A 115,343-nucleotide genomic window follows, 5' to 3' on the forward strand; every position below is an offset into this window, starting at 1 on the left:
ATCAGCCTTTCTGGCACCCCGAGGAGCGTGGGCTGCCAAAATTCCCCTAGATAGCAACCTAGATAAAACTAGATGCTCACCAGCGGCACCAGTGAGCGAAGTCTCTGTCTTGTGTGGCAAGTAAACCTCCTAATTCTGTATTACTTGAATCTATCGTGACGGACCGACTGCAACTAAGGAAGTCGCCAAGGCTTAGTCACCAGTCATATCCCAGCGGGGGCTGACATATATCAGGACGCCCTCATAGGAACTGATTAAGGCAATCACACTAGAAGCAACGAAAGGCCCTGTACGAGGCATATATGGCCTCTGGAGATATCTAGAGTCGCCCCCCACGCCTAAACTTGGATACTGAACGATAGTTATGGGGGAGGTGACCAGTGGCTAACGAAAACCTGGGTAATGCTAAAAGAGCGAAGAACGACGAGTTCTATACCCAATATCACGACATCGAAAAAGAGATAAACGCCTACCTGGAATACGACCCAGATGTGTTCAAAGGCAAAACAGTCTTGCTCCCTTGCGATGACCCAGAATGGTCTAATTTCACCAAGTTTTTTGCTCAAAAGTTTCAAGACTTAGGTCTCAAAAAGCTTATTAGCACAAGCTACGCTCCAAACAGCAAGCCTCCCGAGGTACCGTATCAGCCGACCCTGTTTGAGATGGAAAACGAGAAGTTCGACGCTGCCAAGACACAGGCCAACGGGAAGATTTTCACGCTAACCAAGGACAAGACAGGCGACGGGGTTATAAACGTCGAGGATTTGGAGTGGACCTATCTTCAGGGTGACGGCGACTTTAGGAGTGACGAAATAATGAGGCTTCGGAACGAAGCAGATGTCATTATCACAAACCCACCTTTTTCCCTTTTCAGGGAGTTTCTAACTTGGGTAGTGGAGGCTGACAAAGACTTTGTAATTATCGGCAACATGAATGCAATAACTTACAAGGAAGTTTTTCCATTAATCAAAGACAACAAGATGTGGTTAGGCAATGGTTTTAGCAATGGAAACGCATTCTTTTCCTCTCCAACTTCGAGAGACTATGCCTCAGGTGTATTTGACGAGAGCACGGGGCTTCTAAAGTTCCGAAATGTCGTTTGGTTTTCAACTTTTGACCATGGACGGCGACACGAACCGTTAGCTCTAATGACAGAGGCATAGAACATCAAGTTCAGTAGACACCAAGGCATAAGAGATTCTGGATACCTAAAGTACGAAAACTATGAAGCAATTGAGGTTCCTAGAACCGAAGCAATACCTAGCGATTACTCAGGGGTTATGGGGGTACCGATTAGCTTTCTCAGCAAATACAACCCAGACCAGTTTGAAATTATTGGGAATGGACAAACGATGGCCAATGAGCTCGGAATCAGACCAATAGGTCAAAAGTTTGTAGATGACTATTATGCACAGGGGAATAAAGGTCAAATCAATTCCAAATGGAACAATCTGGTTTACCGAGTCGGGGAGAAAGTTGTTGTTCCGTATCAGCGAATACTAATCCGCCACAAGAAAGCAAACAAATGAAAACATCCCTAAAGAACTACTCGGTCCAGGCAATCTCTGAAGGGTTTGTGTATAACGAGCTCGAAGGCAAGGGCCTCTATGGGTTAGCAGGAAAGCTCACTATCCAACCTGAGTACCAGAGAAACTACATCTATGCGGATGGTAAGAGGGATGTGGCAGTCATCACCTCACTCCTCAAAGGTTACCCCTTGGGCCTCATTTACTTCAACAAGCCAACAGCCGACACATTAGAGGTTCTGGATGGACAGCAGAGAATTACAAGCTTTGGCCGCTTCATCACTGGCAAGTTCGCCATCAAGGACGAAAACGGTATGGAGCAATACTTCACAGGTCTAGCAAAAGACAAGCAAGAGAAGATTCTGAACTCCGAGATTCTTGTTTATGAATGCGAAGGAACCGAGACCGAAATCAAAGAGTGGTTCAAGACCATCAACACCGTTGGTGTTCCTCTAAACGAGCAAGAGCTGCTAAACGCTGTTTACTCTGGTCCATTCACGACCGCTGGTAAAGCCGAGTTCAGCAATAGCCAGAATGCCAACATTGCTAAGTGGGGCTCTTACGTTTCAGGTAGCGCTATTCGCCAAGACTTCTGGGAACGAGCCCTGGAATGGGTTAGCAAGGGCCAAGACAACATCGGCGGATACATGTCCGCTCATAGAAACGACACCAACATCAATGAGGTAAAGACTTGCTTCAATACGGTGATTGATTGGGTTTCAACAATCTTCAAAGATGTCGAGTCTGAAATGAAGGGCATCGAGTGGGGAAGGCTTTACGAGCAGTATCACACCACTCCTTATAGCCCCGATGAGCTTTCCAAGAAAGTCCAGGCCCTCTACGGAGACGGCTACGTGAAGAATCGCAAAGGTATTTGGGAGTTTGTCCTGGGGGATTCCAAAGACTTCAAGCTCCTGGATATTCGCATCTTCGACGAGCCAACCAAGAAGTCCACCTACGCTAAGCAGACTAAAGCCGCCGAAGCCAAAGGTGAATCTAACTGCCCTCTATGCGCCGAAGGTCATGAAGCCAACAAGGCTAAGCTTTGGAAGTTTGAAGAGATGGATGCTGACCATGTATCTCCCTGGAGCAAGGGTGGGGCAACGAGCCCAGAGAACTGCCAGATGCTATGCAAGACACACAACCGCTCGAAGGGAAACAAATAAATGGCGGCCCCACCAAAGCTTGGTTCGCTGAAGACCGTAGACATTAAAGATGTGTGGAAGAACGAGGCCCGAGACTTTACGCCTTGGCTACTTAATAACGCTGGGGAGTTGTCCGCTGCTCTCGGCCTGGACCTTGAGTTGATTCAAGCCGAATATCCAGTTGGAAAGTTCTCTCTTGATTTGATAGGTGCCATCTCAGGAACTCAAGACAGAGTAATTATTGAAAACCAACTAGGAACCAGTGACCACACTCATTTCGGTCAACTTCTAACGTATGCTGGTGGCACGGACGCCAAGTATGTTGTTTGGATTGCCAGCACCTTTCGAGACGAATACATATCAGCGATTCAGTGGCTGAACGCTGGAACTACCGAAGACATTAATTTCTATGCCGTGGAGGTTAGTGCTGTCCAGATTGGCGACTCAGTCCCTGCCCCACTCTTCAAGGTAGTTGCACAGCCCAATGAGTTCACAAAAGAGACTAGGGCAAGCGCATCTGCTGCAATTTCTGGTGAGCGTGGGCAACTTCAGATTGAATTCTTCACGCGTTTCTTGACGCGAGTTTCCGAAATCAGGCCCACCTGGACCTCTTCACGGAGGGGTCGCGCGCAGAATTGGCTTCCCATGTCAGCAAGGCTTCAGGAAGCTTCATTCGTTATTGCATTTACTGGAAAGGAGATGAAGTCCGAGCTCTCTCTCGTGTCTAGCGATGTTGACCTTAATTCTCAAAGATTTAGCTACCTTCAAGAACACGCTGATGAAATTGAGAAGTCATTCGGTGGTCAGTTAATCTGGCACTTCCCAGAGGGTAACAAACACTGCAGTGTTCGTGTTTCCGCTCCAGGTGATTTCATGAATCAGAACTCCTGGGACCAAGCAATCGATTGGTTCATTGACACGCAGACGAGGCTCAGGTCTGCTCTAGAGGTTCACTTACAGGCATTGAAGCGAACAACTTAGTTTCTTTGAGTACCAACCAAGAAGAGTGGACTAGGTACCCCAGTCACTTTTATTGCTGTGCCACATTTTTGTGCCATAACCAGCTCATGATTCCATAACTTCCGAGGTCAGATTTGGTAATCATCCATATCTAACCCCCGTTTCTCCTTGTGAGTACAGGCAGTAGAATTTTGCTTACAGCGGGCTATAGCGCAGCTTGGTAGCGCACTTGACTGGGGGTCAAGGGGTCGTGGGTTCAAATCCCGCTAGCCCGACCGCCAAATGTTAGTTCTTAGCCAATTGAGCTAATCCAATACAATCAAGCTATGCCGACAGCCAGGAAATCCAGCTTCCTCAAGGGTGAGGTTCTGAACATTCCGAACCTGCTTAGCTTTCTGCGGATAGCTCTTGTGCCGGTGTTTTTGTGGTTGCTACTTGATGAGATGTACTTGTGGGCCATTTTTGTGCTGATGGTTGCAGGTATTACCGATTTCTTAGATGGATACCTAGCTCGCAAGCTCAATCAAATGACCAAGCTGGGTAAAGTTCTAGACCCGGTGGCTGACCGACTATACATATTTGCTACCTTGCTTGCCCTTTCGGTAACAGGAAACATCCCTTGGTGGCTAGCTGCTCTGGTAATAGGCAGAGATGTTTTGATGCTGATTTCACTGCCAGCTTTGGCGTCTTTGGGATATGCAACCTTGCCAGTTCACTACCTCGGTAAAGCCAGCACCTTTGCGCTTTTGTACTCATTTCCGCTCTTGTTGATGGGCAAGATCTTCGTTGAGACCCAGTTCATACTGCTTCCCTTGGCCTGGGCTTTTGCTCTATGGGGGGTAGCACTCTATTGGTGGTCGGGGTTTGTTTACCTCTGGCACCTGATTTTGCTCTGGCGAGAGGACCGTGGTATTTCCACTAATCTAATTAAGAACAAAAGGGGAGCTTGAGATGGACAGCGAAAGACGCGATGAAGTCGAGAAAACCCTACGCTTCAATTCCGAATGGCTCAATGAGGATAATCCTGATCTAAACCCTGAGCACGCAGCTGCTGTGGGGGCCCTTCCTAGAGGCAATGCGCTATTGGTTGTCCGCCAGGGCCCAAATTCTGGATCAAGATTCTTGCTCGATGCCGACGTCACTACCGTGGGCCGGCACCCCGATTCGGCAATCTTTTTGGACGACGTGACGGTCTCGAGACGTCATGCTGAGTTCCGCCGTCACGGCAATTCTTTCCAAGTTCAGGATTTGGCATCGCTAAACGGCATCTACTACGATGGGGTGCGAATAGAAAGTGCCCTTCTAGAAGAGGGTGCTGAAATTCAAATTGGAAAATTTAGATTTACTTTTTACCAATCGAAGGCAGTAGGAACTAGCTAATGGCTCAAGCCCAATCCAATGTGAGAGCAATCTCTTCCTCTGGAAGATTGCTTACCATCGGCCAGGTGCTTGCAATTTTAAATCGCGAATTTCCAGACCTATCTCCTTCCAAGTTGAGATTTTTGGAAGAGCAGGGTCTTATCGAACCCCAGCGCACACCTGCCGGCTACAGAAAATTTTCCGAACAAGATGTTCAGCGCACCAGAGTAATTCTTGAACTTCAGAGAGATCAGTATCTTCCGCTACGAGTAATTCGCGATTACCTAGAGCAGCTTGACTCAGGCAAGACCCCAAACCTTCCTCAGGTTCAGGCATCGGTTGCGAAGCTTCAGCCAAAAAACCCAATCAAGCTCACCAAGGTTGCGCTCATGAGCGAAACTGGAATCAGCGCAGGCTTGTTGCAAGAGGCTCAGACGCTTATGTTGATCAACAAAGAACCCTTTGAAAGTGCTGACATGGAGATTGCTCGTGCGATTGTCCACCTGCAGCGCTTTGGTATTTCACCCCGTCACTTAAGAGGATTAAAGGCCTCTGCCGATCGCGAGATTGGAATTATTGAGGGTGTCGTAGCTCCCGTACTTTCCAAGAACGAGGCGGCTAGCAAGTCCAGGGCGACCCACTATGCCCAGGAAATAGAGAACCAGTTCGCGACCATTAGATCTGAGCTAATCAAGTCCGTCATCTCTAAGATCGACAAGTAAAAACCCCTTAATTTGGCGCTCGACACGCCGCCCTTACCGATTAACTGGCCTTGCTGACACTAAAGCGGGAGAATTGAAACATTCAACCAGCACAGAAAGGTTAGGCGATGTCTGAAAACGACGGTTTCAATAACGATATGTTGTTTACCGACGGCATGATCTCGCAGGACCCAAAAGTGGGTTACCGCGGAACCGCCGCAGCTTCCGCTAGCGGCATTAGCTACCGCCAGTTGGATTACTGGGACAGAACTGCATTAGTTCAGCCTTCTGTTCGCTCTGCAACCGGCTCCGGTTCACAAAGACTTTATGCTTTCCGTGACATTTTGGTTCTAAAGCTTGTTAAGAGATTGCTTGACACCGGTGTATCGCTGCAGCAAATTCGAATTGCAGTCGAGCAATTGCGCGCACAAGGCATGAATGACCTAGCTCGTATCACATTGATGAGCGATGGAGCCAGAGTTTATCTATGCACCTCACAAGATGAGGTTATTGACTTACTTGGCCGTGGTCAGGGTGTGTTTGGAATTGCGGTTGGAATAGTGCTTCGCGAGGTTGAGGCATCGCTTGTGAACATACAGACCTTGCACCTCGATGACATGGATGAATTAGCGGCCAGAAGAGCCAGCAGGAAAGCTGTTTAGGGCTCGTCTACTAAATCAAGTACGGTCTGAATAGCTCCGCGACGAATCTTGGCACCCTTGAGAACCCTGGTATTGCGCTTTGAGGAACGCTTGCTCGAATCTAGGTTTTGTGACTGGAATAACTTATCTAGCACCAACTCGAAAGACTTGCCGGTCTTGACTGCTACATCACCCGGCCAGCTATGAATTGGCCTGGCAGCACCTTGGGCTTGTTGGATAGCGGAGTGCTCCTCGATGGAAACAGAAAGTAAGTCTGAACCAAAAAGCTGCTCGAGTTCTGCTAGCCGGAACTGGTGTTCTTTGGATGCTGGAACGTAGCGATTGATAAGCACACCGAGCGTTTGCAAGCGACCCGCGGTTTGCTTGCTGATCTCCGTGATGGCACGGATGGCACGATCTGCTGCTAAAACAGAAAAAATTGAAGGCTCCGCCACAATCAAAACCCGATCGCTTGCCGTCCAGGCGAGCTGGGTTAGTCCATTCAAAGACGGCGGGGTGTCTACGATGACTAGATCGTATTCAGATTCCACTCGGCTAAGTGCTTCTTCCAGTCTCCACAGATCTCGTTTTGTCGGTGTTGGGCTGTCGAACTCGACCACCTTAGGACTTCCTGGAAGAAGATCCACCACACCAACAGAAGGTGACTCCCAGTCGCTTGCCACGATAGCTTTGATAACGGTGGCGTGCTTAGGAAGCTTTAGTACCTCGGCACAAGATAATTTCATTTCCCTGGTAGCCCCGAGGGCTGTGGTGGCATCAGACTGAGGGTCTAGATCAACCACCAGGGCTCGCAATCCTCTTGAGAGTGCTGCGGAGGCAAGACCTAGGGCAACGGTTGTTTTTCCGACACCGCCCTTTAGGGAACTCACGCTAAGTACATGCACCCAAATAGGCTACCTTTTTATTGAGTTAATGTATTTAAGCAAAACGGGCTTTTTCTGGCCCACAGAGGAAGACCATGTTTACCAAGATTCTGGTAGCAAATCGAGGCGAAATCGCTGTTCGCGCCTTTCGAGCTGCCTATGAACTTGGCGCCAAGACGGTGGCGGTTTTTCCATATGAAGACCGCAATTCAACCCATCGCCAAAAAGCGGACGAGGCATATCAAATTGGCGAAAAGGGACATCCGGTAGGTGCTTACCTAAACGTTGCTGAAATTATTCGGGTTGCCAAAGAGTGTGGCGCAGATGCTATTTACCCGGGCTATGGATTTTTATCTGAGAATCCAGAACTAGCCCAAGCTGCTCGTGAAAATGGAATTACTTTCATCGGCCCAAGCTCCGAGGTGCTGGAGTTAGCTGGCAACAAGGTAAACGCAATTGCCGCAGCAACCAGAGCTGGTGTACCAGTTTTGCAATCCTCTGGATCCTCAGAGAATCCAAAAGAGCTGATCAAAGCTTCCGAGAAAATCGGCTTTCCACTTTTTGTAAAGGCGGTAGCTGGCGGTGGCGGGCGCGGAATGCGCCGCGTCGAAGATCCTAAGGATCTGGCTGAGGCGATTGATCAAGCTTCGAGGGAGGCGCAAAGCGCCTTTGGTGATCCGAGGGTTTTTCTTGAGCAAGCAGTACTTCGACCTCGTCACATCGAGGTTCAAATCTTGGCTGACAGCCAAGGTAACGTCGTGCACCTATTCGAGCGCGACTGCTCTATTCAGCGCCGTAATCAGAAGGTAGTCGAGATAGCTCCTGCCCCAAACATCGACCAGGCGCTTCGTAAGCAGCTTTACAAGGACGCGGTCAACTTCGCCAAGGAGCTTGGCTACCAGAACGCTGGAACGGTTGAGTTCCTGGTTGAAACCAAGGGGCCAAACACGGGAAAGCACGTCTTTATTGAGATGAACCCCAGGATTCAGGTGGAGCACACCGTCACCGAAGAAATTACAGATATCGACCTAGTGCAGTCTCAGATGAGAATTGCATCGGGCCAGAGCCTCAAGGACATGGGACTATCCCAAGAAACCATTTCGATGCGAGGCTTTGCGATTCAGTGCCGCATTACAACCGAAGATCCTTCAGCAAACTTTAGACCTGACACCGGAAAGATAACCACCTACCGATCCCCAGGAGGAGCCGGTATTCGACTAGATGGTGGAACTGTTTCGGCCGGCTCTGAAGTTTCGCCACACTTTGACTCATTATTGGTAAAACTCGTTGCCAGGGGCTTAACTTTTGAGGCAGCTGTTGCAAGGGCTAGCAGAGGCCTTGCCGAGTTTAGAATCCGCGGCGTCAACACGAACATTTCATTCCTGCAAGGTGTTTTAGAGGATGAAACATTTGCAACTGGAAACCTGAGTACCGCATTCATTGATGAGCGACCTGAGCTAATGCTCACCAGGCCTTCTAAAGACCGTGGAACAAAGCTGCTGCAGTGGTTAGCAGAAACTACTGTCAACCAACCAAATGGCCCAAGACTTGGCTACAGCAATCCAGCCAGCAAGCTTCCAGCTGTTGACCTAACTACCCAAGCCCCGGATGGATCAAGGCAAAAGCTTTTGGCTCTTGGACCGGTAGCTTTTGCAAAAGAGCTTCGAAATCAAAAACACGTTGCAATTACTGACACTACTTTTAGAGATGCTCACCAATCACTTCTTGCTACGCGCGTTCGAACCAGAGATTTAGTTCAGGTTGCACCTCACCTCGCGAGACTCACCCCCCAACTTCTTTCTGTTGAAGCTTGGGGAGGAGCGACCTACGATGTTGCTCTTAGATTTCTAGCCGAAGACCCCTGGGAAAGATTGGATGCTTTACGCAAGGCGATTCCGAACATTTGCATTCAGATGCTACTTCGTGGTCGCAACACCGTTGGCTACACCCCATACCCCGAGACAGTTACTGATGCTTTTGTGAAAGAAGCGGCTGATTCTGGTGTGGATATATTCCGCATCTTTGATGCGCTAAACGATGTTGAGCAAATGCGCCCTGCTATCGAAGCGGTGCTGGCAACCAAGACCGCGATTGCAGAGGTGGGCATTTGCTACACCGGGAACTTACTGGACCCCAAAGAAGATCTCTATACGCTGGATTACTATCTGAAGCTGGCCGAGAAGATTGTGAGCGCTGGCGCTCACATTATTGCCATCAAAGACATGGCGGGACTGCTTCGCCCAGAAGCTGCCAGATTGCTCGTTACAGCACTTCGGGAGAAGTTTGAGTTACCGGTTCACCTACACACCCACGACACCGCGGGAGGTCAACTAGCAACTCTTCTGGCAGCCATCGACGCCGGTGTGGATGCGGTTGATGTTGCAAGCGCTCCAATGAGTGGCACCACCTCGCAGCCTTCCGCATCTTCTTTGGTTGCAGCTCTTGCCAACACAGACCGCGATGCTCAGATTCCACTATCTTCTTTTACCGAGCTTGAGCCATACTTCGAGGCAGTTAGAAGAGTGTATGCACCCTTTGAGTCAGGCTTACCTGCACCTACCGGTCGCATTTACCATCACGAGATTCCAGGAGGACAGCTTTCTAACCTTCGTCAGCAAGCTATTGCACTTGGACTCGGAGATAAATTCGAGCAGATCGAAGACATGTATGCGGCCGCCAACAAGATTTTGGGAAGGCCACCGAAGGTCACTCCTTCTTCGAAGGTTGTTGGCGATTTGGCTCTGCATTTGGTTGCAGTCGGTGCCGACCCGGAGGATTTTGCCAATAATCCGCAAAACTATGACATCCCAGATTCGGTTGTTGGGTTCATGGCTGGAGCCTTGGGCGATCTTCCTGGCGGTTGGCCAGAGCCTTTCCGGAGCAAGGTTCTAAAAGGAAAAAATGTCGATCTATCGCTAACAAAAGTATCGGCGGAGGACCTGGCGCTGCTTGAAGGAACAAGTGCCGATCGACGTGCGACCTTAAACAGATTGCTCTTTCCTGATCCCTACCGTGAGTTCAAGAAGATGCGGGAAAACTACGGCACATTGGATCAAGTGGACACCATTGATTTCTTCTATGGACTCGAACAGGGCAAAGAGCATGTAATTGAGCTCTCCAAGGGGCTGACATTATTTATTGGACTTGAAGCAATTGGAACTCCTGATGCTAAGGGCTTTAGAACCGTGATGGCAACGCTCAATGGGCAGCTACGTCCAATTAACGTCCGTGACCGAAAGATTGTTAGCGATGTGGTTAGTTCCGAAAAGGCAGACGCCTCTAAACTCGGTCACGTCGCTGCACCATTTCAGGGTGTTGTCACCCTAAAAACAGTTGCGGGGGCCAAAGTTGAATTGGGTCAGCCGGTTGCAAGCATCGAGGCCATGAAAATGGAGGCCACAATAACTGCCAGCATGGTCGGAACCGTGAAGCGCCTCGCTATTTCTTCTACTCAGTCTGTTGACGCTGGCGACCTAATCCTTGAAATTGAAGGCTAATTAGCGCACCTTTGGCATCTGCCTTAGAATTACAGAGTTGATTTTGAAACAGTGATTTAGGAGATATTTCTTGGCAAAAAAGAGTGACACAGGTTTCGGAGAAGACGGAGCCGGCCTTGGAGAAGACTCACCAAATGTTGACCCAGCAGACTTTGGTTCAATTGAAAACTCCGAACGCTCGATTGTTCCAAGCGAAATCGATATTTCTCCTGCAACATCGACCATTGAAATAGTCGCTGACACTAGCGCGAAAGACATAGAACCAGTTGCTTCTTCTGTCGAAGCGCCTGAAGAAGCCAAAGCTCGCTATTCCAGACGCGATAGCCTGCGTGGAGAGGTTTTTGACGAGCCAGAGCCAGCAGCCATGCTTACAGCAGACAGATTGCTTGATGCCTCAGCTAAGTTCCGCGCCGCTCCAGAATCTGGTTGGCGCCGTTTTGTTTTCTTTGCAAGCCTGAAGCTAATTAACTTAGGAGACTCACCAAAAGTTAAGGCCCGCAAGGCCATGGATGCTCGTATCGGAGCGCTATTAGAAGGTGGAACAAAGTTCATTCCAGTTCTAACCCGCAAGGGTGGAGTGGGAAAAACTACCGTCAGCACACTTTTGGGCATGGCTCTAGCTCAGGTTAGAGAAGACCGAGTTATTGCAATTGACGCCAACCCAGACCGTGGAACCCTAGCAGAGCGAGTTAGCAAGTCAACCAGGTTCACCGTGCGAGACGTAGTTAACAGGGCAGCTTCAATTGATGGTTTCGCAGATTTTTCCAACATGGTTTCAAGAGATGAAACCAGGCTGGACGTTTTGGCATCAGATGCCGACCCGATGCTTTCGGAAGCTTTCAACGAGGGTGATTACAACGTGGTTGCTGACATGGCAGCTCGTTACTACTCGGTAGTTATTACTGACTGTGGAACAGGTATTGTTCACTCGGTTATGAGACCGACACTTCAGCGTGCCAACACATTGGTTATTGTCTCCGGAGGTTCTGTTGACGAAGCTCGCTTGGCTTCAGAAACTCTTACCTGGTTAGAAGCTAACGGCTTCGGGGAGCTAGTTAGAAACTCTGTTGTTGCACTAAACACCGCAACCCAAGCAACTCTTTTGGTCAAGCTAGATGAGATCGAACAGCACTTTAGAACTAGGGTTCGCTCGGTAATTCGTATTCCTTATGATCCAGCGCTAGCTGCTGGATCGGTTATCAAGTTCAACGAGCTCAACAAGCTAACTCGTGAAGCAGCTAGAGAGTTAGCCTCTGAAGTTGTTGGTTCAATCACAAACCCGCTCTAATTCATGGCGGATAGGCAGATTCGACTGTTTGGGGACCCTGTCCTTAGAACAGTCTCTGATCCAATTTCCGAAATCACTGAGTCAGTTAGAAAGCTAGTTGTTGATTTAGAGCAGGCAACCGATTTACCAGGCCGGGCAGGAGTTGCCGCCCCTCAAATCGGCGTGAACCTTAGGGCCTTTAGTTATAAAGTCGACGGGGTAGTGGGGCATCTGATCAACCCCGCAATCGTTGAAACTTATGGTGAACCTGAGTTAGTTGACGAAGGTTGCCTGTCACTTCCAGAGATTTGGTCAAAGACCCCAAGGTATCCAAAGGTAAAAGTCTCTGGAACAACAATCCATGGTGAGGAACTGAACATCGAAGCCGAAGGGTTATTGGCTCAAGTTTTTCAACACGAGATTGACCATCTAGAGGGCAAGGTTTACCTAGATCGATTAGATTCCGAGGCTAGAAAAATCAGCATGGCAGCGCTTCGCGAAACCAGCTGGTTTTTGGCTAACTAGCTCGGAAGATTTATCGCATCCGAAGTAGTTGGGGCTCCGCCGTAGATCTTGTCAATTAGCGGGGAGAAATCTCTCGAGACCGCTTCGCGCTTGATCTTCATTGAAGGAGTCAGGTGACCCGATTTTTCTGAAAGCTCACTGTCGATGACCTCAAACTTCTTGATGGCTTCCGCATTAGAGACAGTTGCGTTTACCTCATCAACTGCTTTTTGAAGCTCCTGGAGTACCCTTGGGTTTTTGGCGGCTTGAGAAAGTGTCAGATCAGAAGGCTGACCGTTGTTTGCAAGCCACACCGGCATCATCTCTGGATCCAAAGACAATAAGGCCGCAACAAAAGGCCTTTGGTCGCCAATAACTACTGCCTGTCCAATTATTGGGCTAGCGCGTAGCGGATCTTCCAAGGCGGTCGGGGCAACGTTCTTGCCTCCTGCTGTAACAATTAGTTCTTTCTTGCGACCAGTAATGGAGATAAAGCCCTCGTCGTCAAGCTCTCCAATGTCTCCGGTTCTGAACCAACCATCTTGGATTGCGGCCTTAGTGGCTTCTGGATTCTTCCAGTAACCGCGCAAAACGTTCGAACCTTTCAAAAGAATCTCGCCATCATCGGCAATTTTTACCGCGCAACCAGGTAGAACCCTTCCAACCTTGCCAATCTTGGCATCAGATGGTCTTCCGATCATTGCGGGGGCGCTAGTTTCGGTAAGTCCGTAGCCTTCTAGAACAACTAGTCCGATAGATCGGAAGAAGTGACCCAATCTATCTCCAAGTGGTGCGCCACCAGATACCGCGTACTTAACTTGGCCACCCATTGCAGCTCTTAGTTTTTTGTAGACAAGGGCGTCAAACACTTTGTGCTCGAGCTTCAAAAGTAGCGATGGACCACCCTTGGTGTCTTGTGCTTTTGAGTAGTCAATTGCCACTTGCACTGACTTGCGGAAAATCTTGCCCTTACCGCCAGCTTCTGCTTTTTGCTCAGCTGAGTTATAGACCTTCTCAAATACTCTTGGCACTGCCAATAAGAAGTCTGGGTGGAAGGACTGCATCGACGCGGCAACCGTGGTGGTATCTGGCTGGTGCCCAACCTTGATACCTGCGTGCACGCAGAGAAGGGACACAAATCTTGCGTATACGTGAGCCAGCGGTAGGAACAAAACGGTAGCTTTACCTTCCTGGACAACTTCTGGAAGCTCCAGCATGGCGTTTTTGCAAAGATCCACAAAGCCTCGGTGCAGTAACTCACAACCTTTTGGCTTACCGGTTGTTCCGGAGGTGTAAATAATCGTCGCTAGCGAGTCAAGATTCTGTGAGCTACGAGCTTGCTCCAGCTGCTGATTGGATACCTCTCTACCCATGGCAACTAGCTTGACCAGCGGGTCATCGTCAAATTTCCAAACTTGTTTCACGGACGGCACGGATCCCTTGATAGTTTCGAATCGGCTTAGGTGATCCGAGGTTTCAACAAATAGCGCAACTGAACCAGAGTCCGAGAGCACCCATTCAATTTGCGCTGGGGCACTGGTTTCATAGATCGGTACGGATACTGCTCCAGCAAACCAGAGGGCGTAATCAACTAGAGCCCACTCGTAGCGGGTGCGGCTCATAATGGCAACGGCGTCGCCTGGGCGTATGCCGGTTGCTATGAAGCCCTTTGCTAGATCTTCTACCTGTTCCAGAAAGTCTTTTGCGCTGACATCGGTCCAAACACCAGGGGTTTTTTCGATTGCGAACAGCGGGATATTTGGAGTCTTGCGGACCCGATTTAGCAGTAGATCCGTAATGTTCTCATTTGACGCAGTCTCAACCAGGGAAGGCAGTTCGTAGGATCTCATTCGGGGCTCCTGTCAACGCAATTTTTGATAACTATAGACCCATAAGAGCTTGTTTGGGGACAAACTGACCCTGCCGAATTGTCGTTTGGGCAGCTAAACTCCTTGTTTGGTCAAAATTGCACTTCCTAGACAGGCTCTTTCAATGCACGCAATAGGCATAGACATCGGTGGCACGAAGATGGCCGGTGCCCTAGTTGATGACGCCGGCAACATCCTGAACGAGCTAAAGATTCCCAGCCCAATCGATGATTCGGACCAGATGATCGAAGCCATTGGCTCGCTGATTTCAAGGCTCGGTGACGGTCAGCAAGTAGTTGCTGTTGGGGTGGCCGCGGCAGGATTTATGAGCGCCGATCGCGAAATGATGTATCACTCGCCAAACATTGCCGCTTGGCGAAACGAACCCCTCAAAAAGCGCATCGAGACTAAGACCAAGCTTCCTGTTTTGTTGGAAAATGATGCCAATGCAGCCGGTTGGGCAGAATTTCGTTTTGGTGCAGGCTTAGGTTCAAAAAGCATGATCATGCTCACAATCGGTACCGGTGTTGGTGGGGCGATTATCTCGAACGGTGTTTTACTAAAAGGCGGTTTTGGCATCGGGGCTGAGCTTGGCCACGCGGTGTTAATTCCTGGAGGTAAAGATTGTGGCTGTGGCCAAAAAGGGTGCGTCGAGTCTTATTGTTCTGGTACAGCTCTTCTTAAAGCCGCACGTGAGCTCGCGGTATCGGGTGAGCCCAAGGCAGCAAGGCTGAAAGAATTGATGCTCGAAAAAGGTGAGCTTTCCGGTGAGCAGCTATATTTGGCAATTTCTGAAAACGATGCTGCTGCAAATGAGCTAATCTCCGAGCTTGGTAAAAACCTCGGCACCGCAATTGGCTCAATATATGTTCCCGTGCTGGATCCTGAGCTAGTTGTTATCGGCGGGGGAGTTAGCGCCGTAGGTGAGAAATTGCTGGCTCCAATACGCTCGGCTTATGAAAGTTCAATTCCAGCCAAGGGCTTTAGGCCCGAGCTGAAGATAGTCAAGGCAAAGTTTTTGAACCAGGCGGGCCTTATCGGAGCTGCTGACTTAGCCCGCCATAGCTTTAGCTAAGTTCCAACACTAAACTTGAGATTTAGCCCATGAGAGGGAGGCAGAATTGACGTATTTCATACTGAAGACATTCGTTCTAGGTCCTCTGCTGCGCTTTATCTTTAGGCCCTGGACCCGTGGAGTCGAGAATGTGCCGACCTCGGGGGCTGCGATTTTGGCAAGTAACCACCTTTCCTTCTCGGACTCAATTTTCTTGCCGCTACAGTGCCCGAGACCGGTGGTTTTTCTTGCCAAGAGTGAGTACTTCACCGGCAAAGGTATCAAGGGATTTTTTGTGAAACTATTTTTCAAATCCACAGGGCAGCTGCCAATTGATAGATCGGGCGGCAAGGCTTCGGAGGCGGCTTTGAACACCGGACTTGGTGTTTTGGAGCAGGGCCAACTTCTTGGTATTTACCCGGAGGGAACCAGATCGCCAGATGGCAGGCTGTACCGCGGAAGAACCGGTATTGCCCGTATGGCACTGGAGGCTAAAGTGCCTGTGATTCCAGTAGCCATGATTGATACCGAGAAGGTCCAACCCATTGGAACCAGGCTTCCTAGGGTTCGCCGGGTTGGAATCGTTTATGGAAAGCCGCTTGATTTTTCTAGGTTTGATGGGATGGAAGGTGACCGAATTGTATTGCGAGCGGTCGCCGATGAGATCATGTACGAGCTGATGAGAATCAGTGGTCAAGAATATGTAGATCAGTACGCTTCGACAGTTAAGGAAAAGCGAGCAGCGCTCGCCAATTAGAATAAATTATGGAGCCAAACATACAAGCTGACCCGAAGGTTCTAAGCGGGCTCGACAATTACAAGAATCTCGTTGCCGCTCAGCAACCGGTTTGGACTGATCAGGCTCAACTTGAACTTGCTCGCCAGGAGCTTTCCATACTTCCGCCGCTAGTTTTCGCTGGAGAAGTAGACACTCTTAGAAATCGGTTAGCTGCGGCCGCCGAAGGTAAAGCATTCTTACTTCAAGGCGGAGACTGCGCAGAGACCTTCGCAGACGCAACAGCAGATCGCATTCGTAACCGAGTGAAGACGATTTTGCAGATGGCAGTTGTGCTGATGTATGGAGCGTCGCTACCGGTTGTAAAAATGGGAAGAATGTCGGGGCAGTTTGCTAAGCCTCGTTCTTCTGATACCGAAACCCGTGGGGATGTAACGCTACCTGCCTACCGCGGTGATGCGGTAAATGGCTACGATTTCACACCGGAGTCAAGAGCAACCGATCCTTCTCGACTAGTGCGCGCGTATCACACGTCAGCTTCGACACTGAATCTAATTCGTGCCTTTACTACCGGTGGTTTTGCAGACCTTCGCTCGGTGCACGAGTGGAACAAGGGCTTTACCGACAACCCAGCAAACTCACGCTATGAGCAGCTTGCTGGTGAAATTGACCGAGCGATTAGATTCATGGCTGCCTGCGGTGCTGACTTTGATGCCCTAAAGAGCACCGAGTTCTACGTTTCCCACGAGGCTCTATTGTTTGACTACGAGCGTCCGCTGACCAGGATTGATTCTCGTACTGGAAATCCTTACGGCACCAGCGGACACTTTTTATGGGTAGGGGAGCGAACCAGACAACTTGATGGCGCTCACATCGATTTCATGGCAAGACTTAGAAACCCAATTGGTGTGAAGCTAGGCCCTGCCACCAAAGCAAAGGACGTTTTGGATCTAATTGAAAAACTTGATCCAGAGCGTGAGCCTGGAAGGCTTACCTTTATAACTCGCATGGGTGCATCGCAAATCAGAGACAAGCTACCTGAGCTTATTCAGGCAGTTACCTCAACTGACGCTAAGCCGTTGTGGGTTACCGACCCAATGCACGGTAATGGCATTACTACCAAAAATGGTTACAAGTCGCGTCACTTTGACGATGTGATGGATGAGGTTTCTGGCTTCTTCGATGTCCACAAGTTGCTTGGAACATTCCCGGGTGGCTTGCACATCGAGCTAACCGGAGACGATGTTGCTGAGTGCCTCGGAGGATCCGAAAAAATTGATGAGGCTACCTTAGAGCAGCACTACGAATCACTTTGTGACCCGAGACTAAATCACATGCAGTCGCTTGAGCTAGCTTTCTTGGTTTCGGAGAAACTAGCTAAGCGCTAACGCGTAAAAATAGTAACCTGGGCTCCCACTCGAACTCTCGAGGAAGCAGCTGGATTTTGCCTGGTGACTTTGACAACCCCGAACCTACTTCTTAGTTGATCAGTGTCGACCGTTACCGAGAAACCCATAGCCTTGAGGGCATTTTCTGCTGCTGCTACCGTCTCGCCAACAACGTTTGGCATAGTCACAAACTCGGGTCCCTTGGAAACGTTCATTGTCAGTGTGGAAGCCTCGGGAAGCGGGTCCGGCAAAGCATCCAAAGAAACTACCTGTCCTGCCGAAACATCATCGCTAAAGACCTGCACTGTGGTCACCGTTAGCCCTAAGGCCTCGAGTTGCTCGGTAGCCTGAACGGAGTCGGTGCCGGCAACTTCAGGCAGCGGGCCAAGTGAAACTTGCAAGTCCACAACGCTGCCTTCATCTAGCAATGTTCCAGTTGATTGCGAGAAGGCAAACACCTGGCCTGCCTCGGTAGCAGTAAAGAACGAACTCACAGCTCCAGGGGTAAGGCCGGTTGATATCAACAGCTGCTTTGCCTCTTCGAGGCCAAGTCCTAGCGGTTCTGGAACCAGGACTTGATTTGGACCAAGAGACACGAAGACAGTAATCTCCGATTGCTTAGCCACCCTGGTTCCGGCAACCGGCTCGGTTCTGGTAACTAAACCAACTGGCACCTGTGCGCTGTGCTCTTGCTGTTGGATCACCTTTAACCCAATTGGTTCGAGTGCGGAGATGGCTACCTCTACCGATCTGCCCTCAAGTTCTGGGATGATTGCCGCGCCACCCGGGCCTGTCGAGAACCACCAGCCTGACCCCGTGGAGGCAACAATCGCTAGCAGGGTGAGAATTACTGCCCAGCGCCCACTTCTTCGGTTAGCTTTAGCGAGCTTTACAAAACCATCTGATCGCTCGTAGGGCTTCTCGAGTTGTAATTCACCAATCACTTCGGTTGCACCGGCCGGGGCAATGAATTCTTCAGTGGTAGTTCTAGTTATGCCAAAATTCTCAAACGTGGTTGTCAGACCGCGCTTGATATCAGATTTTGCTCGGGTGATTACCGGTAGAAGCTCTTTGGCACTTGCGGGCCGATCATTTGGATTTCGAGCGGTAGCCCAAAGCACTATTTCATCCAGCAGCTCAGGAACTTCTGGGTTCACACTTGACGGCGCCGGTATGTTGCTATTGGCATGCTGGTAGGCAATCTGAACCGCTTGGTCACCGCCATAGGGCTGCTTGCCGGTGAGCATTTCAAAGGCCATTACTCCAAGTGAATATATGTCGCTTCTAGCATCAGCTTGACCTCGCAGCACGAGCTCGGGGGATAGGTAGGCAGCGGTTCCAACTACTGATCCCGTTTGAGTCTGCGAGGAGATTTCTCTAGCTAGACCAAAGTCTCCAAGCTTTACTGTTCCGTTGTCGGAGAGGAAAACGTTTTCTGGCTTGAGATCACGATGCAATATTCCAGCTGAGTGAGCTGCGGCTAGACCTGAAGTAAGCGGCTCTAGGATTTCCAGAGCTCGGTCAGGTGTTAGCGCAGCAAAGTCATTTAGGGCATCACGCAAGTTGATGCCAGGAACAAACTCCATCACCAAAAAAGTGATCTGATTATCGGTTCCCTGATCAAATACGTTTACCAGATTCGGGTGCGAAAGCGAAGCCGCCATCTTGGCTTCCCGACGAAACTTTTCGACGAAGGACCTGTCGGTTGCCAGGTGCGGGTGAATTATCTTTAGCGCGACCTCCCGCTCCAACACCTGGTCCCGGGCTTTGTAAACGCTGGCCATACCCCCAGATGCGATAAAGGCTTTAACCAAATAGCGGCCAGCAATCAGCTGACCGGATAGGTCAGCCATTTGGCCTGTCCGCCCTAATAGAGATGTATCTGCAGATCAGCGGTAGCGCAAATAATGCCAACTTGGTTGGCTTGGCTGCGCTTGTTTCTGGCTTCATAAGCCTTTCTATGTTCACACAGCCCGATTGGTTATTCCGTGAAGGGCTCGGGTGTGGCAATCTATTACTGTGAACAACAATCTAGATCCAGTTCAGAACTGGATGAGCGTGGATCAAGCGGCCGAAGCACTCAACGTTCCTAAGGGCCGAGTCAATCGTCTCCTTGAGGAATACAGCCTGGTCGCACTCAAAAGAGATGGCCAGCTAATGATCCCAGCAGATCTAATCGTCGCCGGAGAGCCGCTTGCCCCACTTCGCGGAACAATCATCATGTTGCTCGACTCTGGATACAGCATCGAGGAGTCAATAACTTGGCTTTTCACTCACTCCGACGTTTTAGGTCAGACCCCCCTGCAATCGCTGCTTGAGGGCAAGAAGGCGCCGGTTAGACGTCTTGCTCAAATGCTTGATATCTAAGCTTGGCGGTTTATTACCTTTTGAGCCATTGACTTCAGATGTGCTTTAGCCTGACCATCCATTTCAATTCTCTCTAAGGCCTCCATAGCCTGATCGGCTAGCTCGCTAATGGTTCGCTCCACTTTCTCGAGTGCTTTCGAACCGATGATTGTTTGTTGCAAAAACGCTACCTGCTCATCGGTGAGCTCTCTCGAGGAAAGCATTTCATCAAATAGTTTGCCAACCGATGCAGTTAGAGAAGCTCTGGTGTAACCAATAAGCACTGTGCGCTTACCTTCTCGTAGGTCATCACCGGCAGGTTTTCCGGTAATTGCCGAGTCTCCAAATACCCCAAGCACATCGTCGCGCAGCTGGAAAGCCATGCCCAGTGGAACACCAAACCCAGAGATTTGTCTTAGTTGATCAGGCGTGGCCCCTGCAAAGGCAGCACCAATAAGAAGTGGAGCTTCTATGGAGTACTTGGCGCTCTTATACAAAATCACGTTATTGGCTCTGCCAACAGCGTCTTCAACGGGCCTCGTGATGGCGGCGTTTTCTTCCACCACGTCGAGGTACTGACCCGCCATGACCTCAACTCGCATTCGGCTGAACTCATCTCGGCAAGCTGCAGAAACTTCGTTACTTGGAGCATTCAGTAGCGCACTACCAAAAATTTCGCTGCTCCAACCAAGCATCAGGTCACCCACCAGAACTGAGCCAGCAACACCAAATCTTTCGGGGGAGCCTGCCCACTGGGAGTTTTTGTGGAGCGTTTCAAATTTTTTGTGAACCGCGGGCTGCCCTCTGCGCAAATCGGACTGGTCCAGTAAGTCATCGTGAACTAGCGCTGCTCCCTGAAACATCTCGAGCGAAGCTGCAATTCCGACGATGGCCTCGGCTGATCTAGCACGCTGGTCACTTGATTGGATGGGTGCGGTTCCTAAGTGACCAACCCAAGACCAGTAGCAAAAAAGGGCCCGAAAACGCTTGCCGCCTTGTAATAGGGATTGGGCATAGGCAACAAGGGGGGTCAGGTCCTCGGAGATGGCACCAAAATCTCGAAGCTGACTGGCACAAAACTCGTCCAGGTGCTCCTGAACTAGTTTGAGTAGGCTTTCGGATTCATTCACAGCAATAGCCTAACTAGCTTGCTTGCGTTAGACTTTGCTCGAGAGCTATCGGATTGGGAGTTCCTTATGGGCTTGTCAGAGCGCGAACAGCAGCTACTAGATGAACTAGAGCGCGGCCTAATGGATAGCGACAAGGGCATTGCCGCCAAGGCCAAGCGGGTTGGGAACCCTGGAGCCAAGCTAATCGCCGGGGCCCTGGTGGCTGTTATTGGACTTGGGGTGCTCCTAACCGGGGTTCTGATTCAGTTCTCACTAATTGGCGTGGCCGGATTCCTAATCATGCTTGCCGGCTTGGTCGTTGCAACCTCAAATATCCAGCTTCCGAACATGAGTGCCGGTTTTGGCTCGTCCACCCCCAACTCCCCAAAGCCAGGTCGTAACTTCTTCGAAGATCGCTGGGATAAGAGGCAAGGGGACTAAAGCCCAGTAAAAAGCCCGATTTGACCCTCATTTTGAGGGTCTTTTTGCATTTAAGGTCAAACACGCCCAAAATGGATTTTTCTGCCATTTTTGACCACAAAGTGGGTCAAAGTGGTGTAGAGTGGAGGAAATCGCAAAAGCGGCTTATTTCAGGGGAAGGGGAGCTCGATGCTTTTAGGCACTCACGCCCCCAAGCTGGATGAGAAGGGCCGGGTCATTCTTCCCGCCAAGTTCCGCGATGACTTATCTTCTGGGTTGGTACTAACTCGTGGCCAGGACCGCTGTCTGTACGTTTTCTCCTCGAAAGAATTTGAGGCAATCAACGAAACCATTCGCCAAGCGCCGATCACCAGCAAGCAAGCTCGCGACTACCTAAGAATCTTTCTTTCCGGCGCATCCGATGAGATCCCAGACAAGCAGGGAAGAGTGACCATCCCGCCAGCACTTCGCACTTATGCGGCTCTTGGTAAAGAACTAGTGGTAATCGGTGTTGGCTCTCGTGCAGAGATCTGGGACGCTACCGCCTGGGCTGATTATCTAGCCAATAAAGAAAATGACTTCTCGGAAATCTCCGAGGAGGTGATTCCAGGCCTGTTTTGACCTTGACTGCCTGATTCGGGTTTGATTTTCTTCCCCGATATCAAAACCAATCAGGCGGCTAAGGGGCCTATCACCTCATGACACAAAAGAATCTCGAATCACTTCACGAGCCAGTGATGCTCGCTCGCACCTTGGAACTACTAGCGCCTGCGCTCGCTAGCGATTCTGCAGTTTTAGTTGATTGCACTCTTGGCCTCGGAGGACACTCTGAGGCTTTTTTGAATATGTTCCAAAAGCTCACCGTGATTGGCATCGACCGAGACCTTGTGGCGCTAGATCTTGCCCAAAAGCGTCTTGAGGTATTTGGATCACGCGTGAAGTATTTCCATGGAACCTACGAGCAAATCCCGCAAGCACTGGCTGAGTATGGATTTTCTGAAGCTTCGGCAATCCTTATGGATCTCGGGGTGAGCTCCATGCAAATTGACAGCCCAGATCGCGGCTTTGCTTACAGTTTTGATGCACCACTTGATATGAGGATGGATTCGTCTTCTGGCCAGACAGCGAGCGATCTGATTGCTACCGCTAGCGAACAAGAGCTGGCCCGGATTTTCAAAGAGTACGGTGAAGAGCGGTTTGCCAAGAAGATTGCAGCGCAGATTGTTCTCACCAGGCAAAAGACCTCGATTGTTGCAAGCAAGCAGCTGGCTGCCATCGTCAGTGACGTTGTTCCCTTTATCCCGGGTAAGTCATCTGGCCACCCGGCCAAGCGAATCTTCCAAGCGCTTCGAATTGCTGTGAATCAAGAGTTGGAGATTCTGGAAAGCGCGATTCCTGCAGCCATCAACTCGCTTGAAATCGGCGGCAGATTGCTCGTTCTGTCTTATCACTCGCTTGAAGATCGCATAGTGAAGCAGGCTATTGCTCGCGCCGCCACCTCTTCGGCTCCCGTTGACCTGCCTTTCGAGCTGCCCGAGCACGCTCCAGTTTTGAAATTAGTTATCAAGGGTGCCGAACAGGCCACTCTCCAAGAAATAGCCGCAAACCCACGCTCTGCTTCGGTGCGTTTGCGGGTAGCCGAAAAAATCAGGAAAGTAGCATGAACACTCTAAGAAGATCTCGCGTCAGTGCACCCGTTGTCATGATCCTGGTGACTGGTTTCGTCGCTGTTTCGATACTCCATCTGCTACTTACTATCCTCACTTCGCAGTCAGTGTATGAGCTAGCCGATCTAAAGAGAGAAAAGCGCGAGCTAGACACCACCTCTCAGATTCTTTCCGAAGAAGTTTCCTCGCTAGCTTCAAACCAGAACCTACTAAACACAGCTAGCCGTCTTGGTATGGTTCCTAACACCAACCCAGTTTTTCTTCGTTTGGCCGACCAAGCTGTCTTGGGGCAGCCACTGCCAGCACCAATCGCGAGTGCTCAATCCACGAATTTAGTGGCTAACTCGGCAATGATTATTGAGTCAACTCAAATGAACCAACTGACCGTCCCGGCTAGCACTGCAGAACCGGTTGCAATTCCGGTGGAGCCAGTTGTGTCAACAGGTCTGATACCAGCTTCACCAACAAGATAAGTTTTGAAAGGTTTCTCCACTAATGAATCGAGCGGGGCAAACCAGCATCACAAGAAGAATGAGACTGTTTCTTACAGTCTCAACAATTCTTGTTGTTGTTTTTGCTATTCGACTAATTGATTTTCAAATTGTCCGCGCAGAGGCCATCAGTGAGTACTCCTACGAAAACCGCGCCGTAACTAGAACAATCCCTGCAGTTAGGGGAGACATCATCGATGCCGACGGAACTGTGCTGGCAACAACCGTGTATCGCTATGACATCAATGCCGCCCCTTCGATGGTCGGACCGGTTGAGCGAGTAATTGATGGCGTTCCACAAGTTGTAAGCGTCGAGGCTGTGGCCGCCGATCTGGCAAGCATTCTGCAAGAAGACATTGCCATTTTGCTTCCAAAATTAACTGGCACTTCGAACTATGTGAATTTGAAAAAGCGCGTGGACGCCGAAACTCACCGCAAGATTGTTGAGCTTGGCGTTCCCTGGCTTTTCTCAGACGCTTACCAAAATCGTCTTTACCCAAACGGAGCAGTGGCTGGAAACCTACTTGGCTTTGTTGATACCGACGGCAAGGCACTGGCTGGTCTAGAGAGGCAGTTCAATGCCTGCCTAGCCGGCACGGACGGTCAAGAAAGTTTTGAAACCGGCGTCGACGGTATCCGAATTCCTGCGAGTGCGGTGGTAACCCAGGAGGTAATACCTGGAAGAGATCTTGTTTTGACAATTGACTCAGGGCTGCAATATCAAGCCCAACAAATTCTCGCCAGTGAAGTTCAGCGCCTAGAAGCCGACTGGGCCGCAGCTGTTGTAATTGAGGTCAAGACGGGAAGAATCGTACTAGCAGCGGAAGCGCCAAGTGTTGATCCAAACGACCCAGGAAAGTCTCCGCCGCAAGAGCGTGGAGCAAGAGTCTTTCAGTTTGCCTATGAGCCTGGCTCGACGATGAAGTCCCTCACTGCCGCAACCGCGATTGACCTTGGATTTGCAAACATGGGAACCCAGGTAAGCGCTCCAGACTCCATCGCCGTCTTCGACAGAATTATTAGTGACAGTTTTTCACACGAGACTTTGAACTTGACTCTGGCCGGGGTGCTTCGATATTCATCCAATGTCGGAACAATCATGATTGCGCGCGATGTCCCGGCAAGTAGCAGGCACGAATACATGTTGCGATTTGGTTTTGGTACGCCTACCGAGGTGGGGTTTGAGGGTGAAACCAGTGGAGTGCTAAATGACTATCAAGATTGGGACGGTGTAACTAACTTCACCACAACTTTTGGTCAGGGCCTTTCGGTGTCACCAGTTCAGATGACTTCCGCCTACCAGGCACTTGCCAACGGCGGTGTCAGATTGAATCCGATCCTTGTTGCAGGCTGCCAGGACGAAAACGGTGAGTTGACTTCTATACCTAAATCCACCGCTACCCAGGTGGTGTCTGCCCAAACTGCTCAAGATGTTGTTTTAATGCTTGAGAAGGTTGTAGAAGATGGTGCAATCGGCAGGGTGACATCAGTGCCTGGATATCGATCTGCTGGCAAGACTGGCACCGCGGAGATTCCTGAAGGCGCCGGCTATGGCGACTATTTTGCTACCTCGTTTTTTGGAATGGCTCCGGTTGAAGATCCGCAGTACGCCATGGGTGTGATCGTCTACAAACCAAGGGCTGTTTACACAAATTCCATGGCCGCAGCAGTCGGTTACCAGCAGATTCTGTCGCAAATTTTGCTTACTAATCGAGTGTCACCTTCCACAACCGTGTCTCCCGAAATACCGAGTAACTGGTAGGTATCGATGATTGAAATTAAACTCCAGAAACTAGCCTCCGTAATTGAAGGCAGATTGATAGGCGATGGGGAAGCATCTGTTGCGTCAACTGTGGAAACTGACTCCAGGTTGATTAGTTCCGGAAGCCTGTTTTTTGCCAAGCCTGGTGAAACAGCTGATGGTCACGATTTTGTCGCTGATGCAATAAAAAATGGTGCCATCGCAGCGGTTGTGGAGAGGCAGTTACCTGACCAGATAAATCAGATTGTTGTGAAAGACAGCGTAAAGGCGCTTGGTTTACTGGCAGCTTGGTTGGTTTCTGAGTTGAGATCACGCGGCAAGATTCAGGTTGTGGGAATAACTGGTTCCAATGGAAAGACAACTACCAAGAACATGCTTCGCGAAATTCTCAGCAAATTAGGTCCAACCATCGCTCCTATCGAGTCATTTAACAACCACGTCGGAGCACCGATATCAATTCTTAGGGCGGACGCTCAAACTAAGTTTCTGATTGTGGAGATGGGTGCCAAAGGCTTAGGCAGTATTGATTACCTAGCTAGAATCGCCAAACCCGACGTGGGTGTAATTCTTAAAGTTGGTTTAGCTCACGTTGGTGAATTCGGCGGGATTGAAAAAACCGCAACCATAAAAGGCGAGCTGGCAGGAGCCATGCAGCCATCAGGCAAGCTCGTTCTAAACTCCGATGATTCTCTGGTTCGCAAAATGAAAGAGATTTCAAAAGCACCAGTTTTTTGGTTTGGAACTGACGATGAAGCTAACTATCGAGCAGGGGATATAACTCTGACCGAGCTTGGGACGAGTTTTACAATGTGTTGGCCTGACGGTGACAAAGAGACCATCAAGCTTCAGATTATTGGTGACTTTCATGTAATGAACGCCCTGGCCGCCGCCGCTGCTTCAGAAATTCTTGGAGCAAGCAAGGAACAGATTCGGAATGGCCTGGAATCAATGGAATTGGCTGAGCGCTGGAGAATGCAAAGAGTTGTGCGCTCTGATGGCGTCACGATTATTAATGATGCCTATAACGCCAGCCCGGACTCGATAAAGGCGGCGTTACAGACGCTAGCTCAACTTGGTCGACTCGGATCAAGAACTGTTGCTGTCTTGGGTCACATGGCTGAGCTTGGTGAACTCTCTGTGTCGGAGCATGATGCGATAGGCCGACTTGTTGTTCGACTAAACATTAGTCAGCTTGTGGTGGTGGGCGATCAGGCGAAGCTGATCCACATGGCTGCCAGTCAAGAAGGGTCTTGGGACGGAGAATCCCAGTTTTTCAGCACAATTGACGAGGCTTTGGAGTACCTGCGTGGGATACTCTCTCAAGGCGACACTGTCTTGGTTAAATCCTCCAAGTCAGCGAACTTGAGGTTTTTGGGCGACAGATTAATGGAGGCAGCTGAGTGAGAGCGCTACTGACCGCTGGGGCTGTTTCGATGGCCTTCACTTTGTTTTTGACACCTGCTTTCATCTGGCTATTCCGTAAATGGAATTGGGGTCAGTTCATCCGAAACGATGGACCTAAGAGCCATCACACCAAGCGAGGAACCCCGACCATGGGTGGGATAGTTATCATCCTTGCCTCACTCATTGGGTATTTCTTTGGAAAGTTCATAAACGGGGAGACGCCTTCAGTTTCAGCACTTTTGGTGATCCTGGTAATGGTTGGCCTTGGCATTGTTGGGTTCATTGACGATTTCATAAAAACTCACAAGCAGCGCTCACTTGGTCTGGGTGGTTGGGCCAAGATTTTCGGCCAGGCGCTAGTTGCTTTAGTGTTTGCGTATTTTGCTTTCGGGAGCCCCAACGAGGAAGGAATAACCCCAGCATCAACCCAAATCTCTGCGATTAGAGACTCTGGTTTTGATTTGATGATGTTCGGCACAATAGTGGGCTCAATCTTGGTGGTGCTCTGGGTTTTCTTACTTATTTCAGCAACTTCAAATGGAGTGAACATCGCCGATGGTCTCGATGGGCTTGCCATTGGGGCAAGCATTATGGCAATCGGTGCATATGCAGTTATCGGTTTCTGGCAGTTCAACCAGTCTTGTGGGCGGGTTATTGAGAACATTGCGTCTTGTTACGAAGTTAGAGACCCGCTTGATCTTGCAGTTATTGCCGCAGCAATAGCTGGAGCAGGTATTGGTTTCTTGTGGTGGAACACCACCCCAGCTCAGATCATCATGGGAGACACTGGCTCAATGAGCCTTGGAGGAGCACTCGCCGCACTTGCAATTCTTTCTAGAACTGAATTACTGCTCGTACTGATCGGTGGTTTGTTTGTAGTTGTTACTGGATCGGTTATTTTGCAAAGGGCTTACTTCAAAATCACAAAAGGTAAACGTATCTTTTTGATGAGTCCGTTGCATCATCATTTTGAACTAAAGGGCTGGGCAGAAATTACCGTAGTTGTTAGGTTCTGGATTATCGCCGGTCTATCTGTTCTAACCGGTATCGGCGTTTTCTACCTCGAGTGGATCTATGGCTAACAGAGCGGACTCACTGGGGCATCTTTCCAGCTGGCACTCCGATTGGTCTAAAACTTCAGTCGCAGTTGTCGGCCTTGCCAAGACGGGGTTCTCGGTAGCGGACACGCTTAATGAACTCGGCGCCAGATTACTAGTCATTGCGGAATCTTGCTCCGCAGAAATTCTGGACATCGTTGATGTCTTAGGAATCAACCACGTGATTGGCACTGTGGCCGAGCAGCAAAAGGCACTTGATGAATTTGCACCTGATCTCATTGTTGTCTCACCGGGAGTTGCGCCTACTAACAGTCTTGTTTCATCGGCGTTCGCTAAGGATATTCCCGTTTGGGGTGACGTCGATTTGGCTTGGCGGCTTCGAGACCGCTTTGGTAGCGAGCAAGAGTGGATTTGCGTGACCGGAACCAATGGTAAAACCACCGTGGTGGAAATGACTGAAGCAATGCTGTTAGCTGCTGGCGTGAAAGCTGTAGCCTGCGGCAACATTGGCAAACCAATTCTTGACTGCATTAGAGATCCTGCAGAGTTTGAGGTGTTGGTTGTCGAAATGTCTTCTTTCCAGCTGCACTACCTGAACTACATCGAACCCTATAGCGCGGCTTGCCTAAACATTGCCGAGGATCACTTGGATTGGCATGGCAGCTTCGAGGCTTATCGCCTCAGCAAAGAGCGTATTTATGAGGGAACTAAAGTTGCTTGCATTTATAACCTCGAAGATCAGGCAACCGAGCAAATGGTGCAAGCCGCGACAGTCAGTGAGGGTGCCAGAGCGATCGGTTTTGGACTTGGAACACCAAAACCAAGCAACGTTGGCTACGTGGATGAATTCTTGGTTGACCGTGCTTTTCTGGATCAGAGAGCCGATAGTGCGCTAGAAATAGCTAGTTTTGAAGATTTTCATGGGCTTGGGGTATTGACGCCGCATTTACTTAGCAACATTGCGGCAGCGACGGCACTGGCGAGATCTTTTGGTGTTCCGCCAGCTGCGTGCCGCGAAGCCCTTAGAAATTTTCGAGTTTCTTCCCATCGGATCGAGTTGGTGCTGGAACATGCAGGTGTTCGCTACATCAATGACTCGAAAGCAACAAATGCACACGCTGCATCAGCATCGCTTTCGTCATTTGAGAGCGTGGTTTGGATTCTTGGCGGTCAACTCAAGGGAGTCGACATATCAGAACTAGTTGCGAAATTTACTAAGCGCCTACGGGCTGCAGTGGTAATTGGCATCAAGCGCAACCAGATACTTGAAAGCTTCCAGGCTTTGGCCCCAGAAGTACCAGTATTTGAAGTCTCAGACGGCGACGATGTTATGGATCGGGCGGTCGAGTTTGCTTTCCAATCGGCTCAGTCCGGTGACGTTGTGCTGCTTGCACCCGCGGCTGCTTCTATGGACCAGTTCGCAAGTTACCAGGACAGAGGCACGAGATTCGCTGAGGCAGTTTCTAGGGTGGTCGGTGGTCGAAGTGGCTAATGCAGGTATCAAAAGAAAAACTAAGACAGTGACTAGAAACACAAGAAAGGTGTCAAGAGTAAAAGGTGAAAGACGCCGAAAAATAGGCGAATGGCTGAAAGATAACTTGCAGGCCGAGTCGATCCACTTCTACCGGTTAGCAGGACTTACCGGATTCTTGGTTGTCTACGGCCTGGTTATGGTTCTGTCGTCATCTTCTATTGATTCGCTAGTAGCCAACCGAGATGCTTTTTACGTTTTTTCTAGGCAGTCCCTGTACGCAGTAGTGGGACTTGGCGCAATGCTTTTTATTGCGAGTCTGAAGCTCAAAATAATCAATAATCTCGTCAAAGCCGCTGTTCTTTTTGGTTTTGCCCTGCAGCTTTCGGTTCCATTTATTGGTATTACCGTTAACGGAAACACGAACTGGATTTCTATCGCTGGGTTTACTCTTCAACCGGCAGAGTTTTTGAAGGTTGCGCTGATCATGTATATCGCGTGGTTTGTTAGCAATAGAGAGAATGAACTTGATGATTCAAGACGAGTGCTTGTGCCGGTTTTGATTGTTGGAGCTGCGGCTTTGGCTCTTGTGATGTTAGGTAGGGACCTTGGAACTGCAATCATTATTGCGCTGATCGTGTTTGTAACCTTAGCCATTATTGGTGCTCCGCTTAGGCCACTGTCTCAGATTTTTATTGCAGTAGCGGCTGCGGGAGTACTAGCCGCGGTGTCGAGCGCATCTCGTATGGCTAGAATCACAGCGTGGCTAAATCCAGGTTCTGCTTCCTCGGAAGCTTTTAACTGGCAGTACGAGCACGGCACCTGGGCGCTAGCTGCCGGTGGGATTTTTGGGGTTGGCTTGGGTAATTCCAGAATGAAATGGTCTTGGATTCCTGAAGTTGAAAACGACTTCATCTTTGCCGTAATTGGCGAAGAGCACGGTTTTCTAGGAGCACTACTTGTTATCGGAATGTTTGCTCTCCTGATTTCTTCGCTGGTTAGCATTATGAATCGATCAGAGTCCACTTTTGGCCGGGTGCTGATTGTTGGGGTTATCGTATGGATCGTTTCTCAAGCGGCGGTTAACATCGCGGTTGTTCTTGGTGTTCTTCCTGTTTTAGGAGTTCCGTTGCCGCTTATATCGGCGGGCGGCTCGTCTTTGATTGCGACTCTTGGTGCCATCGGTTTGGTACTCGCAGTTGAAAAAGATAATCACCGAAACGGCAGAAGGCCTGTAGGAAGATGACAAATTTTCTTTTGACCGGTGGAGGTACGGCAGGGCACGTTAATCCATTGCTTACCGTGGCGACTGCTTTGGTGGCTAAGGACTCCATGAACCAGGTTTTTGTTCTTGGAACCAGCGCCGGGCTTGAGACGAGGTTAGTTCCTGAGGCAGGGTTTCCGCTGCTACTAGTTGACAAGCTACCTTTTCCAAGGAAGATCAGCTTTTATGCAATTGCATTCCCTTTTCGCTTTCTTCGATCCGTGGGCACGGTGCGCAAATATCTTAGGCAGCATCAGATCAACGCCGTTGTTGGGTTTGGCGGTTACGTCAGTGCCCCGGCTTATCTAGCGGCCAAGCAACTTAAGATTCCACTTATTCTGCATGAGGGAAATGCTCTTCCTGGATTTGCTAATCGTTTTGGTAATCGGTTCGCAGCCGCTGCGGGTAAAGCCTTTAGGTCTGCCCAGCTGAGCAATTCTGAATTTGTTGGAATGCCGATTCGCCCTGCGATAACGGCATTGGCTACAAACAAGGATGTCGCTTCGGCAAGAAAGTTTTTTGGGCTAAAACCCGATACCACTACCTTGCTAGTAACCGGGGGCTCGCTGGGTGCTAGAAGCATTAACGAAACCATTGACCGATCAAGAGCTCTAATGTCTGCCGCGGGTATTCAAGTGCTACACATAATTGGCGGCTCCAGTGATCTTGCTGAGGTATCTGAACCTGAATACAGAAGAGTTCGGTACGTTGACCGAATGGAGCTGGCTATTGCAGCTAGCGATTTTGCGGTCTCGCGCGCTGGCGCAGCGACCGTGTCAGAGTTTTGCGCGGTCGGCCTACCCGCGCTTTACATTCCCTACGCCGTTGGAAACGGTGAGCAGAGCTTTAACTTGCAGGATGTGTTGGCGGCAGGTGGTGCGATCACTGCTACGGACCGGGAATTTGATGAACAGTATGTGCGCTCTTATTTGATTCCGGTTATCTCAGACTCAAAACGGATAGCGCAAATGTCAGAAGCGGCCAAGCAGGCTGGTGTGCTAGATGGCACTGAGCGATTCATCGCCTTGATTGAAGAGGTAGTGTCAAGACGATGATAAAACCTGATTTTTCAGTACCCGTCCCAACCGATCTTGGACATGTTCATTTCATTGGTATTGGCGGCTCGGGCATGAGTGGAATAGCCCGAATCCTTATTGGTATGGGTCACAAGGTCACGGGTAGTGACGTTAGAACTAGTCCTAACATTGTTGCGCTAGAAGCTCTTGGCGCCAAGATTGCAATCGGTCACGATGAAGCGAATTTAGGCGAAGCCGACACTGTCGTCGTCACGAGTGCCCTATGGCCTACTAATCCAGAATATTTACTTGCCAAGAAACGTAACCTACCGGTTATTCATCGTTCGCAGGCCTTGGCCCATTTGGCTTCAAAGAAACGACTGGTATCTGTGGCTGGAGCACACGGGAAGACCACCTCGACTGGGATGATAATCACAGCCTTGCTTGGTCTCGAGCAGGATCCAAGCTTTGTCAACGGGGGAGTAATTAGCTCGCTAGGTGCTAGCTCTCAAAACGGCGATGGTGAGCTGTTTGTAATCGAGGCAGACGAATCGGATGGTTCATTTCTTCACTACGACACATCTGTTGCACTAATCACCAATGTTGATCCGGACCACCTGGATCACTACGGCAGCATCGAGGCTTTTCATCAGGTATTTGCTGATTTTGCTAACAAGGCAAAAGAATTGGTTGTTATCAACTCCGATGATGAGGGTGCAAAAGCTGTTACCAAACTCATCAGCAAGCACATACTCAGCTTCGGTGAAGGTGAGTTGGCTGATGTAAGAGTAAGCGACATCGCCGAGAAGTCTCGGGTAAGTTTTAGCCTTGGCTACAAAAAACAAAAGCTGTCAGCGACTCTTACAATTGCCGGTAGACACAACGCAATTAACGCGGCCGGTGCGGTTGCCACTTTGATTGGCTTAGGTTTTGACTTCGAGGAATCAATTAGGGAAGTCGAAAAGTTTGGTGGAACCGAGCGGCGATTCGAACTCCACGGAGACAGGCGTGGAGTAAAGGTCTACGATGATTTTGCGCATCATCCGACTGAGGTGGCTGCTGCACTTAATGGAGCTAGGGCGGTAGTTGGCGAAGGGAAGATTATTACTGTCTTTCAGCCGCACCTTTACTCCAGAACCAGATTGTTTGCGAAGGAGTTTGCAGACGCGTTGGAAGGAAGCGATGAAGTCGTGCTTTTGGACATCTACGCAGCCCGCGAAGATCCAGAACCGGGAGTCACCGGTGAACTAATCTTGAACGCCTCGTCAAACAAGGACAAGATTCATTACGTCAAGAACTGGTCAGACGCTTCTACCGTAGCCGCGAGCTTGGCAGGAACGGGAGATTTCATCGTGACGATGGGCTGCGGTGATGTTTACAAAATGGTTCCTGAAATCCTCGAAGCTCTAGAGGGGTAGCTAGAGCCATGGAACGCCCAAACCAAAAGAAAAAGAACCCAGCAAAATCTTCCAAGCTGGGGCCCGCACTTGCAAGGGCCCCTCGCAGGGTGTTATCGCGTGATCTTGAGAGCTTAATGATTTCTAGGGTGATGTCGGCTCGTCGAGTCAGACGCATCGCAGTGTCTCTGAGCGCTGGATCAATATTGATTCTTGGAATCCTTACTTCGGTTGCCACCTTTTCACCGCTTTTAGCTATCCAGCAAGTCACAGTGGTTGGGACTGAGCGGCTAAGCGCCGATGAAATTTCGAAGGCACTCAGTAGCCAAATCGGAACTCCGCTTCCGTTGCTAAATCAAGACGAAATAGCCCAGTCTTTGGCTGGATTTACATTGATCGAAAGCTTTACTGCTACCGCTGTTCCTCCGAACGAACTTCAGATCAGAGTTTCAGAGCGGCAAGCTCTTTGCATTGTTGAATTTGAAGGAGCCTTGTGGTTGCACGATCCGGCAGGGGTGCGCATTGCCCTGGCCGAGCCAACTGACTTGCTTCCTCGCATTTTGATTGCCGAGCCTCCCACTAGTTCTCAGCGCTTCAGGGATTCGGTTGATGTTTTACTTGCGTTACCCGTTGAACTATTGGCTGAGGTCGAGGTTATTCAAGCGAACACAAAAGACGACGTTCAAATGACCTTGCGCGGAAGCCTCGGGCAACGAATCAGTTGGGGAGATAGCTCGAATGCAGTTTTGAAATCAAAAGTTTTGCAGGCGCTGATCGCCAACAACCAGGGCGCCACTGGTGTGACATTCGATGTTTCGTCACCAAACGCTCCTGTGGTGCGTTTTGACAACTTTTAGACACGCCCCTTGACTTACCGCAATTCAGGGCCCTGTGGGCCTATTTTTTTGGCGCGGTGTATAAAAGCAGTCGCAGTTTAACCCTATACGGGAACTTGAGGGTTTGAGCTGTTCTGGTTTTGACTTCGCGAAACTATGGATTTGAAGGAGCATCATGGGCTTGAACCAGAATTATCTGGCCGTCATCAAGGTTGTTGGAGTCGGTGGCGGCGGCGTTAACGCGCTAAACCGCATGATCGAGTCAGGCCTTCGTGGGGTTGAGTTCGTTGCGATCAACACCGACGCACAAGCCCTTTTGATGAGTGAAGCTCACGTGAAGTTAGACATTGGTCGCGAACTAACTAGAGGACTTGGAGCCGGAGCTGACCCAGAGGTTGGCAAACGGGCTGCAGAAGATCACGAGGATGAGATTGAAGCCGCGTTGCGTGGCGCTGACATGGTTTTCGTCACCGCAGGTGAAGGCGGTGGCACCGGAACCGGTGCTGCACCGATAGTTGCGCGGGTCGCTAAAAGAGTTGGTGCCCTGACCGTTGGTGTCGTCACCAAGCCATTTGGTTTTGAAGGAAAGCGTCGCATGCAGCAAGCTGAGGTTGGCATCGAGGCAATCCGCGCCGAGGTTGACACCTTGATTGTTGTTCCAAACCAGAGACTTCTAGAGATTGCCAACAAGACTGTTTCGGTTGTCGAGGCTTTCAATACGGCAGATGATGTGCTTCGGGCAGGTGTTCAAGGTATTACCGACCTAATCACTACACCTGGACTAATCAACCTTGACTTTGCTGACGTCAAGTCAGTGATGCAAGGTGCTGGTTCTGCTCTGATGGGAATTGGAACCGCTAAGGGTGAAGATCGTGCCGTGCGCGCTGCAGAGATGGCGGTTTCTTCACCGCTTCTTGAATCAAGCATCGACGGGGCCCATGGAGTGCTTCTTCTTGTTCAAGGAGCTTCTGATCTTGGACTCCACGAAATTGATGAAGCCGCCAGATTGGTTCAAGAGGCAGTATCACCAGAGGCCAACATCATCTATGGAACAACCATTGATGACACTCTTGGAGACGAAGTTCGCATCACAGTTATCGCAGCTGGATTCGACGGCGGAGCTCCTAAGCCCAGAAAAATTCCGAGAACGGTTTTTGCCGAAGTTGCAGAAGCGACACCAGTTGTTATTGCTGCGCCTGTGGTTGCGGAGCAGGTATCAGCACAACCATCTTCGTTTTTTGACATTGTGGAACCTGAGCCAACCCCGGCTCCTTCTTTCGCTTCCGAGTTTGAGCCTGTTGATCAGATCGAGATTGATGAGTCACCAGAGCTTCCTCGCAGACCGCAGACAGCAGATGGAACTTTCGGGGACGACCTAGATATTCCAGAATTTCTAAGAGGGTAAGTGAGCGAACTAGCTCAACGATATAACCAAATAGTTGAACGAGTTGCTTCCTCTGCCGCAGCATCTGGAAAGAGTGCAGCAGATATCACTTTGGTTGTGGTCACTAAGAATCACCCACCCCAAGTAGTTCTTGATCTAATCTCTCTTGGTGCCAGGGACTTCGGCGAAAACCGAGATCAGGAAGCCGCGCCAAAAGCCAAAGAGGTTCTGGCCTCATCTGGCGAGGACATGCGCTGGCACTTTGTCGGGCAATTACAGACCAACAAGGTTAGGTCAGTATTGGAGTATGCCGACATAATTCATTCGTTGGATAGAGAGTCGCTGCTGGTTGAGCTTCAGAAGCGAACCATCGATAGAGCCAAGCCACTGGGGGTTTTCATTCAAGTGAATTTGACTGAGGACCCAGCCAGGGGAGGAGTTCGGGTCAACGATCTGGACGATTTCGCAACCAAGGTGTTAGGTTCCCAAGGTCTTCGCCTAGAGGGTCTCATGGGCGTTGGAGGCCTGGATAAGGACCCAGCGGTTGAGTTCGAACGTCTGGCAGGGCTCTCTGCCAAGATCCAGGACTTGGCCCCAGAGGCCAAAGGTCTGTCCATGGGGATGTCCGCGGACTTTGAGGTGGCTATTGGCTACGGCGCGACACACTTGCGCATTGGCTCCGCAATAACGGGCAAGCGGCCCTAGTGGGCATATTCTTGAGATGTACCAATAACAGGAGGAACTAATGGCCGGAATACTAAAGCGCAGCATGGAATTTCTTGGTTTTGCCGAGGAGTCCAATGATTTGCCTACCCGTGCGGAGCCGGTGACAAACACCCAGCGTCCAGCTAGGTTGATCCCTCAAAGATCACGTCGCGGTTCAAGCGACGTTGCAGAGATTTTCACCATCGAGCCCCGTTCCTACGAAGAGGCCCCTATGGTGGCAGCCCACTACCGTATCGGCATCCCGGTGATCGTTAACATGGGTGAGATGAGTGAAGTTGATTCACGCCGCATGCTTGATTTCATGCTGGGCCTGAAAGAAGGACTTGAGGGGCACATGCGTCGGGTTACTTCCAAGGTTTTCTTGTTGACACCCACTCATGTAGCTGTTAATCAGGAAGAGCAAGAAGAGCAAATGAACGAGGTGGACGAGCTACTAGTTCGTCCCTAGCTTCCAAACATGGGCACACTTGCTCTCATTGCCTACTGGGCTCTGGAGATTTACTTCTATGCGCTTGTTGGTCGATTGATTTTGGATCTTCTAATTTCCATCAGGCCAGGATTTAGGCCCAAGGGTCTGCTACTGCCCCTTGCTGAGATTATTTTCACAGTCACTGATCCGCCACTAAGGTTTCTGCGCAGGTTCATAAAGCCAGTTAGTTTCGGGGCATTTTCGCTGGACTTTGCTTGGACCCTGCTGGTTTTTGGCGTTATTGTGCTACGAAATTTGGTTGAAAGCCTCGTCTAGCCCAAGGCCACATCTTGCGTTAGACTTTTTGAGCTACGGCCTACAGGCCAATCGAAAGAGGATATCGCAATGCCCCTAACACCTGAAGATGTTGTCAATAAGAGATTTCAGCCAACCAAGTTCCGTGAAGGCTACGACCAGGACGAAGTTGATGACTTTCTTGACGAAATCGTTGTTGAGCTAAGGCGCGTCCACCAGGAGAACGAAGATCTTCGAAGAAGACTTCTAGCAGCCGACGGGCGCATTGCCGAGCTTCAAAGAAGCGGTGCAGACTTGCCTGGACAGTTGGCATCGGCTCCATCAATCAGCGCTCCAGTTGCAGTTACTCCGTTCCCAGAGGCAGTTTCTGACCCCTCAACACTTGATTCCTCCAACACCAACAATCTGCTACAGCTTGCTCGTAAGCTCCACGATGAGCACGTTCGCGAGGGTATGGTCAAGCGCGATGAGCTTATCGCCGAAGGTCACGCAACCGCTGCCAGAATCGTTCGTGAGGCAGAAGCTCAGCAGCGTTCCGAGCTAAACAGGCTCGAGCAGGAGAAGGCAGTTGTTGAGCACCGTATTCAGGAGCTGAAGAGCTTCGAGCGCGAATACCGAAGCAAGCTCAAAAACTACATCGAATCGCAATTACTTGACCTTGATGCAGCCGGAGTGGCACCCACTCAAGCCCCAGGATATACACCTGGCCTTAGCAACTAGTTTCCTTGATGAGCTCTAGAGCCAAGGTAAGTCGTTGGCTGTATTTGGTTGTTGCGGTAGTTGCAATAACGTTTGATCAACTAACCAAGAACCTTGCTATTGCAACTTTGGAGCTTGGCACCAGTTACCCAGTTCTCGGAGAGGTGCTTTCTTGGCGGCTTTTATATAACGACTCCGCGGCCTTTGGATTGGGTTTTGGATACACCTGGATCCTGGCTGTTATCTCTACAGCTGCGGCGCTGGCAACCATTTGGTATTCCAGAAAACTTAAGTCCATTTCTTGGTCGTTGATGATTGGTGTGTTTCTGGGTGGGGTAGTTGGCAACCTAATTGACAGGTTGATTCGCGAACCAAGTTTTGGAAATGGTCACGTTGTTGATTTCATTCAAGTTCCTTTCAATTTCCCAATTTTTAACTTGGCCGACACTTTTATAGTTTCGATGGCAATTCTCAGCGTCCTGAGGGTGATGCGGGGCGAGAGCCTAGGTGGCATCGAGCCTAGAACCAAATGACTCTTCGATTTGAAATAGATAGCTCACTTGCAGGAGAAAGAGTCGACACTGCACTGGCAAGATTACTTGGAGTTTCCAGATCAGTCGCGGCCGAGCTCTGTGAGCGAGGAGATGCCCAGGTTTCAAAAAAGTTGCTGTCAAAATCCGACCGGGTGAATCTGGGGGATGTCCTAGTTGTGAAGCCACCGGTAGCAGCGGAACCGCTTAGAGTTACCGAAACTCCCGTTGATGAGTTACTTGTCATCTATCAAGATGAGGACATCGTGGTTGTAGATAAGCCCGCAGGGGTGGTGGCTCATCCCACGGTTGGTTTTGATGGGCCAACAGTTGCGGGTGCATTGCTAGCGCGGGGTATACAGCTTTCAACATCTGGAGCACAGGAGCGCCAGGGGATAGTCCAGCGCCTGGATGTTGGAACTAGTGGTTTGATGATGCTTGCCAAATCAGAGCTTGCCTACTCAAGGCTAAAGCAGGCTTTTCGAGACAGGGCAGTTCATAAAATTTATCACGCGATCATCCAAGGACACCCGGATCCAGCGGAGGGAACTTTTGATGCCCCAATAGGTAGACACCCAAAGGCAGAGTTCAAGTTCGCAGTTGTTGAAGGCGGCAAGCCTTCAATTACCCACTACAAAACACTTGAGCTTTTTCCGGCAAGTACTTTGTGTGAAGTGAATTTGGAAACTGGTAGAACCCATCAAATTCGTGTTCACTTCTCTGCTTTCAAGCACCCCCTTCTTGGGGACACCATGTATGGCGCTGACCCCAAGTTGGCCAAGAGTCTTGGCATCACGAGGCAGTGGCTGCACGCGAAGGAATTGGGGTTCACTCATCCGATCACGGGGGATGAGCTTAGTTTGGTTTCTGAGTATCCGGCTGACTTGGCGGCAGTCCTTGAACGCCTGAGGTCATAAATAGCCTTAGGCTAAATTTCATTCACTCAATCACCTAGGCGGGGTTTCGTTGTCGACAAAGGATTCTTTTGTGCACCTTCATGTGCACAGCGAGTATTCCATGCTCGATGGCGCTGCCCGTATCGGACCCCTCACCAAAGCGGCAGCCGAGATGGGTATGCCGGCAATTGCCATTACCGATCACGGTAACAACTTTGGTTCCTTTGACTTTTATCAAACAGCTAAGGCCAATGGCATAAAGCCAATCATTGGCATCGAGGCTTACCTTTCTCCCGGCACATCCAGAACTGATCGCACCAGGGTCAAGTGGGGAACCGGCGGGGAAGACGATGTTTCCGGTGGCGGTGCCTATACGCACTTGACCATGCTGGCGGAAACCACCGAGGGAATGTATAACCTCTTCAAGATGTCATCTAAGGCATACCTGGACGGTTTTTATTTCAAACCCCGCATGGACCGCGAGCTGCTTCAGGAGTATTCAAAGGGAATTATTGCCACCACCGGTTGCGCTTCGGGTGAGGTGCAAACCCTAATCCGACTCGGCCAGTATGACAAAGCGTTAGAAGCAGCAGCTTTTTACCGAGATGTTTTTGGCAAAGACAGCTACTTCGTCGAGATCATGGATCACGGCATCGACATTGAAAGGCGGGCCACCGCCGACTTGCTCAGGCTAGCTAAAGACCTTGGCTTACCTCTGGTGGCCACAAATGATCTTCACTACACCCACGCCGCAGAATCAACAGCTCACGAGGCATTGCTTTGTGTTCAGTCTTCGACAAATTTGCTTGATCCCAATCGTTTCAAGTTTGATGGCGCCGAGTATTACTTGAAATCACCGGCGGAAATGAGGGAGCTTTTTAGAGATCACCCTGATGCCTGCGACAACACTTTATTGATTGCAGAGCGCTGCAATGTTGAGTTCCAAAAGCGCGATCTAATGCCCAAGTTCCCGCTTCCCGAGGGTGAAACCGAGGAAAGCTGGTTTGCCAAAGAAGTAGATCGGGGAATGAAGACTCGCTATGGCCAGAACGTGCCAGAGCTGCAAAAAAACCAAGCCGCTTACGAAGTAAACGTGATCGCCCAAATGGGATTCCCCGGCTATTTCTTGGTGGTAGCTGACTTTATTGCTTGGGCCAGGGCTCAGGGTATTCGAGTCGGCCCAGGACGAGGCTCCGCTGCCGGATCGATTGTTGCTTACGCCCTTGGTATTACTGAGCTTGATCCGATTGTTCACGGTTTGATTTTCGAGCGGTTCTTGAATCCCGAGCGAGTTTCGCCACCAGATATTGATGTCGATTTTGATGATCGCCGCAGGGGAGAAGTTATTCGGTACGTCAGTCAAAAATACGGCGAGGATCGTGTCGCACAGATTGTTACCTTTGGAACCATCAAAGCTAAGCAGGCTCTCAAGGACTCGGCTCGAGTGCTTGGCATGCCCTACGCCGCGGGTGAGAAGCTAACCAAGCTCATGCCAGGCATGGTGCTTGGAAGAGACATATCGTTAGGGGAGCTTGTTGAGAAGCCTCAAGACAAGCAAGCCGAACAAACTTCCAGATACAAGGAGGCTGCAGAGTTTAGAGAGGCCCTCGAGTCAGATCCAGACTCAGCAAAGATATTTGAGCTTGCTAGAGGCCTAGAAAACCTAAAACGACAGTTTGGTGTTCATGCCGCCGGTGTGATCATGTCCGCTGAGCCACTAATTGACGTTATCCCGATCATGCGCCGTGATGATGACGGAGCGGTGATTACCCAATTTGATCAGCCACCTTGTGAAAAACTTGGACTACTAAAGATGGACTTCCTGGGTCTTAGAAACCTCACCGTTTTGGATGATGCTCTGGTAAACATCAAAGTAAATCGCGGGGTGACGGTTGTACTGGAAGATCTTGACCTAAACGCTGACAAAAACACGTTCGATCTTCTTTCGAGAGGTGAAACTCTTGGAGTGTTCCAGCTCGATGGAGCCCAGGTTCGATCGCTTCTTCGAACCCTAAAGCCCACCGAGTTTGAACACATCTCCGCCGTTATTGCTTTGTATCGCCCTGGACCGATGGGTGAGAAATCTCACACAAACTACGCGCTGAGAAAAAACGGACTTCAAAAATCAGAACCGGTTCACCCGGAGCTTGCCGAAACATTGGCTGACATTCTTGATCCAACCTATGGCTTGATCGTTTACCAGGAGCAGGTAATGGCGGTGGCACAAAAAGTTGCGGGCTTTAGTTTGGCTCAAGCTGACCTGCTGCGTCGAGCGATGGGTAAAAAAGACAAGAAGGAACTAGACCGTTCCTATAAGGACTTCAGTGGTGGAATGCTCGCGCAGGGGTATTCCGAAGCGGCAATCGAAACACTCTGGAAGACCCTTCTTCCTTTTGCCGACTATGCGTTCAATAAGGCTCACAGCGCTGGCTACGGTGTCTTGAGTTACTGGACTGCTTATCTCAAGGCAAACTTTCCAGCCGAGTATATGGCCGCTCAGCTTACTTCGGTGGGGGATTCAAAAGATAAACTCGCTATTTACCTGAATGAGTGCCGTCGCATGAACATTCAAGTTTTAGCACCCGATGTCAATCAATCCGTCGAGGCCTTCACGGGAATTGGCGAGAACATCCGTTTCGGTTTGGGAGCAATTCGAAACGTGGGTCATAACGTTGTCGATGGAATCATTCAAGCTCGTAGTGAGAAACCATTCGCATCCTTTAGCGACTTTCTGGCGCGCGTTCCACAGCAGGTTTGCTCCAAGAGAACTATTGAGTCGCTTATTAAGGCAGGGGCTTTTGATTCCCTCGGTCACACCAGAAGGTCACTTTTCGAAATATATGAAGAGGCAGTGGATGCTTCCTCAGTTACCAAGCGCAACGAGTCGGCCGGCCAGGTAGACCTATTTGGTGATCTGTTTGAGGGTGTTGGTTCCTCGGTTACAGTTCCTGATAGGCCTGAGTGGCCAAAGGCTGAAAAGCTCGCTCACGAGCGCGAAATGCTTGGGCTATACGTTTCGGACCACCCGCTTTCTGGAAGAGAAAGTCAATTGGCACAGTTTGCCGAGTTCACTATTGGGGACTTGCTAACGAGTGAAGAAATCAAAGATGGCGAAACAGTGACAATTGCGGGCTTGATTTCTAGCGTTACCCATCGCGTCGCGCGTTCGTCTGGAAATCCGTACGCCAATGTCTCGATCGAAGATTTTGAAGGTGAAGTCAATGTCATGTTTATGGGCAAGACCTACCGAGAGTTCTCAGAGCAGCTTGTAAACGATGAAGTTGTCGTTATCAGGGGCCGTATCAACATGCGGGACGACGGCATAGCAATTTCCGCATTCTCGCTTGAGGCAATTGCCATCGGAGCGCAAGGAGTATCAAGTGGACCACTTCGCTTACAACTTCAAGAGTCAGAGGCAACGAGATCCGTTTTGGAGAATCTCGATTCGACTCTGAAGGCCCACCCTGGCAAGGAAGAAGTTCACCTAACTTTTGTGGATGAGAGCAATCCTCGTAGCTTCAAACTACAGCCAACGGTAAAGATAACGGATGATCTTCTCGGAGAACTAAAAGCCTTACTTGGAACTCAGGGTTTTGTTCAGAGAGATTCTTCTGAAGTCGTGAAGTAAGCACGCTGGTTATAAAGCAAAGCTTTGTCGTTGTCGCCAGTTACTCCTGAAAGTATTTCAATAACGAACACCGCGTTTTGCTCTACAGGGTGAAATTCGCGGACACGACCGAAAAGCACTGCAGTTACGTTTTGAAAAACGGGCAAATCAAACTCTGATCTCTGCCAGTCTGTGTCCAGAAATCTTTTTGTGTTGTCGCTAGCCATTTTCTGAGCTAGGTCAAAATTGTTAACCCCGAGCATGTGTAGAGCGACGTGTTTAGCGGTGGAAATTGCAGGCCAGGACGACGATCCCTGAGAGATGTTGAAGGTCACAAGTGCGGGGTTAGAGCCCAGAGAGGTCATGGATGTGGCAGTGAAACCCACTGGGTTCCCAGCGAGGTCATTCGTAGTAATTACCGCCACTCCTGAGGCGTGGCGCCGGAACGCGGCCTTTAGGGCCTCGCTGGAGTCTTGGTTTATTTTGGGGTCAAGCATCTTCTTCAGGGTAGTAGAGATTTTGGGGTTCAAGAACCTCGGAAATCGTTGATTTTTCAGGCCAGAATTGCGACACGCCGAATATCGGACAAATTTGCAAATATGCCCCTTAAACCACAAGATATAGGGACGGAAGAGCGAAAACTTTCCACATCTAGTGGAAGGTTATCGGGAAATTCGGGGAAAATCCAACAAAAATCAAGATTTTTACGACGGAAAGGCATCAGCTCATGAACTGTCCTTTCTGCCGTAATACAGACTCCAGGGTCACAGATTCCAGAGCTAGCGAGGATGGCACCAGCATCCGTCGTAGGCGCCAGTGCCCAGAGTGTGGCAAGAAGTTCACCACCTCTGAAACCACCTCACTGAGCGTCCTGAAGCGAAGCGGTGTCACTGAGCCATTTAGCAGGGACAAGATCGTGAGCGGCGTTGGCAAGGCTTGCCAGGGCAGACCGGTTTCGGATGCTGACCTAGCAATCTTGGCTCAGCAGGTAGAAGAGACCATTCGTTCCACAGGTGCAGCTCAGGTAGAAGCACACGTGATCGGGCTGGCTATCTTGGAACCTCTAAGACTGCTTGACGAAGTGGCTTTCATGAGATTCGCAAGCGTTTACCAGGGTTGGGAAAGCCTAGAAGACTTCGAAGCGGCAATTAATGTCCTTCGAGCAAGTAACACAGATGTATCAGATTCAGACAAAGAACTAACCAAGTAGCAAACCAACAACCATAAGTATCCAAAACTAGGAAAGGCAACACTCGTGACTGACGCAACCGCATTTAGCTCTACCTCTGGCTCCGTAAGCGGCAAGGGATTAACCATTAACCGTATTTACACAACAGAGGGCGTGCACCCATACGACCAGGTCAACTGGGAGTTCCGAGATGTTGTACAGACCAACTGGAAAAATGGTGAGACCATTTTCGAGCAGCGTGGCGCTGAGTTCCCAGATTTCTGGAGCTTGAATGCTTCCACCATCGTCACAACCAAATACTTCCGTGGAGCCATGGGAACTGAAGAGCGTGAATTCAGCCTGCGTCAGCTGATCAACCGCGTTGTTCTTACCTACACTCAGGCTGGTCGCGACAATGGATACTTCGCAACCGAAGAAGATGCAACTATCTTCGAGCACGAGATGACTTACATGCTTTTGAACCAGGTGTTTGCATTCAACTCACCGGTTTGGTTCAACGTCGGAACCAAGAGCCCACAGCAGGTTTCTGCTTGCTTCATCTTGTCGGTCGATGACTCAATGGAGTCAATCTTGAACTGGTACCGCGAAGAAGGAATGATCTTCAAGGGCGGTTCCGGTGCAGGCCTAAACCTTTCCAGAATTCGGTCATCGAAGGAACTTCTAAAGTCTTCCGGTGGATCCGCTTCTGGTCCAGTTTCTTTCATGCGTGGAGCTGATGCTTCTGCAGGAACCATCAAGTCTGGTGGTGCAACTCGTCGCGCAGCCAAGATGGTTGTTTTGGATGTTGATCACCCGGACATCGTTGAGTTCATTGAGACCAAAGAGCTTGAAGAAGAAAAAATCCGCGTATTGCGTGACGCAGGTTACGACATGGAACTTGGCGGACGCGACATCAATTCCGTTCAGTACCAGAACGCTAACAACTCAGTGCGAGTGAACGCAGAGTTCATGAACGCTGTTGAAAGCGGTGGCAAGTTCGGACTTCGCGCCAGAACTAACGGCGAAGTTATCGAAGAAGTTGACGCCAGAGAGCTTTTCAACAAGATTTCGAAGGCAGCTTGGGCCTGTGCTGACCCTGGCATCCAGTACGACGACATCATCAACGACTGGCACACCACTCCAGAGTCTGGTCGCATTACCGCGTCAAACCCTTGCTCTGAGTACATGCACCTTGACAACTCAAGCTGTAACTTGGCTAGCCTCAACCTACTGAAGTTTCTAAACCCAGACGGTTCATTTGACTCCGCCACTTTCACCAAGGCTTCTGAGCTAATCATCACCGCGATGGACATCTCAATTAGCTTTGCTGATTTCCCAACCGAGGCAATTGGTGAGACCACCCGCGCTTACCGTCAGCTGGGAATTGGTTACGCCAACCTAGGTGCGCTATTGATGGCTATCGGCGTTCCTTACGACAGCAAGGAAGGTTTTGCTCTTGCTGGTGCAATCACGTCTTTGATGACAGCAGCTTCCTACCGTCGCTCAGCAGAGCTTGCTGGGGTAGTTGGTCCATACGATGGCTACGCAAAGAACAAGGCCGGTCACGACCGCATCATGGCAAAGCACGAGGCAGCTAACTCTCTAGTTACATCAGTTAGCGAAATCGACCGCTCTGTTCACGTAGCTGCAACCGAGCAGTGGGCACTAAACACCAAGATCGGTTCACAAAACGGCTGGAGAAATGCCCAGGCCTCCTTGCTGGCCCCAACCGGAACCATCGGTTTCATGATGGATTGTGACACTACCGGTATCGAGCCTGATTTCTCCTTGGTGAAGTACAAGAAGCTATCAACCGGTGGATCGATGCAGATTGTCAACCAGACAATTCCGTTTGCACTGCACCGTCTTGGATACTCTCAGGAGACCATCGAGGCGATTGTTGACCACATTGCACAAAACGGTCACGTCGTAGACGCCCCAGGACTCAAGGTTGAGCACTACCCAATCTTCGATACCGCTATCGGTGTTCGTGCGATTGAGCCAATGGGTCACGTGCGAATGATGGCCGCTGTTCAGCCGTTCCTTTCCGGAGCTATCTCAAAGACAGTAAACATGCCTGAGACAGCAACCATAGAGGAAATTGCTGAGGTCTACTTCCAGGGTTGGAAGTTTGGACTGAAGGCTCTTGCTATCTACCGCGACAACTGCAAGGTAGGTCAGCCGCTATCCGATGGAAAGGCAAAGACCGAGACCAAGACCGAGAAGGCAACCGTTGCAACTGGCATGTCTCACCCGGTTCGCAAGCGTCTTCCAAAGTCACGCCCATCATCAACCACCAGCTTCACCGTTGGTGGCGCTGAGGGTTACCTGACCGCAGGATCCTACCCAGACGGTGGTTTGGGAGAGGTGTTCCTAAAGCTAGGAAAGCAAGGATCAACTCTTGCCGGTGTGATGGATGCATTCTCAATAGCCGTTTCGATTGGTTTGCAGTACGGTGTGCCACTAGAAAGCTACGTCAAGAAATTCACCAACGTTAGCTTCGAGCCAGCTGGCCTAACCGATGACAAGGACATCAGAATGGCTAAGTCGCTGATGGACTACATCTTCCGTCGCCTGGCGCTAGATTACCTGCCATACGAAACCAGATCTGCTATTGGTATTTTCTCCACCGACGAGCGCACAGCGGAACTGGATGCAAACTCCAGCTACGGCACACCAGCGGTTGTAGAAAGCGCAGCTTCTGCAGTTGACGCTGCAGCTGAGTCAGTAGTTTCTATTACTCAGTCGGTAGAGATTACAACCAAGAAGGAAGTTCATTCCTCTGCTGAGTTGTTCGAACTACTGCAGGGTAAAGAATCAGACGCACCACTTTGCTTCAACTGTGGAATCAAGATGAGACCTTCTGGCTCATGCCACGTGTGTGAAGGCTGTGGATCAACTTCTGGTTGCAGCTAGAAAAGAAGTTACAGCCAAAGGGTCAGCGCGAATCGCGTTGGCCCTTTGGTCTATCCCGACGGAAGGTAATCTAAGTAGGTGCTATACAAAGCCCTGTTCAAGCTAGTTTTCTCCAAACTAGATCCCGAACAAGCTCATTACCTTGGAATGTTCGTTATCAAACTCCTTGGCCTTACCGGGCTAGCAAAATTCTCGCAACTCGGAGTAAAGAAACAACCAACTCATGCATTTGGGCTTACCTTCTCTAGTCCATTTGGTATTGCCGCAGGGTTTGATAAAAACGCAATGGCCGTCAAGGAGCTAGGTCAGCTTGGGTTTTCTCATGTTGAAATTGGAACAGTCACCAGACATCCTCAGTCAGGTAACCCCAAGCCAAGGCTATTTCGACTAGTCAAGGACCAAGCTCTAATCAACCGCATGGGATTCAATAACGAAGGAGCGGACCAAGTTGCCAGGCGCCTTGCCAAGCTTCGTGCATCGGGTGCGAAGCTTCCAATCATTGGCGTGAACATCGGAAAAAGCAAGATCACAGAGCTAAATGATGCAGTTTCTGATTACGAATACAGCACCAGGGTGCTAGCTCCGGTTGCTGATTACATTGCCGTAAATGTTTCCTCGCCAAATACGCCAGGGCTTCGTTCGCTACAGGAAATTGATCAACTGGAACCAATTTTGGTCGCGGTAGCTCGAGAGGCACTCAGAAAACCAGTTCTAGTGAAGATTGCTCCTGACTTAGCGGACAGTGCCGTTATAGAAGTGGCGGCCTTGGTTCGAAAGCTTGACCTTGCTGGAGTGATTGCAACCAACACAACAGTTAGCCGCGAGGGCCTAGTGACACAAATTGAGCAAGTTGACTCTTATGGTGCAGGCGGTTTATCAGGGCCGGTGTTGGTAAAGAGGTCTCAAGAGGTTCTAGTTCTTTTGCGCAAAGAGTTGGGCGAGAAGTTCGCGGTGATTTCCGTCGGGGGAGTAGTCACCGGCGAAGACGTTTCAGAGCGCCTACGACTCGGGGCAGATCTAGTCCAGGGCTATACCGGATTTGTTTATCAGGGTCCGTTGTGGGCTAGAAAGATAAACGGTAGCGCACGTTCCTAAACTAGCCTTGCCGGGGGACTCTTAGTTTCTGCTGGGTCAGACACAATCAAGCCAGCAAGGATCTGGTCGACCTGTTTCATGATTTCACTTGGAATTTCCACGCCCACAGCTTTCACGTTGTCTGTGATTTGCTCCGGACGCGATGCGCCAACAATGGCACTAGAAACGTTTGGATTAGCCAGTACCCAGGCGAGGCCAAACTGTGCCATGGTCAAACCCAGAGACTCAGCAAGTGGCTTCAGTTTTTGAATTGCAGTCAGTGCCTCTTCCGTCATGTACTTTTCTATGCCGCCAACCGCTGCTTCGGTGTTGCTTGCTCTTGAGTCCTTGGGTGCGGGGCTTCCTGGTAAGTACTTTCCAGTGAGCACGCCTTGAGCAAGGGGAGACCAAACAATCTGAGTCATTCCGTTTTGCTTAGAAGCTGGAATCACCTCAGACTCGATAACCCGCCACAGCATTGAGTACTGCGGTTGGTTTGAGATCAATTGGAAATTCAGTTCCTTGGCTAGCTTTGCTCCCGCCTTGATCTGCTCTGCATTCCACTCGGAAACGCCGATGTAAAGAGCTTTTCCGGCCCGAACTATATCTGCGAATGCCTGCATTGTTTCTTCTAGGGGAGTTTCGTAATCGAATCGGTGAGCCTGGTAAAGATCCAAGTAGTCAGTTCCGATTCTTGTGAGGGAACCATCAATAGATTCCATGATGTGCTTTCTAGAAAGCCCATGATCGTTTGGCTTCTTGTCAGCTACCGGCCAGTAGACCTTGGAGAAGATTTCTAGTCCTGAACGACGCTCGTTCTTAAGCGCTTGGCCCAGAATGGGCTCTGCTTCGAGATTTGCATAAGCGTCCGCAGTATCAAAGGAAGTAATGCCACTTTCGAGAGCGGCTTTGACAGTTTTGATTGCTTCTTTGTTGTCAACTTGACGGGCGTGGGTGAGCCAGTTTCCGTAAGTGAGCTCACTGACTTTGAATCCACTGTTTCCAAGATAGCGATGCTTCATTTGGAGCCCTTCTGTTAGAGAATCCTTGTTCCGCGCTTAACTTGAGGCTTTGGAAGTCTCATGCCACGCATTTGAATCGAACGCATTGCAGCGTACCAACGCAAACCCTTTTCACTCCTGCCTGGGTACTTTGTCTCAACAACTTTTAGTGCTTTCCTGCCGATGATATAACCATCGATACCGATTAGAACAAACAGTCCCCACATCCCAACGAGAGTTCCAAACTGAATAAATAAATCTTCTGGTCTGATTGAAGTGACGATGATCACTAGAAAAAGCATTGGTAGAACAAGTTCGCCAACTGTGAAGCGCGAATCTACGACATCCCTGGCTAGTCTTCGCTGGGGTCCGCGGTCTCTAATGGTTAGGTAGCGATCTTCACCGTTGGCCAAACCTTCACGTGCCTTAGCCCGTTCTGCGTTCAGAACCTTCTTGGCAGCTCTCTTGGCCTCCGGACTCTTGTTGCCTACGACAGGCTTCTTTCTAAGCAACTCCTGCTGCTTCCGCGCTGGTGTCGGGCGACCTTTTCCGGCCTTTGGGGTCTCGGGTTGCTGCTTAGGTGTCGAAGACATCAATTCTCAATTCTTTGGGTTATACCTTTAAGATTACCCTTATGACAATCACCCCACCGCCGATTAGTGATGCTGACGTACAAGCCGTTCAGAAATTCACCGAGGGCGCCTTTACTGAGGCCCTAGAAAATCTATCTGCTTTGGTTAGTATTCCTGGAATTGCTTGGGAAGCCTTTGACTCGACCGAGCTTGATAGAAGCGCGGAAGCCGTTTCGACCTTGCTTCGCGAAACAGGTGTTTTTGATTCAGTTGAGATTTTGCGATCGGCAACACCGGCTGGAGCAATTGGTGCGCCAGCGGTAGTCGCAACTAGAGCGGCTCGAAACTCTAAGCCAACTATTTTGCTTTACGCTCATCACGATGTTCAGCCCCCTGGAGCCGATGAGCTATGGGAATCTGAACCATTCAAAACTGAGATTCGAGATGGTCGGATGTATGGTCGCGGGGCTGCAGACGACAAAGCAGGAGTTATTTCACACGTCTACGCAGTCAAGGCACTTCGTGAGCTCACGAACAATGATTTTGATCTTGGGCTGGTGGTATTTGTCGAAGGTGAAGAGGAGGCAGGATCACCTTCTTTCGCTAACTTCTTGGTTGAACATAAGGCCAAGCTGGCCTCCGATGTGATTATTGTTGCGGACTCGGGTAACTGGACAACAGAGATTCCAGCCATAACAACCACACTCCGAGGTCTGGTTTCGCTTGAATTTGAGGTCAGGACCTTGGACCACGCGGTCCACAGCGGTATGTACGGAGGGGCTGTCCCAGATGCCATGCTCGCGCTGACGAAGATTTTGGGTTCAATGTGGGACGAGCAAGGCTCAGTCTCCATTTCTGGCCTATTTTCAGAGGATTCTGTCGATTTAGCCTATACAGAGCAGGATTTAAGGGCAGATTCAGGCCTTTGGCCCTCCACTTCAGCCATAGGTGAAGGGGGCATTTTAGGCAGGCTCTGGACCAAGCCTTCGCTTACCCTGATTGGCTTGGACTACCCTTCGGTGGCCATCTCTTCAAACACACTGGTTCCAAGTGTCAGAGCCAAACTGAGCCTTAGAATTGCCCCCGGACAGGTGCCCAGTGAGGCTCTAGAGGCCCTAAAGTCGCACATCTTGGCCAATAATCCTTTGGGTGCCCAAATCGATTTCGGGTCGGTTGAGCTTGGTAAACCCTTCAGCTTGGGGGAGTCCGGTTGGGCCAAGGATCTAGCTTCCAGAGCTTTGAAATCCGCCTACGGATTTGACAGTGTTGACATCGGTATCGGAGGATCCATCCCATTTATTTCTGACCTGGAGGCAGTATTTCCTGGGGTGCAAGTGCTGGTTACAGGGGTGGAGGATCCAGATTCTAGGGCTCATTCGCCAAATGAGAGCCTAGATATCGAAACCCTTCGAAAGGCCATCATTGCTCAGGCCCTGATTCTGCTTGGCGGAAACCAACTTCAGCTCTAATTCCAAGAGCTGGGTTAGACTGTAACAACAAAGAAGCTACTCCAAGGAGATTTCAATGGAACAAACCCTTAGCCACGGCGTAAAGCTAACCGATACCGCCAAAAACAAGGTAAAAAGTCTGATCAGCGCAGAAGGACGAGACGATCTCAGGCTGAGAGTCTCAGTTCAGCCTGGTGGTTGTTCTGGATTGATCTATCAACTTTTCTTTGATGAGGTGCTAGAAGAGACCGATGCAATCGCAAAGTTTGACGATGTTGAGGTTGTTGTGGACAAAATGAGCGTTCCTTATCTTGAAGGCGCTTCCATTGATTTTGAGGACACCATCCAGAAGCAAGGCTTCACGATTGACAACCCAAACGCAGCTGGTTCATGCGCTTGCGGAGATTCTTTCAACTAACAAACCAGTGCCTAAACCTCCAATAACCCAAGTGTTTATTGGTGTTTTGGCGGGGATTCCCAAAACACTGACTTAGACTTAAGTCACAAGCTCTACACAGCCAAAGGACTAGTTTTAATTGAAGAATCGTTCAAAATGGTTAGCCATTCCTGGCGCCACTGGCCTAGTTCTTCTTTTAACGGGCTGTACAGATGATTTTGTTCGCGGATGGCTCCCAGGAGTTCCAGGAGTAACCAATCACACAGACCGAATTGTGGGGTTGTGGACTACCGCTTGGATAATTCTCTGGCTGGTTGGAATTATTGCTTGGGCTCTAATGGGCTGGGCGATAGTGGTTTATCGCCGACGCAAGGGCGAAACAGGGATGCCACCTCAGTTGCGCTACAACAACCCAATTGAAGTGCTTTTTACAGTGATTCCATTAGTACTAGTTATTGGTTTTTTCGCGTTCACTGCTAGAGACATTGCCGCGATCGAGCAACCTACCGAGAACCCTGACGTGGTTATTGAGGTTATCGGCAAGCAGTGGAGCTGGGACTTCAACTATGTTGACGCCAACGTTTATGAATCTGGCATTCAAGCACAGTTTGATGGACAAGAAGGCGTTCCGGAAACACTGCCAGCTTTGTACCTACCGGTTGGAAAGACCGTACAGATAGACCTTTCCTCGAGAGACGTTATTCACTCCTTCTGGGTAATTGATTTCTTGTACAAAAAAGATATGTTCCCTGGAAAGACGAACCACATGTACTTCACACCGCAAGTTGAGGGTACCTACATGGGTAAATGTGCCGAGCTTTGCGGTGAGTATCACTCGATGATGTTGTTCCAAGTGAAAGTTGTTTCCCAAGCTGAGTACGACACTTATCTTTCTAGCCTCGCTGCCAAGGGTCAAACCGGACAGCTTGACTCTTCACTTGATAGAAACCAGAATCTTCCAGGCGACGACCCTGAGATTAGAGATTAGAGGATAGGCAGATGGCAACCCTAACTGACACCAGGCAAAGCGGCGGATACCAGTCGCCTCGGAAAAAATCCAAGGGTGAAATCATTGTCGACTGGATCACCACAACTGATCACAAGAAAATCGGTTATCTCTACCTAATCACTTCTTTTGTTTACTTCCTCATCGGCGGAGTGATGGCTCTCGTTATTCGCGCGCAGTTGACCCTACCTGGGCTTGACATCGTTCAGACTAAAGAGCAGTACAACCAGCTGTTTACAATGCACGGAACCATAATGCTTTTGATGTTTGCAACTCCGCTCTTCGCAGGCTTTGCAAACGTTCTGATGCCTGTTCAAATTGGTGCACCAGATGTTGCCTTTCCGCGCCTGAACGCAATTGCTTTCTGGTTCTTTTTCTTCGGCAGCCTGATAGCGGTTTCTGGATTCTTCACTCCGCAAGGCGCTGCATCATTTGGGTGGTTTGCGTATGCGCCCTTATCGAATACGACTTTCTCACCGGGCATAGGCGGAGACCTGTGGGTCTTTGGTCTAGCTCTCAGCGGTTTTGGAACAATCATGGGTGGAGTCAACTTCATCACCACAATCTTGACCATGCGGGCTCCTGGCATGACGATGTTCCGGATGCCAATCTTCACTTGGAACACACTAGTAACTTCAATTTTGGTAATCATGGCCTTCCCACCTCTTGCAGCTGCATTGTTTGCTCTAGGAGCCGACCGTAGATTCGGCGCTCACATATTTGACCCCGTTAACGGTGGCCCAATGCTCTGGCAGCATTTGTTCTGGTTCTTTGGCCACCCTGAGGTTTACATCATTGCGTTGCCATTTTTTGGAATCGTTTCTGAAATTTTCCCCGTGTTTAGCCGCAAGCCGGTCTTTGGTTACAAGACACTTATTTTTGCCACGATCGCAATTGCCGCTCTGTCTATGACAGTGTGGGCTCACCACATGTACGTTACCGGTTCAGTGTTGCTTCCGTTCTTTGCTTTCACAACCATGTTGATTGCGGTTCCAACGGGTGTGAAGATATTTAACTGGATTGGCACGATGTGGCGAGGGTCAATTACTTTTGAGACCCCGATGCTTTACAGCCTTGGGTTCCTAACCACTTTTATCTTCGGTGGCCTGACCGGGGTTATCTTGGCCTCACCTCCGCTAACCTTCCACCTCTCAGATAGCTACTTTGTGGTTGCACACTTCCACTACGTGGTGTTTGGAACAGTGGTGTTCGCCATGTTCGCAGGATTCTTCTTCTGGTGGCCAAAGTTCACCGGCAAGATGCTGGATGAGCGTCTTGGAAAGATCCAGTTCTGGATTTTGTTCTTTGGTTTCCACATCACCTTCCTCGTGCAGCACTGGCTCGGTGTTATTGGTATGCCAAGACGTTACGCTACTTACCTACCTGAAGATGGCTTTACCTGGATGAACATGGTCTCATCCGGAGGCTCAATACTGCTAGCACTTTCCATGATTCCGTTCTTCTGGAACTTATACGTAACAGCTCGCAGGGCACCGACAGTTACTCTGGATGACCCATGGGGTTATGGAAGAAGCTTGGAGTGGGCAACGTCAAGTCCGTTCCCTCGTCACAACTTCCACTCAATTCCAAGAATCAGGTCTGAGTCACCAGCTTTCGATCTACACCACCCCGATCACGTATCTGCTGAGGCTAAAGCCGCAGCTAGCGAGGACGGGAAACAGCGATGAAGGCCAATGTGAGCATGTGGTTCATAATGACCGTATTTTTTGCTCTGATCACCGCTCTGTATGCAGTTTGGTGGTTTCTAACATACGGAGGCTGGGAACCTATCGGTACCTCAGCTCTTGCAATGCTTACTTTCATGAGCATCTTTATCACCTTTTATCTTTGGAAGACAGATAGAACGCAGGGGTTTGTTCCAGAAGATCGCCCAGATGCGAATATCGAAGATGGGGAGTCTGAGCTTGGCTTCTTCTCGCCCTGGAGCTGGTGGCCAATCTTTGTTGGAGCTGCTTCAGCTCTTGCTTTTGCATCGTTGGCTGTGGGTTGGTGGCTAACCTTTATAGCCGTGCCATTGGCGCTGATTGGTGTTGTTGGTTTTGTTTTTGAACATAACCGCGGACATTTTGCACACTAGTGGCCGCAGATAAGAAAATCTCCTCGGGGGGACCCTGGGAAGAATCAATTGGTTATTCCAGGGCCGTTGTAGCGGGGCCTTACATTCACGTATCTGGTTCGACGGCCACCGTCGATGGTGTGCTGCAGCATGAGGGAGACGCCTATGGACAAGCTAAGGTCGCATTCCAGGTCATCGAGAAGGCTCTTTTGTCCGGAGGGCACAGCCTCCAAGATGTTGTCAGAACCAGAATGTATCTAGCGAAAGCGGAAGACATGGACGCGGTAGGCCGTGTTCACGGAGAGCTCTTTTCAGCAATTAGACCAGCTGCGACAATGCTCGCTGGAATTCAATTCATTAACAAGGCAATGCTGGTTGAGATAGAAGTTGACTCTTACAAACCCTAAAAAAACCCCAGCCTTGGCCGGGGTTTTTCCATTTAGCTATTTTGAGAGCTGATCTTGCTTTGTTGCCTCAATCGCAGGGGACTGATCGTGAGACTGAGCTTTCTCCAGCTCAGTCTTTGAAACTGGAGAGATCCGGTCCTCGAAGTAGATTCTCGATAGAGCAGATCGAATTCGGGAGCCAACAGTAATCTTGCCCTTTTCGTTCGGTCTAACAATTGTTGGCTTGTAGTCTTTGAAGTCAACTAGCTTGTACATTTCGTACTTATCTAGTGGCTCGTGAACTTCGATGTATTCACCGTGTGGCAGACGAACAATTCGACCTGTCTCTCTACCGTGCAGGACAATCTCTCGGTCCTTACGCTGCAAGGACAAACAAGTTCTCTTGGTCACGATGTATGCGAAAATCGGTCCGAGGATAAGCATGATTTGCATCGACACCAGCACCTGATTCAGCGACATCTGGAAGAACGTGGCAATTAGGTCTGTCGAGGCTGCCGCCCAGAGCACACCGTAGAAAGTAACTCCAGCAGCGCCGATAGCTGTGCGGGTTGGAGCGTTTCTTGGGCGGTCTAGTACGTGGTGCTCGCGCTTGTCAGCGGTAACCCAAGCTTCGATGAACGGGTAGACAGCTACAAGCCCAAGGAACACAAGGCTTCCTACCAGTGGAATTAGAACACCGAATGGATAGGTGTGACCCAAGAATGCAATGTCTAAGTTACTAGGAGCTAGACGCAGGGCACCGTCTAACCAGCCAATGTACCAGTCAGGCTGAGTGCCTGCGGAAACAGGGGAGGGGTCATAGGGACCGTAGTTCCAAATTGGGTTGATCGTGAAGGTTGCTGAAATCAACATGACAACACCAAACACAATGAAGAAGAATCCTCCAGCTTTTGCCACGTAGACAGGCATCAGCGGGTAGCCAACCACGTTCTCATCAGTTCTACCTGGACCTGAGTAGTGGGTGTGCTTGTGAATAATAACCATGAACAAGTGAATGGCAATAAAGATAAGAATCAATGCTGGAACCAAAAGGATGTGAAGGCCATAGAGCCTCGCGATAACTTCGGTGCCTGGAAACTCGCCACCAAATAGACCAGCGGAAATGCTGGTGCCAATAACTGGAATGCCCTTGATCATTCCATCGATGATGCGAAGGCCGTTTCCAGACAACAGATCATCAGGCAATGAGTAACCAGTGAAACCAGCCGCCATTCCTAAGACGAAGAGCATAAAACCAACAACCCAGTTGATTTCGCGTGGCTTGCGGAAAGCACCAGTAAAGAAAACTCTGAGCATGTGAAGCCCTGCGGCTGCAACAAACAAAAGAGCGGACCAGTGATGGACCTGACGCATTAGCATTCCACCGCGAATTTCGAATGAGATATCTAGTGAAGACGCGTAAGCAATCGACACCTGCGCACCCTTAAGTGGCACATAGGAACCGTCATAGATTACTTCTGTCATGGCTGGCTGATAGAAGAACGTAAGGAAGGTTCCAGAAATCAACAGAATAACGAAGCTGTAAAGAGCTACCTCACCAAGCATGAAGGACCAGTGATCGGGGAACACCTTGCGACCAAAGTTCTTTAGAATTCCTCCAACACCTAGACGCTCGTCTAGGTAGTTAGTGGTAGAGGCAAGAGCGCCTTCTGGCTTCTTTTCAGTAACTGCGGTTGTCATCTTTAACGCTCCCAAAAGCTAGGGCCGACTGGTTCTAGGAAATCGCTTTGCGCGATTAGGTAACCTTCAGCATCAACCGAAATCGGTAGTTGCGGAAGAGGACGTGCTGCTGGACCAAATACCACCTTGCAGTGCTCGGTTACATCGAATGTTGATTGATGGCATGGGCATAGCAAGTGGTGAGTGTGTTGCTCGTAAAGTGCAACCGGGCATCCAACGTGAGTGCAGATTTTTGAATAGGCAACGATACCGTCGTACGACCAGCTCTTTTTATCTTCATCTTCTTTTAGATCTTCTTGATTCAACCTCACCAGCAAAACAGCAGCCTTGGCTTTTTCTTCAAGTTTGTGCTCGTGCATCTCTGCAAGTCCTTCTGGAATCACGTGGAATACAGAGCCCAGAGTTACGTCTGAGGCCTTGATTGGAATACCAGTTGGATCTTTGGTTAGCCTGGTTCCTTTCTTCCACATGGTGTGCCTCAGACTGTCACCAACTACGGGACCCAAGTCACCAAACACAATTAGTGCGGGAAGTGGGAATAGAGCAAGAGCTCCATACATCGTTCTGCGAATAAGTTTCCTACGAGAAAAACCAGATTCCTGATCGGCTAGCTTCACAATCTCAACAGCAGCGGCGCGAACATCTTCGCTACCACGGGTTTGGTGACGAGCTTCAGAAACTTCGAAGTCCGGCATTAGCGTCTTGGCCCAGTGCACCGCACCTATTCCGATTCCAAGGAGTGACAACGTCATACCAAGACCAAGCCACAAGTTGTTGGCGCGAACAGTCGAGAGGTCTTCTGTAATTGGGAATGCAACGTACGCCCATAGCGCAAAGAAGCTTCCAACTACTGAAAGCATAAACAGAACTGCAACTTGACGCTCGGCATTCTTGGCGTGCTTGGGGGACTTGTCAGTCATTCGAACGCGGTGAGGCTCTAGACCAGGATCGCTGATCTTGTCTTGGGAGATTACCGCAAGACCGGATTCGAATTCATGCTCGAAGCCTTCAGCTTCTTTGCTTCGTTCTAAGTCCTTGCCAGCCAACTAAGTTCTCCCTCTAATTCGATTTCGCTGCGAGCCATACGGTTATGGCAATGATTCCACCAAGACCGAAAATCCAAATAAACAATCCTTCAGCTACCGGCCCCAGGCTTGCAAGGGCATACCCACCAGCAGATTCATTTTCGTCAATGTAGGCGAGGTAGGTAATGATGTCTTGCTTATCGGTAGGGGTCAAGTTGGAATCATTGAAAACCGGCATGTTCTGGGGTCCAGTAACCATTGCTTCGTAGATATGCTTGGCGGAAACTCCATTTAGAACCGGTGCGTACTTACCTTCGGTTAGTGCACCTCCTGCGCCAACGGCGTTGTGACACATCGCGCAGTTAATTCGAAATAACTCTCCACCGTGAGCTGCATCTCCGGTTGCTTCAAGATACCTTGCTTCTGGAATTGCTGGACCAGGAGCCAGCGACGCAACGTAAGCAGCCATCAGTTCAATTTGAGCTTCGGTGAACTGAACAGTCTTTTTTGGCAACTGAGGCCCAGAACCTTGTCCTGGCATTCGACCAGAGCCAACTTGGAAATCAACCGACGCAGCACCAACACCGATAAGGCTTGGACCTGCATCTGTTCCCTCAGAGTTTAGGCCGTGGCAGCTGGCACAGTTGGATAAAAACAATCTCTTTCCTTCCGCGATTTGATCTGCGGTGTAGGGAAGAGCAACATTTGATTCAACAACATTGGTAGCAACGGCGTAGCCACCGCCGGAGAACAACAATCCAGCGGCGATGACGATGGTCGCTGCTAGGGGAGAGCGCCGTGAGCCATTAATTCTTTTTCTAAGTGACATCAATAACTTTCTTTATTTCAAAACGTAGATGATAAGGAAAAGGCCGATCCAAACAACATCAACAAAGTGCCAGTAATAAGAAACCACGATTGCGCTGGTTGCTTCTAGATGCCCGTACTTTTTTGCGGCATATGTTTTCGCAATAACTAGCAAGAACGCAATTAGACCACCTGTTACGTGTAGAGCGTGGAATCCTGTGGTGATGTAGAAAGCGCTGCCATAAGAGTTTGAGCTGAGAGAGACACCCTCGGAAACCAACATGGCGTACTCATAAACCTGGCCAGCCACGAAGATGGCGCCCAGTACATAACTGAGGAAGAACCATTCAACTAGACCCCACTTGACAGGGGATAGGCCGGTAGCTCGTGGCTGGAGCCGCTCTGCGGCAAACACTCCGAACTGAGCAGTAAACGATGAGGCAACCAGGATCAAGGTGTTGATCAAAGCAAAGGTCACGTCAAGAATTTGGGTGTCATTAGCCCAAATTGCCGGGGAATTAGCCCTGAGGCTGAAGTACATCGCGAATAAACCAGCAAAGAACATGACCTCGCTACCCAGCCAAACTATGGTTCCAACCGAGGTCGCGCTGGGGCGATTTATCACGATTGGGGCATTTTGGGTCATTTGGGCGGATGTCATACGAATATGATAACCCGAGATTTCAGGCATATAGGGCAATAAGCTAGCAAATCTCTTGTGTTTCGGTAATAGGCTGACTGGATGCCTTCGCAAACAAATTGGAACTCAATACTCGAAGATTTGCACGCTAAGCGTGACCTTACTCGTGAACAAAGTTCTTGGGCGTTATCCGATGTGATGACTGGAAGTGCACCCGAAGCTGAAGTGTCAAATTTTCTCCTTGCACTCCGAGCCAAGGTTGAAACCGTTGATGAACTAGCAGGCTTAGTCGATACGATGCTTCAAAACTGTTTATCGCTAGACACCGGAAATGACGCCGTCGACATTGTTGGAACCGGCGGTGACATGATTGGGACTGTCAACATCTCGACGATGGCCTCCATCCTTGCTGCTGCAGCCGGAGTTCCAGTTTTGAAGCACGGTTCGAGATCAGCCTCTGGTAAAACAGGATCCTCGGAGATGCTGGCGGAGCTCGGAATCAACCTCGAGCTAGCACCAGATCAGGTGGCAAGAGTGTTCAAAGAGACGGGAATCACGTTCTTTTTTGCACTTGTTTTTCACCCGGCGATGAAGCACGTGGCTCCGATTCGCAAAAAACTCGGTGTTCCAACTACCTTCAACTTCTTAGGCCCGTTAGCTAACCCCGCTCAACCCCTAGCAACGTCATTAGGGGTAGCAGATGTGCAGATTGCCCCACTTCTGGCCCAAGAAATGGCCCAAAGAGGCCGATATGCGCTTGTTTCGAGAGGAAATGACGGTTTAGACGAGCTAACCACCACCACAAGCAGCCAAATATGGGAAGTTTCACCCAATTTGGTGACCAAATGGGAGCTAGATCCGGCCAGATTTGGCATCAAAAGAGCAAATCTGGAGCAGCTACTCGGTAGCGATGCTACTCACAACGCCAAGATTGCCAGGGATCTGCTTGCCGGTGATACCTCTGGGAACCTCGGAGCAATCCGAGACATCGCTATTTTGAACGCTGCGGGGGGAGTGGTGGCCTACCAGTCCGCCAAGAATCCTTCTCTTGTCGGATCTGAGCTGGTCACTCGCTTTGATTCTGCGATTCAGTTAGTCAGTGTGGCTCTCGATTCCGGAAACGCGCATTCAAAGCTCGAGCAATGGGTGGCATCGTCAAAGTAGGAAAATCTGAGGGGATATGGCTCTATGCCTTTGATTTTGTAAGTTGACATAATGTACATTATCGGCTTAAGGTATCCAACCCAATCCAGCTCACCCAAAGACCAACCTACCGAATCGTGGTTCTCGCCCTTGGCAGGCAACTATTGCTACCCCTTAGGAATTTTGAAGAGCCTCATTGAAACTTGAACTAGATAGCCGATTGTTAAAGCAAATATCAAAGTTCCTTCTCGGACTTGGCCGCCCATAAGCCAGCCAATTGTCAGCACAGAGCCCTCAAAAGCCGTCCTGACGAGCCAAAAGGGCTTGTCTAGGGCATTTGCCGTCCCCTGCATTAGACCGTCTCTAGGACCCGATCCCAGGCTTGAGCTGATGTATAGACCGGTGGCAATTCCCACCACAACTACTCCGAGAAGAAACACTCCGAGCTGCTGCCAGTAGGCCGTCAGCTCAGGCAGGATCAGGAGCCAAAAGTCGGCAAATAGACCAATAAACACCGCGTTGGCTACCGTTCCAAAACCAGGCTTGACCTTGAGCGGGATCCAACAGAGCAGCACAATGATGCTCACTATCACCGTGGAGACGCCAAAGGTATATCCGGTTTGGATTGAAATTCCTTGAGCTAGTACATCCCACGGTGCAATACCGATTCCTGCGTGGACTGTGAGGGCAACCCCCAACCCATAAACAAACAATCCTGCGAATAGAGTGATCAGCCTTAGCGGCAAGCTACGGTTAGTTTCATGGTGCACCTATGAACCCTACTGCCTATCTAGGTGCTCTTCCTGACTCTAGACCACGTATTTTTGCCCACCGTGGTCTTACATACCAGGAAAGCAAACAGGTTGTTGACGAAAACACCATCGACTCTTTTGGGCTTGCTTTGGCTGCCGGAGCTGATTACCTGGAGACCGATCTACAGCTAACCAAAGACGGTGTTGCGGTGCTTTTTCACGACTCTGACCTTTCTCGCCTGGTGGGTTCCAAAAAACTCATTTCGACACTAAGTCTTGATGAGATCAAGCAAGTCAGACTCCCCTTTGGAGGCGAAATTCCAACTTTGCAAGAAGCACTGGAAAAATTTCCTTCGGCAAAGTTCAATCTAGACTTCAAAACGCCTAGCACCGAGTCCCCCGGCATGGCGGTAATCGCTGCAACCGGAGCCTTTGAGCGTGTTCTAGTTTCAAGCTTTAGCGAGTCTTCAAGGATCCGGACCTTGGCAATCTCCCCCGTCAAATTAGCCTCGTCCGCTGGGAGTTCAAAAGTGCTTTCCACTTACACCCTCGCAAGGCTAGGTCTAAGAAAACAGCTTGCATCCTCACTTCAAGGTATTCATGCACTTCAGATTCCGACGAAAATGTATGGGATTGATTTCACGCACCCTCGTTTTGTAGAGGCTGTTTTAAACCAGGATAAAGAAATTCATTACTGGACCATAAACGACCCAGCTGAGATGCTTAGCCTCTTTGCACTCGGAGCACATGGAATTGTCACTGACCGCAGCGACATCGCAATCAAGGTCTTTAGCTGACACTTTGCTGTTAAAGGACTCGCATGAGGATGATTAGGTTGCCAATCTTTGTTGTGCCTAATAGTTCACATCTTTTGATAACAAGGAGAACAAAGTGGCCCAGCAGACAATGCGCGGTATCAGAATCGGAAAGCAATCACTTGAGTCCGAAGTAGGAGTTAGCTACTCCCCCAGGACCAAGTATCAATTTCTTTGCCCAAACGGGCACTCCTCTGAGATTGTCTTCGCTCAAGATGCTGAAATGCCAGAGACCTGGCAGTGCAAGTCTTGCTCGGAGTTTGGAACTTTGCTAAAAGACGGTAAACCAATCACCCTGAGTATCACGGAGATCAAAACGCCAAAGTCTCACTTGGTCATGCTGCTAGAACGAAGGTCAAAAGTTGAACTTGAGCTCATCTTGAAAGAGCGACTTTCTTACATCAAAGCTCGAAGAAAAGCTGGTAAGGCTGACATTTAGCCAAAGATTCGCTTTATTCCCCAGACCTGAATATTCAGCAAGGCCTCAAAAACAATTCCTAGCGTCATTTTTGATCGTCCCTCTGCGCGTTCGACAAACGTGATAGGAACTTCCTTAACAACACCCCTCTTTGACGCCCGGTAGGCAAGCTCAACCTGGAACGAATACCCATGGGATGCCACAGGCGTTGATGTCAATTCTTTCAAAAAGCCTGCTTGGTAGGCCCGAAATCCGGAAGTCATGTCGAAAATATGGGTCCCGAGCATTAACCTCGCATACAAGTTTCCAAAACGAGATAAAAATAATCTACTTACCGGCCAATTCTTAACGCTTCCGCCTTTGATCCAACGGGAGCCAATAACCAAATCGGCAGTATTTAGTGCCTTTAGAATTCTTGCCAGATCACCTGCTTGGTGGGAACCATCGGCGTCCATCTCGACAACAACCTGGTAACCATTTAAAAATGCTTGTCTAAAGCCGTCAATGTATGCAGGGCCTAATCCCTGTTTCAAATCTCTGTGAAGCACTGATACCCGAGGATGACTCACTGACAACGAATCAGCAATGTTCGCAGTTCCATCTTGTGAGTTATCATCAACGATCAGGACATCAACACCCTCAACTTCTGTTAGTAAACCCTCTACCGTTGACCCAAGCGATTTTGCCTCGTTGAACGTTGGCATCACAACCAGAGTTTTCAAGCTTGATATCCTCGACGCTTAAGCTGTCTACCGATGGCCACTAGCAGAAGACCAAGTGCAGCTAGGTTCACGGTTGGATCAAAGTATGGCGAGATAGCCATTGCAGGAGTTATCGATGTCCTAAGCGGAACTTTCTCGACCATGACTCCAGGCTCAAAAATTGGCAGCTCACTGATGATCTCTCCATTTGGTAGAAAGATTCTAGAAACGCCAACTGTTGAAATGTTGACCACGGTTCGGCCGGTCTCTATCGCCCGCAATCTAGCCAAGGCTGCTTGCTGAAACGTTTCGTCACTTCGACCAAAGTCAGCATTATTGGTTTGAGAGAGGATGATTTGCGCTCCCCCGGCTACCAATTCTCGCCCGATGTCATCGATTGCAACCTCAAAGCAGATAAGAACCCCGAGCCTGCTTCCATCGAGCTCGAAGATGCCATCTCTTGTCCCGAAGGCGTAATCGCGTGAGACCAGACCAATTAGATCCGGAGCAAGCTGGTTCCAGAACTGCCTGTCTGGAACATACTCGGCAAATGGCACGGGGCGCTTTTTGTCGTACTGATCAATCTGTGAACCCGTGACGTCGAAGTAAAGCGAGCTGTTGAAGACAGCGCCCTCGGATTCGGTTATTGCTCCAAGAACAATCGGAACTTGATAGGTCGAAACGACTTCTTGAATTTGAATAAGTGCAAGCATGTTCTCCTGCGGATTCAGATCGGAAGCGTTTTCTGGCCAGACAATGAAATCAATCTCATCCTTAAGCGGATGGCTGCCTAGAAGCGCAGTTGCTTCTATATGATTATTGAGAAAAGTTCCTCGCTCCGCATTAGCGAACAACCCAGCGTTGGCATTTCCCTGTACCGCAGCAACCGTCAGCTCTCCAGTTTCGGCGCTGGTCGGTACCACGAACAACCAAGCGGTTGCGATAGCAGCCAAGCCTGCTGCAAGTCCAATGAGGTTTGTTTTTATGGCCTTGAATCCAGACTCAAGAGCCATCATTGTAACAACCGTAATAAACACCGCTACAAAGCTGAGTCCGGAGATGCCAACAAAAAACACCAGTTGCGATAAAAAGCTCTCTGACAGAGCTTGTGCAACGCGAGACCAAGGGAAACCCCCATAGGGTAAATTGATCGCCACCCACTCCCTGGCAGTCCACATTGTCGCAATCATGAGCGCTATCAAGAAGTTGCGATAGAGACTTTGCCTAAGCTTTTGTGCCAGGCTCCAAACAATCGCGATAGCTCCTGACCCGGCAGCAAAAATTAGTGCTTCCATTACCGAAAGTGCAATCCAAGGAACTGGTCCAAGATACAGTGAGAGCCACTCGACCTGGCTCATGTAGAAAGCTAATCCAGCAAGGAATCCGGCTCCAGTGGCAGGCCAAAAGCGAAGACCTTTCACTGAGATAAGGATCATGGCCACCGACACAAAAATTAGCGGCCAGACGTCTTCTCGTGGCATCGCAAGAGAAGAAAGCAATCCTCCAACCACACCTGTTGGAAGTCTCCAGGCCAAGCCACTAAATCGTTGCCAGCTTCTCATGGTTCTAGCCTAGGCATAGTAGGAGTAGGCAACGATCCCACGTCTTACCTTGTCAATTGCATCCTTGGCGCCTGCTGAAAGCGACCCTGTGGCGGCGCGCGAAATTTGCTCCAGCAGGTCAATGATCTGCTTGCACCATCTAATGAAGTCCCCCGGCAGCAAATCGGCGGAGTCCAAAACAAGATCGAGTTTCGCACCTGTGGCCCAGCGGTAAATCGGGTAGCAAAGATCCAGCTCAATCTTTGAAGAGCGTGGCAGCTTATGTCTCTTAGAAAGAAACTCGAGCTCTTCCCAAAGCTGCTGAGTCTGTTCGATCACAGCCGGGAAGTTTCCCTTCGGTACCCGAGGCTCAAACCCCTCATCGTCTCTTCGAGGCTCATAGACCAAAGCGGCGGCCATGGCTGCTAAGCCAGCAGCATCGAGTGTGTCCCAAGTCTTGTTTCGGATTGCTTCCGAGACCAAAAGATCTCTCTCGCCGTAAATGCGTGCCAGCATCCGACCGGAATCAGTGACTGCGAGATCTTGATCCTTGGCATCCAAGTAATTAAGTTCTATAAGGAGCTCGCAGATCTTGTCGAACGTTGACGCCACTTGATTAGTGCGGCCTTCGATTTGGTCGATGGTTGCTTTGGTTTCACGTTGCATTTTCCACCAACGCTCTGCCCATCTTGCGTGAGCCTCGCGATCCTTGCAGGAATGGCAGGGGTGCGTTTTCATGCGAACCTTTAGCTCGGCTAACTTTCTCTCGAGATCGTGTCTGCCCTTGGTTTGCCTGATGTCTTTTCCTCGCTCAGCCCGAGTATTACCTACCGCAAGTACCTTTTCGATGTCAGTTAGCTCTCGCCGAATAGAAGAGTAGTGAAAGAAGTCCCCAAGATGACATTCCATAGATTTTGCGTAGCCATCCAGCGATATCTGCTTGTCACGGATACCTCTTGCCATTCCAACGACCGATCTGTCGGCTTGAAATTGGGCAAAGGAGGTTTCCAGCACCTGACGAGCTCTGGAGCGACCAAAGGCATCAGTTAGATTCACGGCCATGTTTGCTGTTGGTTTGAAGGGACTCACCAGTGGGTAGCTTCGCCTGCTGGCAAGCCCCGCAACGCTCGCTGGATCAAGATTTCCCGACCATTGAATAACTGAGTGCCCAAGTGTGTCGATGCCTCGCCTTCCAGCTCGCCCGGTTAGTTGCGTGTATTCACCTGGAGTAATTTGCACACGTGACTCTCCGTTGAACTTGTCTAGCCTCTCCAGCACTACAGTTCTTGCTGGCATGTTGATTCCTAGAGCCAGAGTTTCGGTTGCGAACACTACCTTGACAAGCTTTTTCAGAAAAAGTTCTTCAACTACTTCCTTGAAAGCTGGAAGCATTCCAGCGTGATGCGCCGCGATTCCTCTCTCCAAGCCACTAAGCCAATCAAAGTACCCGAGGGTGTCCAGATCCTCCTCGGCGATCGAAGAGCACTTTCGTTCAACAATCTGCCTGATCTCATCTTGCTGCTCACGACTTGTTAGGCGCACGCCTCGCTGAAGGCAGGACCTCACTGCAGTGTCGCAGCCTACTCGCGAGAAGATGAAAAAGATTGCAGGGAGTAGATCGTTGTCGTCGAGGATTTCAACTACTTCTGGCTTCGTGACCTTAGGAATTCTCGAGAGACCTCTGTCAAATGAGTTGTTTGACTTCTTGCCCTTATTGATCTTGCCTATCGGCACTCGAAGTTTGGCTGAATGCCTGCGGACCAGTTCCGCACTTACTCTTTGTCCCTTGGTCCCAGGTTCGAACAGTTCCAGCAATTCATCGCCAAACAGCACGTGCTGATCCAAAGGTACTGGCCTCACCTCTGAGACCACAATCGCCGTGTCGCCGCGGACCTCGTCTAGCCAGGCGCCGAACTCCTCCGCGTTAGACACCGTGGCGCTTAACGAAACCAGAACAACGTCCTTAGGTAAGTGGAGGATTACCTCTTCCCAGACCGCTCCCCTAAAGCGGTCAGCAAGGTAGTGCACTTCGTCCATCACAACGTATCCCAGGTCGATAAGTGATTCTGAGTTGGCGTAGATCATGTTTCTCAGAACCTCTGTTGTCATCACAACAATCTGCGCCTCTGAATTGTTGTTTATGTCTCCGGTCAATAAGCCCACGCGCTCTGCGCCGTAACGTGTTACTAATTCAGAGTACTTTTGATTACTCAGTGCCTTGATTGGAGTGGTGTAAAAGACTTTTTGGTTTCTCTCGATTGCCAGGTGAATAGCAAACTCCCCCACCACCGTCTTCCCAGCACCGGTAGGCGCAGCAACCAACACTCCCTTGCCCAGGGCCAGAGCCTCACAGGCTTGTTCCTGGAATGGGTCAAGTTGAAAATCAAGGAGCTCCAAAAATGAGTCAAAACTTGGACTTGCCCTTTTTGACTTAGCACGCTGAAACCGCTCGGACGCGGAAAGATATTCCATGCTCGTTAGTCGGTTGCTAGCGGGGTCTCGAGTTCGAGATCAATTTGGGCCGACTTTCGTGCCAGTCGCTTGTCATGCAAGGTGGCAATTCCAGCCGCTACAAAATAGAGGACAAGAAGAGGGACCATCAGCAAAAACATAGACATTGGTTCCGCAGCTGGAGTAGCGATTGCGCCCACTACAGCCGAGACAAAAATTGCCATGCGCCAAGACTTCAGAATGTTTTGTGCCGTGATCACTCCAGCAAAATTCAACAAAACAAGAACCACCGGCATCACAAAGGCGATTCCAAAAACCAAAAGAATTCGAATTGTGAACAAAATATACTCGCTTGCATTTATAACGTTCGCGCTACCCTCGGGAGTGAATCCAACAAGCACCCGAACGAAGGTTGCTAAGGAGGTCCAGGCGAGGAATGTGCCAGCCAAGAAAAGAGGAACTGCTGTTACAACGAACCAGATTGTGTACTTGCGTTCCTTCTTCTTCAACCCGGGAGTAATAAAAGACCAGATGTTGAATAGCCAAACTGGCGAGCTCATGATCAGGCCTAAGAAAATAGAAACCTGAATTCGAACATCGAATGCAGAGACAACGGTTGGGAAGTTGATCGTCGCATTGGAGCCTTCGTTATTGGCTAACTCCAAAATTGGTCTCTGCAACTCAACAAAAACAGCGTCAAACATGAACCAGCCCAACACTGAGCCTGCAACAATAAATAGTGACGACCAAAAGAGTCGATTGCGAAGCTCTTTCAGGTGACCCGAAAGGCTCATTTTACCTTCGGGGTTTTGCTTCCTGGCCACTTAGTTCTTAGTGGTGTTCTCACCCTCAACAGGCTGATCAGCCTGCTTGGTGTCGTCTGTTGACTTGATTTCCTTTCGGAATACCCTCATCGACTGTGCAAGAGACTTCGCAAGACCTGGAAGCTTTGGTCCACCCCATAGCAGCAAGACAATAGCCAAAATGATTAGCAATTCTGTTGTTGTTGGTGGTCTCATTATGGTTCCTATTCGCTCAAGTTCCTATGTACCAAGAATACGCTCTCCAGCTCTCTTTCGTTAGCCTTTGGCCTTTCGAGGCTTCTTGGCTGGCGTGTCTTCAGCCCTGGCGAGCTCTGCATAGAACTTAACGGCTTCTGGGTATTGTTCGGCATCTTTTCTGAACCTGACCACATGGTCGGCAAATGGCTTGAGCTTCTTCGCAAGTACGACCCCCCTCGAGACCAGCCACGCAAGCGCCAGAATCAGAACCAGAAGCCCTGATCCTATTGCTGTTAGCCATATCCAAAGTTCCATTTGGTTCACTCCACGTTCTCATTAGAAGAGCTTGCCCCAAGGGCATGATTTGCGTATTCAAATACCACTCTACGGGCCTGCTCCGGTGCGATAACTCGAACGTGGCCCGAATACCTCGAAACCACTCTCCCAAGTGTCGAAACATCCCCAATTGGTATTGAAACCCTCAGTGTCTTGTTCCCCACCGCGGGATACTCAGGCCTGTAATCAGCCAGCATTCCAAATCCATCGGGATCGATGTCGAAAACTACATCGGTATCGTTTTCGCTAACCGTATATATTCCTGAAGGTTCTGCTTCTGGATACTTGGCTCGAATTAGTGGCTCGTTAGCCAGCACAACCTCTCTCATTCTGTCAAGCCGAAATACTCTCACTTGATGTTTTGTCCGACAGTAGCCCCTGAGATACCAAATTGAATCATTGGATTCGAGGGCAATCGGTTCAATTTCTCGAGTTGATGTTTGGTTTGCGGCATTGATGTAAGAACATCTGATTAGTCTTTCTTCACTTATTGCTTGCCTGGAAAGAGAAACCTCCAAATCAACTCGAGAAGGATGCACCTTGAACGGCAACTCGCTCGTGCTCTTTCCTCCATCTGAAAGAAGCTTTAGAAGCTTTGCAATTTCTGCTTTGTCTAAATCGTCAACAACTGATTCTAGATATGACAATCCGCTTGCAATCGCTGCGGCCTGTCTGGTCGAAAGCCTTGGGACTGATTCCAACGTTGGTGCAAAACTAACGTCTACTATCCCTTCTTCCAATAGGTCGTAATCCAAAAAAAACAGCTCGTCAGGTCGATACATTCCTACCCCTGATAGCGAGATTGTTACTACCGCATCCTCAATCTCTTGTTCGGAGACGCCAAAGTGCTTGGCAACGTCAGAAATCTTCTGCTGCCTATTTTGAATAAGGTACCCAGTTAGCGCCAGCATAAAGTTGTATCGTTCTGCTCCTGTGATCTTGACACTCTTAGGCATGAGATGCCCTTACCGATTCAAGATTTGCGTGTAGAACCTGCGCTAGTTCTGGAGGGAATAAAATCTCGACGTGATCTACAAACTCCATTAGCTCTTCGGCCAGCAAGTGAACGTCCATGAATGAGACCTCGAACGTATTCTGGTCTGGCTTTAGGTCGAAGTGGAACCAGGCAGCGCTTTTGACAGGAACTCGAATCCTGGCTTTTGATGAGCTGCGGTGCTTATCGAGCTCAGCGATAGCTTCGTTAACCTCAGCCTTGCTGGGTGGGTCGAATGAAAAATCTTGGATGTCAACCTCAGAGCAAATGCGTCTAAGAAGATAGTTGCGAGGCTCCTCCCTGTCCAAGTCGAAGCCTAGAAGAAGCCACTGGCCCGATATGTTCTGAATAATCCAAGGTTCAACATTTCTAACGTCAGAGTCTGCTTGATCCGGTTTACGGTAATCAAAGGAAACCCTCGAAGATGTTTCAATAGCTGTCGAAAGTGGAAGAAACGCGAGTTCATGGGTTCGAATTCGAGGTGCGATCCCAATATAGCTTGTTGCATCTGCGGGCTCGCCCATTGCCCGAATCCGCATGATCGCATTGTTGGCATCTCTAGAGAGCGATGCTTTGGCCCAGACCTGCGCGGCAAGATTCATTAGCGCCACCTGCTTTGCAGTGAGCGCGGTGCCGGCAGGCCAGACAAAGTCCTCATTTGCTATGAGGTATCTGTACTCCTGATTGTCATCCATGTCTTCGGGTGGGATGAATGATCTCCACGCCACACCAACTTTGGAAAGCAGAACCTTGTCACGCTCAAATAATCGACTCAGTGACTCGTTGTCACCACCTTGGACGTAACGCTCTTTGTATCCTTGAACATTCGCAAAGATCTCAGCTTTAGTCAACCCCTGATTTGAAACCAACAGAGCGCAGGTGAGATTGAATAGACGCTCTGAAAGATCAATTTTCGCTGGCATCAGCTACTGACTGCTAGTTCCTAGAATGTCGATGACGAAAACTAGAGTTGAGTTAGCGGGGATTGTTTCACTCGCCTGTGCGCCGTAACCCAACGCGGGTGGAATCACCACCAAAACTCTGGAACCAACTTGCTGGCCCACCACAGCACTCAAGAAGCCATCGATCAGCTGCCCCTGCGCCACAACAAACTGCGCAGGTGTGCCTCGATCCCAGCTCGAGTCGAACTTGGTTCCATTAGCCCATAAAAAACCGCTGTAGTGCATGGTGACGTTGTCACCTGACTTTACGGTTTCTCCCGCGCCTTTGACTAGCTGGGCGATCCTTAGGTCGGCAGGAGCATCGGTATTTGGGATTGTGATCCCCGGGATCCCTTCGGGAGTTGTAACAACAGCTGGCAAGCCTGCCTCAGGAGACACCGCAGATCCTTCGGCCTTCTCAAGGTAAACCCTGGATAAGTCAAAAATAAATACAAAGGAGTCATTTGGTCCAATACCAAGGCTCTCAACACCTCTGCCGTCGTGGGCGTCTTTTGGTGGGAAGATTGCGACCACTCTGGAGCCTTCTTTAGCTCCCACTAGTGCGGAGCAAAAGTTTGGAACCGATTCAGGACCAAAAAAACCTGGAGACGGATTCTTTCCATCAAAATCGGTTTCCTGCAATAGCTCGCCAGTTGCACCGTTGTAGCCAGCGAATTCGAACTCGATCATGTTGCGACCCGTGAAGACATTTCCTTCGCCTTCGAAGACGATTCTTGACTGTATGGAATCTGCTGTGATTGGAGCGGCAAAAGAAACTGTTGGCTTGGTTAGTTGCTCTGCAGAAACTTCAATTGATTCAACTTGCTCTCCGCCTCCAGCAGAATCGCAGGCAAGAGTAACGCTGGAGCTACATCCGGTCATGGTTAGAGAAACGATAAGGGCGGTCAGGGCAAGTGTGGTCTTTTGCAAGAGAATCTTCTTTCGAGAGCTTTGGGCCTAAGTTCTCAAGTTTAGTCGTTGGCCTTGGCTCAGCGATGGTCTAAGAAGTAGCTTTTCGAACAGTCTTTCTTAGCTTCTTTTCGGAAATCTTTCGCTCCCCTAAGCCCTCTGGGTTCCAAGCAAGGATGTCCTGATCCGAGTACTCAGTTGATTTCACCTTGTTCTTAAACTGTGGCAAGACCGCGCCCGGCGCTAACCTACGAGCTGTAATCAAGAATCCGGTGTGCCCAATCATTCGATGCTCGGGTCTAACAGCTAGTCCTTGCAGGTGCCATGGTCTAACTAACGACTCAAAACCCTCCGGTTCGGTAAACATGTCAGTGGCTCGAATTCCTTCGGCCACTCTCGATAATTGCGTCACTGTCGCAACGTACACAATTACCAAACCTCCTGGCCTTAGCGCTTCGGCCACGGACTCAATGCACTCCCAGGGAGCAAGCATGTCAAGCACGACCCGATCTACCGTGTGAGGTTGGAAAACGTTTGGAAGTTCATCTTGCAGATCTCCCAGGTGAACACTCCAGTTATCAGGTTTAAATCCGGTCTGAGTCGTAACGTTGCCTTGGGCAATCTCCGCGAACTCTGCACGGCGCTCAAAAGAGTGAAGTTGCCCTGACTTACCGACTGCTCTAAGCAGGTACAGACTGAGCGCACCGGAGCCAACCCCAGCCTCAACCACAACCGCCCCTGGGAAAATATCACCTGAGACCAATATCTGCGCTGCATCCTTTGGGTAAATTATTGCTGCGCCGCGCGGCATCGATAGAACAAAATCATTCAGCAGTGGCTTTAGAGCTAAGTACTCCACCCCGTTTTGATTTGCTACAACCGACCCGTCCGGTAATCCGATGATGTCATCGTGGCGCAAGTCACCCCGATGAGTGCCAAATGTTCCACCCGTGGATAAAACTATTGTGTTGATTCTTCCCTTTGGCCCAGTTAGCTGCACTTTGTCGCCAGCGGCGAACAATCCAGATTGTTTAGGATTCACGAGAACAGTGCTCGCAAGTCATCCATTTGAACGCCTTCCAGGGTTGGCCAGAGGATTCGATTCTCGGCCATAGGTATCTCTACGATGTGCGCAATGCCAACAGCTTTTGTCCCAGCCGCTTCTGCGGCAGTTATTCCCGTTAGCGAATCCTCCAAGGCCACGCAGTGAGTTGGATCCACTCCTAGAATTGATGCAGCCATCAGGTACGACTCAGGGTGAGGTTTACCCTTGACCACGTCATCTCCTCCGATGATCAGGTCAAAAGCTTCAAAACCTATTTGCTCAGCTACTTTTTGAGCCATTCGGTGCATCGAGCCCGTTACTAGAGCCGTTTTTACATTGTTGTCTTTGAGCAACTTCAAAAGCTCTCTCGCCCCTGGACGCCAAGGAATTGAGCGCTCCAGCTGAGAGAGAACGCCGTCGGTAATTTGATCGATGATCTGTTGCGGCTCCAGTGATGAGCCGACACGTTCCTTTAGAAGCCTTGATGACTCGTACAGCGACATGCCAATCACTCCGAGGCCATCGTCGTGTCCCCAATTGCTATCGTGGGCTGCTGCGAAGGCGCTTTCGCTAGCTAGCCAGTAGGGTTCTGAGTCAATCAGCGTTCCGTCCATGTCCCAGAGTACGGCAGCAGGAAACGAAGAAATATTCATGATGGTTGAATTCTAGCCTCGCTATTTGGCCTTACAGTTAATCAAGTAAAAATCTTCACGAGGGGCAGATTCAGCAGATTGACAGTAGAAAGCGTGTTTCAAGGGCGAGTGCTAATTTGCGCATTCGAGGGTTGGAACGATGCGGCAGAATCTGCAAGCGCGGCTGCAAATATCGTTAGCGAGTCACTTTCATGTGAAGTGGTCGCAGTAGTTGACCCCGAGGACTACTACGACTTTCAATTCACCAGGCCAACAGTTGCTCTTTCCGAAGATGGCCACAGGGAACTGACATGGCCAACAACTAGCTTGCTTGTTTCTACTGATCCCGACCCGAAGCTTTCCAGGTTCAGTGTGCTGATTGGAACTGAGCCAGCAAGAAGGTGGAAATCCTTCGTTGCTGAGGTTATCGAGATGATTGAAGATCGCGAGATAGAAACAGTCATTTTTCTTGGTGGAATGCTCGCGGACACCCCTCATACCCGGCCTATTGCTGTTACCGCCACCAGTCAAAATCTTGAAGTAAGGAAAATTGAAGGTGTCGAGAAAAGCAGCTACGAGGGTCCCGTTGGCATCGTTTCAACTTTAGGAATCGCATTAGAAGAAGCTGGTATTGCGACCATTGCCCTTTGGGCTGCAGTGCCACACTACGTTCACACTTCCCCATCGCCAAAGGCAACACTTGCACTGGTAGCAGAGCTAGAGAGATTACTTGGGGTGAGCTTCAGCCATGGAGACTTGGCCGATCAGGCATTTGCTTGGGAGCGCGGAATCGATGAGATTGCTGAAAATGACGAAGAGATGGCAGGTTACATCGAGCAACTTGAAGCAAGCCGTGATGAGGTTGATTCCGAAGCTGCCTCCGGTGAGGCAATCGCTAGAGAGCTAGAAAAGTTCTTAGAGTCTGAGCAGCGTCCCCCAGAAGCTTAGGAAACTATTGAGCCGCTAGATAGCATCCATAGCAACCAGAGCCCAACAATTACACGCCACGCAACAAAGGGTAAAAACGATCCTGATTCAAGGTACTTCAGCAGGTAATGAATCACTGCCAGACCAACAAGACCCGAGACAACTGTTGCCAAGATCGTTGCTAGCAACATCTCCTGATTAAGATTTCCGTAAGTGCTGATGAACAAATACAGCCCAGAAGCTAGAACGGCGGGAATCGCTAACAAAAAGCTGTATCTGGCCGCCGCCTGTCTGGTGTAACCAAGCAATAACCCAACCGTGATTGTTCCCCCCGATCGGGAGACTCCAGGCACCAGAGCCAGTGCTTGCCCAAGCCCAAACAAGATGCCGTGCTTGTAGCCCAAATTCGCAATTGTCTTTCTCTTCTTGCCAACCAGGTCAGCAAATCCTAGAAGTACTCCAAAACCAATAAGTGTGAAAGCAATAACCCACAAGCTCCGGACGTCATTTTCTATGAAGTCCCTGAAAGCTATCCCGAGCAAAACAACTGGCAATGTTCCGATGATAATGAGCCAGCCAAGCTTTGCATCAGCCGTCATGGTCGATTTCGGCTCAGCAGCCCAACCAAACCAGGCCCTAACAATTCTTCGAATGTCTTTTGCGAAGTATGCAACAACAGCGATCTCTGTTCCGAGTTGAATGGTTGCAATAAACGCAGTGAGCTCTGGCCTAGATAGATCCGATAGTCCCATAAGCTGTTGCGCGATTTGGACGTGTGCCGAAGAGGAAATTGGTAGGAATTCTGTTAGACCTTGGATTAATCCAAGTATTAGAGCTTCAAAAAAACTCAATTATCTTCTTCTGCAATCGCAATCGGAAGAAACTCGCCATACTCTTCGGAGAGCGCTTCTTCATAGTTGATAAAGGCGTCCTCTAAGTTGTCGTAAGCACGTTCGACGCTGGAATCCCCAGCTCCTCGCCGTTCCGCCACCGCTTCATGATGTTTCTCAAGCGCTGCAACAAATTGCGTGAGTGCTATTCGAGGATCAGTAGCCATAACCCAAAACTACCTTCAATCTTCCTTGCTGCCAAGTACCAGAAAGCTTGGGTGATGGTCCGTGATACCATCGCATCTGGTAAGTCCGGGTGGCGGAATGGTAGACGCGCTAGCTTGAGGTGTTAGTCCTCGCAAGGGGGTGGGGGTTCGAGTCCCCCCTCGGACACTGTCGATTGTGACAGTATGACCTGCTACCTAGGAGCCTTGACAGCCTTTGACAAACACACACATCGGGTTGTTTCGTCATGGGCAAACAGACTGGAACATAAATTTTCTATTGCAGGGTGTTACAGACATTCCGATGAACTCAACTGGAATTGCACAGGTAAAAACTGCCGCCAGAGCCCTACAAAAAAGCGATTGGGATCTAGTTCTCACCTCCCCACTCGGCAGAGCACGGGAGACCGCAGAGATCATCGCGGAGCACCTAGGCTTTGATGAAGTTTTTGAGCAGGATCTACTTATCGAGAGATCTTTTGGCGAGGCGGAAGGTTTGGCCTACGAGCAATGGAAGACGAAGTACTCGAATCTAGACGAAATTCCTGGCGGGGAATCAAAATCTGAACTGACTGCAAGGTCAGAGCTATTGCTTGAAACCTTTGCCAGCACTCATCCAGGAAAGCGGATCCTTGCCATCTCTCACGGTGCGCTCATACGAACTGTTTTGTCCATCTCCAGCGAGAATCAGTTACCGCGCGAGGGTGAAAGACTCGGTAATGCATCGCTAAACATCGTCTCGCACCAAGAGTCATCATGGACTGTAACGAAGTACGATCTAGATCCGCTTAGCGACTAGCGCTTTCAAGTGCGACAACTAGCTTGTTTGCAGACTCGTTCCAGTCAAAGAATTTTGATCGTTCCAAGCATTTCTGACTAGCCAGACGCCAGGCCCCTTCTGCTTCCAAGGTTCTTATAGCAGCAGCAAGATCAGCTGCGCTTGTTGGATTGAAGAAGATTCCGGCTGTAGTAGCCACTTCTCTAAAAATTGGAATGTCCGCGATTACAACGGGAATGGATCTGGACATGGCTTCAACTACAGGAATCCCAAAGCCCTCATCCTTAGAGGCGCTGACAAGTGCGAAACTTTCATCCACGATCTCAAGATACTCTGCCTCCGATGCACCGTTTAAGAACCTGATTCGAGAGCTGGCTGATGGTGTTGTTGCTGAAAGAAGTTGCTTTTTGCGTTCTGGTTCTACATTGCTGCAAAGGGTGAGGGTGTACTCGGGTAGCAGCTCCATTGCCCTAACAAGTGTTTCAACATTCTTATATGGCATGTAGCTGCCCATGTACACGAGGTTCCTAGTTCTTGGCGCAGAGTTTGCTTGATTCACCGTGGGCATACTGGAAGCGTTGTAGACAACATGCACAGGCTTTCTAGTAAGGCGTTTGGTCTTAATCAGATCGTTAGTGGTCTCAGAGATCGTGACAACTGCATTGGATCTATTTAGAAGGATCCGAACCGGTGTGAAGCTCAAATGAAAAAGCCTCCACACTAGCCTTATCGGCCATGCAAGCGATCCTGGTGGCTTTCGGTGCTTGTAATAGATCAGGTCGTGAAGAGTAAGAATGAGCTTGTATTTCTTCCCTAATGAGCCCATGGTCTGCATGGGTGAGAAAACAATGCTCGCACCATGCCTGTTAAGAATGCGCGGCAGCAGTAGCTCAAGCCAGGGATTCTTTGGGTCATTCACAACAAGGTACTCAACACCTTGAGGTAGCTGTCGGAGTTGATCTAGGTCGCAAATCAATGCCGTTACCGATACTTTGTTGGCAACTGCCGCGAATAGCTCACTGGAAAACCGTGAGATTCCATCATGATGGTCCACTCGGATGAATCGGCAGTCAAAGTAGAAGGTCATTTCGCCTCTTCAACAAAGGATGCAATGTGTCTTGCAGCTTGCTGCGGTGCCTCGTAATGAACAAGATGGCCAACACTATCAATTTCAACCAACCGTGCCGTTGGATAATGCTTCACGACTTCGCGCTGTCTATCGATTGCTGTTATGTCATCAAGCTCGGCGGCAACAACTAGAACAGGACTCGTTATAGATGAAGCCATAGCAGACAGATCGGTTGATATTGACGCGTCATAACCTTCGGTGGCGACTCTGACTGAAGCAAAGTCGCTGAAATTTGAAAGATGTTGCTTGTGTATCCAGCTGCGCAGTACTCGATCTTTAGTCTTCGCCATCACCGAACTCATAATCATCACCGCGACCGGGCTTTTGAGTAACCACCCTCCGATTGATTCGGGTAACAGGTTGCTGAGGTGGTAGAACAAAGAAGTAATCCGAGTCAAGAACGCCCTTGGCCCCTTTAGAGCCGGTGCCGATACGGGATTAATCAAAACAATCGATCTGCATAGCCTTGTTGATGCATATTTGCCAACCACTAATGTGCCAAAACTGTGTCCAACAAGATTTGCTTGGCTCGTGATCCCTAGTTGATTTAGGAAATTCTCTAGCCAATTTGCATAAGAATCCAAGCTATGCCTGCTTTGAAGCTGCTCGGACTCTCCAAAGCCTGGAAGATCCGGAACAATGACCCGGAAATTTACCAATCCGCCAACGATTGCCTCTAGTCCGCGATGGTTGCCTCTATAACCGTGAATCATGACTATCGTTTTAGCCCTCTCGGAGAGAGCCGGATACTCGTAGTAAACGCAAACGGATCCAGAAACGGATATATTTTTCCTTACTCCACGATGCCGAGCTTGCTCGGTTAATTCCTGTGACAACACCTGACAAGTCTAATGAGCCCCAATTACAGGTATGAGTAATCCCAGCGGATGAAGGCTTTGCACCCTATTCTTCTAGTGTGAATGAACAGATGAGCTTTGACCTAGGTGATCAACTCCCTTGGGCAAACTCTCTCGCGGTATTCGACTTAGAAACTACGGGTCTAGATCTCGCTGAAGCGCGGATTGTTACAGCTTGCTCTGTTGCTATCGACGAGCGCGGCCAAGTGACTGGGGCAAATAGTGAGTGGCTTGCGGACCCAGGAATTGAAATCCCGGAGGCAGCTTCTAATGTTCATGGTGTGACCACCGAGATGGCCAGAGCTAGGGGCCGAAACAGTAAAGAAGTTGTCTCTGAGATTTTGGAAACACTGCGAGGATTTTTCAAAGCTGGGGTTCCGGTGGTCGCGTACAACGCACCCTATGATTTCACCATCTTGCACCACGAGGCCATTCGAAACGGACTTGAGCCCCTTTCCGACCCGAAACCCATTATCGATCCCCTGGTTATTGACAAGTTTGTTGATCAATACCGATCTGGGAAGCGAACACTTCAGGCTGCCGCTTTGGTCTATGGAGTTTCTCTTTCCGATGCCCACAATGCAACGGCTGATGCAATTGCAGCAGGTAAGGTGGCTCAGGCCATAGCGCTAAAGCACTCGGCGAAGTTACCTGCGGATGCATTTGAACTTCATGATGCTCAGAAAGTATGGAGCGTCAAACAGGACGACTCGTATGAGATGTTTCGGAGGAAGAGCTCTCCGGATTTTGAGGTTGTAAGAGGTTGGCCAGTAAAGCTTTAGGAGCCAAAGTTCTTGTAGCGAGAGTTGAACTTCTCTACTCGTCCAGCAGCATCCATAATTCTCTGCTTACCGGTGTAAAAAGGGTGCGAGGCTGAAGAAATTTCAACATCGAAAACTGGGTATTCCTGACCGTCTTCCCACTTCAAAGTCTTAGTGCTGGTTAGCGTTGAGCGAGTTAGAAAGCTCTCACCAGAGGCAAGGTCGCGAAAAATTACTGCCTGGTAGTTCGGGTGGATTTCTGACTTCATGGAAAAATCTTTCTTTGGTCCAAGGATTTGCGCCTGCATGGCAACTTCATCACTATACCAGAGGCAAAACTGGATAACTAGCGCCTATTTTCCTGGCCGAAGGCGGAACCTACCGGACTCATTGGTGACCTGAAGTGGGTAGCCAAACGCCTGAGTGACCTTCTCGGTGGTGATTGTGCTAGCGAGCTCTCCAGCGGCAAAAACCTGACCTTTGCTAAGAATTAGCGCATGTGTGAAGCCTTTTGGAATTTCCTCGATGTGATGGGTGACCATAACTATTGCAGGGGCGGTGGGAGCCTGAGCGTAGCTTGACAGCACCTCAATGGTGTGCTCTCTAGCTGCCATATCCAGGCTGGCCACTGGCTCGTCCAAAAGAAGAAGCTCTGGATCAGTCATTACTGATCTAGCGATTTGTGCACGCTTTTTCTCTCCGTCACTAAGTGTTCCAAAAGGCCTCTCGCCGTAACCATCGAGTTGCCATTCTGCGAGTACGCGATTGGCACGACGCTTATCCACATCTTCATACATCTCATTCCAACGCCCGGTTATCCCATAGCTAGCTGTCATAACGGCATCTAGTACGGTCTCGGAATTGGGAATGTGCTGAGACAAAGCATTGGAGGCGAAACCTATTCTGGTTTTGAGCTCGAAGACGTCAACCGAACCAAGCGTGTGACCGAGAATCTTCGCGATTCCGGTGGTGGGCTGAATCTGTGCGGCCGCAACCCGCAGAAGCGTTGTCTTACCGGCACCGTTTGGGCCGATTATGACCCAACGCTGATTTGAATCAACTTGCCAATCTAAGTTGTTGAGTATTGGCTTGCCATCTCGTTGCACTGTGATGTTGTTGAAATCCAAAACCCTACTCATGTGAATCAGCATAATCGATGGCCAGCCAAGGTCCTGGACTGCTCTAACATCGAGTTATGGATTCTTACCTTTTCTGGTTCGCTTCGGTGGTCGGGCAGTGAAAAAGTATCTACTCGTACTAGATGTTGACTCGACGATGATCGAGCAAGAAGTCATTGAGTTGCTCGCAGATAGAGTTGGTCTTAGAGATCAAGTCAAGATTCTCACCGATCAGGCCATGGCTGGAGAGATTGACTTCCGTGAGGCCCTGCTGCAAAGAGTTGGTTTACTGAAGGGCCTTAGCGCGGTGGTCTTTCAAGACATTCTCGCCGAAATCAAGATAACTGATGGGGTTCGAGAGCTTGTTAGCTCGATCCATGAATCGAATGGAATGGTTGGTGCCATTAGTGGCGGTTTCTCTCAGGTTCTCGAGCCTCTCGCCCAATCGCTTGGTTTGGATATTTTCTTGGCTAACAATCTTGAAGTAGTCGACGGCCTGATCACCGGCAGGATTTCTGGCGAGATTGTTGATGCCGATATGAAGGCAAGAACTTTGTTGCACTGGGCTCAACAATACGGATTCGATGTTGACGATACGATTGCAATTGGTGATGGGGCGAACGATATACCGATGCTCAAGGCTTCAGGCTTCGGGGTGGCGTTTAGACCGAAGGATGTTTTGCGCCCTCACGCCGACCTGATTATTGAGGGAAACTCTCTTGCGCCTGTTATTGCGCAGCTTGAACTACGCTCCAGTTGAGTGCAGTCCACCATCGACGTGAATCATCTCACCGGTTGTTGCAGGGAACCAATCTGAAAGAAGAGCAATAACTCCCCTGGCTGCTGCTTCGGTGTTCGTAAGATCCCAACCAAGCGGTGCACGGTCTGTCCAAAGCTCTTCCATAGTTGCAAATCCTGGGATGCCTTTGGCAGCTGTTGTTCGAAGCGGTCCGGCAGAAATCAAATTCACACGGATTCCATCCTTACCTAGATACCTCGCAAGGTATCTAGAGGTGGCTTCAAATGCAGCTTTTGCAACACCCATCCAGTCATAGACCGGCCAGGAAACACGTGCATCAAAAGTTAGGCCAACAATTGAAGAAGGATTTCTTAGAACTGGCTTTGCGGCTATGGTGATCGACTTCAGCGAGTAGGCAGAAACCTCTACTGCAGTTGAAACATCTGGCCACTGCGTTTCTAGGAAGTTTCCACCCAATGCGGTTTGAGGTGCAAAAGCGATTGCGTGAACGATTCCATCAATTGAATCAAAATGAGCAGAGATTCGCCCCGAAAGTTCCTTTAGGTCAGTCTCGTTTGTGGCATCTAATTCAATAACTGGCGCTGACTTTGGAAGTCTTTCAGCAATCTTCGTGGTGATCGGAAGCATGCGACCAAAGGATGAGAGTATGACCTCAGCGCCTTCTTCTTGGGCGAGACGCGCAACAGAGAATGCAATTGAAGCCTCGGTGAGAACACCAGTAACAAGTATCTTTTTACCTTCTAGAATTCCCATGCGCGTTCTCCTAAACATTGACTTCTACGAAAAGCCTTCAACAAGTAAATCTAGTGCCCCATGCCTAAACCGCCATCAACTGGAATAACTGCACCAGAAATGTAGGCAGCCTCATCACTTGCTAGCCAGCAAACCACCTTGGCGACCTCGGAAGGTGCGGCAAATCTACCTGCTGGGATTCTCTCAAGATATTGTTTTTGTTGCTCTGGCTCCAGCTCAGAGGTCATGTCGGTGTCTATAAATCCGGGTGCAATCACATTTGCGGTGATCCCGCGACCGCCCAGTTCACGGGTTATAGATCTTGCCATTCCAACAAGTGCTGCCTTTGCGGCTGAGTAATTGACCTGACCCGGGGAACCCAAGAGGGCTACAACGCTTCCCACCAAGATGACACGACCAAATCTTTGCTTGATCATTGACTTGGTCGCTCTTTTCACAACTCGAAAGACGCCATTGAGGTTTACATTGACCACTTCTTCGAAGTCCTCGTCGCTCATTCGAAGCAAAAGGGTGTCTTTTGTGATGCCAGAGTTAGCAACCAAGACCTCAATTGGACCAAGTTCTTGCTCCGTCATGGCTATTGCTTCATCCAAGGAGGCAGAGTCCGTCACATCTGCTTTTAGAGATAACGAACCTTCGGGACCAGTTCCAGAGCGAACGGTAACGGCGACTTTGTGGCCTTGCTCGATAAACTCCTTCGCAATAGCGTAGCCAATGCCTCTATTTCCGCCGGTTATGAAAACAACTCGGGATTGGGTCATCGGATTCTCCTTCCTCGCGCAAATTTCTGTGACAGGTTTGGACTATCGCAATTCTAGCCTTACCCTTGTATTGAACCTATCTACCTGAAAGTAGCCTTGGCTAAAGCTCAAAGCATCACAACAGTTAGCGAGTCCCCTGACGACGAGCGCCGATCTCGCATGCTCAAATACACCGTTGCGATGACAATCAGGGTAATTTGCATTGTTGTTGCCATCTTTGTTGAAGGCTGGCTTATGTGGCTTGCTTTTGCCGGGGCCATCTTCCTTCCGTACTTTGCTGTGGTGCTTGCTAATGCGCAAGGCCCTAAGCCAGGTGAAATTTCGAAGGTCACCCAGGTCATACGACCAGTTGGCGCAACGCAAAGCCCAGAGCCCACTACAAAGATTTAGATGTCGATTTTTAGTCTCGAGCCAATAGAGGCCCAGTGTTCAAGAGCTGGCTGCACTAAACCGGCAAGCACCACCTTGATTTGGGCGAACCCAAGCATCCATAAGGACGGCAAGTCGAAGACGTGGCTGTCTTGTGATGAGCACTTAGATTACCTAAGAAGCTTTCTTACTGATCGATACTTTCTTCTTCAAGAGAGCGCCTTCAATTGAAAAGTTCAGTAAAGCCCTGGGTACGTTGGACAGGCTGGTTTCTAGTTGCGAGTACTTTCGCCATCGCGTGTGTAGCTCTCGCGAGTTGGCAGATTGACAGAAGATCAGAAGCTGTATCGAAAATTGAACGAGTAGCCGCAAACTATGACTTGAATCCTGTTGGGTTTGATGAGGTTGCATCTTTAGATGTTGATACGGTTCTGGCGTATGAGTGGCGAAGCGTTGAGCTTTCTGGCAGGTATCTAATAGATAATTCCTTCTTGGTTAGAAATAGAGCCATCGCTGGTCAACCAGGCTTTGTCCAGCTGGTCCCATTTAAGACTGAAACTGGAGTGACAGTTGTTATCGAACGTGGATGGATTCCGGCAGATTCCGAACTGAATCCCTCTAGAGAACTTCTTCCTTCCGAAACAGCAAAGACAATCATCGCAAGGGTTCGCTTAGGTGAGGCAATTCCTAATCGGGATTCGCCGACTGGACAGCTCACCAGCATCAATCTGCCAGAAATAGCTGAGCTACTTTCTGAAGAGCTAGAGACTGATTTCTACTTTCGCATGGTGACAGAATCTCCTGCCGAGATTTCAAATCCGCAACCGCTAAGCCGACCAGTGTTGGACGAAGGCAATCACCTAAGCTATGCGGTTCAGTGGATCATTTTCGCCGTGATGAGCTTTATTGCACTCTTCTTGGCAATCAGGCAGGAGCAGGAGTTTCGTAGAATGGATAAGGACCCCTCCTATGTTCCCAGGGCCGCGAAACGCAAAGCGAGCATCGATTCAAGCGTTGAAGATGAGATTCTGGACCGTACCAATTAGCTAAGCGATATAAGTTCTGCATACTGATCCGACCAATGATCTTCTGTCCCATCCGGCAAGATCAGCACTCGCTCAGGGTTAAGAGCAAGCACCGCACCCTCATCATGGGATACCAGAACAACAGCGCCGGTAAAACTAGCTAAGGCACCAAGAATCTCCTTACGACTAGCAGGGTCTAAGTTGTTTGTCGGCTCATCAAGAAGCAGCACGTTCGCAGATGACACCACCAGCGATGCCAGAGCAAGTCTGGTCTTCTCGCCACCACTTAGCACACCAGCTTTTTTACCAACGTCGTCTCCGGTGAACAGGAACGAACCGAGAACTTTCCGGGCCTCGACATCGCCCAAATGCGGCGCTGCTGCTTGCATGTTTTCAAGGACTGACTTTGCTACATCAAGTGTTTCGTGTTCCTGCGCGTAGTAACCAATTTTTAGACCATGACCTGGCTCGATGACTCCGGTGTCCGCCTTGTCTACTCCAGCAAGAATACGAAGCAGCGTGGTCTTTCCTGCACCATTCAGTCCAATGATTACTACCTTAGATCCCCTGTCGATTGCTAGATCAACGGCGGCGAAAATCTCTAATGAGCCGTAGCTCTTTGAAAGCCCATGTGCCATCAATGGAGTCTTGCCACAGGGTGCAGGATCGGGGAATCGAATCTTTGCAACCCGATCGACTTGGCCGACATCCTCTAACTCGTTTAGAAGTCGTTGAGCCCGCCGCTGCATCTGTTGAGCAGCAACCGCCTTGGTTGCCTTGGCACCAAACTTTGCCGCCTGCAAACTAAGTGAAGCAGCCTTCTTCTCTGCGTTAGCTCGTTCACGCTTACGCCTTTCTTCGTCTGCTTCACGCTGCTTCTGATATGCACGCCATCCCATGTTGTAGAGATCGATCTTTTGACGGTTAGCGTCAAGATAAAACACGCGGTTAACAGTGGTTTCCACCAAGTCGACATCGTGACTTATGACTATCAGGCCACCTTGATATGCACGCAAGAAATCACGAAGCCAGACCACCGAATCTGCATCAAGATGGTTAGTTGGCTCATCGAGCAACATCGTTTGTGCATCCGAGAACAGAATTCTGGCCAGTTCAATTCTTCTTCGTTGGCCTCCAGAGAGTGTCTTGAGCGCTTGAGACAAAATGCGCTCTTCAATGCCTAGGTTGCTAGCTATTGCGGAAGCGGCGGCTTCTGCCGCGTAGCCTCCTGCGGCCTGGAAGCGCTCCTCTGCTTTGCTGTACTTGAGCATGGCCTTCTCGGAATCAGACTCATTGGCGGATGCCATGATCTCGGTGGCCTCAGACATGTGCTTGAGCAGTGTGCCAAGACCACGTGCGTTTAAAATTCGATCGCGTGCTGATTCTTCAGGATCACCTGATCGGGGGTCCTGGGGTAAGTACCCTATTTCACCCTGTCGATCAATAAGGCCCTTAGAGGGCTGGCCATCGCCTGCCAGAATCTTTGTGAGAGTTGTTTTTCCAGCTCCATTGCGGCCAACTAACCCAATCTTGTCTCCCGCGGCTACGCGAAAGGTCACCTCGCTCATAAGAGTTCTGGCACCAATGGCTATTTCGAGGTCCTTGACGCTGAGCAATCAATAAACCTTTCATTTACTCACAAAAGCAATAGTCTACAATCGTCATTACACCCCTAGGGCAGAATCGAGAATCCCATGACTATTCAACTTTCAAGCCAAGCAGCGCTTATCGACCGCGTTATTCCGCGCTCGGCTATCAATAACGTCGCTTTGATTCTTTCTGGCGCTGTCCTCACAGCGTATGCCGCTCAGCTTGTAATACCGATGTGGCCAGTTCCAATTACCGCTCAAACACTTGCTGTACTGCTAGTTGGTTCCGTACTCGGAGCAACCAGGGGTGCGATTTCCCTCATTGTCTACTTCTCAATGGGCGCGGTAGGTTTGCCGGTGTTCTCGGCCGCAACCAGCTTGAGTTTTGGGCCTACTTTTGGCTACCTCATCGGCTTTATTGCCGCGGCTGCATTAGTTGGCTACTTGTCGCAACGTGGTTGGCACAGATCCGTGGTCGGTGTTCTTGGTAGCTTTGTGATTGCAAACTCAGCGATCTATTTGTTTGGTCTGCCGTGGTTGGCATTTGCTCTTGGGACTCTAGGGGCCGCTAATGATTTTGCTTCTGTTGCTGCAGCAGGGCTTGCGCCATTCATTATCGGCGATGTTATCAAGATGACAGTCGCGGCAGCATTATTGCCATTGGCCTGGAAGTTTTTAGGAAAGAAAGCCTAGATAGAGAATCCGATTGCGCGCATTTGCTCGCGACCATCATCGGTGATCTTCTCTGGACCCCAGGGCGGCATCCAAACCCAGTTAATTCTGAAAGCTTCTACAACGCCATCTAACGCCTCGGCAGTTTGCTCTTCCAGAACATCGGTCAGCGGGCAACCCGCAGAAGTAAGCGTCATGTTGATTAGCAGCGACTCGTCTTCATCAGCCATCTCAAGGCCATAAATCAAGCCAAGGTCAACAATGTTGACACCTATTTCCGGATCAATAACTTCCTTTAGAGCCTCTTCGATCTTGTCGTAGAGACTTGCTTCTAGCTCTCTTGGCATTTTAGGCGTTCACGTACCTGTCGTAACCCTCGGCTTCGAGTCTTTCCGCAAGCTCTGCGCCACCTTGTTCAGCAATTTGACCAGCTACAAACACGTGCACGAAATCTGGCTTGATGTACTTGAGGATTCTCGTGTAGTGAGTGATTAGCAAAACACCAATGTCGTTAGAATCCTTGATTCGGTTAACACCTTCAGCAACAACTCGCAACGCGTCAACGTCTAGACCTGAATCAGTTTCATCTAGCACGGCAAATTTTGGCTTTAGTAGCTCCATTTGCAGAATCTCGTGACGCTTTTTCTCTCCACCGGAAAAACCCTCATTAACGTTTCGCTCAGTAAACGCTGCATCCATCTTGAGATTCTCCATGGCCACCCGAACATCCTGGATCCAGCTGCGCAGCGCGGGCGCTTTGCCATCCACGGCAGTTTTCGCGGTTCTGAGGAAGTTTGAGACGCTAACTCCTGGGATCTCAACTGGATACTGCATCGCAAGAAACAGTCCAGCTCGCGCACGCTCATCTACCGACATGTCTAGGACATCTTCACCATCAAGCAAGATCTCACCCTTGGTCACTTGATACTTCGGGTAACCGGCAATTGAGTATGCAAGAGTTGACTTTCCGGAGCCATTTGGTCCCATAACAGCGTGAGTCTCACCGCTGTTGATAGTTAGGTCTACTCCCCTCAGAATTTCCTTGGTTCCCTGATCAGTATCAACCGATACGTGCAGGTTCTTAATCTCTAGCTTTGCCATTTTCTACTCACTGTCCTTGTCGATTTCAATAAAAACTTCGCCGTTCTCAACGATTACCTCATAAGTCGCAACTGGCTCATATGCTGGAAGAGAAAGTGGAACACCCGTGTCCAAAGAGAACTTTGCTCCATGAGCCCAGCACTCGATAGTTTCGTTGTCAACGAAACCTTCACTTAGCGAGATCTCTCCATGCGAGCACTTATCCCCGAGGGCTTTGAATCGGCCATCTTTGGTGTGCACAAGAGCGATTGCTTCTTCACCGATTTTTACTCGAAGAGCTTTTCCTGGCTTGATGTCCTCTACGTTACAGATCCTGATCGCCATTACTTCACTGTCCCTTCGAGCTCATCTTCGATAGCTTGTGCCAATCTGTCCTCTAGTTCAGCAATGCCAATCTGTTGAACTACTTCCATTAGGAAACCTCGTACCACAAGGCGCCTTGCTTCTAGCTCGTCTATGCCACGAGCTTGTAGATAAAACAGTTGCTCGTCGTCGAATCTTCCGCTTGCGCTGGCGTGTCCCGCACCCTGGATCTGACCGGTTTCAATCTCGAGGTTTGGAACAGAGTCTGCTCTCGCGCCATCGGTCAACAGGAGATTGCGGTTTAGCTCGTAGGTGTCAGTTCCCTCAGCTTCGGCGCGAATTAGCACATCGCCAACCCAAACGGTGTGCGCTTTTTGTCCCTGGAGGGCACCTTTGTAGGTGACCCTGGACTTGCAGTTTGGCTGCGAGTGATCAACAAAGATTCTGTGCTCGAGGTATTGGCCAGCGTCTGCAAAGTAGAGACCAAACAGCGCAACATCTCCACCCGGTGCATCAAAGTACGCAGAAGGAGTTACTCGAACTACCGCTCCGCCAAGTGAAACAACTACGTGCTTGAACTTAGAGTTTCTTCCTAGCCTGGCAAATTGCGAGGAAGAGTGAATCGATTTAGCGTTCCACTCTTGGATGCTTACTAAGGTCAAATTTGCTTCGTCTTCAACAATAATCTCGATGTTCTCTGACAAAACAGCATCACCGCGATGCTCCAAAACAACTGTTGAGTTTGATCCCTTGGCAGCGTGAACAATTACATGCAGTGCAGAAGGATCTGCAACTAACGACTTAATCTCAATCGAAGTTGGCTCGGGAGGAGTGTTGGCAGGAACAGAAACCAAATAGGCCGCTTTAGCAGCCTCCCAGCCCGCCGCAGATACTCGGTCTTCTGGAGTACCAGCTGACCCGAAGAGCTTATGGTTTGACTCAATCCAAGAAGTTTCAACACCGTCCGCGGTTGTGGCAGTGATGTCGCCAGAGAACTCCTCTAGTCCGGACTTATCTAATCCACCAAGCTCATCCGAGCCGATGTAACGCCACTGCTCTTCGCGTGTTGAGATCTCAGCAAAGTCTTCGAGCTTCGTTGACTTAATTCTTTCGGAACGAGTCTGAATCGGAACCCCGAAGCCATGGGAATGCTCTGACAATCCATGCTGGATTGTCTCTGAAGCGCCTGCCACTAGCCGACAGCCCCTTCCATTTGCATTTCGATTAATTTGTTGAGCTCGAGTGCATACTCCATTGGCAGCTCTTTCGCGATTGGTTCAATGAAACCGCGAACTATCATGGCCATAGCCTCATCTTCTGCCATACCTCTGGACTGAAGATAGAAAAGCTGCTCTTCACTAACACGTGAAACAGTGGCCTCATGCCCCATTGATACATCGTCTTCGCGAACATCAACGGTTGGGTAAGTGTCGCTTCTAGAAATAGTGTCGACGAGTAAAGCGTCGCAACGGACGGTGTTTGCACTGTGGTGCGCTCCTGGGTTGACGCGAATCTCCCCGCGGTAAGAAGTTCTTCCACCTCCACGGGCAATTGACTTGGAAACAATCGAGGAAGATGTGTGTGGTGCAAGATGGATCATCTTGGCTCCGGCATCTTGGTGCTGGCCTTCTCCTGCGAATGCGACCGAAAGGGTTTCTCCCCTGGCGTATTCCCCAGCAAGAATTACCGATGGGTACTTCATGGTCACCTTTGAACCGATGTTGCCATCGATCCACTCCATGGTTGCTCCCTCGTGCGCGATCGCACGCTTGGTGACGAGGTTGTAAACATTGTTGGACCAGTTTTGGATTGTGGTGTATCGAACGCGAGCACCTTTCTTCACGATGATTTCAACTACCGCAGAGTGCAGAGAGTCCGACTTGTAAATAGGAGCGGTGCAACCTTCGATGTAGTGAACATAAGAATCTTCATCAGCAATAATGAGAGTTCTTTCGAACTGGCCCATGTTTTCAGTGTTGATGCGGAAGTATGCCTGTAGTGGAATCTCAACGTGAACACCCTTAGGTACGTAAACAAACGAACCTCCGGACCAAACAGATGTGTTAAGAGCAGCGAACTTGTTGTCCCCTGCTGGGATAACGGTTCCAAAATATTCCTTGAACATCTCAGGATGCTCGCGCAATGCGGTGTCGGTGTCCAGAAACAGAACGCCCTGCTTCTCTAACTCTTCGTTGATCTGGTGATAGACAACCTCAGATTCATACTGCGCGGCTACACCGGCTACAAGACGCTGTCTCTCGGCTTCTGGGATACCGAGTTTTTCGTAGGTGGCTTTGATCTCTTCGGGTAGGTCTTCCCAGCTCTGGGCTTGCTTTTCGGTAGAGCGAACAAAGTACTTGATATTGTCAAAATCAATTCCTGATAGGTCTGAACCCCAAGCTGGCATTGGCTTTTTGAGGAAGTATTGGTAACCCTTCAGACGCATGTCCAGCATCCACTCAGGTTCGTTCTTCAATCCAGAAATGTCCTTAACAACTTGCTCACTGATGCCTCGCTTTGCGAATGCGCCGGCGTCGTTGCCATCTGACCAGCCGTACTCGTAGTTTCCGAGGCTATCTAGCTCGGGGCGGTCAATGATGATGTCGGACATTTGGCTCCTTATTGGTTATTACTAGGTGAAACCCACACTTGCAACCAGGCATTCCCGCGCAAACTTAATGCGAAACTGGAATTAGATAAAAGTTTACCAGCATTGCCCATAATTGCATTAGAAGACAGGAAATACCCGGGTGATTCAGCCATTTAGAACACTCTTAGCGCCTGCAAGGCTCAAGGCCTACGTTTGGGCCTCGCTTGCCACTCAGATACTTATTGTCGTGACCGGTGGCTTGGTACGACTAACCGGTTCAGGCCTTGGCTGTCCTACCTGGCCAAAGTGCACGGACGAGTCCTTCGTATCTGTTCCTGAGATGGGTATTCACGGTCTGATTGAGTTTGGAAACCGTCTTTTAACCTTCGTGTTGGTGATAATCGCTGGACTTACATTCATCGTTATTCGCAGGACTGCCAAGTCGCTGCGCTTTGGTCTGACCTGGCCAGCCGTCCTTCTAATCCTTGGCATCATCGCCCAGGCTCTTCTTGGCGGCGTAACGGTACTTACTGGTCTCAACTCTTGGGTAGTTGGAGCTCACTTCTTAGTTTCAGGGGTTCTGATTAGCATTGCTTCGATACTTGTTTGGCGGGTGTACTCGCCAAAGCACGATCCGATCAGTTACACCGCTGTGTTGCTTGCCTGGCCAATCTTCGTCGTGGGTTGGGTGACTGTCATAGTAGGCGTAGTGGTCACTGGAGCCGGTCCTCACGCGGGAGATGCATCAACTCCTCGTAATGGCTTCGACCTTGAAACCTGGCAGCACTATCACTCCTGGCCTGCATACATGATGACTGCACTCGTTCTTGTTTCACTGGTATTGGCTTCCAGAAGCGTTCAGAGTCCCCGCTGGTCGAATCCTGCGGTCAAGTCCTTAGGTGTGCTTCTTATCGTCTCGGTCCTACAGGGTGCATTGGGTGTTGTTCAGGCCAACATGGGTGTACCTGCTTTGCTAGCTGGCGTTCACATGCTCGGAGCTTCGCTTATCATTTCTTTACTTTCCTTCCAGCTGCTAGCTCTTCGTTCCAAGTACCAAAGAGTTGACCCCAAAAAATGACCCGGATCTTCTGGTTCCGTAAGGATCTGAGACTGCAAGACAATGAGGCGCTTACACGCTGCGCTGAGGCCGCCATTACTGATGGAGACTCCACGGTCCTTGCCTGTTTTTCCTTCGAAACCAAAACTTTTGAAAAACTGAGTGGAATCAGACAGCATTCTCTTGTTGCCTCGTTGGAAGCACTAAACAGTTCGATGGAAGGTTCATTACATGTGCTTGCTGGCAACTGCGCCGAAGCGCTCTCGACACTGGCAAAGCAAACTGATGTCGAGTTTGTACACGCAACCGAAAGCTTTGACCCTGCAGGAATCCTTGATCAAAAACAACTTGCCAAATCCTTAGCCGCAATTGGTAAGACGCTAATACTCGAAGGTTCAAACTACGCGGTAAAGCCAGGGTCTGTCGTGAAACCAACGGATGGCTCGGCCTATCGTGTCTACACGCCTTTCTACAGGGCTTGGTTTGACATTGGTTGGCCTGCACCCTTCAAGCTTCCAAACAAGACAACTTGGTTGCCAGGTTTGCGGTCTGAGATTCCAACACCTACCAAGCCAGCACAGTTCAAAGTTCGCGCCGGTGAGAAGTTTGCTTTAGAAACGTTTGAGCGATTCAAGAAGCGGGCACTATTTGATTACTCCGAGAACAGAAATCGAGCAGATCTATCTGGAACCTCCAAGCTCTCTCATGCTCTTGCCCATGGTGAAATACATCCGCGAACTCTGCTTGCTGGGCTGAGAGACATCCCTGGCCACAACGTATTCCGTAAGGAGATAGCCTGGCGCGAGTTCTATGCAGATGTCCTTTTCAGAAACCCCCACACCGTCAATGATTACTATGTCCCGCGCTTTGCAAAGATGAAGTACGACACGGGTAAGGAAGCAAATGTGAAACTCGAGCGCTGGAAAAATGGGACAACCGGCTTTCCGATGGTTGATGCGGGTATGCGACAACTCGCAACCGAAGGTTGGATGCATAACCGAGTGCGCATGATTGTCGCGAGCTTCCTAGTAAAAGATCTTCACATGGAGTGGCAAGTTGGCGCCGACTGGTTTGAGCAATGCCTGTCTGATTTTGATCCTGCGTCAAACTCTCACGGCTGGCAGTGGACGGCTGGGTGTGGCACAGATGCCTCCCCGTACTACAGGGTTTTCAACCCAATCTTGCAGGGGTACAAATTCGATCCAGATGGCAACTATGTTCGCAAATACATTCCAGAGCTAGACCATTTGCAAGGTTCTGAAGTACATGAGCCCTGGCTGCTTATTGATGGGCTCGTGAATGGATACCCCGAGCCAATGCTCGATCACTCGAAAGAGCGTGACGAGAGCCTTCGCAGACTAGAAGATATTAAGGAAAAATAGCGGGTCAAGCGCTATCGCGACAAAGAGAACGGTCAAGTAGGTTATGGACCCATGGAAAAGCCTCATCGGGTTTTTGATCTCCCCCTTGCTTGCCTCGGCATTTAGACGGTGCGATTCCAGTATGAACAGCAGGCCCGTTACTAAAGCAGTACTCGAATAGATGATTCCCATTTTGCCAAGCGGAATAAGTAGCAAAGTTGATGCAACCAGCGCCCAAGCGTAAAGAACAATCTGCACTCCAACAGTCTTGTTGTTTCGGACCACCGGAAGCATCGGAACACCTGCATCGCTGTACTCGGTTTTGTATCTAAGAGATAGTGGCCAGTAGTGCGGCGGGGTCCACAGGAAAACAATCAAAAACAAAATCCAGGCAGCCGCATTAAGCTCCCCTGTAACTGCAGCCCAGCCAATCAAGACCGGCATTGCTCCTGCCGCTCCTCCCCAGACAATATTCTGAGGAGTGCGACGCTTCAGCAGCAGCGTGTATACAAAAACGTAGAAAAGAATTGCCGCTAGCGATAATGCCGCTGCCATAAGGTTAACTAGAACGGCAAGCCAGATAACAGATAGAACTCCCAGCGCCCAAGCGAACAGGTATGCCTCTTTAGCCGAAAGCTCTCCAGTTACCAGTGGTCGGGACTTGGTTCTTCCCATGATCTTGTCGATGTCCCGGTCGATGTAGCAGTTGAATGAATTGGCACTGCCGGCACTCAAGGCTCCACCAAGTACCGTTGCCACCACAAGCCAGGGGTCCGGTATGCCACGTTGGGCAAGAATCATGGTTGGCACCGTTGCGATTAGTAGAAGCTCTATAACCCTCGGCTTTGTGAGGGAAAAATATGCCTTAGCCTTGCGCCAAAAACCTAGCCTGACAGGCCTTGATTCTATTGTTTGAGAGCTCATGATTTGCATTAAGTCTAAGCGACCAAGATTGAGCCTTTCGCAACCAAGAGTGGCAGGGCCGAGTGTGTAAGGTTTTAGTTGTAGGGCCCAGGTCTCAAACAATTTTGCATCTAAAGGATTCAAACCTGTTTGGTGGGAACTGCGCAAAAGTCCCAGAAAACAAGAGAAACAGGTCGGTTATGAGCAATCTAGAGTGGTCAGAACTAGACCAAAGAGCCGTTGATACAGCAAGGGTTCTGGCAGCCGACGCGGTTGAAAAAGTTGGAAACGGGCACCCGGGGACCGCTATCTCACTTGCCCCAGTGGCTCATCTTTTGTTCCAGAAAATTCTCAGGCATGACCCAGCAAACCCAGATTGGGTTGGCAGGGACCGATTTATTCTTAGCGTTGGCCACTCTTCCCTTACTCTTTACAACCAGCTCTATCTAACCGGCTACGGTCTTGAGCTTTCAGACTTGCAGGCGCTTCGTACCTGGGGCTCCCTAACACCAGGCCACCCAGAGTATGGACACACCAAGGGTGTTGAGATCACCACCGGACCACTGGGTCAAGGTTTGGCCTCCGCTGTTGGCTTCGCATACGCAGCAAGATTCGAAAGAGGGTTGTTTGACCCGAGCGCAGCGCCTGGAACCAGCCCTTTTGATCACTTCATCTTCTGCGTAGCTGGAGACGGGGACATGCAAGAAGGCGTCACATCAGAGGCTTCCTCACTGGCTGGACACCAGAAGCTTGGCAATCTTGTTGTCTTGTATGACTCGAACCAAATTTCAATTGAAGACGACACCAAGATCGCGTTCACTGAAGATCTAGAGAAGCGCTATGAGTCGTATGGCTGGCATGTGCAAGTTGTGAATTGGCGAAAATCCGGTGAGTATCACGAGGACATGCAGGAGCTTTTTGACGCAATACAAGAAGCAAAAGCAGAAACCGATAAACCATCGTTGATTACGATTCGGACCATTATCGGGTGGCCTGCGCCCACAAAGCAAAACACAGGCAAGGTTCATGGATCAGCTCTTGGGGCTGAAGAGCTAGCGGGCCTAAAAACCGTTCTCGGGTTTGATCCTGCGAAGAACTTTGACGTAGCACAAAGTGTTGTGGACTACACGCGTGGCTTTAGAGCGCGCAGCAAGGATTTTCTAGATAAATGGCATAGAGATTTTCAGGCCTGGAGGGCAGCGAATCCCGATAGTGCAGCACTGTTTGATCGCCTAGAAACCAACAAGATTCCAGACATTGATTCAGTCTTACCCGTTTTTGAAGCCGGCGCAGATGTTTCAACTCGGGCAGCTTCTGGCAAGGTTTTGAACGCAATTGCCAAGGTCATGCCTGAGCTCTGGGGTGGTTCGGCTGATCTGGCTGAATCTAACAACACAACAATTGCAGGCGCCAAGTCTTTTGTTCCAGAGATGCACTCAACTCATGAGTTCTCGGGTGATCCCTATGGTCGCGTGCTTCACTTTGGCATCAGGGAACACGCGATGGGCTCTATCTTGAATGGAATTTCATTGCATGGCAAGACCCGCTCCTACGGCGGAACTTTCTTGATTTTCAGTGATTACATGAGACCTGCAGTTCGTCTCGCTGCCTTAATGAAGGTGCCGTCGATCTTTGTTTGGACTCATGACTCGATTGCTCTGGGGGAAGATGGACCAACCCATCAGCCCATCGAACAGCTTTCCACGTTGCGCGCTATTCCTGGTCTGGACATCGTAAGACCGGCGGATGCTAACGAAGTTAGCTTTGCTTGGAAGAAGATTCTTTCGAGAAGGCTAGGACCTGCTGGAATTGCTCTAACAAGACAAAACGTGCCGGTAATTGAGCGCGGTACGCCTGATTCGACTGGTCAGATCGCAGCTGCAGCAAGCCATGTCGAATTTGGAGGCTACGTCCTGGTAGACGCCTCGAACCAGAAACCAGAGCTGATCTTGATCGCTACCGGTTCCGAGGTGCAGCTCGCACTTGCCGCAAGATTAGAGCTAGAAAAGAACGGTGTCAGAACTCGAGTCGTTTCGATGCCTTGCGTTGAGTGGTTTGAAGAGCAGACAGATTCATACCGAGAGAGCGTGCTTCCAGCAAGCGTTCAGGCGAGAGTTTCGGTAGAGGCAGGACTTGCTCTTGGCTGGTCAAAGTACGTGCCACAGGGCGCATCGGTTTCGATCGAACACTACGGAGCTTCGGCCGACTATAAGACACTCTTTTCGAAATTTGGTATCACAACAGAGGCCGTTGTAACGAAAGCTAATCAGGTGCTAGGAAGGAATAAATGAGTTCAGCACTTCACGAACTAGACAAGGCAGGTGTAAGCATCTGGCTAGACGACCTATCCAGAGATCGAATTCAATCCGGATCCCTTGCTGAATTAATTTCTTCTCGTGCGGTTTCTGGTGTGACAACTAACCCAACTATTTTCGCGGGTGCTTTCTCGAAAGGTGACGCATACGCTGATCAGCTAGCCGAGCTTTCATCCAAGGGAGTTTCGGCATCAGAAGCTGTTTTTGAAGCCACCACACAAGATGTTCGAATGGCCTGCGATGTATTTGCCGGCGTGTATGAAAGCACCAAAGGTGTTGATGGCCGAGTTTCAATTGAGGTCGAGCCTGGGATTGCCATGGACTCCGCTAAGACTGTGGCTCAGGCCAAAGAGCTATTCAAGGCTGTAGACCGTGAGAATGTGATGATAAAGATTCCAGCAACAGTTCCAGGTCTTAGCGCGATCACCGAAGTGCTAGCCTCGGGTATTTCCGTTAACGTGACTCTTATTTTCTCGCTACAGCGCTACGCGCTCGTTATCAAGGCCTTCAAGGATGGCATCTCCAAGGCTAAGCAGAACGGACACGATCTTTCCAAGATCCATTCTGTGGCGTCTTTCTTTGTTTCTCGCGTTGACACCGAAATAAACAAGAGGCTTGAGGTTATCGGTACAGAGCAAGCACTGTCTTTGAAATCAAAAGCTGCTCTTGCAAACGCAAGGCTTGCCTACGAGCTCTTTGAGAGCGAGTTCGCCAGCTCTGAATGGCAGGAGCTGGAGCGCCAGGGAGCTAACAAACAGCGACCACTCATGGCCTCTACTGGGGTCAAGGACACTTCCCTACCAGACACTTTGTATGTGACAGAGTTGGTCGCTCCAGAGCTCGTGAATACCATGCCAGAAGCCACCATGGAGGCGGTCTTCGACCACGGTGTTATAGCAGCAGACACCATCACTTCTGAGTACGACAAGTCGAGAAAAGTTCTTGCTCAACTGGAAGCGCTTGGAATCTCATACGACGATGTTGTTTTCCTTCTGGAAACCGAAGGTGTTGAGAAGTTTGTAGCATCCTGGAACGACCTTTTGGAAACAGTCTCAAACGCGCTGCAAGGTAAATAATGAACCTAGAGGTCGCAACTAGAGGTGCGTCCGCGGCAGCGGTTGAGCTGGTTGTTACAGAGCTCGTTAGCGAAAAAATCGCCAGCAGAATCTTTTCCAAGGATCACACCATCTGGGGCAAGGAAGCAGAGGCCGAGTCCTCAATTCGCCTTGGCTGGGTTGACGCTGCATCCGAATCGCTGGACCTGCTGCCGGAGCTCGAAGCTTTGAGAGCTGCACACCAGAGCCAGGGTCTTACGAGGGTTGTGCTTTGCGGAATGGGTGGATCCTCGCTAGCGCCTGAAGTAATTGCCGCTAGCTCTGGAGTGGAGCTTGTTGTCTTGGATTCGACCTATCCATCACAGGTGCACGACGCAGTTTCTAAGGATCTTGGTCGAACTATTGTGGTTGTTTCTTCGAAGTCTGGATCCACAGTGGAAACGGACTCCCAAAAGCGAATCTTTGAGGCAGCTTTTGAACAGGCTGGAATTGATAGCACTGAGCGAATCGTGATCGTTACTGATCCTGGTTCACCGATGCAGAAGCAGGCAGTAAGTGATGGCTACAGGGTGTTTCTGGCGAATCCGAATGTCGGAGGAAGATTCTCTGCCCTAACAGCGTTTGGTGTCGTGCCATCAGTGCTTGCAGGTGTTGACATGGAACCAGTCTTGTTGGGAGCAATCTCGGCATCCGAGCTTCTTCGGGCGGATGATCTAGGAAACCCGGCATTGGTGGTTGGAGCCGCAATGGCAAGAAGCAAATCAAGCTCTGGATTCAAGGACAAGTTGGGCATCGTTTCTGTTAGCAGCAGTATTGTCGGCCTTGGGAACTGGATGGAGCAGCTCATTGCTGAGTCGACCGGCAAGAGAGGACGAGGAGTCCTTCCGATTGTTCTTGACGCTAACTCACCTGAACTCAGAGCACCCACGGATGATCTTTTGACAATTGGCCTAGTCGATGATGTAACTGACGCGCATTTTGATTTGAGTGTTTCTGGCGGCCTCGGCGCGCAGCTTCTGCTTTGGGAGGTCGCGACAGTGGTTGCAGCAAGGCTTCTAGGCGTCAATCCGTTTGACCAGCCAGATGTTGAGTCGGCCAAAATCGCGTCTCGAGCGTTCCTGGACAACAAGTCAGCTAGCAAGATCTCATTGTTCACAGACTCCGATGTAGAGGTATCCGTTCAGAATTTGGACGTAGATTCCAACTCAAGCCTCACCGATGCAATTGGTGAGCTATTGGCAGCAATTGACAGTTCGAGTTACTTAGCAGTTCATGCCTATCTAGACCGTGGGCGTGATCAAGCCTTCGAGAACCTAAGGGACATGTTTGCAGCTGTTTCTGCCAGGCCAACGACATTTGGTTGGGGTCCAAGGTTTCTGCACTCAACGGGTCAGTATCACAAGGGCGGTCCAGCGCAAGGAGTATTTCTTCAGCTCATCGGAACAGGAGACAAAGATATACAAGTGCCTGGTCGCGACTTTGGGTTCTCTGAGCTCATGAATTCGCAAGCTGACGGAGATGCGGACGTTCTAGCAGCAGCCGGTAGGCCCGTTCTTACACTTCGGTTTTCCGAAAACAATAAGGCTTTAGCTCTAGTTACTCGGATTCTCGAAACCAAGAAATAACAGTCGCTTCTAAGCAAAGCTCTTCTGCTGTTGCTACTTCTTTTTTGTCAGCTTTGACGCAGGCTTCTTAGCTACAACTTTCTTGGAAGCGGGCTTTGATTTGGGCGAAGCCTTGGCGGTCTTCTTCACTACTTTGGCAGGTGCAGCTTTCTTGGATACGGGCTTCTTCGCAGCGGGCTTAGCCGCTTTCTTTGCAACTGCTTTTACTGGTCTTACAGGTTTTACTGGCTTGACTGGCTTGACTGGCTTGACTGGCTTTACGGCTTTCGCGGCCTTTGCTTTTTCAGCTGCCATTTTTACAGCCTGTGCCTTTGCGGCAGCTGTGCGTGCGGCTTCTTCCTTAAGTTGCTTTTTCGCAGCCTCGGCAAGTTTGGCCCTGCGGTCCTTAATGGACGATAGAGCTTCATCTAGTAGCGCCTTGGCTTCGTCTGAAGTGCGACGTTCTTTAACGTAGGCCAGATGAGTTTTGTACGGCTCGTGCTTGAGAATCTGAGGTGGGTTCTTCTTGTCCTGTCCTGCTGGTAAACCACAGTTTGGACAATCGATCATGTCTGGAATCTCTGCTGGATCAACATGAGCCGCGAACTGTGGGCTCTGCGTGTGTCCGTTTATGCAGTAGTAGTGGCGCTCAACTCTCTCAGACTTGAAACCGCGGTATTGCTCACCCATTGGACCCGCACCAACGCGCGAGCCTCTTATTGCTGATCCTCCGCTTGCCAAAATATCCCCTAAAAACCAAACCTGGTAAGTAAACCAAGTGCGATGACAGAGCTAACCCAAACTAGACCCAGGATTATGGTGATCCTATTCAGGTTTCTCTCAGCCACTCCAGAGGAAGACACATTAGTAGTCACTCCTCCACCAAACATGTCAGAAAGCCCGCCACCTCTACCCTTGTGAAGCAGAATCATGAGAATCAATAGCAAGCTGGTGATTGCCAGCAGCACCTGAAGTGCGATTTGGATTGCAGCCATGGATTTACCTGTTCTTTATAAGTACTAGAAGATTATAAGCTGACATGCTTCTGGAAGCGGCAAATACCAGTGAACTCGTCCACCACGAGGCTTGCTCCCCCAACCAAAACCCCATCAACCTCAGGGGAAGCTAGGAATCCAGCGACATTGGCGCTCTTTACAGAGCCACCATAGAGAATTCTGGTCTGCTCGGCTGTCTCAGTTGAAAACAGCTCCTCAATACATTTGCGAAGCTTCTTGGCTACCTCGGCAGCTTGCTCGCTCGTGGCAACCTTGCCCGTTCCAATTGCCCAGACCGGCTCGTAGGCAACTACGAAATCGCCGACATCCTTGTGACCCTCAAGTGCCCTTGTGAGCTGTCGAACAGGAACTGCAGCGGCACCTTCGGCCTCTAGCTCCTCGAGAGTCTCCCCAACGCAGATCACCGGAACGAGTTTGTTTTTGAAGCAAGCAGCCACCTTGTTTCGAACAAGCTCGTCATCCTCATTGTGAAATTGGCGCCTTTCGGAATGGCCCACTAGGACATACTCGACGTCAAGTTTCTTTAGAAAAGCACCAGCAACCTCACCGGTGAACGCACCGGAGTCATGCTTTGAGATGTCTTGGGCTCCAAGGCGGAGTTGAAGCTTGTCGGCGTCTATCAGAGTCTGAACAGTTCGAAGGTCTGTGAAAGGCGGAAAAACTGCGACCTCAACTTTTTCGTAGTCGTGGTCAACATCCTTGAGTGTCCATGCGATTTTCTGCACCAGGGCTATAGCTTGCTGGTGATCGAGGTTCATCTTCCAGTTACCTGCAATTAGCGGCTTACGATCGCTCACGACAGAACCTCCAGTCCGGGAAGGGGTTTTCCTTCCAAATACTCAAGACTAGCTCCACCACCGGTAGAGATGTGTCCAAACTCACTATCTTGGAACCCAAGTGCCCTAACTGCGGCAGCCGAGTCTCCTCCTCCAACGACGCCAAGGCCTTCGACCCTAGTGAGGGCGTTTGCAACCGATTTGGTTCCAGCGCTGAAGGCAGCGAACTCGAAAACCCCCATAGGCCCATTCCAGAAACACAACTTAGACGAAGACACAATAGCTGCAAACTTCTCAGCAGTTTCTGGACCAATGTCTAGTCCAATTCCTTCAGATCCGAACTCAGTTTGCTCTAGCTGTTCAACCGAGGCCACCAAATGCCTAGCGTCAGCTGCGAAAGCACTCGCCATAACTATGTCGGTTGGCAAGACGATGTTGACTCCCAGGTTCTTAGCCTGCTCAAGGTAACCCATGACAGAAGAGAACTGAGATTCCTCGACCAGGCTCTTGCCGATCTTGTGGCCTAAAGCCGCAAGGAAAGTAAAGACCATTCCACCGCCAATCAAGAGGTTGTCCACGCGAGGAAGCAAAGCTGAAATAACGCCCAGCTTGTCGGAAACTTTGGATCCGCCAAGAATAACTGTGAAAGGGAGTGAACCTGAAGCCATTAGCTGCTCGAGCACGGATAGCTCTTTCTCCACTAAGAATCCAGCCGCTGACGGTAGCAATTTGGCAATCTCAAACACACTTGCCTGCTTGCGATGCAACACTCCAAATCCATCACTTACAAAGACATCCGCTAACTCGGCAAGGCTTGTGGCAAATTCAGCACGCTCAGATTCCTCATGGCTCGTCTCAGCCGCGTGATAACGCAGATTCTCAAGAAGAAGAACTTCTTTGTCTCCAAGTTTGGATTCCTTCTTAGAGGCAGCAGAGCCCACGCAGTCTTCTGCAAATGAAACGTCTTGCTCAAGAAGCTCAGCTAGTTTCTTGGCGACGGGTGCAAGCGAGTATTTTTGAACCCTTGACCCATCTGGTCTTCCAAGGTGCGAGCAAATAATCACCTTTGCACCTTGCTCGACTAGGTGCTTGATAGTGGGAAGTGAAGCTCTGATTCTTCCATCGTCTGTGATGAAGCCGTCTTTTATGGGTACATTAAGGTCACATCGGAGAAGAACCCGCTTGGAATCAAGCTGGCCAAGAGTGGATAGAGTTCTCAAAACTAAAGTTTGTTCGCAACCAAAACAGTAAGGTCAACAAGTCTATTTGAGTAACCCCACTCATTGTCGTACCAGGCGCTAATCTTCACCGTGTTGTCAATGACTTTTACAAGACCCGCGTCGAAAATCGAAGAGTGTGGGTCGGTAACTATGTCGGAGGAAACTATCTCGTCTTCGGTGTATAGAAGTATTCCCTTTAGTGGACCGGCTGCGGCCTTCTTGTAGGCAGCCTTAATTTCCTCAATGGTAACTTTCTTAGCCGAAACCAAAGTGAGGTCGGTAATTGAGCCGGTTGGAACTGGCACACGTAGCGCGAAACCATCTAGCTTTCCTTTCAATTCCGGAAGGACAATGCCGATTGCTTTTGCAGCACCGGTAGATGAAGGGACAATGTTAATTGCCGCTGCTCGTGCGCGACGAAGGTCCCCGTGTGGGCCATCTTGCAGGTTCTGATCAGCCGTGTAGGCATGTATGGTCGTCATCAGGCCATTTACAATTCCAAACTCATCATTAAAAACTTTTGCAAGTGGCGCCAGGCAGTTAGTAGTGCAAGACGCATTCGAGATGATGTGATGTTTCGCTGGATCGTAAAGATGCTCGTTTACACCGATAACGAAGGTGGCATCTTCACCGGTAGCGGGCGCAGAAATCAGAACTTTCTTGGCTCCAGCCTCTATGTGCTTCACCGCGTCCTTAGCATCGGTGAAGCGTCCAGTTGACTCGATAACGATGTCAACACCGAGATCTCCCCAGCCCAGACTTGAAGGGTCCTTTTCGGCCAAAACCTTGATCTTGTAATCCCCAACCAGAATGTGCTGGCCCTCGACTCGAACATCTTGATTGAGTCGACCGGTGACTGAGTCGTACTTCAGCAGATGGGCTAGAGCTTTTGGATCGGAGAGGTCATTTACGGCGACGATCTCAAGATCAGTGCTCTTTGCTAATTCAGCGCGTAGGTAGTTGCGGCCAATTCTTCCAAAGCCATTTATTCCAACTTTTGTAGTCAAGGTGTTCCATTTCGCTTGGCGCCAGGGGCGCGGTTGTCAGAGGGAATCCACGCAGCCCCGGGTGGAAATATCAGACTAGCAGTAAGCCCTTTGTTTGGCCGCGAGCTGCCTCAAAACGAGCTTGCACATCGGGCCAGGAAACAATCTTCCAGAACGCGCTCACATAGTCGGCCTTCACGTTCTGGTAATCGAGGTAGAAGGCGTGCTCCCACATATCCAACATCAGAAGTGGAATGGTTGCAGGAGCGAGGTTTCCCTGGTGGTCATAGAGCTGCTCAATAATGAGTTTCGATCCAAGAATGTCCCAGGCGAGAATCGACCATCCGGAGCCCTGGATACCAAGGGCAGATGCGGTGAAGTGTGCTCTGAATCCGTCGTAGCTTCCAAAGAACTCATCGATGGCTGCTGCCATCTCTCCAGTTGGCTTGTCGCCACCATCTGGGCTTAGGTTCCTCCAAAACACAGTGTGATTTACGTGACCTGCAAGGTTGAAAGCAAGATCCTTCTGGAGCTTATTGACCCAGGTTAGATCGTTCTTGTCTCTGGCCTCGGCCAATAGATCAAGAGCGCTGTTTGCTCCATTGACGTAGGCAAGATGATGCTTGTCGTGATGCAACTCCATGATGCGACCCGAAATGTTCGGCTCAAGAGCTCCGTAGTCGTAGCCTAGATCTGGAAGTGTGTACTTGCCCATTTTTTCGGTCCTATTCGTCCATGTCTCTATTATGCGATATCTCTGATTGGCTAGTCGTTTTCAAGCTCTTCTGGCATGAAAACGTCTGTGCCTTCTATACCAAGCTCTTCCGCCTTCTTGTCAGCCATAGAAAGAAGTCTTCTAATTCGGCCCGCCACAGCATCTTTGGTCATTGGTGGATTAGCCAACCGCCCTAGCTCATCTAGGCTAGCCTGCTTGTGCTTTAGGCGAAGCTCACCTGCATACTTTAGATGCTTTGGAATGTCGTCTCCCAGAATCTCTAGAGCTCGCCCAACTCTTGCACCTGCCGCAACAGCAGCTTGAGCAGAGCGGCGGAGGTTTGCGTCGTCAAAGTTAGCAAGACGGTTAGCGGTCGCTCTTACCTCCCGGCGAAGCCGGAGCTCTTCCCACTTAAGAAGCTGACCATGGGCGCCCATCTGGGTAAGCATTGCAGAAATGGCATCACCGTCTCTGATGACAACTCGGAACATTCCTCTTACCTCACGAGGCTTTGCAATAATTCCAAGCCGCCTTGCCACTCCAACAAGGGCCATCGCAACCTCATTTCCAGGAGCGCCTACTTCAAGGGCAGCAGATCTTCCTGGATCAGTTAATGAACCGTGAGCCAAGAACGCTCCGCGCCAAACCGCTTGAGCCTCCCCAATTGATCCTGCTACCAGAGTTGCGGGTAGTCCCCTGGCCGGTCTACCTCGGCTATCTACCAGGCCTGTCTGCCTGGCGAGGGTGTCGCCCTGTCCCAGTACTCGGATCTGATACCGACTGGTCTTCCTTATGCCGCCAGCAGAGATAACTGAAAGCTCGCTTTCACAGCCGAACAGTTCTGATAAATCTTTTCTAACTCTTCTAGCAACTTGCGCAGAGTCAAGTTCAACTTCGATTACGACTTTGCCAGACACGAGGTGCAATCCACCGGCAAGACGGAGAATTGTTGCGAGCTCGGCGGCGCGAACAGAGCTTTTCGTAACATCGATTCTCGCTAACTCGTCTTTGATGTCTGCTGTTAAAGCCATTGACTACTCCTTGCCCAAGTCCCGGTGTCGTACCGAGACGGATATGTCTTTATTTGTCTCTAACGCTTTCCCAAGTTCGGTGGCGACAGCAACTGATCTGTGCTTCCCCCCGGTACACCCAATTGCTATTGTCGCGTAATGTTTGTTTTCGCGATCGTAACCAGCCAGAACGGGAGCCAGCGATTTGACGTAACTAGTTACAAAATCCATAGCGCCTTCTTGAGCTAGCACAAAATCGCTAACCTGTTGATCTAGGCCGGTGTATGGGCGAAGCTCCTCGTTCCAAAATGGGTTTGGGATAAATCGAACATCCGCAACGTTGTCAGCATCAGCTGGAATCCCGTATTTGAAACCAAAGCTAACGATTGTTAGTAAGAGTTTGCTAGTCGCTTCGAGAGAAAAGTGCTCTGCAGTTTTTGTGGAAAGCTGGTGAACATTCAAATCGGAGGTGTCGATAATTACATCCGCAGACTCACGAAGTGGTAGCAGCCTTCTTCTTTCTTCGGCGATGCCATCGAGAATTGTTCCTGTTCCTTGAAGTGGATGTGGCCTGCGAACGGATTCAAATCTCTTCACCAGAGTCGCGTCGTTAGCCTCGAGAAATGCGACACGAACGCCTACGGTCTTGCCCTCGAGTAAGGCGATGTTCTGCTCAAGTTCAGTGAAGAACTCTCCACCTCGAACATCGATTATCACCGCAAGCCTAGGAACCGGGGTTTTGGTGTTTGTGAAGAGATCGGTAATTGGTTCCAGCATGATCGGCGGCAAGTTATCAACTACATACCAACCAAGGTCCTCAAGGGCATTTCCCACGGTTGAGCGCCCTGCCCCTGACATGCCTGTAACGACAAGCAGCTCGTGCCTTAGATTCTCGACCATTGCACCCTTTCAGGGCATAAGTCTAATGAAATTCCGACACGCCCGAGTGCGTTATCGATCCAGCTTTAGCTGTTCTAATACCTGCCTGGCAAGGTCTCTCCCAATACCAGCAACGTCAGATATCTCTTCCAAAGTTGCAATCTTTAGTCGCTTAGCAGAACCGAATCGCTTCAAAAGAGCCATCACACGTTTCTCGCCAAGCCCAGGAATCTCTAGAAGCGAGGACGAGATTGCGCTGGATCGATTGCGTCGAGAGGCGGATAATGCGAATCGATGGGACTCATCTCTAAGCCTTTGTAGCAAAAATAGCTCCTCAGATGCTCTTGAGAGGATGATGGGGTTCTCGTTTCCGGCCTGCCAAACCTCCTCGAGTCTTTTTGCTAGTCCGCAGACCGCAAGTCCTGTCACGCCACTATCCTCAACAGCCCGAGCTGCCGCATTAACCTGCCCAATTCCGCCGTCAACAACAATCAAGGAAGGAACGTAGCTGAATCTTCCCTCATCGACCGTTGCAGGGTCTCTGAGGTACTTCAGTCTTCTAGTCAAGACCTGGTAAATCGCGTCGGTATCATCAGAAGCCTTATCAATGTTGAACTGTCGATAGTGGGCCTTTCTTGGAAGACCATCTTCAAAGACCACCATAGATCCGACAATGTCGGTTCCGGACAGATGAGAAATGTCGTAGCATTCAATTCGCAAGGGTGCGTCTGCTAGATCAAGTGCAGCAGCTAACCGGTTAAGAGCGTCTGTCCGAGCCGCGAAATCAGAAACTCTTCTTGTTTTGTAAAGCGCTAAGGCGTGTTCGGCGTTCTCAAGGGCGGTCTTGGCAAGTTCAGCCTTATCTCCCCTTTTTGGAACTCGCAAAGAAACCGCCGAGCCGCGAAGTGTCAAAAGAAACTGCTCGAGATCAATAGAGTCTTCAGGCAAGGAAGGCACGAGTACCTCTTTAGGTATTGCTGGCGCTTCTACTCCAGCTACCGGCGAGTAGGCGAACAGGATAATCTGGCGCACTAACTCGTCAAGGCTTTGATCGAGTTCCTTATCCATGGTCCACGCCCGCACACCCCGAATCCTGCCACCTCGGACAGAGAAGAGTGAGATCGTGGCAGCAAGTTCATCGTGTGCTATTCCAAATAGATCAGCATCCGTTAGGTCACTAAAGACGACGGAACTTTTCTCTAGAACAGTTTCTAGGGCCTCGATGTTATCTCGAAGTCTGGCTGCAAGTTCGAAATTCTCACTTTCTGATGCCTGAATCATTTTTGCTCGAAGAATTTCTACTTGCTCAGGATCCATTCCGTTCATGAAGCTCACTAGCTCTTTTGCTAAATCGTGGTGCTCTGGTTCGCTTATACGTGCGACGCAGGGCGCTGAACACTTACCAATGTCCGCCAGTAAACATGGCCGGTTGCTTCTTTTAGCAGTCGCGAATACACCCGACGAGCACGATCTAACCGGAAATGCTTTCAAGAGAGTGTCTAGGGTTTGCCTTAGTGCCCAGGCTTGAGTGTAGGGGCCAAAGTATTTGACACCCTTGAGTTCACGGTTACGAGTCACAAAAACGCGTGGCACCTTGTCTGACATCGACACGGTCAAATACGGATAAGACTTGTCGTCTTTGAAGCGAATGTTAAATGGTGGATTGAATTCCTTTATCCAGGTGAATTCAAGTTGCAGGGCTTCGAACTCAGTTTTCACAATAGTCCAGTCAACATCGGCAGCGCTTTGAACCATTCTGCGGGTTCTCTCATGAAGCGAATCAAGAGGAGCAAAGTAGCTTTGCAGCCGAGCTCTAAGGTTCTTTGCCTTGCCGACGTACAGAATCCTTCTCTTATCGTCATAGAAGCGGTAGACACCTGGTCGCGTGGGTATCTCAGAGGTTTTTGGTCTAAACGAAAGCTCGTTTGCCATTTAGCTAAGAACTTCCTTCAAAAATGCTCCCGTAAAGCTGGCTTTGTTCTTAGCCACCTGCTCAGGTGTTCCTTCGGCAACAAGCTCACCACCGCGGAATCCACCCTCTGGGCCAAGGTCCAGTAACCAGTCGGCTGATTTAATAACATCAAGGTTGTGCTCAATCACAATAACGGTGTTTCCTTTATCTACAAGGGAGTTCAGCACAATCAGAAGCTTCCGCACATCTTCGAAGTGCAATCCGGTTGTTGGTTCGTCGAGTACGTAAATTGTCCTGCCAGTAGACCTGCGTTGAAGCTCGGTTGCAAGCTTGACTCGTTGGGCCTCTCCCCCAGACAGGGTTGTTGCTGATTGACCCAACCGCACATAACCAAGCCCCACGTCCACCAAGGTTGTGAGGTAACGCGATATTGAATTTATGGCTTCAAAGAATACGGCAGCCTCGGCGATTGGCATCTCAAGTACCTCTGATATTGATTTACCCTTGTACTTAACCTGCAGTGTTTCGCGGTTGTATCTTGCCCCCTGGCATACCTCGCAGAGAACATAGACGTCCGGTAAGAAGTTCATCTCAATGCGTATGGTTCCATCGCCACTGCAGGCTTCGCATCGTCCTCCCTTAACGTTGAACGAGAATCGACCCTGCTGGTAACCCCTAGCCTTGGACTCGGATGTTTCAGTGAAGAGCTTTCTTATGTGATCAAATACCCCTGTGTAGGTAGCAGGGTTCGAGCGCGGGGTCCTGCCTATGGGATTTTGATCAACGTGGACCACTTTGTCTAGCTGATTCACTCCAGTGATACGTGTGTGTTTACCTGCAACTAGCTTCGCTCCATTGAGTGAGTTTGCAAGAACGTTATACAAAATGTCGTTCACCAGGGTTGATTTACCAGATCCGCTGACACCGGTAACCGCAATAAACACTCCGAGCGGGAAATTGACAGTCAAGTTCTTGAGGTTGTTTGCCTTGGCTCCGACGACTGACAAAGTGCGCTTTGGATCTATCGCTCTTCTCTTTTTGGGAGTTGAAATACTCTTGCGGCCAGAAAGATAATCCCCTGTGATTGAGGCCTTGTTTTGGAGAATGTCCTTGTAGGTTCCAGAGTGCACGACCGTTCCACCGTCAACTCCAGCGCCTGGCCCGATGTCAATTATCCAGTCAGAGGTCTTGATCGTGTCCTCATCGTGCTCAACGACAACGAGAGTGTTTCCAAGATCACGCAGCTTGATGAGTGTTTCGATTAGACGCCGGTTGTCCCTTTGATGCAAGCCGATAGATGGCTCATCAAGGACGTAAAGCACCCCAGTAAGACCAGAACCAATCTGTGTTGCAAGCCGGATGCGTTGGGCCTCTCCACCGGAAAGCGATCCAGCGGCTCTAGAAAGCGAAAGATAGTCCAGGCCAACGGCCATGAGAAAATCAAGTCTTGCCCGAATCTCACGAAGTACCTGAGCGGCGATCTTCTCATCGCGCTTGTCTAGTTTGATTCCGGCAAAGAACTCAACGCACTCACCCAAACTAAGTGAAGCAACATCGGCAATTGATGATTTTCCGATTTTTACTGCAAGCACTTCTGGCCTGAGTCTTGCGCCGTCACACTCGGGACAGTTGATCTCTCTGAGGAAACCTGCCCACTTCCCCCTTGCATAGTCATTCTCAGACTCAAGGTACTTTCTTTCTATGTACTTGAGCACACCCTCAAAGCCTGTTGTGTATCGCAGCTCGCGACCGTAACGGTTTTTCCACTTGACTTGGACGTCGAAATCGTTGCCGTTTAGAACTGCAAAACGAACTTCCTCTGGCAAGTCACTCCAAGGAGTCTTTAGCGAGAATGAGAGGTCCTTGGCTAAGCCTTGGAGCATCCGAGAGAAGTAGTGGAACAGGCCTTTGCCCTGTGTTGACCATGGCAATATCACACCGTCTATAATCGACGCTTCTGGATCACCAATTACCAGGTCTTCATCGACAGCCATTTTCGTTCCAAGTCCAGAGCAGGCTTGGCAGGCTCCGAAGGGTGCGTTGAAGGAAAATGTGCGGGGTTCAATCTCAGTTAGAGCCAATGGGTGATCGTTTGGGCAAGACATCTGTTCGGAGAAATTTCTTCTAGCCTCTTTGCCTTTTCGATCAACAAAGTCGATTGTGACCTTGCCTCCAGCAAGCTTAAGCGCTGTTTCTATTGAGTCTGTGAGTCGGCCTGAGATTCCCGCCTTGATTGCTAGTCGATCAACAACAACGGCTATGTCGTGCTTGAACGTCTTCTTGAGTGGCTTGGCTTCGGACAAGGTTATGGTCTCACCGTCAACAACCGCACGTGCATATCCTTGAGAAATCAGGTCACGAAAGAGGTCTGAGAACTCACCCTTCTTCTGATCCACTAGCTCAGCGAGAACCTGGAACTTGGTGCCTTCAGGATTTTCCAGAACTTGATCAACGATCTGTTGAGGGGTTTGCTTTACTATTTTCTCGCCACACTCAGAGCAATATGCAATTCCAATTCGAGCCCAGAGCAGCCTCAGATAGTCGTGAATTTCTGTAATTGTTCCTACGGTTGATCTTGGGTTACGGTTTGTTGACTTTTGGTCAATTGAAACTGCCGGACTTAGGCCTTCAATGAAATCAACATCAGGGCGATCCACCTGGCCAAGAAACTGTCTCGCATACGCTGAAAGCGACTCGACATAGCGTCTCTGGCCCTCGGCAAAGATGGTGTCGAAGGCAAGTGAGGATTTACCCGAGCCCGAAAGCCCGGTGAAAACCACGAGGGAATTGCGTGGCATTTCGACAGTGATGTTCTTTAGGTTATGAACCCGCGCACCCTTGACCACCAGATGGTTGAGATTCATTGTGTCTTTGGCGCTCATTCTCCCTAGCTTAGCTCTGAGCAAAGTGGCACTAGATGTGCCCAGCCTTCTTCATTTGTCTGAGTTCGTGTTTTAGCTCGGCAATTTCATCTCTTAGCCTTGCGGCCAGTTCAAACTGAAGTTCGCTGGCGGCATGCCTCATTTGGGCATCGAGGTCCATAACGACCGCCAGGATTTCGTCTTGGGCCATGGCAGCAATCCCACGATTTGATCTCAGGGGAACTGCCGTTGCCTTACGGCCCTTGGCCTTACCTAGTTCAGCGATAAGTTCTGCAGTGTCAAGTTCTTCGCGCTCAATCTGGTCGGTGATGTCGATGATCTTCTTTTGAAGTGGCTGTGGATCAACACCGAGTGCCTTGTTGTAGGCAACCTGTTTTTCTCTTCTTCTGGTGGTCTCGTCAATCGCCTTTCTCATTGACTCAGTGAGGTTGTCGCCATACATGTGCACTTCACCGTTAATGTTTCTTGCAGCCCTTCCTATTGTCTGAACTAAGGAGGTTGCGGATCGCAAGAAACCCTCTTTGTCGGAATCCAGAATTGCCACCAGCGAAACTTCGGGTAGATCTAGACCCTCGCGTAGCAAGTTGATTCCGACCAGAACATCAAACACACCCTGACGCAGTTGCCGAAGTAGCTCCACTCGCTTGAGGGTATCCACATCCGAATGCAGGTATCTGACCTTGACTCCAGCCTCGGAGAGAAAATCGGTAAGCTCCTCAGCCATCTTCTTAGTCAGAGTGGTAACTAGAACTCGCTCATCCTTCGCAGCCCTGATGCGGATCTCTTCGAGAAGGTCGTCAATCTGGCCCTTTGTTGGCTTTAGAACAATCTTTGGATCGACTAGGCCGGTAGGTCTGATTATTTGCTCCACTACCCCATCTGCTGCCGCAAGCTCATACTTTCCCGGCGTTGCGGATAGATAAACAGTTTGGCCAACGCGCTGCTGAAACTCAGTCCAGCGAAGTGGTCTGTTATCAAGAGCTGATGGCAACCTAAAGCCGTGTTCCACTAGAGTTCGTTTTCTCGACGAGTCTCCCTCATACATCGCACCAATTTGAGGAACAGTGGCATGTGACTCATCTATGACCGTGAGGAAATCTTCGGGGAAATAATCGAGTAGGCAAGACGGTGGTTCCCCTGGAGCTCGACCATCGATGTGCCTCGAGTAGTTCTCAATACCGGAGCAAAAGCCGAGCTCACGAATCATCTCAAGATCGAAATTGGTCCTCATCTTGATTCGCTGGGCTTCTAGTAACTTTCCAGATGCTTCGAACTCCCGAAGTCTGGCAGCAAGCTCGTTTTCAATCTCTTCAATGGCGCGTCCCATCTGCACCGGAGAGGCTACATAGTGACTGGCCGGGAAAATCCCAACAGAGTCAAGCTTCTTTATGACATCTCCCGTTAGTGGGTGTAGCGAGTAAATCGCTTCAATTTCGTCTCCAAAGAATTGCACTCGGGTAGCAAACTCGTCATAGACGGGAATAATCTCGATGGTGTCGCCTTTGACTCTAAAGTTGCCTCTGGAGAAATCAATGTCGTTGCGTTGATACTGGATTTTGACGAACTCTCTGATGAGCTCATCCCTATCAATTCTTTGACCTACTTGCAAAGGAATTGATTGGTCCAAATACTCTTTTGGAGCCCCTAAGCCGTAGATGCAGGAGACCGTGGATACTACGATTACATCCCGTCTGGAAAGTAGGCTCATGGTTGCTGAGTAACGAAGGCGTTCAACTTCCTCGTTGATGCTGGAATCCTTCTCAATAAAAGTGTCGGTCTGTGGCACATATGCCTCTGGCTGGTAGTAGTCGTAGTAGCTGACAAAGTACTCAACCGCATTGTTTGGAAACATCTGCCTAAGCTCAGTAACCAGCTGTGCCGCGAGTGTCTTATTGTGTGCCATTACAAGCGTTGGTCGCTGCAGTGCTTCAATTAGCCAGGCGGTAGTAGCCGACTTACCGGTTCCGGTAGCACCAAGCAACACAACGTCTTTTTCTCCGGCGTTGATTCGCCGAACAAGCTCTGCAATTGCTGTTGGCTGATCGCCCGAGGGTTTGAAGTCACTCTCGACCTTAAAAGGAGTGAAGGATCTAGTTCGCTGCACTTTATCCCTTGGCCCTTGCAGACTCTAAAAGCTGTATCCAGACCAGCTCAACTTGCTGTTTTGTTTGCTCTTTTGTTCCAGAGCTATCGATAACAAAGTCCGCTCGGGCCTCACGTTCAGCTCTGCTGGTTTGCGCGTCAATCCTCTTTTTGGCTTCTGATTCGGGCATCGAGCGAGACGCCATGAGTCTAGATACTTGATTCTCAACTCCGGCCTCGACGGTAATGATTGCATCAAATGGGTAATCAACACTTGCCTCAACAAGTAATGGCACAGCATAGACAACAATGTCCGATACTTGTTCGCCTATTAGTTGGGTGGTGCGCGCTCTAATCAAAGGATGCAAAATACTTTCAAGCTCGAGTCGCTTCTTTGGGTCAGTGAACACAATGTTTCCAAGCTTTGCACGGTCAAGATCACCACTAGGAAGCAAAATCTCGTATCCAAAAGCACCGACAACCTGAACTAAGCCTGGCGAACCAGGGACAACAACATCTCTAGCTACCTGATCGGCATCGACTGTGCTTGCGCCGAACTGGGCAAGCACGCTCGCGACATAGGACTTTCCTGAGGCAATGCCTCCTGTTAGTCCGACGAGATACATTGACCCATCCTATAAAGCTCGAATCGGGGCTCTGGAATGTCCAGGCCCCGATTCAAAGATTAATATGTTCTACTCTTTGTCCGTAAGCTTGTCACGCAGTGCGCTTAGTGACGCGTCTTCGGAAAGTGTGCCAGCTGATCCTTCAGCAACAGCTGATGACTCAGCTAGCGGTTGGCTAGGCGCAGGAACATCCGGTAAAGAGGCAGCAAGCTTGTTTGCAACCGCAACCTGCTTCTTATGTTCTACCCACCGTTCGTTAGCTTCGGAGTACTCTTTCTCCCACTTGGCTCTAGCTTCTTCGTGTCCAGGTTGCCATTCGCTAGTTGCAGGATCAAAACCATCTGGATACTTGTAGTCGCCCTTCTCGTCGTACTCTGCGTACATTCCATAAAGAGCCGGGTTGAAGTCTTTACCCTCTGGGTTAACTTCCTCAAGTGCCTGCTTCAATGAGAGCGATATTCTTCTTCTCTCAAGGTCAATGTCGATGACCTTCACGAAAACGTCCTGATTGGCTGAAACAACCTGCTCAGCTAATTCGATGTGCTTGGTTGATAGCTCTGAGATGTGGACAAGGCCCTCGATCCCATCTGCAACACGAACGAAAGCACCAAACGGAACTAGCTTGGTTACCTTGCCCGGTGCGTACTGACCAATCGAGTGAGTTCTAGCAAATACCTGCCATGGGTCTTCCTGGGTCGCCTTCAACGAAAGGGAAACACGCTCACGGTCTTGATCAACTTCCAAAACCTCAACGGTTACTTCTTGTCCGATCTCGACTACCTCAGATGCATGCTCGATGTGCTTCCAGGAAAGCTCAGATACGTGTACCAAACCATCTACGCCACCTAGGTCGATGAAAGCACCAAAGTTTACGATTGATGAAACAACGCCTGTTCTAATCTGACCCTTGGCAAGATCTGCAAGGAATGTTGATCTGGAAGCTGACTGACTCTGCTCTAGAAGTGCACGCCTTGAAAGAACTACGTTGTTACGGTTCTTGTCAAGTTCTAGAATCTTGGCTTCTACTTCTTGACCAAGATATGGAGCAAGATCACGAACACGGCGAAGTTCAATAAGAGAAGCAGGTAGGAATCCACGAAGCCCGATGTCAACAATAAGTCCACCCTTGACAACTTCGATGACAGTTCCGGTAACGGTGGTGTCGGCTGCCTTGATTTTCTCAACATCTCCCCACGCCCTCTCGTACTGAGCACGCTTCTTGGAAAGAATTAGACGACCTTCTTTGTCCTCTTTCTGCAAGACAAGAGCCTCAATGGTGTCTCCAACAGAGACGATATCTCCTGGGTCTGCATCGTGGCGGATTGAAAGTTCACGAGAAGGAATCACTCCTTCGGTTTTATACCCAACATCTAGCAGGACCTCATCACGGTCAATTTTTACTACTGTTCCTTGGATTAGGTCTCCGTCATTGAAGAACTTAAGGGTCTTTTCAACTGCTGCTAGGAATTCTTCGGCAGTGCCAATGTCATTGATGGCTACTTGCTTTGGGGCTTTGGTGGTTGATTCAGTTGTCATAGAGAAAGGTGCTCCATTTGCTTTGCATACTCAGGTCGCGATAGCGCTCCGTAATGGAGGGAAATTGCTACCGCAACGGCGGATAAGGGATTGCGCTTTCGCGCCCCCTAAGCCTACCTGCAATCGACGAAGGAGACAAAGGCCTAGTGGGCGGCCTTGTCCCAGCTCCTACCCGTGCCAATCTGGACATCCAAGGGCACTGAAAGCTTCACCACATTAGACATCTTGTCCAGGACAAGGTCCTCTAGGGCCTTGGCTTCGCCCGGGTAAACCTCGAAAACTAGCTCGTCATGGACTTGAAGCAGCATCCTTGACCGCATGGACTTCGCTTCGAGTGCTTCTTGAATTTGATTCATGGCCAGCTTCATGATGTCTGCAGCTGTGCCCTGAATTGGAGCATTCAGTGCGGCCCGTCTGGCATTCTCCCGCACTTGGAATATGGAACTATTTAAGTCATCAAAAGGTCTTCTTCGGCCGTGGTATGTGGTGGTGTAGCCAACAGCTTTGGCGTCTTCTACAACCTTTGCCAGGTACTTCCTAACTCCCCCAAACCTTTCAAAATAATCTTTCATGAGCTGTTTAGCATCAGCATTTGATAACCCGAGCTGTTTGGCCAACCCGTATTCACTTAGCCCATAGACCAATCCGTAACTCATCGCCTTAACCTGAGCGCGCATTTCCGAAGTGACATCAGACGGTGTCACGCCAAAAATCCTCGAACCCACAAAACGGTGGAGATCCTCTCCCGCGTTGAAAGCTTCAATAAGACCTGGGTCCTCTGACAAATGCGCCATGATTCGCATTTCGATCTGGGAGTAGTCGGCCGTCATTATCGATTCGAAGCCTTTTGACGCAATAAAGGCGTCCCTAATCTGAGCACCTCGGGGGTTTCGAATTGGAATGTTCTGCAGGTTTGGGTTCTCAGAGCTAAGTCGGCCGGTTGAGGTTCCGGTTTGGACATAGGTTGTATGGATTTTGCTGTCTTGCTCCACAGCTTTCAGAAGGGTCTCCACCATTTGCTTTAACTTCGTTGAATCTCGGTGGGCCAGTAGTTTCTCAAGAAATGGATGCCCGGTTTTATCAAAGAGCTCTGTTAGCGAAGCGGCGTTGGTTGAGAATCCGGTCTTTAGGGACTTGGTCCCCTTCATGCCGAGGTCCTCAAAGAGCACAACCTGCAGTTGCTTCGGCGATGCCAAGTTGATCTCTTTGCCAATGATTTTGAAGGCCGCATCGGCAATCTGAGAAACTTCCTTGGTAAGAGTGTCAAACAGCGCCTGCAAGAGCTTTGCGTCAATTGAGATCCCAACACTTTCCATTAGTGCCAAGGATCTGGAGCTAGGTATCTCAATTTGACGATAAACCTTGTCTTGATTCTGTGACTGAACTTGAGACGTCATTACTGGCGCCAAGGACAGCGCTAGCCAAGCATCCAAGCTTGGGTCGATGTTTTGCTCGGGGATCAACTGATTCGGATCGGATCTTGTTACAGATATGCCTAGGTACTCCTCGACAATGTCATCAACGTAGAAGTTCCTGCGTACAGGATTCAGTAGATACGCGAGCAAGAGCGCATCATCTAAAACCCCATCGATATCCAAGCCTTGCTCGATTAACAGCCGTTTGGTTCCCTTGTAATCGAAGAGAACTTTTTTGCGTGATGCATCCACTAACCAGCCAGCCAGTGCCTTGGAATGCTTCCCAGAAAGAAAAACTCTGCTCTTTGGAGAAGCGAATCCAAAAAGCAATCCATTGTCAGACTCTTCAATTTCTAGGCCGACAATCTCCTTATCTGACAACCACTTCATCAAATCAATCTCAGAAAGACTATTTGACATGGGAATTTCTAGTCTTTCAGCAACAGTCTCTTGCGTGACTTTTTCGGCCGTTGGCGTGATTGACGACACGGGGGCCGCTGCAAGGCCATTGGTTTGACTACCAGATGTGCCGCGCAATCTGAGTACACGCTCGGTAAGGGTTTTGAAGTGCATTTTTGTGAATGCCGCTCTAACCCGGGTTTCATCCACAGCGGTGAGTCGAAAGGACTCAAACGCAACACCCATGTCAAGATCACGAACCAGGTGGTTAAGTCTGCGGTTACGAAGAGCTAAATCGCTGTGCTCCCGAAGGGACTCCCCCACTTTGCCGGGAACATCTGCAGCGTTTTCAATAATTGTCTTTAGGTCGCCATGTTGTTGCAGCCACTTGGCCGCGGTTTTCGGACCAACGCCTGGAATACCTGGAAGGTTATCCGATGTCTCACCTACAAGAGCTGCAAGATCCGGATACTGCTTTGCATGTATTCCATATCTTTCGACAACAGCCGAATCATCCATACGGGCTAGGTTCATTACGCCCTTTATCGGGTAAAGAATCGTCGTGTCATCACTGATGAGCTGAAAAGTGTCTCGATCCCCAGAAACCACAAGTACTTTAAAACCTGCAGCACTAGCCTGGTCCGCGAGTGAGGCAAGAATGTCATCTGCCTCGTAGTCCTTCTTGGTGAGGGTTGTGATGTTCATGCTTTGCATGGCGTCTTCTAGTAATTCAGTTTGACCGTAGAACTCAGGTGGTGTCTCTCCACGGTTACCTTTGTACTCTGGATACTCAGAGGCGCGGAAAGAAGGCCC

108 protein-coding genes, 2 tRNA genes and 2 pseudogenes (1 of these 112 running past the window's edge) are annotated in these 115,343 nt (G+C 49.8%); 60 read left to right on the top strand and 52 right to left on the bottom strand.

All coding sequences use genetic code 11. The features are described from left to right. Nucleotides 1-380: 380 nt before the first annotated feature. The 8 genes and pseudogenes from AC9UFE_RS00005 to AC9UFE_RS00040 all read left to right on the top strand — a co-directional run bounded on the left by AC9UFE_RS00005 (nucleotide 381) and on the right by AC9UFE_RS00040 (nucleotide 6,353). Nucleotides 381-1,529 (top strand): annotated as a pseudogene (locus tag AC9UFE_RS00005) (adenine-specific methyltransferase EcoRI family protein). Then, complete coding sequence (locus tag AC9UFE_RS00010; protein WP_509544348.1) at nucleotides 1,526-2,692, top strand: HNH endonuclease family protein; 1,167 nt, start codon at nucleotides 1,526-1,528, stop codon at nucleotides 2,690-2,692. Before AC9UFE_RS00005 ends, AC9UFE_RS00010 begins: the two are co-directional and overlap by 4 nt. Continuing rightward, on the top strand, nucleotides 2,693-3,652 hold the full coding sequence (locus AC9UFE_RS00015; RefSeq protein WP_509544351.1) for a DUF4268 domain-containing protein: 960 nt from the start codon (nucleotides 2,693-2,695) through the stop codon (nucleotides 3,650-3,652). 180 nt (nucleotides 3,653-3,832) lie between these two features. Further along, nucleotides 3,833-3,906 (top strand) — tRNA-Pro (locus tag AC9UFE_RS00020). Between the two features lie 51 nt (nucleotides 3,907-3,957). Then, nucleotides 3,958-4,581, top strand: a complete 624-nt coding sequence (locus AC9UFE_RS00025; RefSeq protein ID WP_509544353.1) for a CDP-alcohol phosphatidyltransferase family protein — start codon at nucleotides 3,958-3,960, stop codon at nucleotides 4,579-4,581. A gap of 1 nt (nucleotide 4,582) precedes the next feature. Next, nucleotides 4,583-5,011 carry an FHA domain-containing protein gene (locus AC9UFE_RS00030; RefSeq protein ID WP_509544357.1) on the top strand — a complete coding sequence of 143 codons (429 nt, stop codon included), beginning with the start codon at nucleotides 4,583-4,585 and terminating at the stop codon, nucleotides 5,009-5,011. Further along, nucleotides 5,011-5,712, top strand: a complete 702-nt coding sequence (gene ftsR, locus AC9UFE_RS00035; protein WP_509544360.1) for a transcriptional regulator FtsR — start codon at nucleotides 5,011-5,013, stop codon at nucleotides 5,710-5,712. Before AC9UFE_RS00030 ends, ftsR begins: the two co-directional genes overlap by 1 nt. Nucleotides 5,713-5,819: 107 nt before the next feature. Further along, the gene (locus tag AC9UFE_RS00040) at nucleotides 5,820-6,353 is read left to right on the top strand and encodes a MerR family transcriptional regulator (protein ID WP_509544362.1); all 534 of its coding nucleotides are present in this window, start codon (nucleotides 5,820-5,822) and stop codon (nucleotides 6,351-6,353) included. On the opposite strand, the gene AC9UFE_RS00045 is transcribed toward AC9UFE_RS00040, so the two are convergent. Then, complete coding sequence (locus AC9UFE_RS00045; protein ID WP_509544365.1) at nucleotides 6,350-7,222, bottom strand: ParA family protein; 873 nt, start codon at nucleotides 7,220-7,222, stop codon at nucleotides 6,350-6,352. The genes AC9UFE_RS00040 and AC9UFE_RS00045 overlap by 4 nt on opposite strands. An 89-nt stretch (nucleotides 7,223-7,311) precedes the next feature. Here AC9UFE_RS00045 and AC9UFE_RS00050 point away from each other — a divergent pair, with 89 nt between their 5' ends. The 3 genes from AC9UFE_RS00050 (at nucleotide 7,312) to def (ending at nucleotide 12,505) form a co-directional block, all read left to right on the top strand. After that, complete coding sequence (locus tag AC9UFE_RS00050; protein ID WP_509544368.1) at nucleotides 7,312-10,713, top strand: pyruvate carboxylase; 3,402 nt, start codon at nucleotides 7,312-7,314, stop codon at nucleotides 10,711-10,713. 70 nt (nucleotides 10,714-10,783) lie between these two features. Continuing rightward, nucleotides 10,784-12,001, top strand: coding sequence for a MinD/ParA family ATP-binding protein (locus AC9UFE_RS00055; RefSeq protein WP_509544371.1), 1,218 nt, complete (start codon nucleotides 10,784-10,786; stop codon nucleotides 11,999-12,001). A 3-nt stretch (nucleotides 12,002-12,004) separates the two neighbouring features. Continuing rightward, entirely contained in the window at nucleotides 12,005-12,505 is a 501-nt protein-coding gene (gene def / locus AC9UFE_RS00060) for a peptide deformylase (protein WP_509544373.1), read from the top strand. On the opposite strand, the gene AC9UFE_RS00065 is transcribed toward def, so the two are convergent. Further along, nucleotides 12,502-14,334 (bottom strand): AMP-dependent synthetase/ligase, encoded by a 1,833-nt coding sequence (locus AC9UFE_RS00065; RefSeq protein WP_509544376.1) that lies wholly within the window; start codon nucleotides 14,332-14,334, stop codon nucleotides 12,502-12,504. The genes def and AC9UFE_RS00065 overlap by 4 nt on opposite strands. A 142-nt stretch (nucleotides 14,335-14,476) precedes the next feature. On the opposite strand from AC9UFE_RS00065, the gene AC9UFE_RS00070 reads away from it, so the two are divergent. Genes AC9UFE_RS00070 through AC9UFE_RS00080 form a run of 3 tightly spaced genes read left to right on the top strand, consistent with a single transcriptional unit; the run spans nucleotide 14,477 to nucleotide 17,530 of the window. After that, nucleotides 14,477-15,427: an ROK family protein gene (locus tag AC9UFE_RS00070; RefSeq protein ID WP_509544378.1), complete on the top strand. Its 951-nt coding sequence runs from the start codon at nucleotides 14,477-14,479 to the stop codon at nucleotides 15,425-15,427. Between the two features lie 46 nt (nucleotides 15,428-15,473). Beyond that, nucleotides 15,474-16,163: a lysophospholipid acyltransferase family protein gene (locus AC9UFE_RS00075; RefSeq protein ID WP_509544381.1), complete on the top strand. Its 690-nt coding sequence runs from the start codon at nucleotides 15,474-15,476 to the stop codon at nucleotides 16,161-16,163. A gap of 8 nt (nucleotides 16,164-16,171) precedes the next feature. Next, nucleotides 16,172-17,530, top strand: a complete 1,359-nt coding sequence (locus tag AC9UFE_RS00080) for a class II 3-deoxy-7-phosphoheptulonate synthase (RefSeq protein ID WP_509544384.1) — start codon at nucleotides 16,172-16,174, stop codon at nucleotides 17,528-17,530. Here the strand turns inward: AC9UFE_RS00080 and pknB are convergent. Continuing rightward, on the bottom strand, nucleotides 17,527-19,383 hold the full coding sequence (gene pknB / locus AC9UFE_RS00085; protein WP_509544387.1) for a Stk1 family PASTA domain-containing Ser/Thr kinase: 1,857 nt from the start codon (nucleotides 19,381-19,383) through the stop codon (nucleotides 17,527-17,529). The two genes, AC9UFE_RS00080 and pknB, sit on opposite strands and share 4 nt — an antisense overlap. 166 nt (nucleotides 19,384-19,549) lie before the next feature. Between pknB and AC9UFE_RS00090 the strand changes: the two genes are divergently transcribed. Next, nucleotides 19,550-19,897: an Rv2175c family DNA-binding protein gene (locus AC9UFE_RS00090; RefSeq protein WP_509544390.1), complete on the top strand. Its 348-nt coding sequence runs from the start codon at nucleotides 19,550-19,552 to the stop codon at nucleotides 19,895-19,897. Here AC9UFE_RS00090 and AC9UFE_RS00095 read toward each other — a convergent pair. Then, nucleotides 19,894-21,006, bottom strand: coding sequence for a polyprenyl synthetase family protein (locus AC9UFE_RS00095; protein ID WP_509544393.1), 1,113 nt, complete (start codon nucleotides 21,004-21,006; stop codon nucleotides 19,894-19,896). The genes AC9UFE_RS00090 and AC9UFE_RS00095 overlap by 4 nt on opposite strands. Nucleotides 21,007-21,024: 18 nt before the next feature. Between AC9UFE_RS00095 and AC9UFE_RS00100 the strand changes: the two genes are divergently transcribed. The 20 genes from AC9UFE_RS00100 (at nucleotide 21,025) to dnaE (ending at nucleotide 42,358) form a co-directional block, all read left to right on the top strand. Further along, nucleotides 21,025-21,426: a DUF3040 domain-containing protein gene (locus tag AC9UFE_RS00100; RefSeq protein ID WP_509544396.1), complete on the top strand. Its 402-nt coding sequence runs from the start codon at nucleotides 21,025-21,027 to the stop codon at nucleotides 21,424-21,426. Between the two features lie 168 nt (nucleotides 21,427-21,594). Then, nucleotides 21,595-22,026 (top strand): division/cell wall cluster transcriptional repressor MraZ, encoded by a 432-nt coding sequence (gene mraZ / locus AC9UFE_RS00105; protein ID WP_509544399.1) that lies wholly within the window; start codon nucleotides 21,595-21,597, stop codon nucleotides 22,024-22,026. Nucleotides 22,027-22,103: 77 nt separating this feature from the next. After that, entirely contained in the window at nucleotides 22,104-23,069 is a 966-nt protein-coding gene (gene rsmH / locus AC9UFE_RS00110; RefSeq protein WP_509544402.1) for a 16S rRNA (cytosine(1402)-N(4))-methyltransferase RsmH, read from the top strand. Beyond that, nucleotides 23,066-23,545, top strand: a complete 480-nt coding sequence (gene ftsL / locus AC9UFE_RS00115) for a cell division protein FtsL (protein ID WP_509544404.1) — start codon at nucleotides 23,066-23,068, stop codon at nucleotides 23,543-23,545. The genes rsmH and ftsL overlap by 4 nt, the downstream gene beginning before the upstream one ends. A 58-nt stretch (nucleotides 23,546-23,603) precedes the next feature. After that, nucleotides 23,604-25,325: a peptidoglycan D,D-transpeptidase FtsI family protein gene (locus AC9UFE_RS00120; protein ID WP_509544407.1), complete on the top strand. Its 1,722-nt coding sequence runs from the start codon at nucleotides 23,604-23,606 to the stop codon at nucleotides 25,323-25,325. A 6-nt stretch (nucleotides 25,326-25,331) separates the two neighbouring features. After that, nucleotides 25,332-26,729: a UDP-N-acetylmuramoyl-tripeptide--D-alanyl-D-alanine ligase gene (locus AC9UFE_RS00125; protein WP_509544409.1), complete on the top strand. Its 1,398-nt coding sequence runs from the start codon at nucleotides 25,332-25,334 to the stop codon at nucleotides 26,727-26,729. Next, complete coding sequence (gene mraY, locus AC9UFE_RS00130; RefSeq protein WP_509544412.1) at nucleotides 26,726-27,811, top strand: phospho-N-acetylmuramoyl-pentapeptide-transferase; 1,086 nt, start codon at nucleotides 26,726-26,728, stop codon at nucleotides 27,809-27,811. Before AC9UFE_RS00125 ends, mraY begins: the two co-directional genes overlap by 4 nt. Further along, a complete protein-coding gene (gene murD / locus AC9UFE_RS00135) occupies nucleotides 27,804-29,279 on the top strand; it encodes a UDP-N-acetylmuramoyl-L-alanine--D-glutamate ligase (RefSeq protein WP_509544415.1) in 1,476 nt (491 codons plus the stop codon). The genes mraY and murD overlap by 8 nt, the downstream gene beginning before the upstream one ends. Beyond that, nucleotides 29,263-30,504, top strand: a complete 1,242-nt coding sequence (ftsW, locus tag AC9UFE_RS00140; RefSeq protein WP_509544418.1) for a putative lipid II flippase FtsW — start codon at nucleotides 29,263-29,265, stop codon at nucleotides 30,502-30,504. Before murD ends, ftsW begins: the two co-directional genes overlap by 17 nt. Further along, entirely contained in the window at nucleotides 30,501-31,577 is a 1,077-nt protein-coding gene (locus tag AC9UFE_RS00145; protein ID WP_509544421.1) for a UDP-N-acetylglucosamine--N-acetylmuramyl-(pentapeptide) pyrophosphoryl-undecaprenol N-acetylglucosamine transferase, read from the top strand. The genes ftsW and AC9UFE_RS00145 overlap by 4 nt, the downstream gene beginning before the upstream one ends. Further along, nucleotides 31,574-32,956, top strand: coding sequence for a UDP-N-acetylmuramate--L-alanine ligase (gene murC / locus AC9UFE_RS00150; RefSeq protein WP_509544424.1), 1,383 nt, complete (start codon nucleotides 31,574-31,576; stop codon nucleotides 32,954-32,956). Before AC9UFE_RS00145 ends, murC begins: the two co-directional genes overlap by 4 nt. 8 nt (nucleotides 32,957-32,964) lie before the next feature. Beyond that, nucleotides 32,965-33,792, top strand: a complete 828-nt coding sequence (locus AC9UFE_RS00155; protein WP_509544427.1) for an FtsQ-type POTRA domain-containing protein — start codon at nucleotides 32,965-32,967, stop codon at nucleotides 33,790-33,792. Nucleotides 33,793-33,946: 154 nt separating this feature from the next. Next, nucleotides 33,947-35,176, top strand: a complete 1,230-nt coding sequence (gene ftsZ / locus AC9UFE_RS00160; RefSeq protein ID WP_509544430.1) for a cell division protein FtsZ — start codon at nucleotides 33,947-33,949, stop codon at nucleotides 35,174-35,176. Continuing rightward, nucleotides 35,177-35,860 (top strand): YggS family pyridoxal phosphate-dependent enzyme, encoded by a 684-nt coding sequence (locus AC9UFE_RS00165; RefSeq protein ID WP_509544433.1) that lies wholly within the window; start codon nucleotides 35,177-35,179, stop codon nucleotides 35,858-35,860. Nucleotides 35,861-35,900: 40 nt separating this feature from the next. Further along, entirely contained in the window at nucleotides 35,901-36,329 is a 429-nt protein-coding gene (locus tag AC9UFE_RS00170; RefSeq protein WP_509544435.1) for a cell division protein SepF, read from the top strand. Nucleotides 36,330-36,338: 9 nt separating this feature from the next. Next, a complete protein-coding gene (locus AC9UFE_RS00175) occupies nucleotides 36,339-36,626 on the top strand; it encodes a YggT family protein (protein ID WP_509544438.1) in 288 nt (95 codons plus the stop codon). 69 nt (nucleotides 36,627-36,695) lie between these two features. After that, nucleotides 36,696-37,325 carry a DivIVA domain-containing protein gene (locus AC9UFE_RS00180; RefSeq protein WP_509544441.1) on the top strand — a complete coding sequence of 210 codons (630 nt, stop codon included), beginning with the start codon at nucleotides 36,696-36,698 and terminating at the stop codon, nucleotides 37,323-37,325. A gap of 8 nt (nucleotides 37,326-37,333) precedes the next feature. Then, entirely contained in the window at nucleotides 37,334-37,837 is a 504-nt protein-coding gene (gene lspA, locus AC9UFE_RS00185; protein WP_509544443.1) for a signal peptidase II, read from the top strand. Continuing rightward, the gene (locus AC9UFE_RS00190) at nucleotides 37,834-38,751 is read left to right on the top strand and encodes an RluA family pseudouridine synthase (RefSeq protein WP_509544446.1); all 918 of its coding nucleotides are present in this window, start codon (nucleotides 37,834-37,836) and stop codon (nucleotides 38,749-38,751) included. Before lspA ends, AC9UFE_RS00190 begins: the two co-directional genes overlap by 4 nt. Nucleotides 38,752-38,800: 49 nt before the next feature. Further along, complete coding sequence (gene dnaE / locus AC9UFE_RS00195; RefSeq protein ID WP_509544448.1) at nucleotides 38,801-42,358, top strand: DNA polymerase III subunit alpha; 3,558 nt, start codon at nucleotides 38,801-38,803, stop codon at nucleotides 42,356-42,358. Here the strand turns inward: dnaE and AC9UFE_RS00200 are convergent. Then, nucleotides 42,328-42,834: a flavin reductase family protein gene (locus AC9UFE_RS00200; protein WP_509544450.1), complete on the bottom strand. Its 507-nt coding sequence runs from the start codon at nucleotides 42,832-42,834 to the stop codon at nucleotides 42,328-42,330. The genes dnaE and AC9UFE_RS00200 overlap by 31 nt on opposite strands. 230 nt (nucleotides 42,835-43,064) lie before the next feature. Here AC9UFE_RS00200 and nrdR point away from each other — a divergent pair, with 230 nt between their 5' ends. The 3 genes from nrdR (at nucleotide 43,065) to AC9UFE_RS00215 (ending at nucleotide 47,516) form a co-directional block, all read left to right on the top strand. After that, on the top strand, nucleotides 43,065-43,547 hold the full coding sequence (nrdR, locus tag AC9UFE_RS00205) for a transcriptional regulator NrdR (protein ID WP_509544452.1): 483 nt from the start codon (nucleotides 43,065-43,067) through the stop codon (nucleotides 43,545-43,547). 45 nt (nucleotides 43,548-43,592) lie between these two features. Beyond that, on the top strand, nucleotides 43,593-46,421 hold the full coding sequence (locus AC9UFE_RS00210) for a vitamin B12-dependent ribonucleotide reductase (protein WP_509544455.1): 2,829 nt from the start codon (nucleotides 43,593-43,595) through the stop codon (nucleotides 46,419-46,421). Between the two features lie 78 nt (nucleotides 46,422-46,499). Beyond that, nucleotides 46,500-47,516 (top strand): quinone-dependent dihydroorotate dehydrogenase, encoded by a 1,017-nt coding sequence (locus tag AC9UFE_RS00215; RefSeq protein WP_509544458.1) that lies wholly within the window; start codon nucleotides 46,500-46,502, stop codon nucleotides 47,514-47,516. On the opposite strand, the gene AC9UFE_RS00220 is transcribed toward AC9UFE_RS00215, so the two are convergent. Both AC9UFE_RS00220 and AC9UFE_RS00225 read right to left on the bottom strand, forming a co-directional pair. Beyond that, nucleotides 47,513-48,517, bottom strand: a complete 1,005-nt coding sequence (locus AC9UFE_RS00220; RefSeq protein WP_509544461.1) for an aldo/keto reductase family protein — start codon at nucleotides 48,515-48,517, stop codon at nucleotides 47,513-47,515. The two genes, AC9UFE_RS00215 and AC9UFE_RS00220, sit on opposite strands and share 4 nt — an antisense overlap. 14 nt (nucleotides 48,518-48,531) lie before the next feature. Continuing rightward, complete coding sequence (locus tag AC9UFE_RS00225) at nucleotides 48,532-49,089, bottom strand: DUF3043 domain-containing protein (RefSeq protein ID WP_509544463.1); 558 nt, start codon at nucleotides 49,087-49,089, stop codon at nucleotides 48,532-48,534. A gap of 41 nt (nucleotides 49,090-49,130) precedes the next feature. On the opposite strand from AC9UFE_RS00225, the gene AC9UFE_RS00230 reads away from it, so the two are divergent. The 6 genes from AC9UFE_RS00230 to AC9UFE_RS00255 all read left to right on the top strand — a co-directional run bounded on the left by AC9UFE_RS00230 (nucleotide 49,131) and on the right by AC9UFE_RS00255 (nucleotide 54,403). Further along, the gene (locus AC9UFE_RS00230; protein ID WP_509544466.1) at nucleotides 49,131-50,537 is read left to right on the top strand and encodes a M20/M25/M40 family metallo-hydrolase; all 1,407 of its coding nucleotides are present in this window, start codon (nucleotides 49,131-49,133) and stop codon (nucleotides 50,535-50,537) included. Nucleotides 50,538-50,592: 55 nt separating this feature from the next. Next, nucleotides 50,593-50,934 (top strand): iron-sulfur cluster insertion protein ErpA, encoded by a 342-nt coding sequence (gene erpA, locus AC9UFE_RS00235; protein ID WP_509544469.1) that lies wholly within the window; start codon nucleotides 50,593-50,595, stop codon nucleotides 50,932-50,934. Between the two features lie 118 nt (nucleotides 50,935-51,052). Beyond that, entirely contained in the window at nucleotides 51,053-51,901 is an 849-nt protein-coding gene (ctaC, locus tag AC9UFE_RS00240; RefSeq protein WP_509544472.1) for an aa3-type cytochrome oxidase subunit II, read from the top strand. An 11-nt stretch (nucleotides 51,902-51,912) separates the two neighbouring features. Continuing rightward, complete coding sequence (gene ctaD / locus AC9UFE_RS00245; protein WP_509544474.1) at nucleotides 51,913-53,607, top strand: aa3-type cytochrome oxidase subunit I; 1,695 nt, start codon at nucleotides 51,913-51,915, stop codon at nucleotides 53,605-53,607. A 14-nt stretch (nucleotides 53,608-53,621) separates the two neighbouring features. Then, on the top strand, nucleotides 53,622-54,017 hold the full coding sequence (gene ctaF, locus AC9UFE_RS00250; RefSeq protein WP_509545095.1) for an aa3-type cytochrome oxidase subunit IV: 396 nt from the start codon (nucleotides 53,622-53,624) through the stop codon (nucleotides 54,015-54,017). Continuing rightward, nucleotides 54,017-54,403 carry a RidA family protein gene (locus tag AC9UFE_RS00255; protein ID WP_509544477.1) on the top strand — a complete coding sequence of 129 codons (387 nt, stop codon included), beginning with the start codon at nucleotides 54,017-54,019 and terminating at the stop codon, nucleotides 54,401-54,403. Before ctaF ends, AC9UFE_RS00255 begins: the two co-directional genes overlap by 1 nt. Before the next feature lie 36 nt (nucleotides 54,404-54,439). Here the strand turns inward: AC9UFE_RS00255 and qcrB are convergent, their stop codons facing one another. Genes qcrB through ctaE form a run of 4 tightly spaced genes read right to left on the bottom strand, consistent with a single transcriptional unit; the run spans nucleotide 54,440 to nucleotide 58,576 of the window. Then, entirely contained in the window at nucleotides 54,440-56,083 is a 1,644-nt protein-coding gene (gene qcrB, locus AC9UFE_RS00260) for a cytochrome bc1 complex cytochrome b subunit (protein WP_509544480.1), read from the bottom strand. Nucleotides 56,084-56,085: 2 nt separating this feature from the next. Next, nucleotides 56,086-57,129 carry a cytochrome bc1 complex Rieske iron-sulfur subunit gene (qcrA, locus tag AC9UFE_RS00265; protein ID WP_509544483.1) on the bottom strand — a complete coding sequence of 348 codons (1,044 nt, stop codon included), beginning with the start codon at nucleotides 57,127-57,129 and terminating at the stop codon, nucleotides 56,086-56,088. Between the two features lie 13 nt (nucleotides 57,130-57,142). Beyond that, a complete protein-coding gene (gene qcrC, locus AC9UFE_RS00270) occupies nucleotides 57,143-57,937 on the bottom strand; it encodes a cytochrome bc1 complex diheme cytochrome c subunit (RefSeq protein WP_509544485.1) in 795 nt (264 codons plus the stop codon). A gap of 12 nt (nucleotides 57,938-57,949) precedes the next feature. Beyond that, nucleotides 57,950-58,576: an aa3-type cytochrome oxidase subunit III gene (gene ctaE / locus AC9UFE_RS00275; protein ID WP_509544488.1), complete on the bottom strand. Its 627-nt coding sequence runs from the start codon at nucleotides 58,574-58,576 to the stop codon at nucleotides 57,950-57,952. An 81-nt stretch (nucleotides 58,577-58,657) separates the two neighbouring features. On the opposite strand from ctaE, the gene trpD reads away from it, so the two are divergent. Continuing rightward, a complete protein-coding gene (trpD, locus tag AC9UFE_RS00280; protein ID WP_509544491.1) occupies nucleotides 58,658-59,719 on the top strand; it encodes an anthranilate phosphoribosyltransferase in 1,062 nt (353 codons plus the stop codon). Nucleotides 59,720-59,865: 146 nt separating this feature from the next. On the opposite strand, the gene yczE is transcribed toward trpD, so the two are convergent. Continuing rightward, nucleotides 59,866-60,468: a membrane protein YczE gene (gene yczE, locus AC9UFE_RS00285; RefSeq protein WP_509544494.1), complete on the bottom strand. Its 603-nt coding sequence runs from the start codon at nucleotides 60,466-60,468 to the stop codon at nucleotides 59,866-59,868. A gap of 2 nt (nucleotides 60,469-60,470) precedes the next feature. Here yczE and AC9UFE_RS00290 point away from each other — a divergent pair, with 2 nt between their 5' ends. Continuing rightward, entirely contained in the window at nucleotides 60,471-61,247 is a 777-nt protein-coding gene (locus AC9UFE_RS00290; RefSeq protein ID WP_509544497.1) for a glycerophosphodiester phosphodiesterase family protein, read from the top strand. Between the two features lie 94 nt (nucleotides 61,248-61,341). Further along, a complete protein-coding gene (locus tag AC9UFE_RS00295) occupies nucleotides 61,342-61,704 on the top strand; it encodes an RNA polymerase-binding protein RbpA (RefSeq protein ID WP_509544499.1) in 363 nt (120 codons plus the stop codon). Here the strand turns inward: AC9UFE_RS00295 and AC9UFE_RS00300 are convergent. The 11 genes from AC9UFE_RS00300 to AC9UFE_RS00350 form a co-directional block, all read right to left on the bottom strand. Continuing rightward, nucleotides 61,701-62,405, bottom strand: coding sequence for a polyprenol monophosphomannose synthase (locus tag AC9UFE_RS00300; protein WP_509544502.1), 705 nt, complete (start codon nucleotides 62,403-62,405; stop codon nucleotides 61,701-61,703). The two genes, AC9UFE_RS00295 and AC9UFE_RS00300, sit on opposite strands and share 4 nt — an antisense overlap. After that, the gene (lnt, locus tag AC9UFE_RS00305; RefSeq protein ID WP_509544505.1) at nucleotides 62,402-63,946 is read right to left on the bottom strand and encodes an apolipoprotein N-acyltransferase; all 1,545 of its coding nucleotides are present in this window, start codon (nucleotides 63,944-63,946) and stop codon (nucleotides 62,402-62,404) included. The genes AC9UFE_RS00300 and lnt overlap by 4 nt, the downstream gene beginning before the upstream one ends. Nucleotides 63,947-63,955: 9 nt before the next feature. After that, nucleotides 63,956-66,397 carry a DEAD/DEAH box helicase gene (locus AC9UFE_RS00310; protein ID WP_509544508.1) on the bottom strand — a complete coding sequence of 814 codons (2,442 nt, stop codon included), beginning with the start codon at nucleotides 66,395-66,397 and terminating at the stop codon, nucleotides 63,956-63,958. Between the two features lie 5 nt (nucleotides 66,398-66,402). Further along, nucleotides 66,403-67,200, bottom strand: coding sequence for a twin-arginine translocase subunit TatC (gene tatC / locus AC9UFE_RS00315; protein WP_509544511.1), 798 nt, complete (start codon nucleotides 67,198-67,200; stop codon nucleotides 66,403-66,405). Next, nucleotides 67,201-67,395: a twin-arginine translocase TatA/TatE family subunit gene (locus tag AC9UFE_RS00320; protein WP_509544514.1), complete on the bottom strand. Its 195-nt coding sequence runs from the start codon at nucleotides 67,393-67,395 to the stop codon at nucleotides 67,201-67,203. A gap of 60 nt (nucleotides 67,396-67,455) precedes the next feature. Further along, a complete protein-coding gene (locus tag AC9UFE_RS00325) occupies nucleotides 67,456-67,692 on the bottom strand; it encodes a hypothetical protein (RefSeq protein WP_509544516.1) in 237 nt (78 codons plus the stop codon). A 5-nt stretch (nucleotides 67,693-67,697) separates the two neighbouring features. Continuing rightward, a complete protein-coding gene (locus AC9UFE_RS00330) occupies nucleotides 67,698-68,669 on the bottom strand; it encodes a helix-turn-helix transcriptional regulator (protein WP_509544518.1) in 972 nt (323 codons plus the stop codon). Continuing rightward, entirely contained in the window at nucleotides 68,662-69,630 is a 969-nt protein-coding gene (locus AC9UFE_RS00335) for a helix-turn-helix transcriptional regulator (protein ID WP_509544520.1), read from the bottom strand. The genes AC9UFE_RS00330 and AC9UFE_RS00335 overlap by 8 nt, the downstream gene beginning before the upstream one ends. 3 nt (nucleotides 69,631-69,633) lie before the next feature. Then, nucleotides 69,634-70,578 carry an FKBP-type peptidyl-prolyl cis-trans isomerase gene (locus tag AC9UFE_RS00340; RefSeq protein WP_509544524.1) on the bottom strand — a complete coding sequence of 315 codons (945 nt, stop codon included), beginning with the start codon at nucleotides 70,576-70,578 and terminating at the stop codon, nucleotides 69,634-69,636. A gap of 70 nt (nucleotides 70,579-70,648) precedes the next feature. Beyond that, nucleotides 70,649-71,599 carry a tRNA (adenine-N1)-methyltransferase gene (locus tag AC9UFE_RS00345; RefSeq protein ID WP_509544527.1) on the bottom strand — a complete coding sequence of 317 codons (951 nt, stop codon included), beginning with the start codon at nucleotides 71,597-71,599 and terminating at the stop codon, nucleotides 70,649-70,651. Next, nucleotides 71,596-72,255 (bottom strand): HAD family hydrolase, encoded by a 660-nt coding sequence (locus tag AC9UFE_RS00350; RefSeq protein ID WP_509544530.1) that lies wholly within the window; start codon nucleotides 72,253-72,255, stop codon nucleotides 71,596-71,598. Before AC9UFE_RS00350 ends, AC9UFE_RS00345 begins: the two co-directional genes overlap by 4 nt. A 93-nt stretch (nucleotides 72,256-72,348) precedes the next feature. Here AC9UFE_RS00350 and AC9UFE_RS00355 point away from each other — a divergent pair, with 93 nt between their 5' ends. Continuing rightward, a complete protein-coding gene (locus AC9UFE_RS00355; protein WP_509544533.1) occupies nucleotides 72,349-73,182 on the top strand; it encodes a PAC2 family protein in 834 nt (277 codons plus the stop codon). Here the strand turns inward: AC9UFE_RS00355 and uppP are convergent. Next, complete coding sequence (uppP, locus tag AC9UFE_RS00360) at nucleotides 73,179-74,012, bottom strand: undecaprenyl-diphosphatase UppP (RefSeq protein WP_509544535.1); 834 nt, start codon at nucleotides 74,010-74,012, stop codon at nucleotides 73,179-73,181. The genes AC9UFE_RS00355 and uppP overlap by 4 nt on opposite strands. After that, nucleotides 74,009-74,218, bottom strand: coding sequence for a hypothetical protein (locus AC9UFE_RS00365; protein ID WP_509544538.1), 210 nt, complete (start codon nucleotides 74,216-74,218; stop codon nucleotides 74,009-74,011). The genes uppP and AC9UFE_RS00365 overlap by 4 nt, the downstream gene beginning before the upstream one ends. A gap of 83 nt (nucleotides 74,219-74,301) precedes the next feature. Between AC9UFE_RS00365 and AC9UFE_RS00370 the strand changes: the two genes are divergently transcribed. After that, nucleotides 74,302-74,384: transfer RNA gene (locus AC9UFE_RS00370), tRNA-Leu, on the top strand. Between the two features lie 48 nt (nucleotides 74,385-74,432). Further along, entirely contained in the window at nucleotides 74,433-75,014 is a 582-nt protein-coding gene (locus tag AC9UFE_RS00375; protein WP_509544541.1) for a histidine phosphatase family protein, read from the top strand. Here AC9UFE_RS00375 and AC9UFE_RS00380 read toward each other — a convergent pair. Beyond that, the gene (locus AC9UFE_RS00380; RefSeq protein ID WP_509544544.1) at nucleotides 75,004-76,080 is read right to left on the bottom strand and encodes a glycosyltransferase family 4 protein; all 1,077 of its coding nucleotides are present in this window, start codon (nucleotides 76,078-76,080) and stop codon (nucleotides 75,004-75,006) included. The two genes, AC9UFE_RS00375 and AC9UFE_RS00380, sit on opposite strands and share 11 nt — an antisense overlap. Next, complete coding sequence (locus AC9UFE_RS00385) at nucleotides 76,077-76,958, bottom strand: alpha/beta fold hydrolase (protein ID WP_509544547.1); 882 nt, start codon at nucleotides 76,956-76,958, stop codon at nucleotides 76,077-76,079. The genes AC9UFE_RS00380 and AC9UFE_RS00385 overlap by 4 nt, the downstream gene beginning before the upstream one ends. A gap of 92 nt (nucleotides 76,959-77,050) precedes the next feature. Here AC9UFE_RS00385 and AC9UFE_RS00390 point away from each other — a divergent pair, with 92 nt between their 5' ends. Beyond that, on the top strand, nucleotides 77,051-77,761 hold the full coding sequence (locus tag AC9UFE_RS00390; RefSeq protein WP_509544549.1) for an exonuclease domain-containing protein: 711 nt from the start codon (nucleotides 77,051-77,053) through the stop codon (nucleotides 77,759-77,761). Here the strand turns inward: AC9UFE_RS00390 and AC9UFE_RS00395 are convergent. Both AC9UFE_RS00395 and AC9UFE_RS00400 read right to left on the bottom strand, forming a co-directional pair. Next, nucleotides 77,758-78,009, bottom strand: a complete 252-nt coding sequence (locus tag AC9UFE_RS00395; protein ID WP_509527134.1) for a type B 50S ribosomal protein L31 — start codon at nucleotides 78,007-78,009, stop codon at nucleotides 77,758-77,760. The two genes, AC9UFE_RS00390 and AC9UFE_RS00395, sit on opposite strands and share 4 nt — an antisense overlap. Before the next feature lie 84 nt (nucleotides 78,010-78,093). Then, nucleotides 78,094-78,879: an ABC transporter ATP-binding protein gene (locus AC9UFE_RS00400; RefSeq protein ID WP_509544552.1), complete on the bottom strand. Its 786-nt coding sequence runs from the start codon at nucleotides 78,877-78,879 to the stop codon at nucleotides 78,094-78,096. A 97-nt stretch (nucleotides 78,880-78,976) separates the two neighbouring features. Between AC9UFE_RS00400 and serB the strand changes: the two genes are divergently transcribed. Beyond that, nucleotides 78,977-79,618, top strand: coding sequence for a phosphoserine phosphatase SerB (serB, locus tag AC9UFE_RS00405; RefSeq protein WP_509544554.1), 642 nt, complete (start codon nucleotides 78,977-78,979; stop codon nucleotides 79,616-79,618). Here serB and fabI read toward each other — a convergent pair. Then, a complete protein-coding gene (fabI, locus tag AC9UFE_RS00410) occupies nucleotides 79,604-80,371 on the bottom strand; it encodes an enoyl-ACP reductase FabI (RefSeq protein WP_509544557.1) in 768 nt (255 codons plus the stop codon). The genes serB and fabI overlap by 15 nt on opposite strands. A gap of 50 nt (nucleotides 80,372-80,421) precedes the next feature. Then, nucleotides 80,422-81,132 carry a 3-oxoacyl-ACP reductase FabG gene (gene fabG / locus AC9UFE_RS00415; RefSeq protein WP_509544559.1) on the bottom strand — a complete coding sequence of 237 codons (711 nt, stop codon included), beginning with the start codon at nucleotides 81,130-81,132 and terminating at the stop codon, nucleotides 80,422-80,424. A 96-nt stretch (nucleotides 81,133-81,228) separates the two neighbouring features. On the opposite strand from fabG, the gene AC9UFE_RS00420 reads away from it, so the two are divergent. Then, on the top strand, nucleotides 81,229-81,522 hold the full coding sequence (locus AC9UFE_RS00420) for a DUF3099 domain-containing protein (RefSeq protein WP_509544561.1): 294 nt from the start codon (nucleotides 81,229-81,231) through the stop codon (nucleotides 81,520-81,522). 206 nt (nucleotides 81,523-81,728) lie between these two features. Then, nucleotides 81,729-82,547: an SURF1 family cytochrome oxidase biogenesis protein gene (locus tag AC9UFE_RS00425; protein ID WP_509544564.1), complete on the top strand. Its 819-nt coding sequence runs from the start codon at nucleotides 81,729-81,731 to the stop codon at nucleotides 82,545-82,547. On the opposite strand, the gene AC9UFE_RS00430 is transcribed toward AC9UFE_RS00425, so the two are convergent. Next, entirely contained in the window at nucleotides 82,544-84,142 is a 1,599-nt protein-coding gene (locus tag AC9UFE_RS00430) for an ABC-F family ATP-binding cassette domain-containing protein (protein ID WP_509544567.1), read from the bottom strand. The genes AC9UFE_RS00425 and AC9UFE_RS00430 overlap by 4 nt on opposite strands. 78 nt (nucleotides 84,143-84,220) lie before the next feature. On the opposite strand from AC9UFE_RS00430, the gene AC9UFE_RS00435 reads away from it, so the two are divergent. Then, nucleotides 84,221-84,808 carry a biotin transporter BioY gene (locus AC9UFE_RS00435; protein ID WP_509544569.1) on the top strand — a complete coding sequence of 196 codons (588 nt, stop codon included), beginning with the start codon at nucleotides 84,221-84,223 and terminating at the stop codon, nucleotides 84,806-84,808. On the opposite strand, the gene AC9UFE_RS00440 is transcribed toward AC9UFE_RS00435, so the two are convergent. The 5 genes from AC9UFE_RS00440 to sufB are packed head-to-tail and all read right to left on the bottom strand — an operon-like array spanning nucleotide 84,805 to nucleotide 88,802. Beyond that, nucleotides 84,805-85,134 (bottom strand): metal-sulfur cluster assembly factor, encoded by a 330-nt coding sequence (locus AC9UFE_RS00440; protein ID WP_509544572.1) that lies wholly within the window; start codon nucleotides 85,132-85,134, stop codon nucleotides 84,805-84,807. The two genes, AC9UFE_RS00435 and AC9UFE_RS00440, sit on opposite strands and share 4 nt — an antisense overlap. Before the next feature lies 1 nt (nucleotide 85,135). Beyond that, nucleotides 85,136-85,888 (bottom strand): Fe-S cluster assembly ATPase SufC, encoded by a 753-nt coding sequence (gene sufC, locus AC9UFE_RS00445; protein ID WP_509544575.1) that lies wholly within the window; start codon nucleotides 85,886-85,888, stop codon nucleotides 85,136-85,138. Between the two features lie 3 nt (nucleotides 85,889-85,891). After that, nucleotides 85,892-86,212, bottom strand: coding sequence for a non-heme iron oxygenase ferredoxin subunit (locus tag AC9UFE_RS00450; protein WP_509544577.1), 321 nt, complete (start codon nucleotides 86,210-86,212; stop codon nucleotides 85,892-85,894). After that, nucleotides 86,212-87,384: a Fe-S cluster assembly protein SufD gene (sufD, locus tag AC9UFE_RS00455; protein WP_509544579.1), complete on the bottom strand. Its 1,173-nt coding sequence runs from the start codon at nucleotides 87,382-87,384 to the stop codon at nucleotides 86,212-86,214. The genes AC9UFE_RS00450 and sufD overlap by 1 nt, the downstream gene beginning before the upstream one ends. Further along, nucleotides 87,384-88,802, bottom strand: a complete 1,419-nt coding sequence (gene sufB / locus AC9UFE_RS00460; RefSeq protein ID WP_509524281.1) for a Fe-S cluster assembly protein SufB — start codon at nucleotides 88,800-88,802, stop codon at nucleotides 87,384-87,386. The genes sufD and sufB overlap by 1 nt, the downstream gene beginning before the upstream one ends. A gap of 139 nt (nucleotides 88,803-88,941) precedes the next feature. On the opposite strand from sufB, the gene AC9UFE_RS00465 reads away from it, so the two are divergent. Then, the gene (locus tag AC9UFE_RS00465; protein ID WP_509544582.1) at nucleotides 88,942-89,859 is read left to right on the top strand and encodes a COX15/CtaA family protein; all 918 of its coding nucleotides are present in this window, start codon (nucleotides 88,942-88,944) and stop codon (nucleotides 89,857-89,859) included. Further along, nucleotides 89,856-91,220 carry a cryptochrome/photolyase family protein gene (locus tag AC9UFE_RS00470; RefSeq protein ID WP_509544584.1) on the top strand — a complete coding sequence of 455 codons (1,365 nt, stop codon included), beginning with the start codon at nucleotides 89,856-89,858 and terminating at the stop codon, nucleotides 91,218-91,220. The genes AC9UFE_RS00465 and AC9UFE_RS00470 overlap by 4 nt, the downstream gene beginning before the upstream one ends. Here AC9UFE_RS00470 and AC9UFE_RS00475 read toward each other — a convergent pair. Beyond that, entirely contained in the window at nucleotides 91,197-92,123 is a 927-nt protein-coding gene (locus AC9UFE_RS00475) for a heme o synthase (RefSeq protein WP_509544587.1), read from the bottom strand. The genes AC9UFE_RS00470 and AC9UFE_RS00475 overlap by 24 nt on opposite strands. 179 nt (nucleotides 92,124-92,302) lie before the next feature. Between AC9UFE_RS00475 and tkt the strand changes: the two genes are divergently transcribed. From tkt to AC9UFE_RS00490, 3 genes are read left to right on the top strand one after another with little or no spacing between them, the layout of a single operon-like run. Next, on the top strand, nucleotides 92,303-94,393 hold the full coding sequence (tkt, locus tag AC9UFE_RS00480) for a transketolase (protein WP_509544590.1): 2,091 nt from the start codon (nucleotides 92,303-92,305) through the stop codon (nucleotides 94,391-94,393). Beyond that, nucleotides 94,390-95,493, top strand: coding sequence for a transaldolase (gene tal / locus AC9UFE_RS00485; protein ID WP_509544593.1), 1,104 nt, complete (start codon nucleotides 94,390-94,392; stop codon nucleotides 95,491-95,493). The genes tkt and tal overlap by 4 nt, the downstream gene beginning before the upstream one ends. Beyond that, complete coding sequence (locus AC9UFE_RS00490; RefSeq protein WP_509544595.1) at nucleotides 95,493-97,097, top strand: phosphoglucose isomerase-related protein; 1,605 nt, start codon at nucleotides 95,493-95,495, stop codon at nucleotides 97,095-97,097. The genes tal and AC9UFE_RS00490 overlap by 1 nt, the downstream gene beginning before the upstream one ends. A gap of 369 nt (nucleotides 97,098-97,466) precedes the next feature. Here the strand turns inward: AC9UFE_RS00490 and AC9UFE_RS00495 are convergent. The 14 genes and pseudogenes from AC9UFE_RS00495 to polA form a co-directional block, all read right to left on the bottom strand. Then, nucleotides 97,467-97,817: pseudogene (locus AC9UFE_RS00495) on the bottom strand (RNA polymerase-binding protein RbpA); the annotation flags it as partial. 8 nt (nucleotides 97,818-97,825) lie between these two features. After that, the gene (gene secG, locus AC9UFE_RS00500) at nucleotides 97,826-98,071 is read right to left on the bottom strand and encodes a preprotein translocase subunit SecG (protein ID WP_509544598.1); all 246 of its coding nucleotides are present in this window, start codon (nucleotides 98,069-98,071) and stop codon (nucleotides 97,826-97,828) included. Between the two features lie 32 nt (nucleotides 98,072-98,103). Then, on the bottom strand, nucleotides 98,104-98,850 hold the full coding sequence (tpiA, locus tag AC9UFE_RS00505) for a triose-phosphate isomerase (RefSeq protein ID WP_509545098.1): 747 nt from the start codon (nucleotides 98,848-98,850) through the stop codon (nucleotides 98,104-98,106). 35 nt (nucleotides 98,851-98,885) lie between these two features. After that, entirely contained in the window at nucleotides 98,886-100,088 is a 1,203-nt protein-coding gene (locus tag AC9UFE_RS00510; protein WP_509544600.1) for a phosphoglycerate kinase, read from the bottom strand. Between the two features lie 2 nt (nucleotides 100,089-100,090). Then, nucleotides 100,091-101,095 carry a type I glyceraldehyde-3-phosphate dehydrogenase gene (gene gap / locus AC9UFE_RS00515; RefSeq protein ID WP_509544603.1) on the bottom strand — a complete coding sequence of 335 codons (1,005 nt, stop codon included), beginning with the start codon at nucleotides 101,093-101,095 and terminating at the stop codon, nucleotides 100,091-100,093. A 70-nt stretch (nucleotides 101,096-101,165) separates the two neighbouring features. Beyond that, nucleotides 101,166-101,789 carry a superoxide dismutase gene (locus tag AC9UFE_RS00520; protein WP_509544606.1) on the bottom strand — a complete coding sequence of 208 codons (624 nt, stop codon included), beginning with the start codon at nucleotides 101,787-101,789 and terminating at the stop codon, nucleotides 101,166-101,168. Between the two features lie 50 nt (nucleotides 101,790-101,839). Then, nucleotides 101,840-102,820 (bottom strand): DNA-binding protein WhiA, encoded by a 981-nt coding sequence (gene whiA / locus AC9UFE_RS00525; protein WP_509544609.1) that lies wholly within the window; start codon nucleotides 102,818-102,820, stop codon nucleotides 101,840-101,842. 3 nt (nucleotides 102,821-102,823) lie between these two features. After that, the gene (rapZ, locus tag AC9UFE_RS00530; protein WP_509544611.1) at nucleotides 102,824-103,699 is read right to left on the bottom strand and encodes an RNase adapter RapZ; all 876 of its coding nucleotides are present in this window, start codon (nucleotides 103,697-103,699) and stop codon (nucleotides 102,824-102,826) included. Between the two features lie 51 nt (nucleotides 103,700-103,750). After that, nucleotides 103,751-105,610 (bottom strand): excinuclease ABC subunit UvrC, encoded by a 1,860-nt coding sequence (gene uvrC, locus AC9UFE_RS00535; RefSeq protein ID WP_509544613.1) that lies wholly within the window; start codon nucleotides 105,608-105,610, stop codon nucleotides 103,751-103,753. Further along, a complete protein-coding gene (gene uvrA / locus AC9UFE_RS00540) occupies nucleotides 105,611-108,472 on the bottom strand; it encodes an excinuclease ABC subunit UvrA (protein WP_509544615.1) in 2,862 nt (953 codons plus the stop codon). A gap of 31 nt (nucleotides 108,473-108,503) precedes the next feature. Continuing rightward, entirely contained in the window at nucleotides 108,504-110,576 is a 2,073-nt protein-coding gene (uvrB, locus tag AC9UFE_RS00545) for an excinuclease ABC subunit UvrB (protein WP_509544618.1), read from the bottom strand. A gap of 1 nt (nucleotide 110,577) precedes the next feature. Further along, nucleotides 110,578-111,180, bottom strand: a complete 603-nt coding sequence (gene coaE / locus AC9UFE_RS00550; RefSeq protein WP_509544622.1) for a dephospho-CoA kinase — start codon at nucleotides 111,178-111,180, stop codon at nucleotides 110,578-110,580. A 69-nt stretch (nucleotides 111,181-111,249) separates the two neighbouring features. Next, complete coding sequence (gene rpsA / locus AC9UFE_RS00555) at nucleotides 111,250-112,716, bottom strand: 30S ribosomal protein S1 (RefSeq protein WP_509544625.1); 1,467 nt, start codon at nucleotides 112,714-112,716, stop codon at nucleotides 111,250-111,252. Nucleotides 112,717-112,859: 143 nt separating this feature from the next. Beyond that, a protein-coding gene (gene polA / locus AC9UFE_RS00560; RefSeq protein ID WP_509544628.1) for a DNA polymerase I crosses the window boundary here: on the bottom strand, nucleotides 112,860-115,343 show its 3' portion. Its footprint extends 195 nt past the window's final position; 2,484 of the gene's 2,679 nt are visible here — the last part of the coding sequence; the start codon falls outside the window, past its right edge; it ends in the stop codon at nucleotides 112,860-112,862.

Source organism: Rhodoluna sp., assembly GCF_044239955.1.
GTDB lineage: Bacteria > Actinomycetota > Actinomycetes > Actinomycetales > Microbacteriaceae > Rhodoluna.

Coding starts and splice junctions, on each gene's coding strand:
- AC9UFE_RS00010 (WP_509544348.1), top strand. CDS start 1,526: ATGAAAACATCCCTAAAGAACTACTCGGTCCAGGCAATCTCTGAAGGG.
- AC9UFE_RS00015 (WP_509544351.1), top strand. CDS start 2,693: ATGGCGGCCCCACCAAAGCTTGGTTCGCTGAAGACCGTAGACATTAAA.
- AC9UFE_RS00025 (WP_509544353.1), top strand. CDS start 3,958: ATGCCGACAGCCAGGAAATCCAGCTTCCTCAAGGGTGAGGTTCTGAAC.
- AC9UFE_RS00030 (WP_509544357.1), top strand. CDS start 4,583: ATGGACAGCGAAAGACGCGATGAAGTCGAGAAAACCCTACGCTTCAAT.
- ftsR (WP_509544360.1), top strand. CDS start 5,011: ATGGCTCAAGCCCAATCCAATGTGAGAGCAATCTCTTCCTCTGGAAGA.
- AC9UFE_RS00040 (WP_509544362.1), top strand. CDS start 5,820: ATGTCTGAAAACGACGGTTTCAATAACGATATGTTGTTTACCGACGGC.
- AC9UFE_RS00050 (WP_509544368.1), top strand. CDS start 7,312: ATGTTTACCAAGATTCTGGTAGCAAATCGAGGCGAAATCGCTGTTCGC.
- def (WP_509544373.1), top strand. CDS start 12,005: ATGGCGGATAGGCAGATTCGACTGTTTGGGGACCCTGTCCTTAGAACA.
- AC9UFE_RS00065 (WP_509544376.1), bottom strand. CDS start 14,334: ATGAGATCCTACGAACTGCCTTCCCTGGTTGAGACTGCGTCAAATGAG.
- AC9UFE_RS00070 (WP_509544378.1), top strand. CDS start 14,477: ATGCACGCAATAGGCATAGACATCGGTGGCACGAAGATGGCCGGTGCC.
- AC9UFE_RS00080 (WP_509544384.1), top strand. CDS start 16,172: ATGGAGCCAAACATACAAGCTGACCCGAAGGTTCTAAGCGGGCTCGAC.
- pknB (WP_509544387.1), bottom strand. CDS start 19,383: ATGGCTGACCTATCCGGTCAGCTGATTGCTGGCCGCTATTTGGTTAAA.
- mraZ (WP_509544399.1), top strand. CDS start 21,595: ATGCTTTTAGGCACTCACGCCCCCAAGCTGGATGAGAAGGGCCGGGTC.
- rsmH (WP_509544402.1), top strand. CDS start 22,104: ATGACACAAAAGAATCTCGAATCACTTCACGAGCCAGTGATGCTCGCT.
- ftsL (WP_509544404.1), top strand. CDS start 23,066: ATGAACACTCTAAGAAGATCTCGCGTCAGTGCACCCGTTGTCATGATC.
- AC9UFE_RS00120 (WP_509544407.1), top strand. CDS start 23,604: ATGAGACTGTTTCTTACAGTCTCAACAATTCTTGTTGTTGTTTTTGCT.
- AC9UFE_RS00125 (WP_509544409.1), top strand. CDS start 25,332: ATGATTGAAATTAAACTCCAGAAACTAGCCTCCGTAATTGAAGGCAGA.
- murD (WP_509544415.1), top strand. CDS start 27,804: ATGGCTAACAGAGCGGACTCACTGGGGCATCTTTCCAGCTGGCACTCC.
- AC9UFE_RS00145 (WP_509544421.1), top strand. CDS start 30,501: ATGACAAATTTTCTTTTGACCGGTGGAGGTACGGCAGGGCACGTTAAT.
- murC (WP_509544424.1), top strand. CDS start 31,574: ATGATAAAACCTGATTTTTCAGTACCCGTCCCAACCGATCTTGGACAT.
- AC9UFE_RS00155 (WP_509544427.1), top strand. CDS start 32,965: ATGGAACGCCCAAACCAAAAGAAAAAGAACCCAGCAAAATCTTCCAAG.
- ftsZ (WP_509544430.1), top strand. CDS start 33,947: ATGGGCTTGAACCAGAATTATCTGGCCGTCATCAAGGTTGTTGGAGTC.
- AC9UFE_RS00170 (WP_509544435.1), top strand. CDS start 35,901: ATGGCCGGAATACTAAAGCGCAGCATGGAATTTCTTGGTTTTGCCGAG.
- AC9UFE_RS00175 (WP_509544438.1), top strand. CDS start 36,339: ATGGGCACACTTGCTCTCATTGCCTACTGGGCTCTGGAGATTTACTTC.
- AC9UFE_RS00180 (WP_509544441.1), top strand. CDS start 36,696: ATGCCCCTAACACCTGAAGATGTTGTCAATAAGAGATTTCAGCCAACC.
- lspA (WP_509544443.1), top strand. CDS start 37,334: ATGAGCTCTAGAGCCAAGGTAAGTCGTTGGCTGTATTTGGTTGTTGCG.
- AC9UFE_RS00190 (WP_509544446.1), top strand. CDS start 37,834: ATGACTCTTCGATTTGAAATAGATAGCTCACTTGCAGGAGAAAGAGTC.
- AC9UFE_RS00200 (WP_509544450.1), bottom strand. CDS start 42,834: ATGCTTGACCCCAAAATAAACCAAGACTCCAGCGAGGCCCTAAAGGCC.
- nrdR (WP_509544452.1), top strand. CDS start 43,065: ATGAACTGTCCTTTCTGCCGTAATACAGACTCCAGGGTCACAGATTCC.
- AC9UFE_RS00220 (WP_509544461.1), bottom strand. CDS start 48,517: ATGAAGCATCGCTATCTTGGAAACAGTGGATTCAAAGTCAGTGAGCTC.
- AC9UFE_RS00225 (WP_509544463.1), bottom strand. CDS start 49,089: ATGTCTTCGACACCTAAGCAGCAACCCGAGACCCCAAAGGCCGGAAAA.
- AC9UFE_RS00230 (WP_509544466.1), top strand. CDS start 49,131: ATGACAATCACCCCACCGCCGATTAGTGATGCTGACGTACAAGCCGTT.
- erpA (WP_509544469.1), top strand. CDS start 50,593: ATGGAACAAACCCTTAGCCACGGCGTAAAGCTAACCGATACCGCCAAA.
- ctaD (WP_509544474.1), top strand. CDS start 51,913: ATGGCAACCCTAACTGACACCAGGCAAAGCGGCGGATACCAGTCGCCT.
- ctaF (WP_509545095.1), top strand. CDS start 53,622: ATGTGGTTCATAATGACCGTATTTTTTGCTCTGATCACCGCTCTGTAT.
- qcrB (WP_509544480.1), bottom strand. CDS start 56,083: ATGACAACCGCAGTTACTGAAAAGAAGCCAGAAGGCGCTCTTGCCTCT.
- qcrC (WP_509544485.1), bottom strand. CDS start 57,937: ATGTCACTTAGAAAAAGAATTAATGGCTCACGGCGCTCTCCCCTAGCA.
- ctaE (WP_509544488.1), bottom strand. CDS start 58,576: ATGACATCCGCCCAAATGACCCAAAATGCCCCAATCGTGATAAATCGC.
- trpD (WP_509544491.1), top strand. CDS start 58,658: ATGCCTTCGCAAACAAATTGGAACTCAATACTCGAAGATTTGCACGCT.
- AC9UFE_RS00290 (WP_509544497.1), top strand. CDS start 60,471: ATGAACCCTACTGCCTATCTAGGTGCTCTTCCTGACTCTAGACCACGT.
- lnt (WP_509544505.1), bottom strand. CDS start 63,946: ATGAGAAGCTGGCAACGATTTAGTGGCTTGGCCTGGAGACTTCCAACA.
- AC9UFE_RS00310 (WP_509544508.1), bottom strand. CDS start 66,397: ATGGAATATCTTTCCGCGTCCGAGCGGTTTCAGCGTGCTAAGTCAAAA.
- AC9UFE_RS00320 (WP_509544514.1), bottom strand. CDS start 67,395: ATGAGACCACCAACAACAACAGAATTGCTAATCATTTTGGCTATTGTC.
- AC9UFE_RS00325 (WP_509544516.1), bottom strand. CDS start 67,692: ATGGAACTTTGGATATGGCTAACAGCAATAGGATCAGGGCTTCTGGTT.
- AC9UFE_RS00330 (WP_509544518.1), bottom strand. CDS start 68,669: ATGCCTAAGAGTGTCAAGATCACAGGAGCAGAACGATACAACTTTATG.
- AC9UFE_RS00335 (WP_509544520.1), bottom strand. CDS start 69,630: ATGCCAGCGAAAATTGATCTTTCAGAGCGTCTATTCAATCTCACCTGC.
- AC9UFE_RS00350 (WP_509544530.1), bottom strand. CDS start 72,255: ATGAATATTTCTTCGTTTCCTGCTGCCGTACTCTGGGACATGGACGGA.
- AC9UFE_RS00365 (WP_509544538.1), bottom strand. CDS start 74,218: ATGGCTACTGATCCTCGAATAGCACTCACGCAATTTGTTGCAGCGCTT.
- AC9UFE_RS00380 (WP_509544544.1), bottom strand. CDS start 76,080: ATGACCTTCTACTTTGACTGCCGATTCATCCGAGTGGACCATCATGAT.
- AC9UFE_RS00390 (WP_509544549.1), top strand. CDS start 77,051: ATGAGCTTTGACCTAGGTGATCAACTCCCTTGGGCAAACTCTCTCGCG.
- AC9UFE_RS00395 (WP_509527134.1), bottom strand. CDS start 78,009: ATGAAGTCAGAAATCCACCCGAACTACCAGGCAGTAATTTTTCGCGAC.
- AC9UFE_RS00400 (WP_509544552.1), bottom strand. CDS start 78,879: ATGAGTAGGGTTTTGGATTTCAACAACATCACAGTGCAACGAGATGGC.
- fabI (WP_509544557.1), bottom strand. CDS start 80,371: ATGGGAATTCTAGAAGGTAAAAAGATACTTGTTACTGGTGTTCTCACC.
- fabG (WP_509544559.1), bottom strand. CDS start 81,132: ATGACCCAATCCCGAGTTGTTTTCATAACCGGCGGAAATAGAGGCATT.
- AC9UFE_RS00435 (WP_509544569.1), top strand. CDS start 84,221: ATGACTATTCAACTTTCAAGCCAAGCAGCGCTTATCGACCGCGTTATT.
- AC9UFE_RS00440 (WP_509544572.1), bottom strand. CDS start 85,134: ATGCCAAGAGAGCTAGAAGCAAGTCTCTACGACAAGATCGAAGAGGCT.
- sufC (WP_509544575.1), bottom strand. CDS start 85,888: ATGGCAAAGCTAGAGATTAAGAACCTGCACGTATCGGTTGATACTGAT.
- AC9UFE_RS00450 (WP_509544577.1), bottom strand. CDS start 86,212: ATGGCGATCAGGATCTGTAACGTAGAGGACATCAAGCCAGGAAAAGCT.
- sufB (WP_509524281.1), bottom strand. CDS start 88,802: ATGTCCGACATCATCATTGACCGCCCCGAGCTAGATAGCCTCGGAAAC.
- AC9UFE_RS00470 (WP_509544584.1), top strand. CDS start 89,856: ATGACCCGGATCTTCTGGTTCCGTAAGGATCTGAGACTGCAAGACAAT.
- AC9UFE_RS00475 (WP_509544587.1), bottom strand. CDS start 92,123: ATGAGCTCTCAAACAATAGAATCAAGGCCTGTCAGGCTAGGTTTTTGG.
- tkt (WP_509544590.1), top strand. CDS start 92,303: ATGAGCAATCTAGAGTGGTCAGAACTAGACCAAAGAGCCGTTGATACA.
- tal (WP_509544593.1), top strand. CDS start 94,390: ATGAGTTCAGCACTTCACGAACTAGACAAGGCAGGTGTAAGCATCTGG.
- AC9UFE_RS00490 (WP_509544595.1), top strand. CDS start 95,493: ATGAACCTAGAGGTCGCAACTAGAGGTGCGTCCGCGGCAGCGGTTGAG.
- secG (WP_509544598.1), bottom strand. CDS start 98,071: ATGGCTGCAATCCAAATCGCACTTCAGGTGCTGCTGGCAATCACCAGC.
- tpiA (WP_509545098.1), bottom strand. CDS start 98,850: ATGAACCTCGATCACCAGCAAGCTATAGCCCTGGTGCAGAAAATCGCA.
- AC9UFE_RS00520 (WP_509544606.1), bottom strand. CDS start 101,789: ATGGGCAAGTACACACTTCCAGATCTAGGCTACGACTACGGAGCTCTT.
- whiA (WP_509544609.1), bottom strand. CDS start 102,820: ATGGCTTTAACAGCAGACATCAAAGACGAGTTAGCGAGAATCGATGTT.
- rapZ (WP_509544611.1), bottom strand. CDS start 103,699: ATGGTCGAGAATCTAAGGCACGAGCTGCTTGTCGTTACAGGCATGTCA.
- uvrC (WP_509544613.1), bottom strand. CDS start 105,610: ATGGCAAACGAGCTTTCGTTTAGACCAAAAACCTCTGAGATACCCACG.
- uvrA (WP_509544615.1), bottom strand. CDS start 108,472: ATGAGCGCCAAAGACACAATGAATCTCAACCATCTGGTGGTCAAGGGT.
- coaE (WP_509544622.1), bottom strand. CDS start 111,180: ATGTATCTCGTCGGACTAACAGGAGGCATTGCCTCAGGAAAGTCCTAT.
- rpsA (WP_509544625.1), bottom strand. CDS start 112,716: ATGACAACTGAATCAACCACCAAAGCCCCAAAGCAAGTAGCCATCAAT.